The organism is Levilactobacillus parabrevis (genome assembly GCF_044051715.1).
Taxonomy (GTDB): Bacteria; Bacillota; Bacilli; order Lactobacillales; family Lactobacillaceae; genus Levilactobacillus; species Levilactobacillus parabrevis.
This window is the reverse complement of sequence record NZ_CP168688.1, coordinates 2,478,222-2,593,564: the sequence shown is the minus strand read 5'-3', so window position 1 is coordinate 2,593,564 and position 115,343 is coordinate 2,478,222. Positions and strand designations below refer to the sequence as shown.

The window sequence follows — 115,343 nt, the reverse complement described above, 5'->3', positions numbered from 1 at the left end:
TATCCACACCAGTAGCGCTATGGTTTACCTGGTCTTTCTATTCTTTGGAAGCTTAGGGGCAGCGATGTTTAACCTGATGGTCTGGGCCTTCATCACCGACGTTATCGATAACCAACAGGTAACGACCGGGATTCGTGAAGACGGGACGATCTATGGGGTGAATTCCTTCGCCCGGAAAGTCGCTCAAGCCTTAGGTGGCAGTTTTGGGGCCTTCATGTTGACCATGATCGGTTACGTTTCCTCCACTTCCGGTGGGGCCGAACAATCCCAACAAGTGATTGACCGAATCTACTACTTGGCTTCCGGTATTCCGGCTGTCTGCTGTGGATTGGCCGCTCTGGTGATGCTGTTCTTCTACCCGCTGAACAAGAAGCGGGTTGAAAGTAACGCGGCAATTTTACGGGAAAAGAATTCTAAGAACTAATGTTTCTCAATGACTACAAGAGAACAATTGTAATCAGAAGTAATGACCAATAATTTTTAAAAAATTAAAGGAGACTTTTGAAATGGCTTTATTGAACGAAGACTTTTTACTCACGAACGAACCAGCTAAGAAATTATTCCACGAACACGCAGAAAAGATGCCAATTATTGACTATCACTGTCATCTAGACCCAAAGGATATCTATGAAAACAAGAACTATCCTAACATCACTCGGATCTGGTTGAACGATGGCAACGCCGGTGACCACTACAAGTGGCGTCTGGAACGGGCTAACGGTGTTCCCGAAGAATTGATTACTGGTGACGGTGACGAATACCAGAAGTTCTTGGCTTGGGCTAAGACAATCGACCGGGCCATTGGGAACCCACTCTACGAATGGACCCACCTGGAACTGAAGCGCTTCTTCGGTATCGACGAAGTCTTCAATGAAAAGAGTGCGCCAGCCATCTGGAAGAAGGCCAACGCCTTACTGCAAACCGACGACTTCAAGCCACGGAGCTTGATCAGAAACGCCAACGTTAAGGTAGTTTGCACAACGGATGACCCCGCTTCTGACCTGCACTACCACAAGCTGTTAAAGGCCGAAGAAAAGGAAAATGGGTTCAAGGTCTTACCAGCGATGCGGCCAGATAACCTGGTACGGATCAACCAAGGTAATTACGGTGAATACATGGACAAGCTGAGCGATGTCTCTGGCGTTAAAATCAGTGACCTGGCTTCCTTGACCAAGGCCCTCGAACAACGCTTTACCTTCTTCGCCTCAATGGGTGGGAGTCTGTCTGACCATGGCCTGAACACGTATCACTATGCCGATGCGACCGATGACGAATTTAATGCCATCATGGCCAAGGCACGTCAGGATAACTCACAATTGACTGATGACGAAATTAACAAGTACCAAACGAAGTTGCTGAAGGTCTTAATGCGCTTGAACCAAAAGTTTGGCTGGACGATGCAGTACCACATGAACGTCCTGCGTAACGCTAACGGCCCAATGTTCCGTAAGTTAGGTGCCGACACTGGCTGGGACTCCATGGGTTCACAACCAGGTATTGCTGGTGAAATGATGAAGTTGATGAGTGCCATGTCTGAAGAAGACGGGATTCCTAAGACGATCTTCTACTCCACGAACCCTAACGACTGGATGGAATTGGCTACTGGGATGCAAAGCTTCCAAGGCGACGGCGTGCAAAAGCTGCAATTGGGCTGTGCATGGTGGTTCAACGACACCCGTGATGGGATGCATGATCAGCTGAACATTCTGGCCCAACAAAGCCTGTTACCAAACTTCGTGGGGATGCTGACTGATTCTCGGAGCTTCCTTTCCTACACGCGGCACGAGTACTTCCGGCGGGTTCTTTGCAACTTGATCGGTGAATGGGTCACGACTGGTCAAGTGCCAGAAGACTACGATTACCTGGGCAAGATTGTTGAAGATATTTCTTACAACAACGCTCACGATTACTTTGGTTTCTTCGACAAGAAGGACTAGGGTTAAAGTAAATAAACAAGATTGTTTGGACGTGGTGTCCTTTCCTTTGGGAAAGAGCACCACGTTTTTTGCTTTCAGAAAGTGTTGGCATGATGAAAGCAAATGCCGAACAATGAAAAAATAGTTCGGCATTTGCAGTCTTAAGGCGGGGTGGCAACTTAATTGAAGACTAATTTTAAGATAATTTTCAAATTATGGGCCTAAATCATGAAAATACTACTGAAAGCGGGCCGCAATAGGGGTATGATATTAATGCTGCTGTTTTCTGAGCGTTGATTGCATTGAGGATGAGCGCGAACATTTTCGGCAGGATAAAAAAGAAAATATTATTAGTGAGGTATGAATTCATGCATTATTCTTTATTCGTTCGGTGTATGGCCGAATTGATTGGGACAGCCGTCATGGTGGCCCTGGGTAACGGTTCGGTTGCCAACGTTGAATTGAAGGGCACCAAGGGGTATCACGGTGGCTGGATCCTAATTGGTTTTGGGTATGGTATTGGGGTGATGATCCCAGCACTGATGTTTGCTACCATTTCAGGGGCACAGATCAACCCTGCTATGACAGTCGCCATGGCGGTGACTGGGAGTTTTCCTTGGCAGGAGGTTGGGCCGTATCTTCTGGCTCAAACGGTGGGGGCTATCATTGGTCAGTTAGTCATCGTTCTGGCTTACAAGCCGTACTATGACCGGACAACGGACACGGAGGCCATCCTGGGGACGTTCTCCACCATTGATGCTGCGAATAGCCAATTGAACGGGTTTATTAACGAATTTGTAGGGACGTTCCTGTTGGTATTGGGAGCTGTTAGTATGACGGCGGATAAGATCGATCCCCGTGCTGACTTCATTGGGTTAGGATTCCTGGTCATGTGTTTGGTGATTTCTTTCGGGGGGCCAACGGGTCCGGCGCTGAATCCTGCCAGAGATATTGGGCCACGGTTGCTCCATGCTGTTTGGCCATTTCCACATAAGGGAAGTTCGCAATTTAATTACAGTTGGGTGCCAATCGTTGCCCCCACTGCCGGTGCGATTGCGGCTGCCGTATTGTATAAACAGGTCTTTTAATTGCATAAATACTTAAAAATGGGTGCCTTCATGCAGAATGTGAAGGCACCTTTTGCGTCGGATTTGGGAAGTATTGCGCAAAAACAGGCAAATTGTTTAGTAGGTCTTAACTAATTTAGAAAGGTGAACTGAAACATTAATATGTTAGTAAAATCACGCGAATTAAATATTTTTTACTAAATGAATAGCAAAATGAAAGCGCATTATCTAGACGAGTTAATCGTTTTACCTAACAATTTCGGCAAAATGGTCGCTTAAAAATCAAGAGAAATGCGGGTGAACCTGTGTTAAACTAATATACAAGTAAATGAGAGGCAAACAAGGAGGTGTAGTTGAGATGCAACAAATGACGAAGAATATGCGGAATGAGGCGTACTCTGAGCTTCGCTATCGGATTATGCATAATAAGTTTATTCCCGGTCAGAAAATTTCCGAGAAGACTATTTCTGAAGAGTTGGGGATTGGTCGGACACCGGTTCGGGAAGCTATTATTCGAATCGAGCGGGATGGCCTGATTGACGTGATTCCGCAAAGCGGGACGTATATTTCCCAAATTGACATGGAAAAGGCCAAGGATGCGCGGTTTGTACGACAGAATGTCGAAGTTGAAATCATGCTGGAAGCTACAGCAAAGATGACGGAAGCGGCGTATCGGGAGCAGAAGGTAAACTTGCGTGAACAGGCGGTTGCGATTCAAAAGGAGGATCCAGATACCTTCTTTGATCTCGATGAGGCCTTCCATCATCGCTTTTATACGATTGCCGATCGCGATAATATTTGGGATTGGTTACAGACGGTCAACATGCAACTGAACCGGTTCCGGTGGATTCGTCTGAAGGTCAATGGGTTGAATTGGCAAACGATTTTGCAGCAACACGAAAGCTTGCTGGACGTCGTGTATCGGCGTGATCTGGAAGATGTACGCTTCCAAACGACAGCCCATTTAAGGTTGATGCTACAGGAGCGCAAGTACTTGTTGGATAAGTTCCCAGGCTACTTCATGAACGTTAGCCCAAGTGATAAAACAGATCTGGATATTTAACAGGATAGAATCGTCGGTGTTGGTGAGAGACTCATCAGTGGTGCCGGCGTTTTTTAGTGCAGGGGGATAAGGCGTGACTGGCAAAAGGAGCCGAAATTCATTATAATGAACACGTTAACATTTATTAATGAATGCGGTTCCAACCCAGTAGGCACACGTATCCCGTAAACGTGATAGGTAAAGGGTTTGTTGGACTTTCAATGACCTTCATTTTTTACTTTGAACGTGAAAGTTATTACAAGCCAGTTAGAATTAGGCTTGGCGGCTGCCTAAACCAGTGATATATGAAGGGGAATTTCCCTCAGCATGTGCTAAACTGGTAGCTGGGAACGCAAGACATACAGATTGAGAGAAACGGATTCATTAGTAGGTTAATAAATTACATATGGAGGTAATATCATGGCATTCAATATGACTACGCAGTACGCACACAGTCCTGAGGATATTGACCATTACAATACGGATCAGATGCGCGAACAGTTCTTAATGGAAAAGATTTTCAGTCCGGATGATATTTTATTGACTTACACCTACAATGACCGGATGATCTTTGGTGGGGTCACGCCCGTGCACGCACCGTTGGAAATTAAGCTTGATAAGGAACTTGGCGTGAATTTCTTCCTGGAACGCCGCGAATTAGGCTTCATCAATATTGGTGGTGCTGGGACAGTCACGATTGATGGTGAAGAGAGTGCGATTGCACCTCACGATGGGTTCTACATCGGCATGGGGACGCAGCATGTGGTCTTCAACTCCATCGACCCAGACAATCCGGCTAAGTTCTACGTCGTTTCAACGCCAGCACATAAGACCTATCCGAATAAGAAGCTGGTCTACAAGGACGCCATTGCCATGCCTAAGGGCGATCAAGAACACATGAACAAGCGCGTCATTCACAAGTATATTGATGCTTCGACCATGCAGACGTGTCAGTTACAGATGGGCTACACGGTTTTGGAACCAGGCAACTCCTGGAACACCATGCCAGCACATACCCATGCACGGCGGATGGAAACGTACCTGTACTGTGAATTTGGCGCTGCTGATACGCGGGTTTCGCACTTTATGGGGACCCCAGAAAATACGAAGCATATCTGGATGAAGCAGGATCAAGCCGTTGTAAACCCAAGTTACTCCATTCACTGTGGGGTAGGGACAACGAACTACGCTTTCATCTGGGCAATGTGTGGTGAAAACCAGACTTACGATGACATGGATCAAGTTGCCATGGGTGATCTGCGTTAATTACCGCAATTAAAGGAGAGACTAAGAGATGGAAATGGGATTTCGCTGGTACGGGCCTGATGAGGACGCCGTTAAGCTCCAAGATATTCGGCAGATTCCGGGCGCTAAGCAGGTCGTCGGGGCGCTCTTTGATGTGCCGGTCGGTGAAGTATGGCCACTGGCTAAGATCAAGGCACTGAAGGCCCAGATAGAAGCTGCTGGGTTGAAATTTACGATTGTCGAATCCGTCAACATTCACGATGACATTAAAATTGGATTGCCGACGCGTGATCGATACATTGAAAATTACCAACAGACCATTCGGAACCTCGCACAAGTTGGGGTCAAAACGATTTGCTACAATTTCATGCCGATCTTTGATTGGATTCGGACCGACCTGCATTTCAAGCTGGATGATGGTTCTAAGGCGTTGGCGTTCCAAGAACGTTACACGGCGGAAGATCCACAAGTTTTGATTCAGCAGATTCAGCAGGGGGACAATGGCTTTAGCTTGCCAGGGTGGGAACCCGAACGGTTGGCTAAGGTTCAACAGCTCTTCAAGGCTTACGCCGATGTTGATGCGACCCGGCTGGCGGCTAATCTCAAATACTTTTTGGATGCGATTCTTCCGGTTTGCGAGGAATGCCACATTCAGATGGCCATCCATCCCGATGATCCGCCAATGCCATTATTTGGCCTGCCACGGATCTTCAAGAATGCGGCCGATATGCGGGCGATTGTCGCAATGAATCCATCGCTGGCTAATGGGTTTACGATCTGTACGGGTAGTCTGGGTGAAAATCCGGATAACGATATTCCCGCGATTATTCGTGAATTCGTAGCGCAGGGACGTGTGCCGTTTGTCCACGCTCGAAACATCAAGTATGCTGGGCATGGTCACGACTTCCGTGAGGCGGCTCATCTCTCTAGCGAGGGATCACTAGATATGTATGAAATCATGAAAGCTCTTCATGATACCGGTTTTGATGGCGTCATCCGTCCCGACCATGGTCGAGATATCTGGGGTGAGGCTGGTCGTCCGGGGTACGGACTATACGACCGCGCACTGGGACTGACGTATCTGAATGGGCTATGGGAAGCAATCAGCAAGTCCTAGAGGGAAGGTGACGAGATGGGAGAGGTCCTAACGATTGGAGAACCAATGGTGGTTTTCGAAGCGCAAGAGAGCGATGTTGATCTGGCTAAGGCACAGAAGTTTCAAAAGTTTTCTGCCGGTGCTGAACTTAACGTTGCCATTGGCATGGCCCGTCTCGGGCACCCAGTTGACTATGTTTCAGCGGTCGGCGATGACCCGTTTGGCGTGTATTTACGGCACGTTTTGCGAACGGATGGCGTAGCGGATGCGGCGCTGCTAACGAAGCCAGGACTACCCACGGGCTTTTACTTGAAGCAACGGGTCAGTCATGGCGATCCAGCGGTGGCGTACTTCCGCCAGGGGTCGGCAGCGGCTAATTACCAGCCAGAAGACCTCCAGACGGTGAGCCTGACGGGGGTTCGTTTTGCCCATCTCTCGGGGATCTTTGCGGCGCTTTCACCAAACTGTTTGGCGGCCTACCGCCAGTTGAACGCTGATTTGGTGTATAACCGGATTCCGGTGACGTTTGATCCTAATCTACGGCCAACGCTATGGGATTCCCAAGCTGAGATGGTGCGGGTGACCAATGACTTGGCGCGCTACGGGACGATTGTCATGCCTGGGCTTAGTGAAGGTCGAACGCTGACCGGTAAGCAGTCTCCCGAGGAGATCGCAGACTTTTACTTGCAACGCGGTGTCACGACGAAGGCGGTGGTCATCAAGCTGGGAGCGGCGGGCGCATTTGCCAAACTGGCGGATGGCCGAAAATTTTCGGTTCCTGGATTCACCGTACCACGGGTGATCGATACTGTGGGAGCGGGGGATGGATTTGCGGTTGGCTTGATCTCTAGCTTGCTGGAAGGACAACCGCTTCCAGGCGCGTTGCAACGCGCTAACGTGATCGGCGCCTTGGCGGTTCAGAGTCCAGGTGATAACGATGGTTACCCAACCAGACCACAACTAGACCAATTTTATAAGGATCATGCTCTTGCATAAATTAAACAAAATCGTCGGCCAAAACACTGTATTTGGTTGGCGATTTTGTTATAGTAGGTTTAGCGAGCAGTCTAGATAGATAACGTTAACACCTTAGAAAGTCGCAAGGCGTACTTAAGTTAGCCCGTTTAACTGCAAAAATAGAGAGTCGAGCAATTGATGATCGTAACAGGAGGCAACTACATTGGAAGAAGTAACGATTTTGACGATTGCTAAGCGTGCTAACGTCTCACACACCACGGTTTCTCGTGCGTTGAACGATAGTCCCTTAGTCAAAGAGGAAACGAAACGGAAGATTCGCAAGATTGCGGACGACTTGGGCTACGTGCCAAATATTAATGCCAAGGGGCTGGTGGAGAAGCGCTCCTTCATTATCGGCATCTTCTTTTCTGAGCTAGATACTGGGACTTCACCTAGTTTCTTGGTAGATGTTATCAATCGGTCAAAGGAAGCCTTGCCAGAGGGGTATTCGATTTCTATTGACAGTATCGAAGCTCTCGATGGAACTACCGCAGTGAGCCGCCACCAATACGATGGGGCTATTGTGGTCAGTCAAAGTGTTAACGATGATGCGTTTATCAATATGATGATTGAACGGGGTCTACCCGTGGTTGTTCTGAACCGAAAGATTGCCCGGGAAGATGTGTCGAACTTTACGACGGATGATTACTTGGGTGCCCGGAAGTTAATGGAATATGCCGTCCGAATGGGCCACAAGAAGTTTGGCCTGATTAAAGGGGCCACTGACTTTGTATCGACGCAGGACCGGCAACAAGCCTTTGTGGACGTCACAACAGCTAGTGACGCCACTGTTAAGCCGGAGTGGGTTCAGCAAGGGACCTACTTGCCAGACAGCGGCTACGAGGGTATGCGAAACATTCTTGGGGCAATTGAGACACCAACCTGCGTCTTTGCCTCGAATGACGATATGGCAGCGGGCGCTGTCCGGGCCTGCCAAGATCTCGGATATTCTGTGCCCGATGATGTCTCGATTATTGGCTACGATGACATGAGTTACGCGAAATATTTGGTGCCGCGGTTGACGACGGTACGTAAACCAACTGATGATATTGTCCAAGAAGGTATCGATGCTTTGACGAAATTATTGGATGGATCGATGACAGATCCAATAAAAAAAGTGATTGTCCCAACGTTGATAGTACGGGATTCCGTGAAGGATTTGAGAAAATAATCCTTTTTTTATTAAAAAATTGTTAACGTGTGCATGAGTTTGTGATAGTATAGACATTGTTAAAGGAAAGCGCTTACTAGTGCATAGCTTAGGCCCTGACGTTTAACAAATAATTCAGAAGTCAGCGAGCAGTAGCGAAGACACACTGATAATTGTGTTAACGTGTGTATCAAAATTGTAAGCGATTTCTCTTAATGGTTCGTAGCAGATTCAAGGAGGTGCTCGAATGAGTGAAGAGGCAGCAACAAGTCCAAAACCCGCTGTAAAAGATGGGGAAATGATGAATGACTCATCTAAGCGGATTCCTACCCATGAAAAAATTGCTTATGGGTTTGGGGACTTTGGTAACGGCTTCATGTTTGACCTTGGGCAGGCGTACCTGACTAAGTTCTGGATCGATGCTTGTGGTATCGGTGCCGGAGCTGTCGCTGGTATTTTCGCCTTCACCAAGATTTTCGATGCGTTTATGGATCCTATCGCCGGTTCAGTAATTGATAACCGGAAGAATATCGGTAAACGTGGTAAGTTCCGTCCGGTCATGATGATTTCAGCCATCATTTTAGGGATTATGACCGTCGTAACGTTTACGATGCCATCTGGTCTTACTGGGGTTCAAAAGATTATCTACGCATATGCTGCATACATGATCTGGGGCCTGGTTTATTCATTTACCAATGACCCGTACGGTTCTTTAGCTTCCGTTATGTCCCGGAATTCGCAAGACCGGAGCTTCATGGCAACTTCTCGTCAAGTTGGTTCTGTCGGTGCACAATTCATCGCCGGGGTTGCATTTATTCCTTTGATGGGTTTGATTGCTAACGGGAACACTGGTGTCAAAGAAGAACACGGTTACTTCTGGGCAGCCGCAGTCTTCGCTGTCATTGGGATCGCAATGTTTGCCGTATGTTACTTAGGTACTAAGGAAAACGTTAAGGTCCACCGTGCTACTGGTGAAGCAGCCAAAAAGGAAGGTTTCAAAGATTACATCAAAGTTATCTTCAAGAACGGTCCTTTGGGTGCCTTGATTCTGATGACCTTGTTTACCATTTCTGCCATGAACACGAACAACCAAATGATGGTGTTCTACGCACAATACAACTTAGGTAACATTGGTCTTCAGCCAATCATCAACGCCGTTATGATGGGTTGCTCAATCGTCGGGGTCTTCATGATTCCTACGTTAACTAAGCACTTTGGTCAAAAGCGTACCGCAATGTGGAGTTTCGTTGTTGGTGCCGTGGCTAACCTGTTGAACTACTTCTTGCCTTCAAACGTGATTACATTCGTTGTCTTAGTTACCATTGGTTACACGGCTTTAGCTATTCCCAACGGGATTACTTGGGCCATGGTTTCCAACGCTATCGACTTCGGTGAATGGCGTTCAGGTGTCCGTAAGGAAGCTATTACATACGCTGCATTTAACTTCTCACGGAAGATCGCACAATCACTGGCTGCTTTAGTTAGTGCCGGTGTCTTGGCCTTAACGGGTTACGTTGCCAACGCAACGCAAACTCCTCGTGCCTTAAATGGTATCAAGGCCGCTATGACGTTGTATCCTGGCCTTTGCTTAATCATTGCTGCAGTTGTAATCGGTTTCTTATACAAACTGGATGACAAGCGCTTTGGTGAAATTGCCAATGACCTTGACCATGGTCGTTGGGAAGGCGGCAAGATTGGTGAAAGCAAAGCTACCGACAAGGATAAGAACTAATCGTCATACTAAATAATTTGGGATCACGGTTTTTAAAAACTTTATCAAACTTACATTATGGAGGGTTATATCAATGGACTTACAAAAGTTAGTTTCAGATGTCTATGAGATTATTGCTGCCCAAGGCAACTACGACAGCTTATCAGATAAAGAAGTTTATGCACCTTCAATTCAAGTGGATCGCCGCAACGTCTACTTCATCTTGCATGAAACCGTTAACAAGCAAACTGCCAAGACTTTGGTTGTTTACGAAGATCGCGATGACGTCAAAGACTTTGACGCCAAGGAAAGCATTGTTGACCACAACAAGACTTTAATTACTGGTGATTTAAACGAAACCAACTGGCGTGCACTTGCTAAGAGCTTTGCTTGGATCAAGCCTACTTCACGTCATGGTTACAAGTACACCTTTGGTTTAGGTGACCGTTTAGGGAACGCTTCTAACGCTCACTTACGTTTGTTCAAAGGCCGTGGCATTGTCCCAGTCTTAGCACAACAATCAATTCGTGAATTACTATTGATGAACCGTACCGAAACCGATGTCTTATTGGATGCCGGCTGGGCTGTCTTTGAAGAAGGTTACACTGATGGCTGGGTTGACGATGGTGACCACGTTAAGAATCCTCATGAAGTTGACTACGCCGTTAAGGCCGGTTGCACCATGATTACTTTGGATGCTACTGAAAAGATTCATAACGAAGTTGCTAAGTTCTCTGACGAAGAATTGGACACTAAGTTCAACGCTTTGGATGACGATTTAGTAGAACGCTTCAACAAGACTTACTTGGACAAGACGTTCCAAATCAGCGACGATGCTTCCGTTCACTTCTCCAAGCGTGACGTTGAAGAATCAGTTCTGATCTTCTATGGAGCTGTTAAGTACGCTATCTTCATCTACCACAAGTTCATCGTACCTTACAACTTGGACTTCGAAATTTCTATGGATGAAACGATTGTTCCTACGACGCCTGCAAACCACTACTTCTTTGCTAACGAATTACATCGCGAAGGTATCACTCCTGAAACCATTGCACCTAAGTTCTATGGTGAATTCCAGAAGGCTATTGACTACATCGGTGATGTAAAGCGCTTCGAACGTGAATACGTTGTACATGAAGCTATTGCTGAAAAGTTCGGTTACAAGTTGAGTATTCACTCTGGTTCCGATAAGCTTTCTGTATACGAAATCATTGGCCGGATCTCCAAGCAACATGGCTGGCACGTTAAGACCGCTGGGACTAACTGGTTGGAAGCTCTCCGTGTTATTGCCCATGTCGATCCTAAGTTTATGGTTCAACTTTACAAGTTTGCTTACGAAAACTTGGATGATGTTGCATCATTCTACGTATTCAACGCTCAAACCGATGGGACTGCTCCAAAGCCAGAAACGATCAACGAATCCAACGTTATGAGTTTGCTTGATGGTGATGACTCACGGCAAGTTCTTCACACGATGTATGGTTCACTCTTGAACGCTCAAAAGAGCTACAAGTACGTATACCGTGACAAGTTCTTCAAGATCTTGAAGGAAAACCAAGACCTTTATGACAAGTACTTGAACATTCACATTGCAGAACATCTCGACTTACTTCAAGGTTTGGCTAAGTCCAAGGCTGAAGTTCAAGCTAAGTACGAACCAAAGATCAACGAAGACTAATCTAAGCGAAACTGCTTAATTAGCACTAACTCTCATAAGGAGGAATATCCTGATGGCTTTATTGGACGACAATTTCTTACTCGGCAACGACATGGCCAAGAAGCTTTTCAATGACTATGCCAAGGGTATGCCAATCATCGACTTCCATTGTCACTTGAACCCAAAGGAAATCTATGAAAACAAGAACTACCCTAACATTACGCGAATTTGGTTAAACGAAGGCGTTTACGGCGACCACTACAAGTGGCGTCAAGAACGGACCAACGGGGTTCCTGAAGAATTGATCACTGGTGACGGCGATGAATATCAGAAATTCTTGGCCTGGGCTGAAACAATTGAAAGTGCTTTGGGGAACCCACTCTACGAATGGACTCACCTGGAACTCAAGCGTTTCTTCCACATCGATGAAGTATTGAGCCGGAAGACCGCACCAGACATTTGGAAGAAAGCTAATGCTGAACTCCAAACTGATGCCTTCAAGCCACGGAATTTAATCAAGAACTCCAACGTTAAGGCTGTCTGCACTACCGATGACCCTGCCTCTGACTTGCACTACCACAAACTGTTGAAGGAAACAGAAGCTGAAAACGGCTTCCGGACCTTACCAGCTATGCGGCCTGACAAGTTGATCCAAGTCGATCGTGATGGTTTCGCCGACTACCTGAAGGAATTGGGTGACATCTCTGGTGTTAAGATCACTTCATTTAAGACGATGATCGATGCTGTTAAGCAACGGTTTGAATTCTTTAATGAAATGGGTGGCCGTTTATCTGACCATTCTCTGTTGACGTACCACTTCATCGAAGCTTCAGACAGCGAGCTGAATGCTATCTTTGATAAAGGTGTTAACAACGAAGAATTATCACCTAAGGAAGTCGACCAATACTTGACCGCCTTATTGGAAAACTTAATGAAGTTGAACAAGGAATTTGATTGGACGATGCAGTTCCATATCAACTCAATCCGTGACCTTAACCGGCCAATGTTCGACAAATTAGGTCCTGATACCGGTTATGATGCCGTTGGGACACAACCTGATATCGCTGATCAAATTGCTAAACTCTACACTAAGATGCAGATTACTCATGACATTCCAAAGACAATCTTCTACTCCTTGAATGACAATGACTGGATGCAATTGGCTACGATGATGGGTGCCTTCCAAGAGGGTGGCAAACAACGCTTACAACTTGGTGCCGGCTGGTGGTTCAACGATACTGCCGAAGGTATGAACGAACAATTGCGGGTCTTCGCCGAAGAAAGTCTGTTGCCTAACTTTGTTGGGATGTTGACTGACTCACGGAGCTTCCTGTCATACCCACGTCACGAATACTTCCGTCGGGTTCTCTGCAACTTCTACGGGAACTTGGTAGAACAAGGTCGGGTACCGGATGACGAAGAAATGTTGGGTAAGGTTGTACAAAACATTTGCTACAACAATGCTTACAACTTCTTCAAATTCTTCCCAGACAAGACACCAGATGAGATTTTCGGTAAGTTAACCGTTAATAACTAGGTGAATGAAAGAGTCTCGCATGAACTTCCGTATGGGAGTCCTGCGGGGCTTTTTGTTTCTAAAATTCCTTGTTTAAGTCATGATGACCATCTATGATAAAAATAAGTGTTTGATTTTACGAGAGGATCCTGAGAGTATGAATGAAAATCCGTTAAATATTCTACACACGATTGGCTTTGATCAACTCTATCCGATGATTCGTTGCCAGTTAAAGTTTGCAACGCCGATCGATAGTGACCGGCTCATCAAGGCCGTAAACTTGACCGCGCAGGTTGTACCAGAACTATTCTGTCGCTATGAAATGCGTGACAATAGCTGGCAACCAGCAGTTAAGGACGCCAGCGAGGTGATTGAAACAGTTGATGCTGATGCGGATGTTGATACCACGCCGGATTGGGAGAAAAATGCACAGATCCGGTTTGATATTCAGGCCGATGGTCGTGGAAACAAGATGACCATCACCATGAGCCATATTTTAACTGATGGCAGCGGGTTTAAGCAGTACCTCTACTTACTCAGTGACTGCTATAACCGTGGCGCAGCGGCCATTGCAGGCGTTGAAAATGTGGTTAATCTGGACTGGTTGGAGGACCTGTTAAAGTCCCATCCAGCCGCAGTCAAACATGGCGACGTGGATCATCCGGCTAAACCATTAGCTTTACCACAATTAACGAATGAGACTGATGAACAACCGCGGCATAATGTTAGCGGGTGGCGCTTGACGCCGGAGCTGACAGCAGCGTTGATTCAGGCAACGCATAGCCAGGGCGTTACGGTCAACGATGTTTGCCTGACGACCTTTGGGAAAGCCGTCCAGGCCTATGATCGCGGTGGGGATGAACTGGCTATTCCGTGTCCGACTGACATGCGGCAGAAGATTAGCAAGGCACATGCAGCATTACGAATCGCTAATCACACGGCACGATTTAATCCGGCCATTCACTCCCCACAGGACGAGCCAATTGCCACGGCCGTGGCCAAGATGCATGTTGAGATGCAGCGACTGAAGGATCAAGACCAATTCCTAGACTCAGTACGGTCACTGATGGCACAGTACAAGTCAGAGCCGATTGAGAAATTGCAACAGATTGTGGAGGACAATTACCACGTCCGGGCCATTGCCTTCACGAACTTTGGCATCATTGATGACTCACGGTTGGTCTTTGAAGGGACACCGTTAACGGACTGCTTACTGACGGGGTCTTTCCGTTATGCACCAATGTTCCAGGTGGCTTGCAGCACGTTCAAAGGACAACTGAACCTTGGGTTTAACATGATTGGGACAACTGATGAGGTTCAGGTTGGTCGTGTCGTCATTCATGACATGATTTCACGCATCAAGGACTTCATTGCTGAAGCGGTGATTGGGGCCACGGTTATTAGCTAATTTATAAAGTGGATTGTAAAAGAAAAGCTCTCCCGAAAACTTCGGGGGAGCTTTTTCATAAAACCGAACTACTTAAGGGGTTCAGTTTGCTTTTGGATTAATTGTTGGTAAGCACTCGTTAGGGTTTGGTGCGTTGCAACACCGTCAGGGTTTGACGTGGTAGAAGCAATGGCTTGGGTAGCGAAGACGCCTGAACCGAATACGGCAACAGCAGCGACAACAGCTAAAACTCGATTGAATACATGCATTATATAAGTACCTCTTTCTTTTTCTCTTCTCTTTTGTTCACGTGAACATAGTATAATTTTCTGAAAGCTGAGTCAAGGGCTGAAACTCAATGTAATGGTTTTCATTGAAAACTTTTTTATTTTTTTGTCAAAGAGCGAGAATTAAAGGGTTCTGTAACCGATTTAATGGCATTTTCCCCATGAAAATACTTTTGAAAGTGAGTATGATAGAACATAGAAGTTCAATGAAAGTGGGATGTTCAAATGACGCAGGTACAAAATGACCCGGATAAAATTTCACGGCAGAACTTAATTGCCATTTTCGCGGTCGCCTTGATGGCCTTCCTAGGAATCCTAGTGGAGACTTCTATGAATGTTACTTTTCCGACACTGATGGCAACGATGCATGTTTCGTTGAGTACGGTTCAGTGGATTACGACGGGATACTTACTGACGGTGGCATTACTGATGATTACATCGGCTTTCCTGAAGCAGCGATTTACGAATCGGCAACTCTTTGTAGCCGGAGCGTCACTATTTATTCTCGGAGACCTGATCTGTGCGCTAGCACCAGTTTTTCCCGTGTTACTGTTTGGGCGGCTGGTTCAGGCCGGTTGTGCTGGTATTGCTATTCCATTGATGTTTAACGTTGTCTTGGAAAGCGTGCCACGTTCTCGCCTTGGTTTTTACATGGGGATGGCTGGTCTGATTCTGATGATTGCCCCAGCTAGTGGGCCAACCTTTGGGGGAATCATGGCATCGCTAGGTAATTGGCGGTTGATTTTCTGGTCCACCTTACCAGTAGAAGCGATTATTTTACTTTTGGGCTTTGGTGTGATGAAGCAGTTTTCACCAGTCAGAAAAGTTTCGTTTGTCTGGGGGCAATTTGCCCTTCTGGCGGTATCCTTTGTGAGCTTCACGATGGGGCTAAACAGTTTGACGACAGCGGGGTGGCTGAGCTGGCAATTCTTGGGTGGCCTGATTCTGGCGGCACTCACGTTGACCGGCTATATTCTAGTGTCAAAGCGTAGTAAAAATCAGTTATTAAAACTCGAGATTTTTCGGAATCCAGTCTTTACGTTTAGTTTTATGGCGTACGTGATTTTGCAGTTTTGTAATATTGGGATCAACTTTGCTTTACCAAATTATGCGCAAATCGTTGTCGGTGCGAGTTCCTTGTTCGGTGGGTTGATGTTGTTCCCGGGGAGCTTGGTCACGGCGCTCTTACAGCCTTGGTTCGGCCATCTACTGGACGAACATGGTGCGCGTTTGCCAATCCTGTTAGGGAGTAGTTTGTTCTTTATTGCGGCGCTGTGCTTTACCGTGATTGGACAACGACTAACGGTCATTATTATTGCTGCACTGTACGTGGTCTTCAGTATCGGTCGTTCGATGGCGTTTGGAAATACCATGACTAATGGGCTGAAGGAAGTTGATTTCAGTCAACGGGCTGATGCCAATGCCATCTATAATACGGGTCAGCAGTTTGCGGGGTCAGTTGGGACGACGATTTTGGCGGCATTGATGTCTTCAGTCAAAGTTCACGGCATGTCCTATGCTCAGGAGACTGCGATTGGGAGTCGGTTAGCGTTTGGGCTGATTCTAGCATTAAGTGTCATCAATTTCGGCCTTTACTTTATTGTGTTCCATTACCAAAAGACTGATAAGTAGCGGGTTTCGTCGATATCGACGGACCCTTTTTATTTAGAGTGATTTAGCTGCGATAGAATTGGGGCAAGTGTTCCAGCGGACCAAAGATAGTTAAGTTCTAGCAATTGCTCGTAACGTTGTTTGCTGAGGATGATGACGCTTTGATGGGGGCGGATGGTAACTTCCAAGGTGTGATTGGTTTGAATGACCTGAGTGAAAAGGCGTTTAGGGTCGGTGTGGAGTTGCGTAAAGGGGTAAGTTTTCATTGAGTTCCTCCAGGCTGAAAGTGGCATGACTTAGGCAGTAATCGTAGTATAGCAGGTCTGCTGGAAAATAAAAAGAACAAATGTTCGTATTGAAATTTTGATGGTGTCCCATCCCGGATGTTCACTAGCGGAAGCACAATTTAAATAAATCTTTCAATAAAAAAGCCAGCACCCAACGGAAAGTTAGGTGCTGACAAGCGTAATCGGCTAGTGTTCCTTGATTTGGAAGGCTAGTCGGACGACTAGGTTGGTTAATAGAGAAATCAAGAGTGCGTATCCTAAAATCAGGGCCAATAGAATCACGGCCGCGGTAATTACGCGCAAGTAGCCAGCGGCGATGTCACCCATGGTTAGGAGTACGGTTAGGGCAACGACGACGATAACAAAGCCAATCAGGCCAATTCGTGAATTGGCAAAGTCGGCTGAACTGAGATCAAAGCCACCAATACTGATATTGAGGGATAGTAAAATCATAATGCCCCAACGAATCCACGGATAGTTGTCACCACCCAAGGCTGCAACGAAGCCATTCCAGTCGAGATTGAACGGGTCTGCAACCAAGGCTAACATGCCGTCGAAAAGACTGGGTACCAAGAGGGCAGTCAGCGCCAGCAAAACCAAGGCACAGCCAAAGATCGGGGCAACACCAATAAATAAGTTTCCAGTCGTCTGGTACCAATTACGTTGATTCCAAGTGTGATTGACGTAACCTAAAGTCAAATCTGGCTTCCCATCTGCACCTAGCCGATCGGGATGGGGCCGTTTAAGTAAACGAACCTGCGAGATGCGGTGGCCAAAGAGAATCGCCGTCAGTAAGTGACTGAGCTCGTGGAGAAAAATACCGATAAAACCTAAATAGAGCTCACTGTTTAGGCCAAGGCCATTCGCCAAATACTTTTTAGTGTCGCGATTCAGGTAAGTCAGCAGGGTCACAAAGATAAAGGGAATCACCAAGAGATCCAAACCCACGATCCCGAGATTCTTAAAAATCAGGGTGAGGTTAGTATTCATCACCTACTCCAGTAGGTCGGTAAAGGTACCGTGGACCAAATTAGCCAGGTCCGTAGCATCTAATTCAACTGAACGGCCGATTTGCCCGGATGAAACGAGAATTGTCCCTTGTTCTTTGGCGGTATTGTCAAAATAAATTGGAAAATGATTCTTTTCCCAAATACCGACTGGGGTGTTGGCCCCATGCTCGTAACCCGTGGTCTTTACCAAGTCTTTGAGGGGAACCATATCCACTTTCTTATTGCCGGAAGCTTTCGCCAATTTTTTCTCGTTCAGGTGTTCATCGATGGGCAGAACCCCAACAACGGGACCAGTCGTCGGACCGCTCAACACCAACGTTTTGTAGATATGATGTTCATCAACATCCGCATGGTCAACGTCCATTTGGGCAACATCACCTTTAACGTGAGTTGCAAATTCAAACTGTTTATAAGCAACCTTGTTCTTATCTAAAATTTGTTCGACCAGGGTTTTGTGAAGCCGTTTGCCTTTCTTTTTCTTAGCCATTTAACTCACCTTTCAACATCAAAATTAATAATTGGACCGCACTTTAAAAATAAATGGAACGGTTGTTTCCTGATAAAAAGCAGACACCGCCGCCAAAACCTGTTATACTCTATCACAGTAGAAGTCAAGTTGAAGAGTTATGAGGAGATATCATGGCAGATTTAGTTTATCGACAGGTAATGCGGGATCTAAAACAACGCATCCATCAAAATGAATTTCCCAATAAGCGGCTGCCAGATGAACGGAGCTTGAGCGAAGCGTATGGGGTTAGTCGCAGCTCAGTTAAGCGGGCCCTCAGTGTGCTCGCCAACCAGGGGATTATTTTTAAAAAGCGTGGTTCAGGAACCTTTATTAACCCATTATATATGAAAAACCAATCAATTTTTCAATATGAGGGCTCAAATTTAGGAATTACTGACAGTATGAAGTCAGCCGGGACGACGCCGGGCATTCGTTTGCTCAAATTCGATGTTATTCCAGCCAGTAAGGAAATCCAGCAGGATCTTTTCTTAGCTGAAGGCGACTTCGTTTATGAGATTAAGCGGCTAAGATTGTTTGAGGATAAACCCTTTATGATCGAAACGGGTTATATCCCCATCAAAATCGCGCCAAACTTATCACAGAAGACCGTTGCTGACTCCATCTTTAATTATTTGGAATCGCAGGGTAAGGTTGTCACCAAATCCTTCATGTCCATTCGGACCCAGCCCTCAACGGCGGATGATCAGAAGCTTTTGCATCTGAAACCCGTAGAGCCGGTTGGTATCATGGAAGGAGTCTTCTTCCTAGATGATGGGACGCCATTTGAAGTCTCTAACATGCGCTTACACTATCAGTATTTGAACTATAACACCTTTGTTTCCCTAGATGAAGAATAAAGAACTTTAGATGACGCCTGTTGTAAGGGGGGTCACCTTTTTTTATGCAGAAATCTGAAAACACGAACAATGCCATTACGTTTGCTTATGTTGCTATAATTTATACCACTAAAAACCGCAAAAATTGAGATGACTTTCGGGGTTTAGAAACGATAGAATTCGCTTGATAGCAAGGATTGTTGATGAGGTCCTGCTTTTAAAATAATTGATACGGTCCAATTTATAAAAAGGTTGACTTTTTTATAAAAAACGTTATGATAGAACTGTAAAAATCATCCCGGTATTCATTACGAGGTAAATTTTACAACATTTTCTATCAACTAGATTGTGCAGTTACGAATTCAAAGAAGGAGTGTTAATTACATGGCAAATGCAGACTTCGACTCCAAGGCATACTTGGAAGGCGTTGACAAGTACTGGCGTGCAGCAAATTACCTGTCAGTTGGTCAGTTATTCTTGCGTGACAACCCATTATTGAAGCGTGACTTAACCTCTGACGATGTTAAGATTAAGCCTATTGGTCACTGGGGAACTATTGTTTCTCAAAACTTCATTTATGCCCACTTAAACCGGGCTATCTTGAAGTATGACTTGAACATGTTCTATATTGAAGGTTCAGGTCACGGTGGCCAAGTTATGGTTTCTAACTCATATCTTGATGGTAGCTATAGTGAAATTTATCCTAACATCTCCCAAGACGAAGAAGGCTTGAAGCGTTTATTCAAGCAGTTCTCCTTCCCAGGTGGTGTTGCATCCCATGCCGCACCTGAAACGCCAGGTTCCATCCACGAAGGTGGGGAACTTGGTTACAGCCTTTCACACGGTACTGGTGCGATCTTAGATAACCCAGATGTTATTGCCGCTGTTGAAATTGGTGATGGGGAATCTGAAACTGGCCCACTGGCTGCTTCATGGTTCTCTGACAAGTTTATTAACCCAATCAAAGATGGTGCTGTTTTACCAATCATCAACATGAACGGGTTCAAGATTTCTAACCCAACTATCCTGTCACGGATGTCCGACGAAGACTTAACGAAGTACTTCGAAGGTATGGGCTGGGATCCTCACTTCGTTGAAATTGAAGCCGGTGACACTGACTTCATGCGTGTTCACGAAGACATGGCTAAGACGATGGACGAAGTCATTGGTAAGATCAAGGCTATTCAAAAGAATGCCCGCGAAAACAATGACGAAACGTTGCCTAAGTGGCCAATGATCATCTTCCGTTCACCTAAGGGCTGGACTGGTCCAAAGGCTGACTTAGATGGTAACCCTATTGAAGGCTCATTCCGTGCTCACCAAGTGCCAATTCCTGTTGCTGCTGGCGACATGGAACACGCTGACATGTTGGTCAACTGGTTGAAGTCTTACAAGCCAGAAGAATTATTTAACGAAGATGGCTCTGTTAAGCAAGAAGTCCGTAACATGGCACCTAAGGGTGAACAACGGATGGCGATGAACCCTATCACTAATGGTGGAATCAAGCCACAACCATTGAAGTTGCCTGACTACAAGAAGTACGCCGTTGACACGACTGAACACGGCAAGACGATTGCTCAAGATATGTTGGTATGGTCCGACTACCTGGCTGATGTCATGAAGTTGAACCCAGAAACATTCCGTGGCTTTGGTCCTGACGAAACGAAGTCTAACCGTCTGTACGCTGCCTTGGATTATGGTAAGCGTCAATGGATGGAAGGTATCAAGGAACCTAACGATGAAAACATGGCTCACGAAGGCCGGATCATCGATTCTCAACTTTCAGAACACCAAGCTGAAGGTTGGTTGGAAGGTTACGTTCTGACTGGTCGTCATGGTTACTTCGCAACTTACGAATCATTTGGTCGGGTCGTGGATTCCATGTTGACGCAACACTTCAAGTGGTTACGTAAGGCTGCTGAACAAGAATGGCGTCATGACTACCCATCCTTGAACTTCGTTGACACGTCAACTGTCTTCCAGCAAGACCATAACGGTTACACCCACCAAGATCCTGGGATGTTGACCCACTTGGCTGAAAAGAAGCCAGCATTCATCCGTGAATACTTACCAGCCGATGCTAACACCTTGTTAGCCGTTGGTGACGTTGCATTCCGGAGTCGCGAAAAGATCAACTTGATTGTTACGTCTAAGCACCCACGTCCACAATGGTTCTCCATTGATGAAGCCACTAACCTGGTTCACAATGGTTTGGGCTACATCGACTGGGCATCTACTGACCAAGGTCAAGAACCTGACGTTGTCTTCGCTGCCGCTGGTACTGAACCAACTTGGGAATCATTAGCCGCAATTTCATTATTGCACGACGAATTCCCAGAAATGAAGATTCGCTTCATCAACGTGGTTGACCTGTTGAAGTTGCGTTCTCCTAAGTTGGACCCTCGTGGTATCTCCGATGACGAGTTTGACCGTCTCTTTACGACGGACAAGCCAGTTATCTTTGCCTTCCATGGTTTTGAAGGCTTAGTTAAGGACTTATTCTTCGACCGTCACAACCACAACTTACACGTTCATGGTTACCGTGAAAACGGTGATATCACCACGCCATTTGACATGCGTGTCCTGAACCACTTGGACCGTTACCACTTGGCTAAGGAAGCCGTTGATGATATCGATGCATACGCTGTTAAGGGCGCATACTTCGCACAACGGATGGACGACATGGTTGCTAAGCACAATGCTTACATCCGTGAAGTTGGGACTGACTTGCCAGAAGTTAACGCTTGGCAATGGAAGCCATTGAAGTAATCCTAGATTACTTTAATCGGTGATTAATCCGAATTAAACTGGAGCGCCAATCTGACTCATTAGAGTTGGATTGGCGCTCTTTTTGTGATGCAAAAAGGGGCCTTCTCCCATCAGAGACGACCCCTTTTATGAGTGGTGCGTGGTTATTAAAATACTTGTTGCGGCCAGTGACTACTTACCGGGTAGATACGATACTTCTGCCGATTTTTCGAAAACTAAGGTAATCGGTAGTCGTTTCCTGTAGTATGGGTCAAAAGAAAGCGAAGCGTGGAGTTGCTAAATAACATCGAAGCCGGCAGCTGCTAATACCTGATTCACAGTCGTTGCCTGGTCACTATCAATGTGGAGCTCAATGACCCGCTCCTGCTGTTCGCGAACAACCATTAACGTTTGAATACTGAGGTCGTGTTCGGCTAAGACTTGGCCGATACGGAAGATGACACCCGTGTGGTCGTGGTCGACCTTAATGCGACTGACGATGCCGGGTTCCCCGTAACCCGAAATATTGAGAAAGGCATCGAGAATGTCGTTGTTGGTGATGATGCCTACCACCTGTTCGGCTTGGATTACGGGGAGTACACCAATTTTGTGTTGGCGCATTTGATAAATGGCATCCTCTAACTGGGCGGAAGCGGGGATGGTCTGAACGTGGCGTTCCATGATGTCGGCAACGGTCGTCTTAGTCAGTAAGTAGTTGGTCTCATACACGGATAGGCTGGTGGCTTGTGAAGGTAAGGCTCGGGCGATAATGCCTTGAGTTACGATACCGACTAAGGCGTTGCCATCGAGAACGGGGAGTCGGTGAATTTCGTTAGTTTTCATCAGTTCAACCGCAACACTAACCGTGGTTTGCGGGGTGATGACGACTAATTTGGTACTCATGTAATCTGCTACACTCATAGTTAACCTCCTAAGTAGGCCTGTTGTACGGCCGTATTGGCCAACAATTCCTGACCAGTACCACTAAGTTTAATTTCACCGGACGCGAGGACGTAACCACGGTCGGCGATGGAAAGGGCTTTGTTGGCATTTTGTTCGATCAATAGAACTGTGGTGCCAGCGGCGTTGATGGCCCGGATGATGTCGAAGATTTCGTTGATGAAGATGGGAGCTAGTCCCATTGAGGGTTCATCGAGTAACATCAGTTTCGGTGCGGCCATTAGGGCACGACCCATGGCTAACATCTGTTGTTCCCCACCGGAGAGCGTGGCGGCATCCTGATGGCGCCGTTGTTTGAGAACCGGGAAGTAGTTGTAGACGTCTTCGTAGGCCTGCGCGATGCTGCGCCGATCTTTACGGAGAAAAGCCCCCATCTGTAGATTTTCCTGTACGGAAAGTCCAGGGAAGATGTGGCGGCCCTCGGGAACCTGGGAGATACCAGCTTGAACGATCTTGGGTGCTGTAACCTTTTGAATCTGACGATCTAAGTAGGTGACCTGACCACTGACGGGGCGCATGATACCGGAAATTGTGTGAAGAATCGTGGATTTGCCGGCACCGTTCGCTCCGATCAGGGTTACGATTTCACCGGTGTGAATCTCAAAGCTCACCTTCTTGATGGCTTGAATGGCACCGTAGTTAACGACGAGGTTTTTGACTGACAGCATTAAGCTTCATCTCCTAAGTAGGCCTTAATAACGGCGGGATTGTGTTGGATTTCGTTGGGGGTCCCCTCGGCCAACAGTGCGCCGTGTTCTAAGACGTAGAGGCGTTCGACGACGTTCATGACCAGGGACATGTCGTGCTCGATCAGGACAATCGTGATGTGAAAGTCACGCTGAACCTGGCGAATCAAGCGGGTTAAGTCGGCGGTTTCTTCCGGATTCATGCCGGCGGCCGGTTCATCCAGGAAAAGTAGTTTGGGCTTGGTTGCCAGGGCACGGACGATTTCTAGCCGCCGTTGAATGCCATAAGGTAGGTTTTTGGCCGGTTGGTCAGCAACGCTGGTTAGGTCAAAAATAGCGAGTAGCTTCTGAGCAGCCAGCGTCATGTCGGCTTCAGTGCGATAGAACTTGGGGATGCGAAAGATACTGGCGAGAAATCCTTCGTGGTAATGGTTGGTCATGGCAATGCGTACGTTGTCGAGGACACTGAGTTCTTTGAATAAACGAATGTTTTGAAATGTTCGTGAGAGACCGGCTTGAGCAATTTCGGCGGGGCGCTTGCCGTTTAAGGATTGAACGCCCTGATCGGTGTAGAGGCTGATGGCGCCGGAGGTCACAGGGGTGACGCCGGTGAGTAAATTGAACAGGGTCGTTTTACCCGCGCCATTGGGTCCAATCAGACCGATAAGCTCGTTCTGGTCGAAGTGGACTGAGACATTGGCAACGGCGGTCAGACCGCCGAAGTTCTTCACGATTTGTTGTGCGGTTAGTAAGGGACTACTCATGAATGGATTGCTCCTTTCGCTGATGCGTGCCGAGACGCTTGAAGGACAGCTCCCAGTTGCCTAAGAGGCCAGAAGGTTTGAAGATCATAATTAGAATGAGGGTTAGCGAATAGATGATCATTCGCAAGGTACCGAAGTTCTGCAGAATGGTATCGAGGGCACCCAAAACGATGGCGGCAACGAAGGTCCCCGTGATACTACCCACACCACCGAGGACGACGATGATCAGGATGGCGATGGAGGCCATGATATTGAAATCACCGGGCGCAATCGTTTGGATGTAGGCGGCGTGGAGTGAACCACCGATCGCGGCGGTGCCGGCGCCAAAGACGAAGGCGGCTAACTTCCAGCGCGTAGGATTAATTCCCATGGCCTCGGCGGCAATCTCGTCTTCACGGACTGACATGATGGCGCGACCGTTGCGACTGTGAATGAAGTTGACCGTTACAATGGTAGTGAGGCACATCAGAACGTAGACGGTTGCCCAAGTGACTAATGGGGGGATGTTGAAGAGTCCTGCCGCACCGTTCGTGATCTTTAAGTTATTGATCAGGATGCGAATGATTTCGGCAGCGCCCATGGTGGCAATTGCTAGGTAGTCACCACGAAGGCGTAACGTGGGAATCCCCACGATTAGGGCGGCAATCATAGCGATGACGATACCGACGATCATAGAAAGATAGAAGCCCAACGGTGTGGCGATAGTTTGGGTTATGATTCCGGTCGCATATGCCCCAATCGCCATAAATCCGGCGTGGCCGAGTGAGAATTGTCCAGAGAAACCAATAATTAAGTTCAATCCGGTTGCTAGAATAATGTTGATGCCAATGGTGACCAGCATGTTTTCGATGAAAGCGTTGATGATGCCGAGAAATTCGCAGGCGTCAATTGCCACAAAGCCGATAACCATGACTGCCAGCCAGGAAACGTTGTATTTAAGATTTGCTCTCATGAGGAATCACCTACACTTTCTCTTTCGTCTTTTTCCCGAATATCCCAGCTGGAAGTACCAATAAGATAACAATCAGGACGAAGTAGACCACAGCATCCTTGTAGGCGGATAAGCCAATAGCTTGAACGCCGGTCTCCAGCAGACCAATTAAGAAACCACCAACAGACGCCCCTGGGACCGAACCGATACCACCAATAACGGCGGCGACGAAGGCTTTGATGCCGGGAGTCATCCCCATTAATGGATCAATGGAATTGTAGTACAGTCCGATCAGAACGCCGGCGGCACCCGCCATTGCGGACCCTAAGGCAAACGTGAAGGAAATCGTGTGGTTGATATTAATCCCGACTAATTGGGCGGCTTCGGGGTCGACGGAGACTGCCCGCATGGCCCGGCCCATCTTGGTACGTTTGATAATTAATTCGAGGAGTAACATTAACAGGCAAGCGGTCCCGAGAATCAGAAGTTGAATATTGGAGATGCGAAGGCCGCCGAGGTGATAGGTCACGGTCTTGATGACCTGCGGAAAACTCCGGGTATTGGCCGTGAATAGGTAAGTCATGCCATTTTCCAATAGGAAGGAAACGCCGATTGCCGTAATGAGCGCGGTGATTCGAGGGGAGTGGCGGAGTGGCCGGTAGGCGAAGTACTCAATAACGACGCCGAGTAAGGCACAGAAAACCATGGCGGAAAGCATAGCCCAAATAAAATTAAAGTGTAGTTGGTTGATCACGAAGTAGCCCCAGAAGGCGCCCAGCATGTAGATGTCACCATGAGCGAAATTAATCAGCTTAATGATGCCATAGACCATGGTGTAACCCAGTGCCAGCAATGCGTAAATGCTACCGAGCGAGAGACCGTTGATCAGTTGTTGTCCTAATGTCTGCATGAAATCCCTCCGTATCTGCTTGGTTTATTTGACGGTATATGCTTGTGAGACCGCCCCGTCAGTCAGTTTTTCGATAGTCATTGATTTTTCAGGATTGTGGTTCTTATTCATGGTGATGGTTCCCGTAACGCCCTTGAAGTCGGTGATCTTAGCCAAGCCAGCGGTAATCTTCACGGAGTTAGCGGACTTTTCACTTTCAATCGCTGACTTGATCATGTAGACGGAGTCGTAAGCGAGTGCCGAGAAGGTTGGGGCAGTGGTGTGGTACTTAGCTTGATACGTCTTCAGAAAGGCGGCTGCAAGGGTGTTGGTCTCACCCGACTTCGTTGAGAATGGGGTGGTGTAGTAAACGTTGTTGGTATTTGAATTTCCAGCGATCTTGGCCAGCTTGGCATCGGCCATGCCGTCACTGCCGACGATTGGAACGTTGATTCCGGCTTGGCGTGCTTGTTTGATGATCAACCCCAATTCTGAGTAGTAACCGGGAGCATAAATGGCGTCGATTTTCTTATGCTTCAGTGATGTCAGGATAGCGTTGAAGTCCTTATCGCCCTCTTGGAAGGTCTGGCTGCTAGCCACTTTGCCGGTGTAGGTCTGCTTGAATGCCTTGGTCAGCCCGGTACCATAGTCACTAGAATTGTCTGTCAGAATGGCGACGTTCTTAGCCTTCAAATTGCTGGTCATGAACTTCGCTGCGGATGAACCCTGAAAGTTATTCTGGAAGCAAGCGCGGAAAATGTATTTCTGGACAGCGCCGTTCTTCTGCAGCGTATAGCCAGGATCGGTTGCGGAGGGACTGACGGATGGCACTTGTGCCTTGGTCATGTTGGGAATCGATGCGGTGCCGGCGTTGGTCGCTGCCGGGCCAACCACGGCGACGACCTTGTCGTTGTTAACCAATTGGGCGGCAACTGATGCGGCAGTGGTGTTGGATGTCTTGTTGTCACGGACCACCAATTGAATCTTCTTTTTGGTGTTACCGACCTTGATACCACCGGCCTTGTTAATCTTATTAACGGCTAATTGAATCCCTTGTTTCTGCTGTTGACCATAGCCAGCAGCTGAGCCGGAGAGCTCCATGTTGACTCCAATCTTGATGGTCTTGCCGGGATTGTTGCCTTGACCACTACCGTTAGACTTTGCTGTGCTACAACCTGCGAGGGCCAGAACGATTGTTGCGAGGGCCCCGATTTTTACCATGTTTTTCTGCCATTTGATCATATGTCATTCCCACTTTCTAAATTGTGTTTTGATGGTGCGCACTTGCTAACGATCCTCCTTCGAACTAACAAAAAGACCTCATCCACTGGGTGAATGAGGTCTTACACGTGTACCGAGCCCTCATTACCACACGGGAAAGAAGGGCTCAGAACTTGAATTTTGAGTGTTAGCTCAAGGTCAAGTAACCGGGTCCTTCTTCGTTAATAATAAGGCTGCGTTTTGAATAGCGAGGGTCGTCATCATTTTGGTTGGTTGTTCTGTTTGCATTGTCATCATGAAGATCCCTCGCTTTCAAAAGTTTTGTTTTGATTTAGTTGATGTGTCCTACAATAATTAAAATCAGATGAGATGTCAAGTCTAATTTTAATTTAGCAGTTGGCTGTTATCTGTAAATACCAGTGCGACAGGCATTAGCACGACATTAAATTTTGAGATTAGTGACGATCCTTGCCGTGACTTAGGAACCAAGCCGGAATGGCAGTAGCAACGATGAATCCGACCGACCACATAAAGGCGGTTTGGTAAGCGGCGTTCATCCCGACGTGCGGTGCCTCGTGTTGAATAATCGTGGCGAGCACGGCGGTTCCCATGGCCCCGCCAATATTTTGAAGCATTCGGGTGGCCGTTGTGGCTTCGGCAATCAAAGACTTCGGGACGCCCGTATAGCTGTCAGCCATAACCGGAATGGTCAGTCCCCCTTGACCAATTCCGCGTACAAAGAGGGCAATCAAAATCCACCATACGTTGGTCGTGGCTGTGAAGTAGACGAATGGCACCGTTCCGATCACGGCAATCGCAATGGAACCGAGGACCACCCACCGGGCGCCGATGCTATCGGTCAGCTTGCCAATTTGACTTCGAGAAACCAACAAGCCAACACCTTGGGCAATGAGATAGGTCCCGGACCAAACAACGCTCAGCCCACGACTATTTTGCAAGTAGAGGGGCAGCAGGAACATGGCACCGTTAACCGCAATTCCGGAAAGCATCAGGATAATGACCGAGGCGTCGAACGTTGGCGATTTGAATAGTTGGAGGCTAACCAGGGCCTTGGTTGGTCGATAGTAGGCGTAGAGAACGTAGACTACAAGGCAAGTGAGCGCCACAATCACTGGTGTCAGCACCTTGGTTGAGGTCAGACCATCACCGGTACTGAAACGCGTGATGCCGATGATGGCGAAAGTGAAGAGTCCGGCGAGTAGTGCCAGACTGGGAAAATCGAGTCGCTTTCCTCGCTTTGATGCAGGAAAGGCGGGCATTTTCCAGGTCAATAAGACTAAGGCAATCAGGACTAGAGGAATATTGATGAAGAAAATCCAGTGCCAGTCGAGTACTTGAATCAAGTAGCCGCCAATGGTTGGGCCTAGGACGGGGATGAGGACGGCCGGCATGCCAACCACGGCCATTAACTTTCCCAGACCACCGCTACCGGCGACTTGGACGATTAGGGTTGTGATCAAGGGGACAATCACACCAGCGGCGGCCCCTTGGACGATCCGACCGATGACTAGTAAGGGCAACGTTGATGCCCAGCCAGACAGCACTGAACCGATAAGAAAGACGACCAGTGCCCCCAGATAGAGGTGTTTGCCATCGAACCAGTTGCTGGCCCAACCGGCAACCGGTACGGCGATTCCTAAGGCTAAGACATAACTTGTTGTGACCCACTGAACGGCGTTGACGGAAACTCCCAGGGACTTCATAATAGTATCTAAGGCAACGTTGGTCATGGTGGTATCTAGGAGGGGCGCAATGGCTCCGACGACCAGGAACAGCGCGATTTGAATAATGTTTTGCGTTGATTTTTGAGTGGACATAAAATCACCTGAGTTCTTTAATTAGATACGGCCGTATCTTATATTCGAAAATACTACACCCACTCACAGCGAAAAACAAGGAGATTGACAATAATGGCAGAAAAAAAGATCCGGCGGCGGGGACAGGCTTTGGTGGATGCAATTCTTGCGGCGACGTGGGAACAGCTACAGGTTAAGGGCTATCAGGCGCTAACCATTGAGGGCGTAGCGCGGGCGGCCGCGACGACTAAGACCGTTCTGTACCGCCGTTGGCCGGACAAGGCGCACTTAGTGTTGGCCGCTTTGAGTAAGTACGATAACTTTACCGGTTACGTGGTGCCGGATACCGGCGCCCTACGAACCGATCTCTTGGATCTTATGGGACAGATTGCGGCCTTTCTTGAGAAACTAAAGGGGGAGACCTTCCGCGGACTACTAGCGGAACGCCTGCAGCATTTGGAGTTGGATAAGCTGATGTCCCGAGCCAATGGTAACGCGGCTATCCGTGGGATCATGCAGCCGATGCTCGATCGCGCGGCTAAACGGGGTGAGATTACCCGGACGGATTGGCCAGATCGGGTCATTAATTTAGTTGGGATTCTCCTCATCAATGAAGTTGTGAGCCGCCAAGAGTTGAGTCAGACGGCACGTAATGAGATGGTGGATGATATTTTGCTCCCCGTCTTCCGGTCAACGGGGGAGTAACCGTGAATGTTTTTGACCACACCAAAAGACTGCTGAGAATCGTTTTGGGCGATTCCAAGCAGTCATTTTTTAAATGGTATAATGTGATTAATATTATTCAGGCTGGTGGCGGGCAACGGCGATGAGCTGCACCTGATAGCTGGCATTGGGGGCCTGAATGGTGACCGTTTCGCCGGGGCGATGGCCCAATAAGGCCTTACCCAATGGCGAGACTCGCGTGATCTTGCCGGCATCCAAGTCGGCCTCTTGGGTCCCCACCAGCTGGTAGCTCACCTGATCGTCATCGTCCATGAACTTGACGGTGACCCATTTTCCCAATTCAACTTTGTCGTCCTTGCTGGGTTCCACGACCTTGGCGTACTGCAACTGTTTATTGAAGAAACGCAGTTGGCTCTCCAAGTGACGCAGATCCCGTTTGGCCGCCGAGTATTCGGCGTTTTCCGAAAGGTCGCCGTGGGCTCGGGCCTCCGCAAGAATTGCGATTTTCTCCGGTCGGTCGGCTTCTAATGCCGCAATCTTTGCTTGTAAGTCGTGATAGCCCGCTGCCGTGATGGGATTAAAATCTCCTGCCATGGTTTAACACCTCGTTCTCTTAGAATTTACCCCCAATTTTACCAATTTTTGCGAAAAAGAAAAGGAGTTCTCCCCATGAAATTATCCGTACGGTACTGGTTACGGCAGGCGGGCATTGGCTTAGTCTTTGCCCTAGTCATCGCCACGTTCGGTCACTTAAATTACACACAATGGCGCCTGCTACCCGGGATGACCGGAGCCGACTGGTACTTCCTGTTCAGTTGGCTGTGTTTCCCGTTCGCCAAATGGGTGACCTTGGAGGACAAACGTGACGTCAAGGCACCCACGATTCGGCGGAAACGGAAGTGCCGGGCGGCTGATCAGACGGCCTCCGTGTATGAGCAGATGCAGCAACCGAAGCGCGAGCCGCGGCTCGAGGCCGCGCCCAAGGCGCCACTAAAGTGGTACTGGCGCGGTTTGGTTGACGTTGTGCTGGTCTTCGTGGGCCCCCTGATTTTAGGTGGGTTCGTCACTTATTCGCTACGACACAATTAAATTGTGCTGATTTTTACTGCTTTAACGTGCAAATATTGACGTTTTTGCGACTTAACGCCTGATAAACCGAAATCATGTTAAAGTTATGACAGTTGGAAGGGGTCAGTTTTCACAGGACTGATGTTGCGAATCAACTAATTAAAGTATGCGTGGTTAAGGTCACACTTTGGGGGAGGCCTTAACCGGATTCGTACCCCGAGATTATCTAATCAAGAGGTCAGCTTGGCAGAATAGAATTGGTCGGAAACTTTAGGACGACTAGTAGCAAGAATTTCAGCGATCGGCTGAAGAGTAAGTGCACGAAACGGGTTATTTCGAAATACCTAAGGCTTTCACGACTTAATTAGAACTTGGGGGAGTGCTAATTTAGCCAGCACCGGTAATTAAATAATCCAATTAAAGGAGAATCATCTGAGGGGATGGTTCTTTTTTTATGGACAAAAACGATTGCAACCGTCCGGAAATCAAGGTACATTAATGAGTGATAGGGTTACGGTATAATTGAGTTGAGATAGTAACAATTTCTCAGATGCGGGAAATTAATGAGAGGACGTGATTCGGTGTTAGCCGTGTATCTTTGTGAAGATAATCAAGAACAATTGGCGCACTATACGGACGTGGTGAAGCGTTACATCATGATCAATGATTATGATATGGAAATTCGATTGGCTACGCCCAGTCCACAGGCGTTATTAAAAGATTTGACGGATAATCCACCGGAGTATGCTTTGTTCTTCCTCGACATTGAATTTCCGGCTGAAGATACGACGGGGCTGGAAACCGCCATTGCCATTCGGCGACAACTGGGATTTGCGGAGATCGTCTTCGTGACAACCCATTCCGAAATGGCGCTGCTAACTTTCGAGCGGAAGGTGGAACCCATGGACTTCGTGGTCAAGGACTTGGGACGCGCACAGATTGATCAGAAATTACGAGAAAACGTCGATTATGGGTATCAACGCTATACCGATTACTTAGGCAATACTGAAAATCTATTTAGTTATAATATTGGCGGACGCACCTTCAGCCTGCCCATGGGTGACGTTTACTTTGTGGCGACCGCGGAAACGCCCCACAAGGTCACGGTGCACGCGGCCAGCCAGCTCGTTGAGTTTCCGGGATTTTTGAAGGATATCGCCGATCAATACCCGGAACTGTATCGAACGGACAAGAGCTTTCTTGTCAATCTCGACAATGTCAGCGGTATTGATGAGACGACGCGGCGGTTGGTTTTTCCCAATGGGGACACTACCGACGTGGCCACTCGCCGGTTTCATGAGGTCAAAACCTTAGTCCAAAAACATTTAAAGTCGTAAGAGGGTGCAAACGAAATGACGATGGACTTACTTCAAATATTTGGTCGGCATTTCTGGGTAAACTTAGCCTTAGCCGTGACCATGCAGTGGTTTATCACGCTGTGGGTCGGGGTCATTCGGCCGCAGAACTGGAAATTACCACTCAAGTGGATCGGTTGGGGTCTGATTCCAGCCTTTATCGGGGAATCGTGGGCCCTCCTGATTCCACCGATCAGTGCGTTAACGTATCTGATTCGTCACCGACGGAAGTCAACGTTGATCTTCGTCAATGCGACCATCGTAATCTTCCTCGTGGTGGTGCTGATCAGCGATGTCTGTCGTCAGGTTTTTATTGAGCTGTGGGGTCTGACCTTTACCAATAGCGTTTCTGGTGTAGCAGCTCGACTGATTTTTCAATTTTTTATTTACATGCTAATTTCGGTCGGGGTCTCGGGAATGCGGATTCAGCCCGGAAACTTGGACGCGCTGGAATTTAGCCGTAAGGAGCAGTGGACCGTCATGGCACTGTTGGGAAGCCTTGCCGTCTTGGCAGAAATGTCCTCACTGATTATTCACCACCTGGAGATCACACATGCCATGTTGACCTTTTCCCTGAGTATTGAATTGGTGATGATCTTGTTGATTACGGTCAGCTTATTTGCTTTTTTCCAAAGTTTCTTTCACCGTCAGCGGGTCCGGGCTAATTACCAGGAAAGTCTGCTCAGGACGCGCTACGATCGGCGCATGTCCGATCAGGTACGCGCCATTCGGCAATTTAAGCAAAACTATCAAAAACAGATGCTGCGACTCGGCGATTATCTAGATGCCGAAGACTATGATGGCTTGGCCGCTTACTACGAAACGCTGAGTTCCCGCTGGTCAGCGACGCATCACTTGGTCGGTATCGAAGCCGATGGCTTGCAACAGTTAAACGACCCGCCGTTAAAGAGTCTTTTATTTCAAAAATTATTGGCGGCGCAAAATAAAGATCGTGATATTCGACTGGAGATTCCAACACCGATCAAGACATTGCCTATGAATAGCATGGAACTCTTGCGAATCATGGGAATTCTACTGGATAACGCGATCGAAGCACCAGCCGTTGGCGACAACCCCACGATTTACTGTGCCATTTTAGACTATCCTGATGCCGTCGAATTGGCCGTTGCCAATCCGGTTTCACAAGAGAACCCGCCTCAGATCAACGAATTCATGCGGGCGGGTTACACCACTAAGGGCGGGAGTCACGGTCTAGGATTGAGTACGGTCCACGAGATTGTCGACCATACAGAGAACGCCGCACTACAGATTGCGATTAAGCGCGGTCGCTTGTATTTCACAGTGATTTTGACGAAGCCGGGGAGGTGAGCATGTGATTACGGTAAATGCGGTTAGTTTTGGTTTGGCAGATTTTTCGTTGGTCTTTTGGTTTGTCTACTTTCAATATTACTGGTTTCCAGGTTTGCACGTTAAGAACAAGTTTTTGCTTTACTGTGCGTTGGCTGGGCTGGGATTCATGGCGCTGGATCTGTTGAATCCCTTCACGGCGACCAGTAAGCTCCTCGGGATGATGCCGATTATCGTGCTCCTGGGCCTAGAGATTGGACTGCTGGCATTTCAAAATAACTGGCAGTTCTTACCGGACTTCATAGACGTGTCGATTCTCGCCTATCTGCTGACGGAATTCGTGGATATGCTGGTTATTGCTGGGACGATTCGGTTGACCAGTGTCCGGTTTGCGGCTAGCGTCTGGGGAACCCTTACAGAGTTGACGATCGACAGTGTGATTTTTGCGATGGTTGCGATGGGCATCTGGTTCACGCGGGCACCGATGGAAAATTTGATTCAGTCCATGCTGGGGCGGACTACGGAGTACCTTTTCCTTATTTTCATGGCAGTCTTAGGACTAATATACATTCTCTTCGAATATTCACTACAGAGTCTAGCGGATTCCGACCAGTACCTGATTTTTTTGGCAGGAATCTCTGGAACGTTGCTCATTGGGTTAACACTGAGTACATACATGCTGATGCAGACCCACTTGCAAGAGGAACATACGCAACTTCAGACGCAGCAACAGGCTTTTCGGGAGCAGTATACGACTGAACTCAATCGGCAGTTGGCTACCGTGCGTAAATTCAGTCACGACTACCAAAACATGTTGTTGGGACTGGGCGGCTACCTGGAGGATAAGGATTACGACGGGTTTCGACAGCTCTACATCGACATTCGTTCCGGCTGGGAAACCAGTAATGCCGCTGAATTAACGATCGATGATTTAACTAATATTCCCAGCCCCGGTCTGCGTTACGGGTTGTATCACAATTATCTGATGGCGCGTGACCAGGGTGTCCAGCTTTTCGTGAAGGTTCCGGAGCCACTGACAGCCACTGTGGCAACACTCAAGGAAATGACTGCGGCAATCGACAAGACGTTGCCGCCGATTATGCCGTCGATTAGCCACATTACCCCGTCAATGATCACATTAGAGCTGGCGGAGACTACCCAGGCCTTGCGCCTATCACTGACATTCCCAGTCCCATTGGATGCCAAGGTCGATGGCAAGAACCGGGTCGTCGCTGAACGGGGGATGCTAGATTTCTCCAAACTCCAACGTTCGTTACCCCAGGCAGCAACGAGTACACTCAAAACCAAGTTGCATTGGGGTCAGCTCATTATTGCGTTACCAAAGGGGTAGTTCAACCATTGGAAGTTTCACAAAGTTTGTTTGATGAAGCAATTAACTAAAAAGTAATGTTAGCAATAAGGCCCTCGCTGAAAACGCTTGCAATTCTACTGCCATCTGATATACTGAGACATGTAATACCAATCAATCTTTCAGAGAATCCCGAATAATTCGGCAGTTTGACGGGTTCTCGACTTTGTGAAAGCGGCTCTTATCGTAAGGATTAGAGTTACCTTTACAGACTGAGCTGGTGCCCAAAACTGGCCCAATCGGGTTGCTCAATAACTACATATTGAGATTATGGCTAAGCTGAGTGAACAGCGTTTTCCTGACTACACCTCGAGGATGTTGCAAAACTCAATGATGCTAGTGGGAACCGGAGTTGGTTACTCCGGTTTTTTTGTATAGAGAGTGGAGCAAGGCGCCTAGGTTCTGAGCATTAGGGAGCTAAGGTCTTCTGTTCGGCTTCGCCGGACAGAAGACCTTAGGTTTCTAAGCGGAAGAACCTGCCTTGCGGAACTCGTTTCCAAGGCCGCATATTTCCGGATGTTAGGGCGAGAGAAAGTCTGATGACTTAAACCAGAGTAATCATCAACGCTAGTACCGAGCAGGAGTTCCTTATTTTGCTAAGCGGAAGAATCTGGCTTGCGGAACTCGTTTTCAATCAGAGTGTGAAAGAGGGCGGTAGGTTCTGAGCATTAACGTAGATAAGTTCCCGCTTGGCGGAGCCGAGCCGGTGCTTATCTGGGTTAAGCGCAGGGACCTGCCCGACTGAACACGTTTCGGAGGCCACAAGTTTTCGAACATTTTGGCGAGAGCAAATCCCACGACCCAAACCAGAGTGATCACTAGTAGTTACACCAAAATAGGCAGTAATCTCAGTCGTACCAGTCAATGGATTTTCAATCCGCAAAGTCAAATCCATGCTGTACGTGTCAACTCCCGCTAACGGAGAACATCCCTACACTTACTACTAATGTAAAAATCCCCAAATGAGTCGCACAAATCCGCCAAATCCAATAAAATCTTAAACATTCCCAATAGTCTCAACCAGCTTACACATCTCTAGACAAAAAACATCGCGTAACCCCGGCCGCATCCGGAGTTACGCGATGTTTAACTTTATCAAACAATACTAACTTAAGTTGACTACTCCCCAAATCAATAAGATGGCCAACATCCCCGCAAGAATGATTAGGGCTAGTTTTTGTTGCCAGCGCATCAAATCCCCCCTAGCCATATCAACTGACTACAGTATAGCTGGATTCAATGATTAACAACCACAATCGTCCTTATCGTGGAAAAATTGACGTTTACGATTTTGACGATTTAAGGAAGGGTTACTTCTCTGAGAACACGCCGAAATCAGCCGGTATAGGGGCCGTCACGGTCGTTAAAGGGCCATCCACGGTAAATGGTTGTGGGAAGGTCAAACGCCAACAGTGAAGCCGTAAGCGGTCCTGACTGATGGAAGCGTATAGCGGGTCGCCAATCAAGGGATGTCCCGCGGCCGCCAGGTGGACGCGCAGCTGGTGCGTGCGGCCGGTCTCCAGCCAGAGTTTGACCAGTGTTGCGTTGGCTTGGTGATCGACGGCTTCGTAGTGGGTTACGGCGGATTGGGCGTTCAGTCCGTTCACTTGGCGCTTGCGTTTATCCTGAGGATCACGGCCGATGGGGTCGGTAAAGGTGCCACTCCCAGTGAGCTGACCGTGAACCCAGGCCAGATAGGTCCGTTGCACGCGCTTCTCAGCAATGTTACGGACCATGATGGGAACCACGGCAGGCGTCTTGGTCATCATCAGCGCGCCAGTGGTCTCCTGGTCCAATCGACTCAGAATGTAAGGCCCCGGCTGATCATCGCCCAGGTAAGCGGCCACGTGATTCAGGGTGGTTCCGCGCTCGCCGGGCTGGTTGGGGTGGGTTTTACTGCCGCGAGTCTTATTAATAATGAGCAGGTCGGCCGTCTCATAGAGCACTGCGACCGTCGCCGCGCTGTCCGGGTCTACATTGGGAAAGGGTTCAGCGAAGTCGGCCGGGAGAAAGGTCAAGTGAACGGTGTTGCCAGCCATGACGAGTTGATTCATCGAGCGGTAGGCACCGTTCACCAGCACGCGCTGACTGATACGCAAGTCGTGAATCAAGTGTTTGGGAATCAGCCAGGCGCTCAGAAGTTGCCGCAGGGGTAGCGGTGCCTGAGTGCTGGGAATAGTGATGGTGTAAGTCCAGTCCATGGGAAGCTCCTTTCTAAAAAGTAGGGGTCGATTTGAAAATACAATCTGACCAGACAAAATGACCCACCGCAAAAGCGGCGGGTCATTTTAAATTAGCTGTTATTTCGTAAGTTCTGGTTTGACAATCAGCACGTCGCAGATAGCGGAACGGCTGACGTAGTTGGTAACTGAGCCGACCATTAACCGTTCAACGGCGGTCAGACCAGTTGAGCCGATCACGATTAATTCTGAACCGTGGTCCGCAGGAAATTCCCGCGCAATAACTGGCTTAGGATTTCCGAAACGCACGTGAATGCTGACATCGGGAACACCGGCGTTGATGGCTTGTTGCTTCAAGCTTTCCAGCCGGTCTTGAACGTCTTGTGAGAGCTTGTAAATGACATCGCCGCTCACAGCGCCACCATAAGTATCGCTGAATTGGTTAACTTCGAGGACGTTTAAGATATCAAGATGTGTTTGGTTACGTTTAGCGACTTCGATTGCTTTTTCTAAAACTGGTTGGGTTGCCTTAGAACCGTCAACGGGAACCAGAATGTTCTTGTATTGTTGTAACATAAAGAATGCCACCCCTTCACGAGACATGTTGATACTTTACCTATACTATATCATTTATTGGCGAATGTGTAAGCACTTAATTGCACGCCCCGCAGTGAAAGGACGTGAAAAAGCCGCAATTAAGGGGGTTGACGGATTGTAAAAAAATCTGCCGCTCACAATTGAAAATGCGTGGCGATACTTTTTCGCTGATTTGGCCGTAATAGCCAGAAGACGGTAGCCAGTTCAGTGAGGAATTCGATGGTACTAAAACTGATGGTAAATAGGTTGGGTGCGGCCTGAACAACAGAGCCCGTTCCAGCTATGACGATGAAATCATTAGCAAAATGAAGGACAATCGGCCACCATAAGCTACCCGTCCGTAAGTAGATGGCTGCGTACAGGGCACCGAGGGCAAAAGTAAAGCCAACTTGATACAGCGTGGTGGGGAGATCTTGCCGGGCAAGATTCATCAGGTGAGAGAGCCCAAAAAGTAGGCTACTCCAGAAGACAGCGGGCAGGACGTTACCGGATTTGCTCAGACGAAGGAAACTTTCCAGAACGTAACCACGAATGAGCGTTTCCTCGAAAAGAGCCACGACTGGGGCAACGGCGAGGCCCGTCAGCGTGTGTTGTAGAGATAAGGGTCCCCTGAGCGAGACGGCAAGGGCTAAAAAAGCGAGGTAGAACAACGGCAGGAGGCTGACGCGTAACTGACGGGGAAAGGATATCCGTGGTCGCCAGAAGAGAGGAGTGTCCAGCCAGAATTGAAGGAGGCCTGCCAATACGAGTAGTGAGAGGCCATCCTCCAGAACATTCTGGAGGTTCGTGTTGAGGTGGTAGGATACCAGGATTCGACGCATAAGCAACATGAAGCCTAGCATACCGATCCATACAAGGAGCGTGGTGAAAATTGACGCACGTTTTATCTTCATCGGGACAGCTTCTTTCATAACAGAGTTAGACGCGGTCGCGTGGCACGACCATTAGGGCCGTTGCGGCTACGTTGAAGCGGTGTTGCATGACACTGTCGATCTGGCGGGTCAGGTCGTAAATCGTAGCGGCCGTCATCTGCGGATCAACGGCGACAGTGACACTGACCATGATGAGGTTACCGTCGTAGTAGGCTTTGAGGAAGACTACCGAGCGGACTCCTGGGAAGGCGGCGATCTGTTGGCGGTAGCGGTGTTCCAGCTGGGGATCAAAGTAATCGACGAGGTTTAGGCTGCTAGTCCGAAAGATTTTGATCCCGGTATAGAGAATGTAGCAACCTAGAATCAGACTGGCCAGGCCATCGAGCCAAGTTGCCCGCAACCACGCTACACTAATGATGGTCAGGATGGTAACGGCACTGGTCAGCGCATCCGTCAGGGAGTCCCGCGCCGCCGCAGTTAACGCGGTATTGGCGAGCACCTTAGCCCAGTGGCGGTTGGAGAGCCACAACCCGGTCAACAGAATCCCGGAAATCAGGGCGCCAACGACGGCAACGCCTTGTTCCAGGTGGTAAGTCGGCCGTTGAATCAGGACGAGCAGGGCCTTGTAGATGATATCGGCGGCGATGATCACCATAACCAGGCCGGCAATCAGCGTGTAGATCGTTTCAAAGCGAAAGCGGGATTGCTGGATGCGGGGCCCCAGGGTGGCCTGTTCCTCTTTGGAAATAGGCGCGCCCCAGAGGTCATCGTCCTTGGTTTTGGCGGCAATGTACAGCCCAGTCATGAGGAGACCCGTGGAAAAGATGCCGGAGAGGTTATTGAAGGCGTCGGCCTGGAGTACCTGTGAGTGGCCAACTTGTGCGCAGAAAAACTCCACGGTGAAGAGGCCGAGGTAAATGCTGACGTTTTCCCAGAGGTGATGATGGGCGCGGCGTAAACGGTCAACGGCGGCGTGTTGAATTTGGTCCCAATGGGGATTGGCAGTGGTCATGGTAACATCTCCTGTCTATTTAAAAGTAGCCCTAGTATTGAGCCTAACGGGGGTTAGTGCCATTCTAACGACTAGGTTGGGGAGGTGGGCTAACCGATGGCAAGTGCTATAACAGAATAAATATCGGGGTGGTATTTCAGCGAGATAATTTTGGGCCTGCTGGTTAGTGTCCCATGACCTCCAGCGTTATTAAAATGCTTATAAAGGCTGATGTGGCGGGGATTCAATGCTTGGTGTTTGTCAGGCATTCGCGTATAGTGGCGAATACAGAAACTGAGATAGGAGGAGAGTGTAGTTGTGACGACAGGTATGGCGATTGTGATGGTTGAGAGGGAGTGTATCGGCATAGAGATAGAGGTGGCCTGTGTGGTGCTGTTGTCTTACTTAGGTTTAAAGCTAGCGTAGCCGGAGGAGGCCGGGGATGCAGTCAGCTGTGGCGATGTTGTTAGGCCGGGCGATTGGTTCTCCCCGGTCTTACAACATGGGATGACCTTGAAGACACGTGGGTTTTGCGTGGCTTCAAGGCAAGCCGGAAGCCCGTACTTTGGCTGAAGGCGGCCCCCACAGCAGACGGAATCCTTGGCAGCCGCAGGCGAAAGGCTTTTAACCGTAAGGACAACAAAACCGCCGCCTCCCGAAGGAAGCGACGGTTCCAGTGAACCTAACGCTACATCAGCTTACTTCATGCTTGAAGAAGTTAATGACAGGTTAGTCCAGAAGTTGTTGTTAGCAGCGCCCATGTCAAAGCCCTTAACCCGCTTGTTGACAGGACCCCAGTTGTAACTGAAGGAACCTGGGGCAACGGCAGCTTGTTCGTTCATGTACTTCTGCCATTGCTTGAAGGCCTTAGCACGGTAAGCATCGTTCCAAGCCTTGCTGTTGTTCATGTTAGCCATCAATTGCGTATTCTTCTTGGATACGAAGTGACCCATATTGTAAACAGCGTTTTCACCGTAGATTTGCGTAGGGGTAGGTTCGGATGATAAGCCCCAGGCAGCGGCGTAGACATCAACCTTGCTTTGCTTTGGTGCTTGCAGAGTGGAGTAGAAACTGTTCATTTCCATCGTCTTACCACCAGTAAACTTAACGTTCAAGCCAACCTTGTGCCATTGTTGCAGGTAGTCTTGGTATTCAGCGGCTTGGGCGGAAGTTCCAGTCATGGCACCGAAGTAGATGGTTAACTTCTTACCATTAGGATCAGTACGCCACTTGCTACCGTCGCGCTTCTTGTAGCCGGCGTCAGTCAGTAACTTGTTAGCCTTCTTGATGTTCAGAGGGTAACCCTTGGCTGAAGAATCCCAGTACTTGCCGAAGATTGGTGGAATCAAGGTGTTGGCACGCCAAGTAACCCCGTTCCCGAACTTCTTGCTGATAGCATCGAGGTTCAAAGCGTACATCATAGCTTGACGCAAGCTCTTGTTGGCCATCTTGCTGTTCTTGTCCATGACGTTCTTTTGCGTCTTGGTGTCGTAGTGACCGACGTTAAAGCCAAAGTAGTCGTATGCCAAGGCTGGTTGACCGACAATCTTGTAGTTCTTGACGTTCTTCAATTGCTTGTAGTCGGTTCCGTGCATGACACTGTTAGGCACCGTGAAGTCGTACTTGTTGGATTGGATAGCCTTGTCGATGTTGTTGGAAGAAACCACGTTGATCGAGATGTGCTTGATTTGTGGTGTCTTGCCATAGTAGTACTTGTTAGGTGACCAAGTCGTGGATTCACCTTCGACCACCTTATCCAGCTTGTAAGGACCCGTGAAGAGGGGGTTCTTCCGAATTTGCTTGGATGAAGCTAACTTAGCAATTGGCACGTTCTTGATGTATTCATAAGGTTCAACAGAACTCCAGATAAATGAGTTACCAACGTACTTCATGGCAGGGGTAACCTTGGTTAAGTGAATAACGGCAGTCCGGCCCTTTTGACCGTCGGGGAAGGTGATCCCAGAGATGGTCTTGGCGTTACCAGTATGGTAAGCAGCCATCCCCTTGATGGCGTTGTAGTCAGCAGAATATTGTTGAGAAGTCGTGTTCTTGTTGGCAATAACTTCGTATGGATATTCAATATCCTTTGCGGTTACAGCGGAACCGTTTGACCACTTGGCATCTTTACGCAAAGTAATCGTAACGGTCTTAGCCTTCCGGTTGATGGTTTCGTTAGCTAACCCACCCTTGATAATCTTGAAGTTCTTGTCGGTATGGAACAGGCTGTTGGTGTTGCCGGGTTGGTCACCACCAGGTGAGAAGACGTCGGCATCTTCAGCGTTGGTCGACAGAACGGGATCAGCAATCCCTTGGAATGGCGCGTCGTTTGGTTCGGCAAGCTTTAATGTACTGTTCTTTGTCGCAGTCTTGTCGGTTGCCTTGGTGTTCTTGTAGGCAGCCTTTAATTGAACGGAAGCACCACTGGTTCCGCTCTTAGAACTGGATGAACTTTTGCTGGAACATGCTGCGAGACTGACGGTTGCGAGGACCGCCATCGCAGACAATGCGAGCTTTTTCTTATCCATACTATGTTTCCCCCTTGATTTTAAAAATCCTCTTATGAGACGGGCGGGTAATTCTCCTCAGGATCACTCGTCATTACTACGCTAGGCTGAAAAGCTACTGTTTGAGTGGCCACCATCTCCTCAAATGGGCTATGATTTTTAAGACTAGTTGACGGAACCTTGCCGTTGTGAGGAATCCGCAGCACGACGCAGAACTTGGCCAACGTAACTAATTGATAAACAAAGAATAATGATTTCGAGTGCGGCCGGTAACCACGTCCACCAGTACTGCGTGATGTTGTTCGGGTCGTTGGCGTTGGCAATCATGGTCCCTAGGGAAGGCGTCTGGCTTGGTAGCCCGAAGCCCAGGTAGGAAAGCCCAGTTTCAACCCCGATGTTCTCGGCGAAGGACAGGGTACAATCCACGATGATCAACGACGAAATGTTCGGCATGATTTCTCTAAAGATGATCTTCCAATGACTGGTCCCGGAAGCTTTAGAGGCGGCCACGTAATCCTTTTCCGACTCGGCTAAGGTCCGTGATCGAATCAGCCGTGATGTTCCTTCCCAGTAGAAGATGGAGAAGATGAACGTTAAGGTGACGGAGTTGTAGTGTGGGATGATGGTAACCAGAACAATGATCATCATGGTCATTGGTAACATCATCATGAAGTCGTAGATCCGTTGCATCCCCCAGTCGATGTAACCGTTGAAGTACCCGGAAATCAGGCCCCAACAGATCCCGAAGGTGGATGAAATGACCGTCAAGCCAATGGCGATCCCAATTGAGTTCCGTGAGCCGACGATCAATTGCTTAGCGACCGAACGACCGGCGGAATCGGCCCCGAGCCAGAAGTCCGCGGTAAAGGGTTGGTTGAAATAACCCATGATGTTGGTCTCCATCATTTTCGGGGTGTTGATGAACAAGGCCCCAATCATCACGAAGAGGATGAAACCGACGATAATAATGAGTGCTGCCATGGCGGGTTTGTCCGCCTTGAATTCACTCCAGATGATTTTAGCCGTCGAAGGGGTGGCTTCTGCCTGAGCCTCTTGCGTCAGCCGGGCTAAATCAGCTGCGGAAATGTCTGAGTGTTGTTCGAAATTTTCTGCCATTCTGTTTTAGCCTCCTTTACTGGATTCGAATTCGTGGATCGACAATGCTGAGAATAATATCTGAAAGTAACGTCCCAATCAGGTTCAAAATCCCGTAAATCAGGACCAGTGCGGTAATAACCGTGTAGTCCCGGAAGCTGATGGAATTCACAAAGAGTAAACCCATCCCGGGGTAAGAGAAGACCGTTTCGGTAAAGATCGATCCGTTTAACAAACCGGTGATCGAGTAACCAGCGAAAGCGGCAATTGGAAGCAAGGAGTTCCGGAAGATATGGTGACGGTAGATGTCCTTGCTTGGGACCCCCTTGGAACGCGCCGTCCGCACATAGTCGGAATGCTTGGAATCAATCACTTCGGAACGTAAGTACTGGACGATGTTGACGGTCCCGAACAAGGCTCCGAGAAGACCAGGTAATAGAATATGGTAGAAACGCGACCCGAAGGTATGTAGCCAACCAGTTGCGTCTGACGATATTGATCCGGTCGTAGGGAACCAACCCAGAACGTAACCAAAGATCCAGATTCCGATAACTAAGATAACGAAGAAGGGAATACAGTAAGTGACGTAGGTGTAGACTCGGATGATAGTATCGGGTAATTTACCTTCATGCCGACCGGCGTAGACACCCATTGGTAAGGCGAAAGCGTAGGTCAGGATCATGGTGAAGAGGGCCAACCATAAGGTGTTGCCGGCCCGGCCACCGATCAGACGAGTAACGGGTTCCTGGTATTGGTAACTGTTCCCTAAGTCTCCGTGGAACAAGTGAACGACCCAATTCCAATACTGTTGGTACCAAGGGTCGTACAACCCATTGATTTTCATTAAATGATGAATCTGTGCGGGGTCCGCCTTTGGGTTAATGGAGCCGGTAAACGGGTCACCGGGCATCGCCTTGGCCAAGAGGAAGACCAGAATACTTAGGATAATGACTTCCGGAATCATGATTAAGAAACGCCGTAGAATCGTTTTCCACATTAGGCCTGCACCTCCCCTTCCTGGCTAGCGAGTTGTTGCGCGATAGTTTGTGGTAAGGCCACGGCGTGCGTTGGGGTGACCTGCACCAGAGGGTAGGCCGCACCGTTCTCGTCGTAGTACTTACTCTGTTGGTCTTGGTAGACCTGTTCAACGGCTAACCGAGAAGCCCGGTGGGCCTCACGAGAGTTGACGTCGGTTTCAGGAATGGCAGCCAAGAGACGCTTGGTGTAGATGTGGAGGGGATGGTTGTAAATATCATCCCGGGTGCCAATCTCGACCAGCCGACCGCGGTTCATGATGGCAATGTTGTTACACATGTGCCGCACGACCCCTAAATCGTGGGAAATGAATAAATAGGAGATACCGAATTCCCGTTGAATCTTCTTCATGAAGTTCAACACCTGTGCTTGAACGGAAAGGTCCAGCGCAGAGACGGGTTCATCGGCGATAATTAGCTTAGGATTGGTAGCCACCGCGCGGGCGACCCCGATCCGTTGCCGCTGTCCACCGGAAAATTGGTGAGGATACTTATAGAGCGCATCGGCATCCAGCCCGACAATGTTTAATAATTGCAAAACCCGTAATTTTTCGTCGTCCTTGCTGAGATGCTCGAAGTTGCGGAGTGGTTCGGCGATGATGTCTTCGATTCGTTTCCGTGGATTCAAACTGGATAGGGAATCTTGGAAAATCATTTGAACATCGTGGTTGTAATCCAACTTACGCCGGTTCTCGGCTTGGGTGATGTCGAGGCCCTTGTACATAATGGAACCGCTCGTTACCTTTTCCAGCCCGACTACGGATTTCCCCGTAGTGGACTTGCCGGAACCAGATTCGCCAACCAGTCCGTAGGTTTCGCCGGCTTCAATGTTGAAGCTGACACCATCCACAGCCCGGACGGAATCGGTGATCCGATTCCAGAACCCGGAGCGAATGGGGTAGTGGACTTTTAAATCTTTGATTTCGATTAAGCTCATACCGTCACGCTCCCTTGCTCATCTGGAAATTGAAAATGTTTGTAGCAGGTGCAGCGGACTTCGTGGCCCGGTGCGACCTCGTGCATCGTTGGATTTTCTTCGTGAGCCTCGGCAGGGACCCAGGGAATTCGGGGAGCGAACCGGTCACCCTTGGCTGGCATCTTCTGTAAGGAAGGGACGTTACCCTTAATGACGTAGAGGTCATCGTTTTCGTTGTCCCGTTGTGGCATTGACCGCAGTAGGGACCGCGTGTAGGGATGTTCAGGCGTGTTGAAGACCTGTTCGGCTGTCCCCTGTTCGACGATTTGGCCAGCGTACATGACGGCAACTCGGTCGGCCGTTTCAGCAACGACGCCCAAATCATGCGTGATAAGAATGATACCAGCGTGGTTTTCCTTTTGAATGTCGCGTAGTACATCCAGAATCTGTGCTTGGATGGTAACATCCAGTGCCGTGGTGGGTTCATCGGCGATGATTAAGTCTGGCTTGCAGGCAATCGCGATGGCGATGATGACCCGTTGGCGCATCCCACCGGAAAGTTCATGGGGGAATTGACGCGCCGTTCGTTGAGGATTAACGATCCCAACCTGGTTTAACAGTTCAATGACGCGGTTGTGCTTGTCTTCAGCGGATAAGTCGGTGTGATAGTCCATGACTTCGCTGATTTGTTCTTCAATTCGCTTCAATGGATTCAAGGCTGACAGAGGATCTTGGAAGATCATTCCAATCTTAGCGCCTCGGAATTGGTTATAACCTTTTTCATCTAACTTGAGGAGGTCGGTGCCTTCGAAGTCTACTTCGCCGGAAATTTTAGTCTCTGCCGGATCATGGAGACCCATGATGGTAGTGGCCAGGGTACTTTTACCACAACCTGATTCACCAACGATGGCGAGAATTTCGTCGTGTTGGACCTGGAGGTTAATGTGGGAGATGGCGTCGTAGTACTGGCCATTAATTTTGAAAGCCGTGCTGACGTCCTTAATGTTTAGAAAGTTTGATGCGGTTTCCACGGAAATCCCTCCCAATGTTCTAATCTACCTCTCATTTGTAGATGAAGCCTGATGAATAAACGCATTTGCGTATTCAATTCGCTCCTGAACAATAATTGTTTTTGATTATAGTTAATCAAATTCTCATTTACAACCCCTTAATTCTTAAAAGTAGTCATAATTTATTCATAAAATCCTCATAAACTTTGTTATATCAATCTTCTCAGATAACTTATAAAATGATAAAAAATTTAACTTAAATGGTGTAAGTTGGGTAATTTGCTTGCTGAACCAATGATTAACAGGGCTAATGTATACAAACTTTTGAAAAGTTATGCATGTATATTCGAGATGAGAATTTGCTCATTGATTGTCAGAGAACGAGATGTTACGTCACGGAATGTGGTATGATACCAGTATTGATTACAGACTTTTTGAAAGCGATGGCTAGACGATGAGATTAGACTTTTCCGTTGCCGTGCACAGCCTGCTCTACCTGGACGAAAATCGTCCCCGGAAGATTGCGAGCCGCGAACTAGCAACGTCACTACAATTAAATGCGGTGATGATCCGCAATATTCTCTCCGTGTTGCACAAGCAAGGCTACATTGAGGGTTCCGTTGGGAAAAATGGCGGGTACCAATTAATTCGGAGCCTTGATGAAATCAACGTGGGGGAACTTTACGACCTGACGATTCCACCGACAATTAGCTACGCACGGTTCATTACAGGCGATTCTAAGGGTACGAAGGCCACGGACACGACCGATATTTCTGCCAATATTTCGCAAACACTGACGGATCTGTTCACGTTAGCCGATGAGGATTACCGGAAGTTCTATCATCAATTCACGATGACTGACCTCAAACAAGACCTCCACGCTCACGGTTATTTCCGGCGTCTAATTAACGACTAGTTTGTGAGCTAAATGCTACTAAACTTTAGTTAGCGGCGTTATAATAAGGGTACAAACTCGAATGGTGACTAAGGCCACCATTAATAACAGTCATAACCGCCAGGGGTGAACTCTGACGGGGGCTGGATCCACACTCTGTTGGGTGTGGATCTTTTTGTGTAAAAGAGTGCGGAACAAAGCGATTAGCTGGCGAGCATTAACGTCACTAAGCTGAAAATCCCGGGCCTGGATTTTTGGCTTAGTGGGGTTAAGCGCAACCAGCTGCTTTGTGGAGCACGTTTCAGCAATGTGAGATTAGAGGGAAAAGCGCCGAACTAGTGAAAAGTAGTAATCTGGCTTTTTCCTTATTGGGGTTAAGCGCAGGAGTCTGCCTTGTGGAGCACGTTTCAGCAGTGTGAGGTTGGAGAGAAAGGTTCTGAACCAGTAAAAAATAGCAGCCTGGCTTCTCGACTCAAATAAAGCACCCCCGAACCAGCAAAAGTTTCCACAGAGATAAGTTAACCTACCATCCAAATTCCGATGAAAGTAAAATCAGCAGTTTTACATAATATAAGTAACTTCATAAATCCCTGTATTACCCAGTCCTTAAGCCGTTTTCGCGGCATCAAAGTGAGGCGGTTTGCACACTCTTTTCCATTATATTGGCGCTAAATTGTAATCGGTTCCAATGCGTGCTATCATTTATCGTAGCCGGGGTCGTTACCCGGCGGTTGGTTAATTCGAAAGGGGTTTTTGAGTTATGTATTGGTATGCCATGAAGTCACATGATATTCGTCACAACTTAGCAACCGAGCAGTACTTAATGAACAATAAGAAGTTCGATGAGCCACTGGTTTTGTTCTACTACGAAGGACCTTGCATCATCGTTGGGCGGAATCAAAACACGTTGGAAGAAATCAATCAAAAATACGTGGAGGAAAATGACATCACGGTCACCCGTCGGTTATCGGGTGGTGGTGCGGTCTATCAAGATCTCGGCAATCTTTGCTTTAGCTTCGTGGTTGATAGCGACAGTGAAGAATTTGGCGATTTCAAATCCTTTGTTCAACCCATCGTGGACGCCTTGCACGCCATGGGGGCCAAAACGGCGGAAGTTTCCGGCCGGAATGACATCTTAGTTGATGGCAAGAAGTTCTCGGGGAACGCGATGTACTCACACAGCGGTAAGACCTTCTCTCATGGGACGTTGATGCTCGACGTGGACCAAAATGTGATTGCCCACACGCTGAATGTGCCAGAAGACAAGATGAAGTCGAAGGGCATCAAGTCCGTTCGTTCACGGGTCACGAACCTAAAGCCTTACTTAGCACCAGAATATCAAAATCTGACGGTACCCGAATTCCGAGATACCTTACTGAAGGAATTGTTCCACGTGGACAGTCTCGATGCGATTGCTGACAAGGAAGTTCAGATTGCCGACAGCGAAAAGGCAGCTATCGATAAAATCTTTAACGAGTACTACGCTAACTGGGATTGGGTCTACGGCAATTCTCCTGAATTTACGGTCAAGAAGCGGCAACACTTCACGGCTGGGACCATCGATGCACGGTTGTTGGTCGACAATGGGAAGATTGAAAATATCAAATTCTACGGTGACTTCTTTGGGCCAAGTGATGCCACGGAATTGGCAGATCAACTCAAGGGTGTGCGCTACGACCGCGAACATGTGGGGGCTGTCTTGAACAGCGTCAACACGCAGTTGTACTTCAACGGGATTGATACCAAGGACGTGCTGGACCTGTTAGTCGATTAATTATCGTCTAAGATTAGTGGATTTGCTGATTTTATAGGCTAGATACGTTAGAATAGAAAATGAAATTGACGAAAGCGTGGTCGATTGGGGCCACGCTTTTAATTACTTAGCACTTATTGAGGAGTTTAATTCTAAATGAAAGATCGTAACGTGATTTCCTGGGCCATCATCTCGATGTTTGGTTTCCTAGTGATTAATTTTCTGATGTCCCGGACGTTTGTCGGTTTGGCCACGTCCATGAGTGAGTTTTGGCGGTCCACCTTCTTGGCAATCGCCCTGTATGCGGTGACCATTGTGTTGGCAGCATTGGACTGGAAGCCTTCGTTTTACCTGATGGGGCTGGTCATTGCGCTCTACACGCTGTCTCTGATTAGCGTGCTGATCACGATGTGGAGCTACGACAAGGCAACCTTCATGATTCGGGTGCTGATGTCGGCGGGGAGTATCGCCGTGATGGTGATCAACGCCTACTGGTTAGTTCTTGCGCTACGGTTACGGAAGCGCGAGCGAGATAAACACGACCGGGAAAGATTTCGGCATCAAAACGAGGTGGGTAAATGAAGCGAGAAGTACAGACGTTTATTGACGCGGTAGCGGATGATAAACTGGAACATTTCACAGCGGAGACCACGCAAGCGAAGTTCTTTGCGGATCCAGATGGCGTGATGGCTCCGTTGGCGGATTTCATCCGGCAACAGATCAGTGCGGACAAGTTGGCGCAAGCTGAGTTAAACGTGACCGATACGGAGGTTTCCGTGCGGTTGGAACTGAGCGTGATTAACTTGCCATTGCAGGATACCAAGACCATCGGTAAGATCATGGAAACGGACGAAGAACGTGAGCTCAACGTCTATGCTGTGATTGAAACGCCAGACATCAACGTTTCTGGTCTGCGAATTGATGCATTGGCACCGGCCGCGACCTATGTGGATCAGGCTGCTACGGCTGATCAAAGTCTGCATGACTGGTTAGGTCTGCAGATTGAAAAGCTTCAAGCCGCTGCGACCAATAAAGAAGAGACTGATGTAAAGAAGAAATAACCTTGCGTTGGGACAATGGCTGTGGTAGTATTGTCTCTATGCGATGAGTCGAGAAATCACGCGTTCCTTGCTTGCAAGGGGCGTCCGCGCAAGCGGCTAGGTGAATTTGTCAGCAGGGCACATATGTCACCGTATTGTGACGTGTCTGATTTTGAGGGAATGTGGATTCCGAGATAAATCCATTCGTTTCGACGAATGCTGTGTGAAAAACGTCTGATTGGCCTTTGGCCGATTGGGCGTTTTTTTTTGCGCTCATGGCAGTAGTTATTTTGTAAGAAATAAGTTTATGGGTGCGGACCTAATCGCTTTGATTTTAGTTTTTCCAAATTGTAAGCGGTTAATTTTATAGTGTTAACGAAATACTTCGAAATTATATAATCTCTTTGATAGAGTTCCCCTTCTATGTTATCGGCTAATTTAATAGCCATATAAATTAAGGCTATTGACCATATTGACAAATATGTGGTATCTTTTATCATTAAATTAATGTTATAGTTTTTACATAGAAAAAACTAATAAATGAAGGCGATAAATAAAGGGGAAAATAATTTATGAAGAAGTGGTATAAAGGACTCTTGGCTTTAGCGGTTGTATTGAGCGTTGGCGTGGGTTGGAACCTCATTTGGTCGATGAGTAGCCACCAAAAGAACACGTTGTCACCGAGTACATCAGTTAGGGCGGCTGTGGTGAAACGCGTCAAGACCAGTGAGATGACCCATGTTAGGACAACGTCTCAGGCCAATCCTGCCGATAATCAGCTTGATTATCAGGTACAGTCTAAGCCGATTAAATACGTTCGGGCGAAGACCATGATTCGCCGCTACGAAGACGTTAACCTGACGAAGGTTGTGCAGGCTTACCAGCAGGGGACGGTCTTCACGGTTAAGGGCTGGGACTATGCCCACACGGCTTCTGGTACCAAGCGCTACAAGGTGGTTGGTGGCTACATTACTGCCAACAGTAAATATGTCACGGCGATTCAATAGATTTCCCCGGAGGCTGCCAGCAATGGTGGCTTTTGATTTCCCACAATTGCCCACGAAAACCCGTCGGTAACACCGTTCAGCCATTGTTCCCACTGGCTAATCATTATATACTAGCCTTGTGAGGGGCGATGACCTATGGGAAAGAATACCAAGCAACGGCTTTCGGCGGCGCTCGTGACCCAGTTACAGCGGACGCCGGTCGACAAGATTACGATCAAATCGATCGTTGATGCCTGTGACCTGACACGGCAGACCTTTTATAATCATTTCAGTGACATCTACGAGCTAGTTGAGTGGACGGCTAAGGAGGCCACGGCGGAATCACTCAAGAACGTCGCGGATTATGACAATTGGCAACACGGCTTCTACAATGTGATGGTAACCATCAAGGCCAATCGTTATCTGGTGGAGAATACCTACCAGTCGGCGTACCGTGACCTGCTGGAGAAGTACATCTACGCCGTGCTTTACCGGTACATCATAGCCGTTGTTGAGCGCCAAGCAGTGGGCATGCAAGTGGCGCAGAAGCACAAGGACTTTATTGCACATTTCTATAGTCTGGCCTTCATTGCGTTGATCTTCGAGTGGGTCAAGGACGGACTCAAAGAGGATCCCAGTGACATCGTTGAACAGACCGGCGTGCTGATTCAGGGAGACTTTAAAAAGGCATTACATAAATACGCGGAGTAGGCGTCGGACTCAATCTTTAAAATCACGTTGCCGCCAACTTATCTGGTGAAGAACAAACTAAACTGAATTTTTACATTCCCAGCGAGCTGTCAAAATCTTGACAACCCGCTTTTTCTGTCAATTGTTTCCGCTTTCTTCTGGCCTTATCGTTGAGACAAGCAAGAAATCCAAAACGAAGAAGGTCATCTCCATGAATATCTATCAAACGATGTATCGGCCGCTAAAACCGGCTGGAATTGACGATCGACGTGCCAATATTGTTGGTGGTGGGATTGCTGGACTGGCAACTGCGGTATTTCTGATTGACGACGCACAGATGCCAGCGCGTAACATTACGATTTTCGAGAAGAAGCCCGTTATGGGGGGCTCGATGGACGGAACCAAGGATAGCCAAGGTTACCTGTGTCGGGCCGAACGTGAGCTGGAACCCTACATGGAATGTCTGTGGTACCTCTGCAGTAAGATTCCATCACTGGAGAATCTCGGGCGGACAGTGTTGGATGACGTGGTCGACTTTAACCGTGATGAACCCATTCACAGTGAAGCGCGGGTCATCATCAACCAAGGTGAAATCGACAGTCACTACCACGATTACAAATTAAAGCCAGAATATGCGGCAACCATGCAACTGATCGTGAACTCGACGGAAGAGGAGTTGGCCGACAAACGGTTGGACGAATTCTTCGACCCCGGCTTCTTCCGCACCAACTTCTGGACTTGCTTCCACAGTCAATTGGCTTTCAAACACTACCACAGTGCGATCGAATGTCGGCGTTACTGGCAACGGTTCACCTTCATTTCTCGGCACGAATACTTGGAAGGCTTCGTGCACACGAAGTACAACGAATACGATGCCATCATCTTACCGATCGAACGTTGGTTGATCGACCAGGGTGTCCACTTTGAAAATAACTTTAACGTGACCGACTTGGGCTTCTCCGATGCCAACAACACGGTCAATGAAATTATCGCAACCCGTGACGGCAACGCTGCCAATGTTCATGTGAACCGGCAGGACTTGGTCTTCGTCACGACCGGTTCCATCAGTGAAAACAGTACTTTTGGTGACAACCACACCGTGGCACCGACGAACCGCGATACTGAGGACATGGGAACTTTCACGATTTGGCAGAATTTAGCGAAGAAGGATGCGAAGTTTGGCCATCCTGAAAAGTTCTTAGGTCAGATCGACAAGACCAAGTGGATCTCATTCTTCCCAACGGTTAAGGATTACCCCGAATTCTTCAAACGGATCGAAGAGATGTCTGGCAGTCCGGCTGGTACGGGTGGTCTGATGACGTTCAAGGATTCCAACTGGGACATGTCGTTTGAAATCCATCATAAGCCATTCTTCCCATATCAAGCTGACGATGAAGAAGTTGGCTGGGGATACGGCTTGTATGGTGAGAACGAAGGAAACTACATCAAGAAACGGATGTGGGACTGTACCGGGGATGAAATCCTGACGGAACTGCTCTACCATCTGGGAATGCTCGACATCAAGGATGAAGTTCTCGCCCACACCTACATGTCGACGGCGATGATGCCATACTGTACCAGCCAGTTCATGCCGCGTAAGGCGGACGATCGTCCGCTGGGCGTGCCAGCTGGATGCACCAACTTGGGCCTGTTAGGGCAGTTTGTGGAAATTGACGATGACGTGGTCTTCACGGTAGAAACTTCCGTCCGGACCGGGTTAGAAGCCGTTTACCAACTGCTGAACTTCGACAAGAAGCCACTGGAAGTCAACCCCTCGCGTTACGACATCCGGTACCTCTTGGAACGGCTCAAGCGATTCCAAGGTATCCATGGCGATGTGACGGTGGCGGACTTGCCACAGGTTGACCCCGCAGAGTTGCCCGCTCTGACGGAGAAACTCCTGAAGGTCGTCAACGCCGTACCACCGTACTACCAGATGTATCTTGGCCGTGACCAAACAATCCCCCAAAAGGCCGCGGTGCTCCACCCTAAGGCACCACACAGCAAATAATCGACCCTTTACCCCCGTAGATCCTGTGTGATGTTTGTGAAAAGGCTGCCGTCATGGTGGCCTTTTTTGCGTGGTTAAATTGAAGACTAGCATGGTTGGGAGTAGCGACCAGAGTAAGTAAATTTAAGCCACAAGTCTTAGCGCCAAATTCAGATGGTTTGCGTAGTATACGGGACTGCCGGAGGTTTGGCTAGCCCCCTAAAATAAGGGGATTTATAAAAGGACGGTGCACGACCGGGGCTACCGGCTTTCAAATTCTCAAAAGAATTTCTTCAAGCTAGAAGTTCCGCTAGTAGCTATCCAACACCATGTGAGACCTTATCTACCCCGCCTATAAACAGTTATGCTATTCTAAAACTATCATAATGTTTTGAGGGGGATTTTGGATGAACAAAGGACGCGTGGAGGCTTTCACGGATGCGGTGATCGCGATTGCACTAACCATCATGGTGCTGGAGTTTAAGACACCGGAGGAACCAACGTTTACGGCGCTAATGGCGAACTGGAGCTATCTCGTGGCGTATTTGATTAGTTTTCTATTTATCGGTGTGGCTTGGTACAACCATCACTACATGTTCAGTCTGACCAAACGGGTGACGAAGAAAATCTATTGGGTCAATAATCTCTGGATTCTGACCATGAGTATGTTGCCGGTCTCGACGGCTTGGGCTGGACGGTTTATTAACGATGTCCAACCGGAGTTGTTCTATTTCTTTATCTTCACGCTGTGGGCCTTGGCTTACGCGGCATTGTCCTATACCGTTATGCGAACCAACCGGAAGGACCATCCAGAAATCGCCGAGAAAATTCGGAAAATGCCGGCTTACCGACTACACGCGAATGTTTGGTTCTGGCTGATCTGGGCGGGTGTGATTGCTCTCATCTTTTACTGGCCACCAATATCGTTGGTTTTCACCTTGGCGGAGTTGGTGCTGATGGCCGTTTTGACACCGGCAGATAGTGATAAATTGTTTTAGGTATTTGAATACTGTATTTTTGGAAAGGTGACTTATTATTTCGTGTTGTTGTACACCTTGTCGATAATATTAGGCCGCTGGGAGGAAGAAATTCATGGGCACAAAAAAGTCTGTCACCAAGAAAGTTCAAATTAGTATTGATAAAAAATTAGCCAATGATGCTGAAGCCATCTTTGAAGATATTGGGCTAAATCAAGCGACTGCACTGACAGTATTTTATAAAAAAGTGGTGGCGGAGGGTGGACTACCCTTTGATTTAAAGCAAACACCAGAGCAACGGAGAAATTGTCGACTGCATGAAGCTTTGACAGGTATTCCGGTCCAGAAGTTAGAGAGTCGTGGACAAATTGAAACGTGGTTTAAAGATGAGACTCAAGATTATTAGGCACGAGGCTAGGCTTCCAAATTGAATTGAGTTAGACTGAAATGCATTATTTGAAATTCGCAGACGTTAAAGAGACCCATCAAAACATGCAGATGGGCCTTTTTGGCGCAACCGGCCGGACGTGGTATCCTAAACCTATCAATTGTTTTGGAGGAGTCTCATGCAAGATGAATTATTTAGTATCCCGCCAGTCGTTTATTGGGGCTGGTTGGTGCCGCTCTTATTCGGCGCCATCTTCTTTACCCGTTATGCCATCGAGAAACGGCGACTGAGCAATGGCATCTGGTTTTCACTATTTTTCTACAGCACCATGGTCATGCTGGCCATCTCGATTATGGGATACGGCAACAAGCTCCTGTTTGGCTTTAGTCTGATTGCCTTCATCGGGGTGATCCTGCTGATTGGGATGGCGTTCGCACTCCAGGCCTTCCTCTTGCTGTGGAATGCGTGGATTGTCTGGCGCCGCGAGAGTCATACACTGGCCAACATGCTGACGTTATTTCTAGGTATTGCAATTCTACTGGCACCGTTTATCATGCGGCTGACCTCGCTTTACCTGCCATTACCGCTGGCCACGTTCATTAATCTATTTCCTGGCATGGTTATTTTTTATGTGCTCTTTTGGTTCTACAACTACTTAACGATGCTGGTGATTTATCAGTTCAATCATCCCCGTTACCGGCAGGATTACCTGATTGTCTTGGGGGCTGGACTGTTAAATGGGGATGAGGTTTCCCCATTACTGGGCCAACGGATCGATCGCGCCTTGAAATTTTACCGTAAGCAGCTGCGTAAGATTGGCCAAGGCCCCGTGATCATTTTCTCCGGAGGCCAGGGTGCCGACGAAACGGTGTCGGAAGGGGTGGCTATGCGTCAGTATGCTATTGACCATGGCTTGCCGCCTGAACAGGCGATTGCTGAAGATCAATCGAAGACTACCTATGAGAACATGGTCTTTTCCAAGAAGATCATCGCGGCCCGGGGCACCGTTCAACCGCGGATAACCTTTGTGACCAACGGCTACCACACCTTTCGTGCGGGGATGATTGCCCGCAAGGCCGGTCTGAAAGCCAACGGTATCGGCGCCCATACGGCGAAGTTCTTTCTACCCAACGCCATCATTCGCGAATACATCGCCATTTTCGTTGGCAATAAGCGCTGGCACGCCATCGCCATTGGGCTGATGTTCGTGCTGAGTCTGGTTCTGGTTTGGGCGGAATATCAGTAAGATTGTATTGTAAGCAACCGTGAATCATCAATAAAACAGGAATTTCAGGTTTCTCCACAATAGAGAAAGTCTGAAATTCCTGCTTTTAGTTACTCATCACGATGGGCCTGATAGCTTGCGAACACCGCGTAACCTAGTGCGATGGCCAGCAAAGTTCCCAGACCGTAAAATAAGATATTCCCCAGTGCTACCATAAATGGAGCCCTCCCTATGTCGATTAACCTCTAATATAATATCAAAAGGTTAATATTGGGTAAACCGGTAGCGGCTAGTTTGTTAATTTGTAATATTTGACGGGCTACTTCACGAGGTAAACGTGGTCCTTGACCAAGTCAATCGGCGTGAAGTGGTGGTTCAGCGCGCGGGTATCTTTGTTTTCCAAGAGCTCGGCGTGATTCCAGAAGTCCTCGGAGCCGGTTGCACCGTGGGGTTCGCCAATGACGACGAAGTCCACGTCCTTGTTAGCGGTCCGGATAGCCTGTAGCAATTCCCAATCCAGCGGTAAGCCATCGGGAGACCAGGACATGACGACCACGCCGACCTCATCCTGATACTTTTCCCAGGCGTTGACGGCGGCCAGTGGTTCGATGGCTGTCAGCGGGTGCCGACCCGTTTCGTTTTCACTGGTCCACGCCTGACTATCCGTGGCGTAGACCGTCTTGTGGGCGTCACGAAGGCCTTTAGAAATGTAGCCGTTACCAGCCATTACTTCCAGCACGGCCCGGTTACCCACGAATTTCGCGAGGTCGGTCACAAATGGGGCGGACGTATAGGCCCACATCCCATAGTGTGTTTCCAAATAATCGCGGAAGGACCGCAAGTCGTGGTCTAAATCGGGCAGAGCGGCAGTCAACTCATTCCAGAGCTTATCTCCAACGGCGTCACCGGCAGGGTACTTTTCGCCCAACTTCTTAAAGATCTGATCCTGCACGTCATCAGGTAGCTGTAGTAGCGGGACTTGTTGTGGCAAGTCGCCAGCAGCCAGCATCCGGTCGGCCAGCAGGATATTACTGATTAGAATCTTAACGGCAGGAAAATCATTGAACTGATGATAATAGTCCGTCATCCGCGCGATGTAGGCGGTTTTTCGCTGATTTAAGGGTTGATGGCGAATCTTTTTCTTGAGCTTTTTGAGTTTTTTAGGATTCAAGGGAGAGGGTCCTTTCGAAAGTGAATTTGAGTTTTTATAATGTTAATTCAAGGTTTTAATAACTATAAGAAAAGATTGTAATTGGGTCTATGGGGCTAAATCTGTGTTAGCCGTGAGAATTATCTTAGTGGCTGGACATCAACTTTAAGATGAAGTTAGTGGCGACCTGTTTTTTGATTCTGGGGGTGGCCACTGGAGTTGACTGACGGTAGACCATAGCCGGAGGAGGCCAGGATGGAGCCAGCTGTGTCGGTGGCGTTAGAGCGGGTGTTAGGTTTTCCCCGGTCTTACGGCACGGGACGAGCTTGGAGATGCGCGACTTGGGCGCAGCTTCAAGTCGAGCTGGAAGCCCGGACTTTGGCTGGAAGCGACCCCACAGCAGGTGGAATTCTGGCAGCCGCAGGCGGGGTAAGGCGGACTATAAACACAATTTTAACCCCAGAACCAATAAAAAGTCGACCGGCGAGAACCGGCCGACTCATCGTATTAATGGTCGTCTAAATGCAGATCCAATTCTTCCTGCTGGTTGGTATCTTGCGGCGTAGCCCGGTTTTCCCGGCCGTGCAGGTAGCCATCGATCAGTTGGTAGATTTCGTAACGATCGCGACCGCTCAACAGTTCCCGGTTGAAGCTAAGCTGCTTACCAGAGAGGAACAACCGTCCGAGGTCGTACTCATCGCGTTCGGCCTTCCCAGTGAGGTAGTCCATGGTGACGTCGAAGTATTCCGCGAGCTTACGAACTTCAACGAATGAAGGCGTCCGGATACCCCGTTCCCAGTTTCCAATCTGTGAAGCCGTATTTTTGGAATGATCGTCCGGCCCCACGGACTGTTGTTCGTTTAAGGCCGTTGCCAGTTGTTCCAATGTAATGTGTTGACCGCGCCGTAAAGCCCGAAGTCGTTCAGAAAACATTCAACTCACCCGTTTCTTTCGATAGTCTTTACGCTTATTATACCACTTAGCGTTGTTTTTAACCGAAAGTTGACTATTTCACCAGTGAATCGGTTAGTCGCATAAATTCTGCGACGTCCTGCTTGATCAGTTTGACACCAGCCAACCAGAAGTCCGGCTTGGTCAGGTTGACCCCGAGGTGCTTCTGCGCCAGTTCCTCGGTGGACATGTTTGCCGTGTCTCGAAGTAAGGCGATGTAGCTATCCTCAAAGTCACCCTCCTGCTGGGCCTTGGCGTAGATCCCCAGACTGAACAGGTAACCGAAGACGTAAGGGAAGTTGTAGAAAGCGGGTTCGTCGATGTAGAAATGCAGCTTGCTAGCCCACAGATGAGGCGAGTAGGTCGACAGGTCGTGACCGAAGGCTTCCTTCTGGGCGTTTAACATCAGCTCGTTCAGTTCAGCTGGGGTGACCAGCTTCTTCTGCCGGAGTTGGTAGAAATGCGTTTCAAAGAGGAACCGCGCGCGGATGTTCAGGAACATTGCCAGTGGATTATCCATCTTGGCGTTGATCAGCGTGATCTTCTCCGCATCGGTCTTAGCGGCTTTCACGTTGGCATCCGCCACGATCAATTCGCCAAAGGTTGAGGCCGTTTCCGCTACGTTCATGGCGTAATCTTGCCGCAACTGAGGTAAGTCCTCCATGACACTGGAGTGAAAGGCGTGGCCCAACTCATGTGCCAGCGTGGAGACATCGTTTGGCGAGCCGGTAAAGGTCATGAAGATCCGAGATTCATTGGTCTCCGGAGCACTTTCCATCCAGCCACCCGGTGCTTTGCCCGCCCGATCTTCGGCTTCGATCCAGCGATTTTCAAAGGCCCGTTGTGCGAGGGCGGCCATCTTCGGAGAGAATTCACCGTAGTGCTTGATAATGAAGGCTGCGGCCTCGTCGTAAGTGAAGTGGTGGAGCTGGCTACCTGGCAAATTCAGGGGCGCTTCCACGTCCTGCCAGCCGGCGTGTTTCTTACCTAAAAGTGCCGCCTTACGGTCGAGGTAGTCGAGCAGAAATTGCTTGTTATTGTCGACCACTTGCCAAATGGTGTTCAGGGTTTCGGCGCTTAACCGGTTGTCCTTTAAAGGTTCACGCAGAAAATCAGTCGTTCCATGAGCAGCGTACTCGGTCAATCGGAAGCCGGCCAAATGGTTCAACGTGTCGGCAAAGAGTTGTTCCTTGTCCGTCCAAGCCTGTTCCCACGCGGGTAAGAGGTCGGCCCGGTACTGCGGATCGGCGTTTCCCAGCAGATTGTTGTCGGCTTGTCCGGCAGATAGCGTGGCGGGGTTACCGTCCGCATCGTGGAAGGGCACGGTGACCGTGGCAACTAGGGAGTCGTAGTGAGAACTCCAAGCGGCCTTGCCATCGAGGTTGAGCCGGCTGATGAGGGCTTCGGTCTTGTCGTCCAGTAATTCCTTGCCATCCTCGCGCATTTCCTTCAAATTGAAGGCGATGGGTTTGAGGTCGGGTTGGGCCAACATCTCGGCAAAGTTAACGTCGGGAACCTGAACTAGAACTTTCTTGAGCTTACCACTCACGTTGTCGGCCTGGGTGCCAAGGTCCCGTAGTTGGGCTTCCATCGGGGCCACGTCGGGATTATTAACATCCGCGGAACCCACGGCAGTGATGAAGATACCCGCCTGGCCGATGGCGTTGTTGATGGCCTGAAGTTGGGTGATCAGTTTTAAAAATTGCTGATACTGTGGGGCGTCACTGGCCGCATCCCAGCGGTCCAGGAGATCGCCGAGGGCCGCAATGGCAGTCTTGGTCTGTGCCAATTTCGTTTTCAATTGGGCGGAGTTGATGCCGCCACTAAAGAGTGAATCGAGATCCCAATTCAAAGAATATTTCATAAGCAGGCCCTCCTAGGCAGTGTTTTAACTTGAATGAAGCGGGTGTAACCCGGTGAAATCGCATGTTGACGGCGCATGTTGTGCCTATTATAGCAAATTTCGTATCGATTGCGCTGGAAGAAAGAACTCCGTATACTAACGGAAGAGAGAAATTGTGCGCAGGCCCATCGCGGCGGGCGCGGAGAATTGGGAGGCAACAATCGTGAGTAAACGAAAGAAATGGGGACTGATCAGTCTCGGCGTGATCGTCGTGCTGATTGCAGGGGGCTTGCTGGGTGCGAGCCTGTACTTCTACAACATGACGGTGGCTAGCGGTAAGAAAGACTTTGTCGCGAGTGGGACAACCCTGAAGAAGAGTGACCCGATGTATAGCCAGAAGAAGTGGTATCAGAATGTGAAGAAGCAACGGTGGACGGAAAAGGCTGCCGGGGCCAATTTGAAATTAGTCGCGGACTACATTCCAGCGGCAAAATCTACCAAGAAGACGGTGGTACTGGTCCACGGCTTCGGCTCCAATAAGGAAGCTATGGGCGGCTATGTCGCCATGTTCCATCAACAGGGCTACAACACGCTGATTCCGGATACCCGTGGTCAGGGGCAGAGTCAGGGGAAAGTCATCAGTTATGGTTACTATGAGAGCAAGGATTATTTGAAATGGGTCAATCAGGTCATCGCCAAGCAAGGGAAACAGTCGCAGGTCGTCTTATTTGGGGTCTCCATGGGGGGCGCCACGACGATGATGACCAGCGGCTTGAAGACGCCGAGTCAGCTGAAAGCCTATATTGAAGACTGTGGATACACCGATGCCCAGGCGGAAATCACCTACCAGGCCAAGCAGATGTACAACATTCCTTATTGGCCGTTGGTGCCGTTAACCAGCACGGTAGCACGGGTCAAAGCCGGCTTCCATTTCAAGGATGCCAACGCCGTAGCCGCAGTCAAGAAGAATCATAAGCCGATGCTGTTCATTCACGGTGGGGCAGATACCTTCGTGCCAACGCGGATGGTCTACCAAGTTTACCGCGCCGACAACGGCCCTAAGCAACTGTTGATCGTGCCGGGCGCTAAGCATGCTGCGGCGCTATCTCATAGCCCAGCTTTGTACGAACGTAAGGTTAAGGCCTTTTTAGCGGAATATGTGAAGTAATTAAAGTTGGTTGGGAGGTAGGTGATTTACATGGAAACGGAGACGACGCGGCAATTTCGGCCGGTGACCGATACGGTGCTGGGCCTGGGTGCGACCCTTTTGATGGGGGCCATCGATGCCGACACCTTTCTCAAACACGGCGAAGTTCTGGTCAGCGCGCAGACGGGAAACTTGATCGTGGGCGTGGTCAAACTGGTCACGAGTGGCTGGCAGGCTGCGTGGGTCAACGGATTCGTGTGGGTCGGCTACTTTCTGGGTTGCTTTGTGGCACAGGGGCTGAGCGAACACGTGGGTGAGCATAATCATCGCCGGCAAATGCGGTGGCTAATGCTGATTGATGTGGTGGCTTACGCCGCGCTGGCGGGGCTACAGCGTAGTCTGCCGGAGCAGTGGCTGTTGTTTTTCCTTGGGATCATGGCCGGCTTTGAGCTGACGATCTTTCGGCAAGTTGGCGGGATTGCCATCAACAATGGCATCATGACCGGGAATACGAAAAATATGGCAACGAGTGCCTACCAGGCATTGATCGATGGTAATCGGGTCGCTCGCAACCGCTTCTTCCGCTTCATCCTAGTCCTGGTCACCTTCCTATTAGGGTGTGCTGTGGGCGTTGGACTCGCCAATTTAGCGGCGCTCGATGTTTTATGGGTAGCGAGTGGTTTCAAGCTGGCGCTACTGTGCTGGCTGTTTGTGCCGATGGCTATGGAAAAACCGCGCACGTGAACGGTTGGGTTGTGGCCGTAAATAGCGTATAATTAACGAGATAAGTGACCAACCCACCCGAGAGCCTTTCGGGACTGAAAACTAAGGAGCACAGCATATTGTTAATAACAGGACTAATTATCGGTCTGTTGTTGATCGGGCTGGTGCTCGGCTACCTCATCAGACGGCGACAACACCGCGCAGAATTAATGGCGGTGCAAGCAGAAGCCCGCGAGATTATTGCCCAGGCGACCGAGCAGACCAAAGCAAAGGTGGACCAGCTTAACCAAAAGAGCCGGCGCGATACCTTGGCCTATCAACAATCCGTAAAAGATGAACTGACCGAACAGCAGAGTGACATTCAGGTAAGAGAACAACGGCGTCAACAACGTGAACAGCTTATGGGGCAGATGGCCGTCCGCTTAGACGACCAGACGGCCATGCTGGATGAGCGTAGCCAGGCTAACCGGGATCAACGGCAAGCGATTCATTTGCGCCGCGACCAGGCAGGAGAATTGCGTGAGAAGCGTGAGGAAACGCTGGCCGAACAGGCGGGGATGGACGTAAAGGCCGCGCAAGACACGGTGGTCCAAAACACCGAGTTGGAATTAAAGCGTGATCGTGACGTTGAAGTCAAGGCGCTGAACGACAACGCCGTGGCGAGTGCCGAACGCTGGGCCAAGGACGTGGTGCTTTCCGCCACCGAGAGTGGTCCGCAGGATTTGCCGAAAGAACATTTGGAACACACCGTCACCGTCCCTAATGGTGAGATTCGTAGTAAGATCATCGGTCGCGAGGGCCAGCACATTCGCCTTCTCGAGACGTTGACCGGGACTGATTTGATTTTCGTGCCGGACGATAACACCACGTTATTCATCAGCACGCACGATCCGATTCGCCGTGAAGTGGCCCGGGTGGCTCTGACCAATCTGGTCGCTAGTCGGCGGATCTCCGCAACGCAGATTGAAACACAGGTCGAAAATGCCCAGCGTGACGTCAACCACAGCCTGTGGGAGACCGGGGAACAGACCGTTAGCCTGCTCCACGTGGGCTGGATGCATCCCGATCTGATGAAGCTGATTGGGCGTCTCAAGTACCGGACCAGTTATGGTCAAAACGTGTTGCTTCACTCGATTGAAGTGGCGCAGTTGACCGGTGCCATGGCCGCACGCTTGGGATACAACACGCGATTGGCTCGCCGTGCCGGCTTACTCCATGACTTGGGGAAGGCCATCGACCACGAAGTCGAGGGGACCCACGTGGAAATCGGAACGGAATTTGCCCAGAAGTATGGCGAAGAGGACGTCGTGATCAATGCGATTGCGGCCCACCATGGCGACGTTGAGAAGACGTCACCACTATCCGACCTAGTTGCCGCAGCCGATGCCATTTCTGGTGCCCGGCCTGGTGCCCGGAGCGAATCGGTTGAAGATTACATCAACCGGCTACGCGCGCTGGAACAGATTGCCAACGAGCAGTCTGGGGTCTCGGAAAGTTACGCCATCCAAGCTGGTCGGGAATTACGGATCATCGTCAAGCCACAGGAACTGGATGACAGCGCTTCGGCTAAGCTGACTCAAGAAGTGGCCAAGCAGGTTGAAGCCAAGCTGACGTATCCCGGTAAGATCAAGGTCACCACGATTCGGACGTCCACGGCGGTCGAATACGTTGGCGATGAAAAGAAAAAGAAGAAGCACAAAAAGAAAAAAGCCGCTAACGCTTAGAGTGTTACGGGTGAATTGAAGGTAGCCAACCGGTAGTGATCCGGAGTGGCTACCTTTTTTGATGGATGTTTATTATTTGTGTTGGACAATTTGAGAATGAAATTGCTGGTTGCGGAGAAAGAGGCATGCAGATTAAATGTGAGGTGTGATAATGCTGGTGGGCTAGATTAATGTAAAGCCGTAGGGATGGTGAAAATGGGCCCAGCTGTGGGAATTATCTTAGCGGTGGGTTACGCCGCTTAGATAATTGGTGCGGGTGAAACTCGGTCCTCAGAGGTTCACCCGCAAGCCTAAAGACCGTCCTATGGCTTTAAGCGTCCGCCCTCAGTGTCCCGGCCCATTTTCACCATCCCGAAGGCAATGGAATAAATTCAAAAAAAGCAGTTATCACTAGTATCTCGGGAAAGGAGATAACAGTGATAACTGCTCTTTACGCAACGCAAAAATTATCCAGGATCGTAAACCACGGTAAAGTTCTTATTCGCAGTGGCATCGATAGTCGGGTGTTCTTGCAGGTAATCCGCAATGATTTCACTCATGGCACCCTGACTTTCAGCGCGAATCTTGTCGGCGCTGTACATCGGGTAGTGGCCACCACCGACCGCACGATACTGGTTCAGTGCAATGCGGAGCCGTTGATCGTCTTCGATTGGCTGACCGTGATAGGTAAGGTTCTCGATGCGTTGGCCCATCGGCTTGGCCACGTTGATTCGGTAGTCAACACCCTCATACATGTCGTAATTGTATTGACGACGCTTGGGGTGAATAAATGCCGGATTGACAATGATTTCGCCGTCTTGGGAGCTGAAGTAGCGGGCGGTTACTTCCAGCGCGCCCTTCAGATCTGCCCCGGTAATGTTTAAGAGGGATAAGCCGTTTGGGTAGACGTAGTTGGTCATAATATTTCGCATGGTGATGGGGTTTTCAAATCCACGGGCTTCATCGTTAAATAACGCCGTTGCGGAGATGTCCGCGCCCATCGTGGCCATTTGAACTTTTTGAATAAATTCGATGTAAGGTGTCTCGTCGATGCGAGCTGCGAAGGGATCGGTGAAGGTCATGTCACCCTTGATGTGGCCTAACGGTTGATCTAGCCAGTGGCCGACCTCATCGTTTAAACCATTTGCGGCTTTCAAAACTTTTTCGTCCAGTGGGGCTTCGGCTGCGGAGACCAATTCAGAGCCGTGGTTGACGACGATGACCTTGCCGTTGGCGTCCCGGTCGAGGTCCAACGTAATCTTCCCGATGGCTTGGCCTCGGAAACCGGGTTGCGTGGTCGGAATGTCAAAGACGTCTGTCGCCAGTTGCCGGTGTTGGTGGCCGGTGACCAGAGCGTCGATGCCGGGAATGGCCTCTAAGATGTGGTAGGCTTCGTTTTCGCCGACGTGAATGTCGTTAGGCTTACCCGTGGTTAAATCGCGCTCAAAGCCACCGTGATAGCACACAACGACGATGTCGGCTTGTTCACGAATGATGGGCACATATTTTTTAGCAGCAATGTAGGCCGATTCGAATTGTAAGCCACTGATGTTGGTGGCCTTTTCCCACTTGTAGACGGCTTGGGTGGTGAGCCCCAGCACGCCGATCTTGATGCCTGCCTTTTCGATAATCCGGTAAGGTTGGCCGTATTCGGGGTCCCCATTACTATCTAAAATGTTGGCACACAAAATGGTTCGCTTGGCGTCGCGAATCGCAGCTTGTAAGTACTTTTGACCGTAGTTAAATTCGTGGTTACCGAGAATCCCACAGTCGTAATCGATTTGGTTATAAATGTTCATCAAGGGTTGAGGATCGCGGTCGGGATTCACCCGAGCTACGTAATAGGCGAGGGGTGATCCCTCGAGAAAATCCCCATTCTCAATGGTGACGACCGGACCTTGTTCCTTGGCGGCGGCTTGCTCTTGGGCAATGACCGTGGCCGCGCGGGCCAGTCCGAAGCCCAGCTGGGTCCCCTTCTTCACGTAGTTCGTGGGGAAGACGTACCCGTGGGTATCGCTTGTCGATAAAATTGTCAGCTTCATTAGATCTCACCCTCCAATAACGTCTAACAGATCACTAGCGAACAGCCGCCGAATCTATAACGTGTTAAAGAAATTATAAGCTAGTTTGTACCGAGTGTAAATTTACGATGGCAAATTCTCTTAAATTATGAGGAGTTTTCTCACAATTAGGTGGGGAAAGGGAGTGGGAAGCGGTTTCATTTGGCTGTGAGTATTTGTTTGGGGGTGCTTTTTGTTGGAAAGTTTGGAGATAAGGTAGTTTTTGGTGGGGTGCGGGGGATTCTGTTGTTAGGGTAATTTTGGAAATATATGATTTTTAGGAGATGTGGGTTGGGGCGGGTTTTGGCTGGTTACTTTGGATTAGAATTTTAAATTTTCTCTCGCCCGGAAACTAGGGAAATGTGTGTCCGCAGAATCGGGTTGTGCGAGGCAGACTCTTCTACTTAGAAAGCTAAGTGATTTCTGATCGGCGAAGATTGTTAGTGGCTACTTTAGTTTGGTTCGTTAGATTTTCTCTCGCCAGAACACTGGGAAAATATGCGGCCTTTGAAACGAGTTCAGTCGGGCAGGTCCCTGCGCTTAACCCAGATAAGCACCGGCTCGGCTCCGCCAAGCTGGCACTTATCTACGTTAATGCTCAGGACCTACCGCCCTCCTTCACTCTCTTTAACAAAAAAACAGCGACCGGACCAAATTGTCCGCATCGCTGCTTGAAGAAAAAACGTTTATTACGTTTGGAGTTGGTCGATACCATAGCGGGTCGACCGTAATTTTTACTTTGGAGGAGTAAAATTATTAACTTATTCGTTCGTAAATTCGTAAGTTATGAGGACAACTATAACAGGTAATTGTGAAGAAAATATGACGGTGGGAAAATAATCTAGTCAGCACCCGCGATTTCTTGGGTGTAGAGCATCTGATCAGTCGAGACTTGTTGATACAGTTCGTCCGCCAGTTCCGTGGAGATGATGCCGGCCGTTCTTTGCTGTTGAATATAGGTGTATTCGTACTGAAAGGCTTGAATAAATAATTCATTTTGTTGGTCCGTGGACTTGTTGGTCACAAAGCGTCGGTGCCGTGCGTTGTAGTAATTTCGAACCGTGTTGACTTCCGCTTGGTTATCTACTGTGGAAATATCCGTGAGAAATTTGATGATATTCGTATAGATTTCTTCTTCAATCCGTAAGAAGTTTTCACGTTGACGTTTCTCGGCTCTGGGATCGCGGCGAGGACGACGCTTCAGTTTCTTACTTTCTTGCTGAATACGTTGCTCCTGCAGTTGTTCTTGTTCTGGGGTGTGCGGCATTTCTTGTAAAAGTTGGCGCTGTTTGGCAATGCGTTTACCACGTCGCCATTTACGGCTGAACATGAAGGTGATTCGGTGACTAACGAAGCGGAACCATAAAGAAATATTCTGGAAGGGGTTCTGATGACTCATCTGAGATTTAATCACCAACATCCGAACGTAACGGTTCGCGAAGTTGTTGGGGATGACACCATCATCGGCTAGTTTCTGGACGCTCTTAACTTCAATTTCGGTGGCCTGATTGAGTAAGACGCGAATCTTCTTTCGGTCGGGTCGTGCGCCAGTTGCTTGGCTATTTAGTGTTTCGATCACAGATTGTGCAGCAGCGGGATCATCTGGATTTTCCTGGACGAGGCGTTCAGTCGCGTAGGCCACCAACGCTTTACGTTCTTGAGCAACGGTTGCGGGATCCACGGCAACGGTCTTCTTGGGTAAAATGAAAGGTAAGACGATAGTGGGAACGAGGAGACTGAGAATGATGACAACGGCTGCCACAAAGATCATGGTGTTTCGGAAAGGGAAGGCTGAACCGTTTAGCGTCAAAGGCAGTGAGAAGGCCATGGCTAAGGTAATCGTTCCGTGGACACCGGAGAGGGCGCCAATCAGAGCGTTCAAAGGTCGTTCCTTTTTCTCAGAGTGAATCAAGGCCCAGTCGAGGCGAATCCATAAGTAACGGAGGGCCAGCATGACCAGGTAAAGGATCACAGCCAGCGTAAAGAAGCTCGGTAGTGATTTCGTACCATCTCGTTGAATATTTACCCACACGGTTGGGAGCGAGACCCCCAGAAGGACAAAGACAAATCCATTTAAAATATTGGTGAAAATGCCCCACGTAGAGCGGGAGACCAATTGTAATTGCGTACTGGATAGGCGCAGTTGATTGCTGGAGGCACTGTAAATCAGGCCAGCGGCCACGACCGCTAGGATACCAGATAATTCGAGGTGTTCAGCGGCTAAATAGATGAGAAAGGGCATGATTAGGTCGTAAGGGACAATCACGCTGGAGGAGTCTTTACCACTCTGAACCAGGTAGACGCGGACCATGACGGCCGCAATCCCTAGAATCACACCAATTAAGAGGCCACCTAGGAAAACGACGAAGAAATGTTTAACCCCATCGCCTACGGAGAATTGACCGGTAGTAAAGGCGGCGAGGGCAAGGTTAAAGGCAACTAGCCCCGAAGCATCGTTGAAAAGAGATTCTCGCTCCAGCATACCCATGACGCGTTCTGGTACCGCCATGTTACTTGTGATTGAGGAGACTGCCACGGCGTCGGTCGGCGTGACAATGGCAGCTAATGCAAACGCTAAGGCCAGTGGAATGCCAGCGAGAACAGCGTGGCTCAGGTAGCCCATGCCAATGACGGTCAGCACCGCTAAGATAATGGCCATCGAGATGATTGAGCCAACGTTTTGACGGAGCTCGTGACCGTTCGCGTTTTGTCCGTCATAGAACATGAGGGGCGCAATGATGATGAGCATAAACATCTCGGGTTCAAGGACGAAGTGGTGGTACATCGGCACCAGAGAAAGAATGGCACCAGCAAAGATTTGATAGAAGGCTTTCGGAATTAACGGAAAATAGGGATAGATTGTATTGGCAACGATGGTCGCAACAATTAGTAAGACAACAGCGTAAAAGGCTAACAAAACGGGTTCCTCCCGACAAAAACGTAATTTATGATGTCCCTATTTTACGCTTCTAGGAAATAAATGTGGGGAAAAATCGCTTGTCAAAGAAAAGGTTTAGCCATTTTGGTTAGTTTGAGTAAGCGCTTTTATGAACTAAAGGAAAATCTAAATGAATATTAAAACGTTTAATATGAATATTAATGCATTCTAGATAAAAAGAGACGCCGGGACCGTTTTTAGTTATAAATTTAGGTCATATCATGAGATAGTTGACTAACTGCCCTAACTTTGTGGAAGCTTGAGTGGCGATGCTTTCAAGGATTTTTGCGAGTTATCACAAGTGGATAAATGATTGCGAAAATAGTTGGGAAAGACAACCAACCCACCAAAAAATGTTGACCGTTATTTAGAAAGTTTCCAAAAAGGGTTGATTATTCATTCAATTGTGGTAATATATAAGTTGGTTCTACTAGATAGTTCAGTGAAATATTCGGGGGGAACCAGAACAAGTCAGTTGTTTTTTCTATCGTTACTCAATCCAACGATAAGGAAGTGCTTAGATATGATCAATTTGTATATTGCGCCAAGTAGCGCATCCAGTCGGAAGGCACGGGCATGGCTGAAGGATCACGACATTGCGTTTAACGAACGGAATATCAAGTCCAAGCCATTAAATGCCGCCGAAGTTAAGCAGATTCTACGCTTAACGGAGAATGGCAGTGAGGACATCATCTCAACGCGGTCCAATGTATTTAAGGAATTGCACGTTGATTTAGATAGTCTCTCAGTTAGCCAACTTGTTGACTTAGTTGTTAAGTACCCAGACTTAATTAAGCGGCCCATCATCTTTGATGACAAGCGACTTGAAGTGGGTTACAACGAAGAGGAAATTCGTCGGTTCTTACCACGTGAAGTGCGGACAGCCGAATTACACCACTTAGAATCACAATTAAGCTCATAGACCGGATCGATCAGTTCTCGGGGGAGTGCTGATCGGTTTTTTGTGGGGAACACTAAATATAAACGAATAAATAAAGCGATTGCCAGATCAACTTTTGAGTTGAAAGGGTGATCGCTTTTTTCGTGATTAACTGGATTGGTCAGAATTGTTCTGATCCAATAACTTTCGCAGTTTGGGGCTGATATCATTCGCGGCGTCCTTTTGATTCTGTTCATTAAGCGCCAACGTCTGAATGCGTCGTTTGAGTTCAGCAATGGTATAGTTCGTAATCAGTTTTTCAAAAACCAATCGGGTGCCCTGAGCCTCTTGAGAGGCCTCGAGAGCGGTCATATAGGCCTGGCGAGCTGCTTTGTCGGGTTGCACATTGATAACGGGATAGCTTGCTTGCGTTAAGGCCATATTCATGAGTAGTCGTGCGGTTCGGCCGTTGCCGTCTAGAAAAGGATGAATCGTGACAAATCTTTGGTGAAGATCGGCCGCATAGATAATGGGATGTTGCATCGCCTGGGCCTGGTTTGCCCAAGAAATCAGGGCGTCAACCGCTGGCTGGATATCTAAGGGACTGGTATAAGGACGATGTTCAGAGCCGTAGGGCCACACATCAATCGTCCGGTAAGTCCCGGCTTCGCTGACGTCATTTGCTGTTTTTAACGTGACGATCCGGTTGAGGTCTCGAATAATGGTGGTGCTTAGAGGAATGTGCTCCGTAGCTAGAGTGGTCATATGTTCATAAGCGGCGTTAAGATCCAACGTCTCCAGGACATCCTTGATGGGGACGTTGTGAATGGTCATTCCAGTATCTAGAATTGACGCAGTTTCATAGCGATTGAGTGTATTTCCCTCGATGGCATTGGATGACCAGACGTGTTCAATTCGGATACTTTTTTCGAGCTGAGCGACTGCAGCTTCGGATAGCGGTCGATAAGCAGCCATCTTAGTTTTTAACTGACTAGCTTGCTCTAAAAGTTGATTGAGTTCAGTATCCATGAGGAAAATCCCCCCTTTCTGTTGTTTTCAATTTTAGCATAGTCCTCTTGCCGAAGATAAAAAAAGTACTGGGCCATCTGCTCAGTACTTTTTCAAATACAGTAGATTTAAGAATTAGTGATACCAGTAACCAGGTTTCAGCTACCTAAGCGTGTTGCTGCTTCCGGTAGCTTTGCGCCATGTTGGCGTAACCGAGCTGTTCCAGGGTATCAACCACGGTGGCCTCAATCGTTCCAGTTGCAACGACGTCAAAGCCGGCTAATTGGGCCACAATGAGGCTTTCTACGCGGTGGACAACGGTGGGATCGTTGGTCAGTGCCGTTAGTGCTGCATGGATCTGACGGGAATTGAACGGAACGTGCTCCCCAGCCAAATTTTCCACGGTTAGGCCACCCGGATACATCGTAGTCTGTGATCTTCTTAAAACGTCCATCGTCTCTAGCCCTCCTAGGTTTGCCGAACCCGTTAAACGAAAATACTAACGACCGGTCAAAATGAGTATAGGTCTATGTTACGATGAATTTCAGAAAAATACAACTAGATATAGTACGAATATGTGAGACTTTTCTACATATGGTAGTAAAACCACAGAGTGTGGTGTATCAAATTTTCTGTTACTTGATTCCCTTTAGACTTTCTTGACTGTGAATCAATTGGGCGAGCAACGCATTGGTTGGGGCAGGAACGTTGAGCTTAGCGCCAAGTTTGGCAACGTAGCCGTTAAGAAAGTCAATTTCGGTTGGCCGCTTCTTAGCCATATCTTGGTGCATCGACGGGTAGTGTCCCCCATTTTTACTAGGGTCGAACTGTGCGGCAATCAGGGCCGTTACGTCGGCCGCACTGAATTGAATCTTAGCTGCGGTGGCGACGGCTTCGAACTCGTTGAGGACGGCATCGTTCAATGTTCGCCAGTTAGGGAGACTACCGAATTCGGCGATGTTGCAGTCGAACAGGGTGCAGTAGGTGTTGAGGACGCTATTCAGACCAGCCTTTTTCCAGATGGCGGCCAGGACATTTTCGGCCGGGCTAGCGTTGAGACCAGCTCCATTTAAGGTCGCAATTAGTCCGGGCAAGTCTGGGAACTTTTCGGGGACAATGGCCTGTAGGGAAATACTCCCGGTTCCCGTGACCGTGATGTGGCCGGGTCCCGTGAGGCTAGAAGACCAGACCGTGGTCCCAGCGACGACGTGATCCTTGGGCACGTGGCGTTCGATGGTCTCGACGTTACCGATGCCGTTGGCTAGCGTCAACACAGCTGGCTGATTGCCCAGCACACCGCTGAGTTGTTGGAGCATCTGATCCATCTGCATGGCTTTAGTAAAGAGGATGACGAGGTCAAACTGTTCAGTGACCTCTTCAGGCCGCTTAGCCGTCATGTGGTAGACGTGGTCAGTGCCATCATCGGTCGTGACAGTCAGGCCTTGCTGTTGAATGGTCGTGACATGCTCGTCCCAGTTATCGATCAAGGTGACCTGGTTACCAGCTGATTGAAGCTTTACGCCAAAGCGGCTACCCATGGCACCCGCACCGGCAATTGCAATTTTCATTTCAAGCTCACTCCTTCTGTCTGCGTTACTCCCAGTGTAGCAGGTTTCAGTGGAAGTGGCGTAATGTGGGGGTTGATAATTGACATCGCACCGGAGCTGGCTTAACATTAAAAATAATTATTTGATGAGAAAATAATGAGAAAATTTATAAATAGCTAGGAGCGATGCGGTATGTCCCAAGGGGTCAGTGCACAAGATCTTTATCGATTAAAATCTGTGTCCCAAGCGTCAGCGGCGAATCAGCAGGTTTTCTTCGTCGAAAATAGTATTGATGAGGCTAACAATCAGTATTTGGCCCGCATTAAGCGCGTCGACCAAGCTGGTCACACACAAGATGTGGCGGTCAATGGCCAGCTGAACTTACAACCCGCCGTTGCCGGCGACCAATTATTTTATGCAGCTAAAGTTGGTACAGCAAAGCCACAACTATTTACGGTGGCCGTAAGTGGTGGTGAACCGACGCTGATAACCACGACGACACCGAATGAAGCTGTGAATACGGTGATGGCTGCAGCCGATGGTCAAAGCGTTTATTTCAAGACGACCGAGACTGCCGAGCTCCCCAAGTTACCTAACCAAGAAAAGTTTCCTAAGACCCGGCACGTCACTCGGTTAGTCAATAAGGCCGATGGCTACGGTTGGCTACCGCAGGACGTGACGTATCGGTTACGACGCTACTTACCGGCAAACGGAGTCGTAGAGGAAATCTGTCAACAGGGTGCCGACTTCAGTTTGACCTCGGTTAGCCAGGACGGGCGCTACGTCACCATTCTTCAGGATGATCATCCCGATGACGAACGTAATTTTGCTCACGGTGCGTATTGCCTGGACACCCAAACGGGACAGATGGTAGATTTGACGGCGAACCTGATCCACGGCCATTTTGCGGATGCCACGCTGTCACCCGATGGCCAACAGGTTGCGTTAGTTGGGGACAACGGCGCGGCTGGCCGCCACACTGTGGCCAACGTCTACCTCGTCGCTGCAACTGGTGGTGATCTGACCAGTCTGACTGATGACTTAGATGCCGACCCGAATCCCGAATTTGCTGGGGACTTTGTGCAGCAGGCTGGGAGTAAACTCGTGCGCTGGTTGGATGCCGACCGAGTCGTCTTTGTCACGGCCTTTCACGGGCACAGCCAACTCTACGTGGGCGATGCTCGAGGAATTACGTTAATCGACGATACGGCTCGTCAAATCGTGGACTTTGACGTGGTGGATGCCGAGACACTAGCGCTAAGTGTTTCCTATCAGGATCAGCCGAGTCAGTTGCGGGCATTCAAGGTGGCCAACGGCGCTGAAACCATCAGTTATGATCCTAACGCGGCCTACGAGAGTACCCACGAATTTGCCCATCCCCAACGTTTTGACTACACGTCAGCGGACGGTCAAGCGCTAGAGGGCTGGTACTTGCCAGCGCAAACCAACGCGCCGAAGCAGCCAGTCTTGCTCTACGTTCACGGGGGACCACACGCCAACTATGGCGAGGCCTTCTTCTATGAATTCCAGGTCCACGCGAGTCGTGGTTACGGGGTGGTCTTCTTCAATCCGCGAGGTTCAACCAGTTACGGTCAGGCCTTTGAAAGCAACGTGAACGGGCACTACGGTGAGGATGACTACGATGACGTCATGACGGGGTTGGACGTGGCGTTAGCCAAATTCCCTCAGCTTGATGCGGACCGTCAGTACATTGCCGGTGGCTCGTATGGTGGCTTCATGACTACGTGGGCGGTTGGCCACACGAAGCGGTTTGCGGCGGCTGTCTCACAGCGGTCGGTGACGAACTGGATCAGCCTCTTTGGTATCAGTGATATTGGTTTCTACTTCAATCCGGAAGAACTGGCCATCGACTTGTTTGCAGACGGTGGGGTCGAATCCTACTGGAAACAGTCGCCGTTGGCTTATGCCCAGAACGTGACGACACCGATTCGTCTGCTCCACGGGGAGTGGGATATGCGCTGTCCAATCAGTCAGTCGGAGGAATTCTTTACAGCTGTTAAACGTAACGGGGTCGACGCGGACTTTATTCGCTACCCACAGAGTTTCCACGGTGTTTCGCGGAACGGGTTACCTAGCTTACGTATTCAGCGGATCGATGACATGACGGAATGGTTCACGGCACATCCTTCAGTGAAACGGGATTAGTTCCGTTGAAAGTCTCAGATTAGACGATGTAAGAAAAATTTAACCTTAGTTGAGAGGGTCGGGGTCCGTAAGGGCGTCGACCTTTTTAGTGAGGGGGATGCGTACGCGATATGGCAGGGATCTGTCCTGTTTGTTGGGAGGCTAAATAATAGGTTGGAATCCCTCGGTGTTGCCGCATTGCCCATGTACAGCGGCCTAGCAGAGGAGTATCCTTGCGAGTGGTGCTTTGGCACTAGACTAAATTGGTGTGTGTAAATTTAATGGATAAAAAAATTATTTCAGGATCATTTTGGCTCTCGTTTGGGAGCATTTTTTCACGAATCTTAGGCGTCGTTTACCTGATTCCGTGGTTGGCGATGATTGGTTCGCCCCAGCATCAGACCGTGGCGCAGGCGCTGTTTAATACAGCCTACACGCCGTATGCGTTGTTCATTGCGCTCGGGACGGCAGGCTTTCCGTCCGCGATTGCTCGGCGGGTGGCGTTCTTTAACGGGGAAGATAGCTTCATTAACTCTAAACACATTGCGTATGCGGGTTTTGGTTTCATGCTGGTGTCCGGCGTGATCTGTGGGGCTTTACTCTATGGGCTTGCGCCAATCTTGGCCGCTAACAGTCCCGTTAGCTCGGTGGCCAACGCCACGTTTGCCATTCGTTGCCTGGTTCCGGCCATCGTAATCCTGCCATCGATGAGCATTCTGCGGGGCTGGTTTCAGGGAAATGGGGACCTCAAACCGTTTGGGATTTCCCAACTTTGGGAACAGTTTATCCGGATCATTGTGATTCTTGGTGGGACCTACTGGTTGATTGAAATTAGTCACCAAGGCTATGTACAGGCAGTCTTCGTAAGTGTCGCGGCGGCCTTTGTTGGTGCCGTGGCCAGTTACCTCTACTTATTGGGCCATTTATGGCGTCAGCGCGGCGTTTATCGTCAAATGACGGCCAAGAGCCAGACGGGTAAGCAACATGCCGCGGGTAAGCTCCTGCGGATGATCGGCTATGAGTCGATTCCGTTTGTCATTGTGGGCTCAGGAATTACCCTGAGTCAGCTGATTGACCAGCTCTTCTTCAAGCAGATCATGCAGGGCCTCTTGCATCAGTCGGCAGAGGCCACACAGTATGTCTTCACAATCTTCTCGGCCAATCCTAACAAGATTACCACGGTGATCGTGTCGTTAGCGATGGCGGTGGCAGAGACGTCGCTGCCATTGTTGGCGGGGAAGCTAGCCGACATCAAAAAGAATCGTCAAGAGATTGGCGCACTGTTGACCAACAACGTTCAGCTACTGACGTTTGTTCTCTTACCGCTGGTGGTGTTGGTGAGCACCTTTGCCTACCCCATCTACGGGATCTTCTTCAACTTTGACGGGGCTGGGGCAACCTATCTGGTGGCCAACGTCTGGCAAAGCTTGATTCTGGCACTGGCGCTGGACTTATTGACGGTGCTCCAGGCGTTACGGATGAGTAAGAAGGCCACGACGTACCTGTTGACTGGGTTAGGGATTAAACTAGTGCTGCAATTGCCGTTGGTCTACTTGTTCCAAGGTTATGGGGCGCTGTTGACCACGGGGATTGCCTTTGGCTGGATTACCATCGTTAGCTGGCGTCTGATCCGCCGGAGTTATGCGGTAGCTCTGGGTGGCATTCGGCCAATTATCCGGCTGAATCTGGTCTTTGCGGTACTAGCAACGGTTCTGGTAGATGGCTGTCAGTGGCTCTTCGGGAGTGCCTTTTTCACGGGGAAACTGCTTACGATGGGTTACGCAGCCGTTCTTGGGTTGATTGCAGTCGGCCTATACGTTTGGTTGGCTAATCGATTAGGCGTGGCCCAGTTGATCTTCAAACGACCACTTAAATTAGAAATTCGGCGTTAAGGTATTGAAGTCTAGGCAAATTGCCTGGGCTTTTTATTTTTGTTAGACTTGGTAGGTATTAGGGGATAACTAGCTATAGGAAGTCAATTGCCCCTGAATGAATTCAGAGGCTTGTCGCTCACGTGTCTTACGACACAGTAGTCCAACATCCCCGTTAAGGCACTCCTACTCGTAGTGGCAACATCATCGGGTAATTGACAGCTACCCGTTTAGCTGCCAGGTTTACCCAACAGTTATTAGCTTCTTAATCTTTGGTCGTTTAATACCACGCAACCAGTCTTGCCCCAACATTTTAATATTCATTGCTCCTAATCGGTCATCATTACAACGATACTGACACTTTTTACACCAATACTCGTGAGTATCATGATGGCGATTAGTCTTCTCAACCAGGCCACACCTCGGGCATCTCTGCGAGGTAAACGCTGGATTCACTTTCACAACAATGCTTTGAATAGCCTGTGCCTTATATGTTAGGAAAGATTCTAACTGGAAGAACGCCCAGGAGCGATGACTATTACGTAATGATTTGGGTAAGTCATCCGTGTTGAACGTCACATTAGTTAAATCTTCCAAAACGAAGAGCGTATGCGAGCCATACAGTGCAACGAGTGTCTTAGCTATCCGGTGATTCACATCGGACATCCAGCGGTTCTCTCGTTGAGCCAGTTGTTTCAGCCTTTTTTGGGCAGATCTGGTACCTTTGCTTTGTAATTGTTGACGAATATCTAAAAACTTTTCCCGCTTACGTAAAATCTTTTTGCCATCAAAAAATAATGTCTTTCCTTCATTATCAAAGGCGGTTGCTAGGAAGCGCAATCCACGGTCAATACCTACAATTTGAGGATTATCCTTAGTATCGAAATCACTAACTTCTTTCGTGATGCCAATATGCAGAAACCACTTGCCCCGATTGTGAACCAACTTAGCAGTACCGAGCTTCCAATCATCAATAAAATATTTCTCGAATCCTTTGTTGGTAAAACCCAACTTAATCCGCTTACCAAGGGTAGTCATCGAAACCTGTTGCATCTTGTCCACAAAAGAGTAATTACTCTGACGAACCAAATCTGCTTGTGGCCGACGAAATTGGATAGGTTTCACCAACCAGGTCAGGTCTCTAGGAACTCGAATCCATTTGTTTTCTTCGTTCTTATAGGCATAAGTATGTTGTTTCATTTGTTTTCGGACGGTCTTGTAGTGGGCTGAGACTGTTCGAAAGACAGACTGAATCATCTGGCTATTGAGTTCTGACTCTTGTCTAAATAATTTGTACAGACGGTGATTGATTTTTAACCAACTTAACTGAAACCCATGGTCAAAAATCCACTGACTAACAATATTAGCTAATCGTTGGTATTCCTGACTCATCGCTAGAAATTGGTCTGCTTGATCAGTGTTCGGATAGAGTCTCAGCTTGATTGTTCGTCCTGATTTAACCAATGGATACCTCCCCTGTAGATTGGGTTAAGTATACCATGTTTAAGGCTTAAGGGGAACGTATGTTTCAAAAAATGCTGAACTCTGGCATTCATCCCGCGATTAAAATCGCTGGTTTTCTGCTTAGTTTATGATAAAAGAAGTTAACCTAAGGAGTTATCAGAAGAGTTCTGGAGAGGAAAAATGGGGGATTGGATGCGATTTGAAAATCTGTTTTATCTTTGCTTTTTTGGCGGATTTGTTGTTTTCATGGCGTTTTCGGTACCTAAGTGGTTTGTCGTAATATACGCTATTTTAGGCGTTGTTGGAATTCTCTATTTTGATAGAAAACACAGGCAACATTAGAAAAATGGCGCTTATTTAGGTTGCGTTTTAAGAATAGGTCTAGGCAAATTGCCTGGGCTTTTTATTTTGAAAATAAATCTTCAGAATGATTAGCTATGTAGGACTAACGCTTGACGCCTGGGCGTTCGCAACCTATTGTGCAACCATGGCGGGCGCAACTAGCCCGGGCAAAGTGCGTGATGTTCGACTTTGTTCGCTAGGAAGCCCGGGACACATCGGGTATGATAAATTTAATCAAAGGGGATGAGAGCATGGAGAATGTGTTTAGTCAGCAGTTGGTAAAATTGCGGCGTCGGCAGAATTTGTCACAGGAACAACTCGCTCACGAGCTATTTGTGTCGCGGCAGTCGATTTCAAAGTGGGAGCAGGGTGAGACGTCACCGGATTTGGACACGGTTGTGAAGCTTGCCAATCTCTTACAGGTGGATCTGAATGAACTGGTCGGGGGCCAAGCAGCAGAGGCTAAAGAACAGTCTTACAAGGCAGTCAAGACTTTGCCAGAGGGACAACGACCGATGAATGGCTGGGAGTTCCTTTCGAAGAATTGGTGGATGATTTTTCCGCTACTGGTTGCGCTCAGCTGGGTTGTTGGGATGTTTCAACATTAATTTGATTGTCAGACTGATTAAGTTAAAATGTAAATAATTGTGAAGCGGTCGCCTCATCTTCGTCGTGAGGCGACCGCTTTATGTGACTACAAATTCTGATAGGCCGGTAACGAGGGCTTTGCAGGGCGCACTTAACTGAAAAGGTAGAAGTTTGTGGGATTCAATATTTGAAATGGGGGATAACAATTTTAGCCGGAGGAGGCCAGGGACGGAGCCGGCCGTGAAAGTGGTGTTAACTGGTGTTTTGGGCCAGTTTACAGCACGGGCAGTTTTTAAGACACGGTTTTTTCGTGGCTTCAAATTGAGTCGGAAGCCCGTTTCTCAGGCTGAAGCGTCCCCACAGCAGGTGGAATCCCTGGCAGCCGTAGTGCGAATATTAACTTAGTCTAGTGGCGATAGTGCATGCCAATTCGTCTACATCAAAGCCTTAGTGCAAAACAAAAACCCTCGCTGCGACGTAACAGCGGGGGTTAGAATTCATTTCATTTATGAAGGTTAGACGAGATGTTACTTAACGTTTGCGACCCGTGCGTAACCAACGGCGTGCCACCAAGGTGCGTGGACGGCTTCAGTAACGACCCCACGGTTCTGGGAATCGATCATCCGACCATGACCAACGTACATACCAACGTGGGAGATAGAACGCTTAGACCCACCGAAGAAGACCAAGTCACCCTTCTTGATGTGCTTGTAGCTAACGTGCTTGTACTTGTTGTATTGTGCTTGAGCGGTACGAGGGATCTTCTTAGAAGCACCCTTCTTGTAAACGTAACCGGTAAAGCCAGAGCAGTCAAAACGGGAAGGACCAGTAGAACCCCAACCGTAAGGCTTACCTAATTGGGCCTTTGCGACCTTATGTAACTTGCTGTAGGAAACCGTCTTAGCAGCGGATGCACTGACGGGTTGGTTAACGGCGATGCCGGCAACCGTGAAAGCCACCATAGCGATTAATGATAATACAATTTTAGTCAACGTCTTCTTCATAAATGTAAACAAACTCCTTTAATTTCAATTATTTTTTAGTATTAAATGTTCTTTCGTTCGATTCAACATGATTAATACTATCAGGGAGTTGTTACAGAAATGTCTCAAACGAATATCAATCGGATTAAAGGTGAGATTGTCGTTTGCAACATTCCGAATTATTCAGGGGCATATGCATGTGGATAATGCCGGTGGGCCGCCATTTCCGGCGTTAATGTCATTTGTTGCAAACGGCCAGATTTTCGTGAAATAAAATTGTAAGTTGCCGTGGAAATATCGATGATAGCCCGGTAATGGGTGTAATTATGGTTCAATTCGGCACGTTGACTAGGGTCGTAGGGGAGGCTAACTTCGGCTAACCAGTGGAAGATTTGATGCAAACTGGCAGCTGTCGTAGTCATCGGCCGAGTGCCCCAACGCCGCAATGCCATGTGAATGAAGCGGGTTGTAGGGATGGTTCCGGTGGGTAGCGGTGCGCCACTCTGAAGATAGTCGCGTGCGGCTGTGACTGTTCGGCCCGTGAACTCTGACCCGGGGATTTTCAGAAAATCATTCAAGTTCTGCAAATGCGTGGCTAGAATTGGAGTGTTCGTCAGGACGCCAACTGGATTTAACTGAGCTTTCAGCGGACCACCGGTAGGTTCAATTACCAAGGTCTGCCCGCTACGGTCACTGAGAATCCAGTGAAAGGGGTAGACGTAGGGGTCATTCCCCCAACGACGGGCCACCAGCGTGACTTGAGGAAGATCGGCCACAACCTCGGCCAACGTCGCGTGTTCGCCTAGAACCCAGTTGATAAAGTCCTGGGGTGTGAGGTTAATGCTGTCGGCAACGGGATCACTGGCATAGCTGACGACGCCGGGTAGGTAGAGTTCGGCGCAGGTGATGCCGCCCTCGTTGATGCCATCTGCCATGAGATAGGTTGAAAAGTCCGCGGCTGGCCGGCCCCCACCGAGAAAGGCATAGCGGGTCGTTCGTGGGGTGTGGAGCGCGGTTTGCCAGTGATAGTTGCGGGGTAAGAAGACGGGCCGCCAGGACGTGGTCGTAGGAAAGTCCATGGTGCGGGCGAAGAAGTGGTGTTCAGCGGCTGACGTATAGGTTAGACTAGTACACACGAGATAGTCCTCCTCATATAAAAGAATTAATTTTAGTATAGCTTAGGTCTGAGGAGAGTTAAACCCGCGCACGATGAAAATGGCGGCAACAATCCGTGAGTTGGTGGTGGTGTGCCGCAGCGTTAACGTCAGAATTTTCAGGAAGTAGCGCTTGTATTCCCGGCGTGAATCTCGTAAGCTAATAGAGAACAGAAATACCCGTAAGAGGTTTGTTTCTTGGAAGGGAATTGGGAACTATGAAATCAGCATGGAACTTAGTGGGGATGGGCCTATGGTTGGTCGTCCTCGTGACACTCGTGTGGATGGTCCACGACATGCGGGTCCGGCGCATTCGGTTGATCGTGAAGGAACACCGCAGCTTTTCGTGGCAGAACTTGACGCTCTCAACGATTGAGTTGGTGGTGTGGCTACTGTTCTTTGGTGGGATGAGTTACACGACCTTCTTCCAAAACGTGAATCAGTTAGGGAGCAATCGGATCAGTCAAACGACTCGCTATGAACCACTGGTCATCAATACGGGCGCGTCGTCCGGATCAGCTTACTATGTTGAAGTCGACAACAGTGATGGCAAGAAGCCTGTGCAACACTATACGTACTTGACTGAAGGCGAGAAGTACCAGGTCAGCAGCACGGACGCCACCGTTTCGGATGGCAAGAAACCCATCAACTTGCCGGCTTCGGCCTATAAGTGGGATGAAAAAAAGGTCGCCAAGTATGACCAGCGCCATCAAAAGGCGTGGGTCGGCGTCATCGAAACCACCTATAAGAAGTCATTCGTCAACGGTCTCGGGTTACACGCCGGTCGACTGGCGAACCGCTTCACGTTGATTCGGATTCCGGATCATTCCTTTATGTTGAAGGATTCGGGTTACACCAATTAATTGAGAAGTTTATAAGGGGTTCTGAGCGGATGCTGGGGGCCTCTTTTTTAGGTAAAATCTCGTAAATTAAAAAATGGAACCGACTCGCTCAGCAAGTCAGTTCCATTTTTAATTTATGCGTGTTCAGCAATTTGAAAATCGTTAGGGTCGGCCGTTGCTGGTGGATAATCATCCATTTGGGTGTCGCGGTAGTCCCACCACTCGTTCTCGTAGCCGAAGAATCCGGCTGACTGCATGGCTTCATCGAGAATTTGGTAATGTTTTTCCTGAAGCGGTGTCCGCGTAAAGTCCCGGTGAGCGGCCACTGAGAAGTCGTCGAATTCCGTCTGCATTTCTAATTCCCTGCCAGCGGCGTCACACAGCGTGACATCGAAGGTAACGCCCTTTTGGTGGGAGAAGTTCGGGTTGGGTTTGGCGACGAACGAGGGATCGGGGTAGACATCGTAGAGCCGTTCTTGTGCGGAGACGGGGCGGTAGGCATCCCAGACTTTCAGCCGATAGCCCTGTGACCGTAGTAGTTCGCTCGCTTTGGCTAACTTCTTCGCGGTTCCCGTTCGGGCGATGGCAGTGGCAAAATCGTAAATAACTTGATGCGTAAAATTATCCGTGGTGGCGTAGCGCAGGTCGACAATAATGCTGGGGTCCAGCGCTTGGACGTTGGTGAAGCCAGTTTCTAGTTGTGACATGTGGGGCACCTCCCAATTATAGTTAGTGCTAGTATACCGGGTTTGTGGGGAGAAAGCTTGTGAAGTGGCTTGAGGGGGTGGGGATGGTTTGGGCCTTTTTCTAATTATGTGGCGGAAACGTTGTCTATGGGGCAGCTGAGTGAGGTTAAGCATAAATTATGGATGGGGCTAAGCCTTGGATTCTTTTTTTGGTTTGGGGCGCTCTTTGACTTTTATATAGCCGAAACGTGCTCCACAAAGCAGGTCCCTGCGTTTAACTCCATTAAGCCCAAAAGCCAGGCCCGGGCTTTTGACTTAATGACGTTAATGCTCAGGACCTAATCGCTTTGTTCCGCACTCTTTTCTGAAATGTGCTCCACAAGGCAGACTCCTGCGCTTAACCCCAATAAGGAAAAAGCCAAGCCCGGGCTTTTATCCTTATTGACGTTAATGCTCAGAGTCTGACCGCCTTGTTCCGCACTCTTTTTACAAAAAACGACCAGAGCCTCAGGAGGGGTTCTGGTCGCAGTCAAGAAACACGAAAGTCACTCTAGCTTTCGCGCCTTTTAGTTTACGCTTTGATGGGGCGCGGGTTGTAGCGAGATGGTATGGTTGGTTCGGTCACCACGCTTAACGGGCGTGCTCGAGATGATCTTGCGCGTAGATACCGATGTCGGCTACGTGGACGGTCCCGCTGTGTTGCTTGCCAGTGATCGTCAGAAGACCAATCTTGTTGTAGGCCATGGTGGTCGTGCTGTCGGCAACGACCGCAACACCCATGACCTCACCGGTGTCGGCGTTGATGCCGGATGGGACGTCGATGGCAACTGTCTTCGCGTCGGCCGCGTTAATCGCGTTAATGGCATCGGCGAATTTACCGGTGATGTCCCGCGATAGACCCACACCGAAGATGGCATCGACAATCAGTGTGGCGTTGACCACGTGATTGAGGTCGGTCGTGAACGGAATGTGATAGTAGTTGGCAATCTTAAGTTGTTGCGTCGTCTGCGGGGTGGCCTTAGCTGGATCGCCCAACAGGTAGACTTCAACGTCGATGCCGCGAATGTGCAGCAACCGGGCGACGGCAATCCCATCGCCACCGTTGTTGCCGGTCGCAGCCACGACCACGACACGGCTCAAATCAAAATCATCATTTAACAGGTTATTAAACGTTGCCAAGGCGGCGCGCTCCATGAGAACTAATGCGGGAATACCGATCTCGTTGATGGTATGCGCGTCATAACGTTGGGCTTCGGCAATGGTAATGGCTTTACTCATCATGAATCCCTCCTTAGGTGGGGAAAAACAAGGTTAATTATGAATGTTCCGTTTGCTGATCCTGCAGGACGCTGCTAGAAAGTAATTGTAGTTGGGCGGTGATACTGGCGTAGTCGAAGTCGGCATCGGTCGGCGTGGCTTGTTGCCACCAATCGTGGAGGACCTCAATGGCTTGTTTTACCAAACGTTTACCGTCGGTGGTTAACTTCAAACGGCGGTTACGACGATCACGGGGATCCGTTTCCTTTTGCAATAGGGACAGCTTAACCAGGTGCTGTACCATCCGCGCCATGAGACCTTCATCTACGGCCATCGTCCAGGCAGCTTTCCGCTGGTTCAGGTGGCTGGTCTCAGAGACCAGCACTAACAAATAAAATTCAGTGATGTTTACCGGCATTTCATCGGCTTCAAGAATCTGATTCATTGCCCGCTGAAATTGCCGGTGGAGAATGGCCAGGTTCGTAGTAAAGTCTAGTATCGAGTCTTCCATGAGCCACCTCCTAGGTAGTCAGAATGTTTGCATACCCCTAGTTTACACCAGATTTGAATAGAGGATAACATTCGCACTCGTTTCTTTGTCAGGAAGTGCTAGAATAGCAGTAAAACTAATTATGGGAGGCATTCCAATGTTTATTCAGATACCAACCGATATGGACGAGGTGCAGTTGCGCCAGTTACAATTAAAACAGCACGGTGAAGACAAGACCGAGGATGAAATTATTAATCAAGCCGTCTTGGACATTTTTCAGGGATTCCTAGACCAAGTGGAGGACGGTCACTATGACACTGCCAGTTGGCAGGGTGAAACACTGATCGTGACGGATATCGATGGCGTACAAACGGCTACGGTAACCGCGCAAGGAGCCAGCTTCGGTGCTGACTTCCGGGAGAGTGCCGAAAAGCTCGAATTACATTTGGAACAAGAGGCGGTTCGAGCATCGGGGGCGCGCTAAATTATTTGGTGTTATAACTAGTTTTGGACTACACTAAGGATGTTAAGCGTCCTTAGTGTAATGGATAGCACGAGAGATTTCGGTCCTTTCGATCGGGGTTCGACTCCCCGGGGACGCATCGTATCAATCAGATTGTGTGAGACGCTATGATTACGTGGCGTCTTTTCTTTTTTCTAAAATACAGGTAGGTCCGTAAAATCGGGACCTACCTGTATTTAGCATAAAAAGTTATTTATTGAAATTCTTGGGTTTCACCCTCAACGGTAATTCGGTCACGACCAGCCTCCTTTGCGAGGTAGAGGTAGTGATCGACCCGTTTGAACCAGCTGTTGAAGTCGGCATCATCCGGTTGTAAGGCGGAGATACCAATGGAGACAGTCACGACGAGTTGTTGGCCGTTGATCTTTACCGGATGTTGTTGGAGCGTATCGCGAATCGATGTGACGATACGCTGGGCATCTGTGGGGGCGGTATCTTTAAAGATGATGACAAACTCCTCGCCACCGTAACGGAAGATTTCACCGTTATTCGTTTGCTGGGCCAATTCTTCGTTGAAGTGGTGGGCTACGTGCTTGAGTACGGCATCACCAGTCAAGTGGCCATATTTATCGTTGAATTGTTTGAAGTGGTCGATGTCGAACATCGCCATGGTAATCGGTGTCGTGGGGTGCTGCCGGTAAACGCCGAAGACCCCAACTGTGGTCGTATCAAAGTTGGCGCGGTTGCGCACACCCGTCAGTTCATCGTAGTTAGCTTCTTGATCTAACCGTGCAAAGTGACTGATGACGCGATTAACCCGCGTGACGAAGAACCGAATGATCCACATGTAAATGATAAAGACCACGAGGACGTTGACCGTGTAGATGAGATGAAATGGTCGTACGGACCAGATGACCATGCACCAGGCGAAGCCATATAGGAGTTGTAAGAGTAAGAAACGCCACTCAGAGTCCAACGCCAGTGCCTGATGATGGCTGATGTAAAGGATGACACTAATCAAAATGACTAATGCGATGGCGGAGACCCACCAGTATTGGAGGCTGGCGCCGATGTAGAGGGCCTGACCATAGAAGAATAGTGGCATGATCAGGTTGACCAGAGCTACCGCGAAGTTTTGCATTGAATAGAGACTGAATAACAGAATCATTAACTGCGCAATGGCGTAGCCCCAGCTTAAGACGTTGCCATTATTTAGGACCCAGAAGGTTTGTCGGAGAATGATGACGCTGGCAATGACGATGGCGGCCTCAATTAAATCTAGAATGATGGTAGCGGTCCGTGACAGCCGGGCTATCCGCTGTGCGAGAAAGTAAGTCATGACCATCATAATGGCGATAAGGCCAACGGTGATCAGGGCCATAATAATTGACTTTATATCAAAGATGTCGTGAAGAAAATTTTCAAAGAGGTACACTGTTTCACCCGCTTATATTACGATTCTAAAGTACACAGATAAGCATACCATAAATGGGGGTAACGGTTTCACTGATTAATAAATAAATTCATAAAATGGCGGGGACAATGTTGATGGGGTGTGGGGACAGTGAGTGGGGATGGGGCTGGAATTAGCGATTTGGAGAAGCCCGGCGATTATTGCGATTCAATGGTGGACCGTTTTATTCGCGAGCAATCTTTAGGTCAACTGTAAGGAGGATGACCAGTTGCTGTGGCGTATGGGCAATGCTACCCGGGTCTGAAGGTTGGGGCAATCTTTCACGGTTTTCCTCAGCTGTGAGCAAGTAACCTGTGAGTGCGTCGTTTGCCATGTGTAGGGCGTTGGGCATATCTTTGCCAAATGTGGCAGCGTGGGGTGCCAAGTCGGGAAAAGTAACTTCTACTTGCCCGTTTGAATTTTGTGAAAAGAGTGCAGCATATCGGTATTTCATGAGTGAGCCCTCCAATTATAGATACCTTATGTAACTGGACTGAGCTTACCACGTCTAAAGGCAATCCGTTAGGTTTAAGTTCTCTCATCTTTTTTTAATTTACCCATTGATTTCTAATGATTGGCAGTCTATAATACACAACAATACTTATAAAACGTTGAAGAAAGTAGTAACGAATCCGTTGGTGCCTAGGGAGTCACGTGAAGTGGAAAGTGACCGCCACGCGTTCGTGAAGGTTAATTCTGAGTTCGGCAGTTGCTAAGGCTGTCGTGGTCGCCACCATTACCTGGCTAGCGGATGTTTGTCCGCGATGAGTGTGGTGGGTGACTGCCGCAAAAAGGTGGTACCGTTCTACTTGTAGAGCCCTTTTCCCGTATGGGAGAGGGCTCTTTTTCGCGTTTACGGGTAAAAAATTAAGTTCAGGAGGAATTGAAGATGGAAGAAATTAACGCAACACCACGGAAAAATTTGGGGCAATTGTTAGTCGTCAGTTCGTTGATCTTTGGGATGTTCTTTGGTTCTGGGAACTTGATTTTTCCCGTTCACTTGGGTCAGATGGCTGGATCGAATTGGTTTTTAGCGGCGTTGGGCTTTGCGATTTCCGGGTCGCTGTTCCCGTTGCTGGCAATTCTCGCCGTTGTTGTGACCAAGAGCGACGGTCTACTCGACTTCGCGCGACCATTGGGACGGCACTTTGCGGCTATTTTCCTCGTACTGGTTCACTTGACGATTGGGCCGTTTTTCGCTACGCCGCGGACGGCCGCTACGGCGTATCAAATGGCGGTGGCACCCTTTATTCCCAAGCATTTTTCGACACTGGGCATGTTGCTCTTTACCGGTTTATTCTTTGCGGTGACCTACCTGGCTGCGACCCATCAGAACAGTTTATTGAAGATTGTGGGTAAGTACCTGAACGCCGGTTTTCTAACGTTATTGGCCATCGTCTTCCTAGTGGCTTTTATCAAACCAATGGGTAACCTCAGTCAGACGCCGACCGCTACCTACCAGGCAAATGCCACGATTGGTGGGTTGCTGGAAGGCTACAATACATTGGACGCCGTCGCTTTGTTGGCGCTGAGTGTCACGCTGATTCATGCCATTCGTGGCCTGGGTTACCGGGGCCGGGCGTTGACGAAACTGACGGCCAAGGCTGGACTAATCAGCATCTCGCTAGAAGTCTTGATTTACTTTGGATTGGTCATGTTGGGCGCATTGAGCATGAATCAGTTTAAACTTTCCGCAAATGGGGGGATCGCGCTTTCTCAAATCGTGGGGCATTACTTTAGCAGCGTGGGAACGCTGTTGCTGGGGGCTCTGGTCACGTTGGGCGTGTTGACGACTGCCATCGGTTTAGTTTGTTCGTTTGCCCAGGATTTCCACAAGTTATTCCCAAAGGTCAGCTACCGGGCCTGATTACGAACGACGACGATCCTGTCCTTCCTGGTGGCCAACGCGGGCCTCGACACCATCATTTCCTGGTCGTTACCCGTTCTGATGCTGATGTACCCGTTGGCCTTGGCGCTGATTCTGTTGTCACTGACTGTTTCGCAACGACCTTACGCTGGTACCGTCTACAAGGTCACGATTGCATTCACCATCTTACCGGCAATCTTGGATATGTTGGCCAATACACCGGCCACCATCTCTGGTTTGGCGCCCATCCAACGCCTGCTGACGCTGTATCACACGGCAGTTCCGTTTGCGAGTCTGGGCCTGGGGTGGTTGGCACCAACGCTGATTGGCTTCACCATCGGGATCATCTGGGGCCGTTTGCGCTGGGGCGGCCAACGCGGGACGCTGCCTGAGAGCAATCGTTAAAATGTGGGATAAGGGGCGGTTAGCCGGTGAGCGTTAAGGCTGATGACCGAATAGTCCTGGTTTTGGATGGTTTAGTTATCAGGTTTAAACGGAACTGACTGCCTTTTGGCACATGTCTCTACCATATAAGATTGGATAACAACAGAGCCTGGAATTTGCCGCCAGACTCTGTTTTAGTGACTAAATTTATTGGGCGATGGCTTTGAGAAAATCGGATTCGCCGATGATGGTGATGACCGGAAAGATGCGGTTAAGCTCCTCAGCCTTGCGAATCTTGGGTGATTTGCCGTCATTGCCAACAACCTGTGGATTGGTGTGGCCGACTACAAGAAAATTGGTCGTTGCCGTCAAGGTGTGTTGTGGGGTGCCGCCGACTGCGGTGATTTTTTGAAAGGCAGTAGCACGCGTCATGAGCTGCAAGTTACCAGTGAGTACCACGTTGCGTTGGTAGAAGAGTGCGGCGGGCGTGAATTTTTCAAAAGTTGCCGTTTTTACATCGTGCGAGATATCCATCAGGTCGAGTACGCTGGTCTTTTGAAATTTTTTCTGTTCTAGTTGTGAGGAGACTCCCAGCTGATGAAAGCCGGCCGCGTTGAGGAGACTGTTGAGCGTGGGGACTTCGAGTTGCGCAACCAGGGACGCGATAATGTGGCCGCAGGTTTGCGCGTCGCTGAGGGCGTGATGTTCGTGGGCGCTGTGGATGCCGAAGTAGGCGGCCATGTCGGCCAGACGGTGATGGGGATAGGCGATGAGTTGTTGGCAGACAATATAACTATCGAAGTATTTAAAAGGAAGCTGCGGCTGGCCGTGTTTCGCTAACGTTTGGCGTAACGCCGAGATGTCAAAATTAGTGTGGGAGACGATCAGTTGATGATCGAGCCAGCGGTGGAGGAGTGGCAACAGATCGCTAAAGGTCGGTGCGGTGGCGACTAGGTTGGCGTCGATTCCATGAATGGCGGTGTTACGGTCGGCAAACGGTTCGTGTGGGTTGATGAGGCTGTAGAAACTATTGGTCAGCTCACCGCGTTTGAATTGGGCGATCCCGATGGCACAGATTGAGGCGCGCGAGGCGTTCGCCGTTTCGACATCGATTGCAACGTAGTCTTCCATAGTTGTGAGGCTCCTTTGATTGGCCAGCAAATGTAACCCACAGTTAGCAGATTCGGACTGGACATTTTCTCCATCATACGGTATAAAGTTAAGAAATACTAGACAATTCACTATGGCCTTATTGGGTAATATGGTTGCCCGATTAGGAGGTGTGGGACGGTAGTGGATTTGGAAGTGCTGGTGGGGCGTGATGGACGACAGGGTGTGTTATTTTAAATCATTTTCCGAAGAAATTGTTTGCCTTTTTGACGTCTAATTAAAATTAATGCGACAAATTTCGTTATTTTTACATTAGTAGTAAGTGTAGGTCCTTTTTGAACTCACCGGCGATTGCTATACTTATCAATAAGTGAATTTATAATAGATTGGAGCAACGGTCGGCTAATTCTACTGAAAGTCTCGCGCTGACTGCGATTATCTTATATACTTAGAACGTGATAAGGACAAGCATTCCGATGATAGAAAGCTGGTATAAATAATGGCACAATACAGTGCTTCAATGATTACGCATTCGTTCTGGTTTAACGAATTTTCCCAGTACCTAGAACTTCGTGAGCAAGGCATCAGTGATGATGATATTCGCGAGATGAGCGTTGATGAGAACTACTTTCAACAACAATCTAAGGCACGGTCTTTGGACATGGTGCGGGTCGTTAAACAACGTGTGGATACATTGGATGATGATTATTTTGATCTTTTTCCATCATTGGATATGGCCAATCAGAAACTGGTTAATCTCGTCGCTAGTGTGAAGTGTAACCAGCTATTTGACGACTTCATGTATGAGGTCTACCGGAGTGAATTGCTCCTGGGGGATGCTAAGTTACATAGTTATGAAGTAGAAGCTTTTTTTAATCAGAAGCAAGTTGATAGTCTGCAAATTGCAGCTTGGACAGAGCAGACTGTTCGGCGCTTGTCTGGGACGTTTAAGACTTTTCTCCGTGAGGCTGATTTACTCGAGGACCAGGGGGACTATGACTTGGTAAAACGACCGTTGTTGGATACACGATTAGAATTTTTATTGCAAACAAAGGGAGCTACTCGGCAACTGGCAGCTCTTTTGGGGAGATAGTATGACAAATACGACAGAAAAATTGAAGCATTTACGTGAAAAGGTTGCGGATCCCGATTTTCAGCAAAGTCGGGGACTATCCAATGAAGTTTCCTACTATATTTTAGCTTTTGCACCACAGGATCAGCCATTGGTAACCGAAGAGATTCACAGCATGGAACAGCAATTGAATCGGGAAACGATTGGCATGGACATTGTTGAGTTTAATTTATACAACATCATGTGGGAATTGTTAGATGATATGGGCATTCGCGAAGATGTCATAGCGATGGAAGCGTCTGATGGGATTGATTATCTAACAGAGCAATTGAATAACGCGCTGGAAATGACAAGTTCTGATAATCTGTTCGTTCAATACATGCAGCGACACTTACCTAAGGATCCGGTGATTGTGTTTGTCACTGGAATTGGCGAAATCTTCCCATTAATCCGCGCACACAAGGTGCTTAACACCATGCATCAGATCGTAAATAGCGTCCCGGTAGTCTTCTTTTATCCCGGGACGTATGATAGTTTAAGTCTCAGTATGTTTGGTGAGTCCAAAGAGGATAACTACTACCGAGCATTCCAGATCAATTAGGGGAGAGCCGCAATGAAAATTAAAGATATTTTTGCCAAATCGATTGACCGAGATATTAAAGGGGTCATTACGATTGGCGATGAGCAAGATGCAAACGTTAAACAGGAATTAGAAGAATACGTGGTGACCAAGGAACTGGATAACCACTTCAAGGACTTCTTCGCGGCCTATGCGGAGGGCATTCACCACGATACGACTAATATGGGTGTCTGGATCTCCGGGTTCTTTGGATCTGGGAAATCTCATTTCTTAAAAATTCTAGCTTATTTATTGGAAAACCGAGAAGTTGCTGGGAAGAAGGCCCTCGATTACTTCGTTGATGATCAGAAGATTCACGATCAAGGAACCTTAGCTGACATGAAGTTGGCGACCACGGTGCCGAACGAGGTCATGCTGTTCAACATTGATTCCAAGGCCAAGAATGGTAATAAGTCGCAAAAGGATGCCATCCTTAATGTTTTCCTCCAGGTTTTTAACGAACAGTTGGGCTTGTTTGGCGCTGACTTTTGGATTGCTGATTTGGAACGTGATCTGATTGCACAAGGAAAATATGACGAATTTCAAGCGAAATTTCAGGAATTGGATCGGCAACATCGCGAGTGGAAGGACGCACGTAATGCCTATGCCTTCTTGAAGGGAACCATTCGTGATACGTTGGTTGGTATTGGCTTTATGTCGACGGATGATGCCAATGGTTTTATCGACCAACTGAAGAAGGAATATCCGGTTAGCGTGGAGAGCTTTGCCAAATTAGTCAATCAATACATTGAAAAGCAAGAGCCTAACTATCACATGGTTTTTCTAGTAGATGAAGTTGGACAATACATCGGATCTAGTCAACAGCGGATGCTTAATCTGCAGAGTATTGTTGAAGATCTAGGGACTTACACGCACGGTAAGGCGTGGGTCATTGTCACCAGTCAACAGGCGATTGATAAGGTGACCACCAACATTAATGGTCAAGATTTCTCCAAGATTCAGGGCCGGTTCAAGACGCGGATTGCTATGTCTTCGGCAAACGTTGATGAGGTGATTCAAAAGCGACTGCTTGCAAAGACGGACAGTAGCGAGCGGTTGTTGGAAGCCACCTTTGGAGACAATCAGCACGTCATTAATAACTTAATCAGCTTTGATGGCAAAGAAGAACGGAAGCGTTACGACAACGCGAAGATGTTTGCTGATCTTTATCCGTTTGTCCCTTACCAAATCTTCCTACTGCAAGATACATTGACGGCGATTCGGGAGAATGGGTCTGATGGAAAGCATTTGGCCAACGGTGAACGATCAATGCTGGCTGTGTTCCAGGAATCGGCACGACGTTTAGAGAATCGCGATACAAAAGCTTTAGTTCCATTTAGCATTTTCTTCCAGGGACTGAGTCACTTCTTGGATCATACCCATATGATTGTGATTCAGCGGGCACAGAACAATGAATTGATCAATCCAACGGGGGAAGATAATCCCTTCGCTGTTCAGGTTCTGGAAACTTTGTTCATGGTAAAGTACGTTCAAGACTTTGACGCCACTTTGAATAATTTGGTGACGCTGATGATTGATTCGATCGATACGGACCGGATTGAATTGGAAACCAAGGTTAAACAAGCCTTGCAGGTACTGCAAGAACAAAATATTGTTGAAAAGACCAGTAAGGGCTATGAGTTCTTAACCGATGCGGAACAGGACATCAGTAAGCAGATTCAACGGCAAAACGTGGATTCTGGAGATATCTCGCAGGCGATTGGGGAGTACCTCTTCAGCAGTGCTGCAATTTCAAAGCGCTACACCTATCCAAAGCTGAAGCAGCAGTATACCTTCGTCTTTAATCAGTGGGTGGATGATCGTCCAGTTGGTCAGACTAATCAAGATATTAACCTGAAGATTTCTACAGTTGAAAATGTAGATAATCATGAGGATATCGAATTACGACGGCAATCGAGTTCGCCAGAACAGCCGCAGATTATTATCGATCTGCCACAGGAACGACAATATGCCGATGACCAGCAGCAAGTATTGCGGATTCAGAAGTTCATTTTAAATCCCCAGGAGCAGTCGCAGGATGCCCGTTCACAACGAATCGTGGACTTAAAGAAGACAGAGTTATCTTCGTTGAAGGCTACTGTGGCTCAGGAACTCTTGGAGGTGCTCCAACGCGCGGACATTTACGTGCAAGGTGAGCGAATTGACGCTGGGACAAAGGATTTCTTTGCCCGGTTAGCACAGGCGCAGGAGCAGTTGATTAACGAAATCTATCGTAACTTAGACTACATTAGTGTGGTTAAGCAAGAAAGTGACGTTGTCGCGCTCTTCAAAGACACCAATGAATTAGTCAAGACCGATGAAAATGCGCGGGCCGTTCAAGCCGTCTTGGAACGGATTAACCGCGAGTATTCGGGCCATAATAAGATCTCCTACAAGTCCATTTTAGAACGATTCAGTAAAGTGCCTTATGGATATCGTGAGATTGATACCAAATGGTTAGTTGCAAGACTTTTCGCTGATGCTAAGCTAAAAGTTTATGTGAACGGTGAAGCACTCAGTCTACGTGCAGAATCGTCGGCCAACGAGTTGGCCAAATACTTCCTTAAGCGGCAGTATATTGATGCTGTTCAAGTGGAACCACGCCAAGCGATTAGCGAACAGAAGAAGAAAGATCTACGAAAGGTGGCAAAGGAGGTCTTTGGCAAGGAGTCGTTTAGCGATGCCGAGGATGACACTTTGATGCACGAGTTGCAGGATGCGGTGACTCATGAACGTGATGCTGTGGCAGTTTATGCCAATAAGGATGGATTCTATCCAGGTCACGATGTTTTGCAAGACGGAATTGATCTGATGAACAAATTGTTGGTACAGCATGATACCGATAAGTTCTATGATCTGATTAGCCAAAGACGAGAAGACCTGCTGTACTGGCATGACGAGATGGAAGACGATGGTATCAATGAATTCTATCACAGTGCAACGCAACAGAAAATTTGGCAGGATGCGCATTTCCAACAGAATGTTTTCGCGCATTCCAAAGAATTTGTCACTAGTCCACAGGTCAAAGACTTGATTGCGCAAATTGATAAGATTATGCGTCAACGGCCACAGGGTAAAACTAAAAAGCTTAACGACTTGGTAGAAGCCTTTCGGACAGCATTTAGTACCGAATTCGATGCAGGCTTGGGTGACACTCAGAGTAAAATTGAGGATGAACAGGCTGCCACGGAGAGTTATGCGGAGGAGCACCAGCTAACGCGTGAATTTGAAAGCAGGATTAAGCAAGACTTTATGCACCTGTTGGAAAACGCACGGGATGCGACCACTTTAAATGAACTCTTTGTCGTGCCACAACAAGCGCAGAAACGTCGGGAAGCGTTGACCAAGGAAATGGATCGGTTGTTGGCTAAGCGGGCAGAAGAAGAGGCCGAACGGTTACGTCGTGAAAGAGAAGACCGTGGCAAAGATTCGGATGATGGTGACGGAATAGTTGACCAACATTCGGATGCGGAAGTAAGTCCAGATCCAATTGTTCAGGTAGTGACACCGAAGACTGTCAGCGCCAAGACCTTGCCGATGGATCAGACCTGGCGCTTGAGTAACTCTCAGGACGTTGACGTCAAGGTTGAGCAACTGAGAACAATCCTCAAACAGCAGCTGAAGGATAATGACAAAATTGATTTTGAACTGTAGTCAAGATTTGAGATGGAGTGAAGGAAAAGTATATGGATAAAACAGCAATTAAAAAGTTTGCGGTTGCGGCACGTAATTCACTCATCGAAAGTATCCGATTGAAGGCGGCAACGCTAGGGATTACTGAAGAGGGTGCTAGTGACAAGCTTTCGGTCTCGACATCAGAAATTGAATATTACGTAGATGATCAACACGGAATCACAGGGCATGATATCGTGAAACGTCAAAAGCTTGTTGACGAGCTGAATCAACGTGCACGTAAGAATGACTTTGCCACAGCATTCAATGATTTGGTCGAAGAGGTCGCCTACACGTGGTTCAACCGAATCATTGCCATTCGCTTTATGGAAGTTAACGACTATTTGCCTAGTGGTATCCGGGTGTTATCAAGCACCGAGAACCGTAATGTTCCAGATATTATGGTAAATACAGGGGATGCCGAAGAGGATTTGGGTGGATTTACATCCAAAGAACATGCATTAATTGATCGGGCAATGGACACGGAAAAACCGAGCGACATGGACGCAGAGTACCAGATGTTATTCATCAAACAGGCGAACGCTTTACACAAGAATCTGCCTTATTTATTCGAAACAACGAATGATTATGCAGAATTATTGTTCACTCCAAGCTATCACGATGGGGTTATTCAGCATTTAATTACCGACGTCAGCGAGGATGATTTCAATGTGGCCGTGGGCGGTCAGGTCGAGATTATTGGGTGGCTGTATCAGTACTATAATACGGAACCGAAAGATCGGGCATTCAAGAAGAAGAAATATCTCGAATCTGATATTCCAGCTGTTACCCAATTATTTACGCCCGACTGGATTGTTAAATACATGGTTGAGAATTCCTTGGGACGTTATTGGATCGATGTGCTGCAAGCTAAAGAAGATCCACGTTCTAGCAGGGAAATTGCTGAAGATTTTGGCTGGCAATACTTTATGCCTGAAGCTGAACAGTCGGATCAAATTAGTGTACAGACTAATGCTGACAGTCTCTCACAGGCGGACATTGAAGATGTGACTTTGATTGATGCGGCTATGGGATCAGGACATATCTTAATTTATGCCTTCGAAGTCTTTATGCAGATTTACGAGCGAGAAGGCTATTCTCGCAGAGATGCAGCAAAGTTAATCGTTCAGAAGAACATCTATGGACTAGACATCGATACCCGTGCCTTCCAATTAGCTTACTTTTCGTTAATGATGAAGGCTCGTGGCGCTAATCGTCGTTTTCTAACTTTGGATATTCGACCAAATGTGTTTGATGTTCCTGAATCCGGCGAATTAACGAGTGCAGACTTCCAGGAATTACTCCAGTCTGAAGACGAGGCAAAACAGTTAGACTATTTGCTGGATCAATTTCGTTATGGAAACGAGTATGGATCTTTAATCCAGTTGGACAAGTCTGTAGATTGGTCAATGATAACGCGGATTAGCAACCAAGAACTAGATGAAGGCCAGCTATCGTTGAGTTCTATCGTACTGACAGAGAGCCAAGATAAATTGCGTGAAATCTGTGCTGTTGGGAAAATACTGTCACGACAGTTCACTATTGGCGCGATGAACCCGCCCTATATGGGTTCTGGTAAGATGGATTCGATCCTTGGAAAATACGTTAAAAAGCATTTTCCAAATAGTAAGTCGGATCTCTTCGCGGTATTCATGGAACGCCTACGAAGTTTAACTGATACGAATGGTTATTATGCTATGATTACGCAACACGCTTGGATGTTTCTGTCGAGTTTTGAAAAATTACGCTCAGTTCTGAAGGCAGATACATTGATTAATATGGCACATTTGGGAACACGCGCGTTTGAAGAAATTGGCGGGGAGGTCGTTCAATCCACAACATTCGTATTCAAACACCAGACCATTGCTAATTACATTGGGACTTACGAACGACTGGTCAACTTTGATTCGCAGCAGAAAAAGGAGCAGGCTTATTTAGCGGCAGTCAAAAATACCGATGTTGACTACCTTTATCGAACTAACCAAGCGAACTTCGCTAAGATTCCGGGGATGCCGATTGCTTATTGGGCTAGCGCTAACTTGATTCATGACTTTGAAGTTGGTACGCGGATGGATGAATTGGTGGATGCCAAAGTTGGTCTTCAGACGGGTGATAATAGTAAGTTTTTACGGATTTGGTATGAAGTAGATAATAAGAAAATAAGCTTCAGATCTGTTAATCTATCTGAATCAGTTAAATCTCAAAAAAAATGGTTTCCTTGTAATAAAGGTGGCGCTTACCGAAAGTGGTTTGGAAACTACGATTATGTAATTAATTGGAAGAATGATGGCCATGAGATTAAAAACTTCAATTGGCCCAATGGGAAACAACGATCCGTAGTTCGGAACCCAAGTTATTACTTTCGTGAAGCGATAACTTGGTCTGATATTACGAGCGGATCCTTTTCTCTGAGGTACAGAGAACCCGGAAGTATTCATGATCATAAAGGAATGTCTGCATTTTCTAAAGATCACGAGTTATTAATTATGATATTGGCAATTTTAAACACACCGGTTGGGGATCATATTTTTAAAATACTTAATCCAACCGTGTCATTAGAGGTTGGTAATTTCAAGTCGTTTCCTGTCATAAAAAACAAGACAATAGAAGATAAAAGTTTCAATATATCCCGAAAATTGGTTCAGTATTGCAAAGAAGATTGGAATACTTTCGAAACTTCCTGGGACTTCACCAGCCATCCGCTCCTAACCCACATCGCTGACGATAAGCGAAATGAAGTGAGCGGTAAGCTTAAAAATGCGTTTAGTTTATGGCAAAATGAAGCTCAAGATCGGTTTGATCAGCTCAAGTCCAACGAAGAAGAGTTAAACCGAATCTTTATTGATCTATATGGATTGAATGATGAGTTAACGCCGGAGGTAGCTGATAAGGACGTTTCTGTAAGGCTGGCTGATGAAGAACGCGATATTAAGTCTTTCCTGTCGTATTTCGTGGGTGTTGTGCTTGGTCGCTATTCATTAGATGTTGAAGGGGTGGCCTTTGCAGGTGGTGAATGGGATTCGAGCAAGTACCGGTCATTTGTGCCAAGCGAAGATAATCTATTGATGCTAAACGATGCCGACTACTTTGGCGATTCACGTGATATTATTTATCGTTTGAAGGAATTTTTAACGGCTACTTTTGGGTCAGAAACGGTTGATGAGAATATTACTTATATCGCCTCTGTAATTGGAAAAAAGGCTGATTCAGATGAAGCGGCCATTCGTCGTTACTTTGTGGAAGACTTCTTTAAGGATCACAAGAAGATCTATCAAAAGCGGCCAATATATTGGGAGTATAGCAGTGGCAAGAACAATGGGTTCAAGGCATTGATGTACCTCCATCGCTACGATTCTGATGAATTGGCCATGATTCGGACAAACTATCTGCATCCGTTGCAGGGGAAATACGAATTACGAATTGATCAACTGACTCAGCTAGCAAGTAATGAAACGGTGGCGAGTCAAAAGAAACGTGACGAGAAAGAACTCAAGCATTTAAATCAGCAATTAGCCGAAATTATTAAGTACGATCCACTGATTCAGCATATTGCTAACCAGAAAATTGAACTTGATTTAGATGATGGAGTTGTTGTGAATTACGACAAGCTCCAAGACGGTAGCACCATTTTGTCTAAGTTAAAATAAGCCAAAGGGGACTTCTCAAACCGATGAGAAGCCCCCTTTGTGCCAAGTTATGTGCCAACTATTTTGAGATATTATTCAGGATTGAAATGATCTTGTCTTGATCCTGAGATTCAAGTTCTTTGATGATGTGTAGGTATGTTGATTGTGTAGTTGTGATGTTGCTGTGTCCCAATCTACGAGAGACTGATAAGACGCTAACCCCTTTGTAGAGTAGGATTGAAGCGTGTGTATGTCGTAGACCGTGAAAAGTGATTCGGGGAATGTTGAGCTGCTCTAGCTTTTCTGTCAGGATCTTATTAATTTCGGCACTAACCAAGATATGACCGGTTGCGTTCATGAAAATGGGACGATTTGAACTCAGAAAGTGCAGATCAAGAAATTTTCGAAGCTTCTGACTAGTTTGTTGATCAATGGCAATATCTCGAACCGAGGACTGGGTCTTGGTCTTCATAAAACCGGTCTTATACTTGTAATCCCAAGCTTTGTTCACAGCAATTAGATTGTTTTTTTGATCGATATCGCTTGGCGTGAGCCCTACGATTTCACCATAACGCATGCCAGTGACAGCAGCTAAATACACAATCATTTCGCCGATTTGTGATGTATCGAGATTGAGTAGTAGTTTTTTCCAATCATCGTAATTCAGAGTCTTAGCGACTTTAGGTCGTTCGCAGCCTGTAATCACAGCCTTTCTGGTCGGGTCAGTGGTAATTATTTTTTCGTCTAAGGCTTCTAGAATGCAGGCACGAAGCTGTTTGTGGAAACACGAGACGGTTCTTTTGGCATGACTTTCGGCAAATTTATTTAGCTGTTCTTGGTAGATAAGTTTGGTTAAATCCTTCAATTTGAGGTCGCCAAAAAGCTCGTTGGCATGCTTGGCAGTATTTTGATATTTGTTATAGGTAATTGGTGTTACGGCGTTTTGTTTGTAAACTTGAATCCAGCGCCGATAGTAGGAAACTAAGGATTCACTGCCAGACTGAACCGTTGTGAGGTTGGGATGTTCTGTTTGAACTTTACTGGCAGCTAGAATAGCTTCAGATTTGAGCAGAAATCCTGATTTACGAAGCTTCTTGTACTTCCCATTTTGGTCCTTATAGGAGATTTCATACTGCCAAGCATTACCACGTTTACGATAACTTACCATGTTTTTCCCTCCATTACGTGTCTATTGGCACAATTTTGTCACAGATTGACTAATTAGCCAACGGGAGAACGACAGTGTGATAGGTTATCGTCAGCGATGTGGGTTAGGAGCGGATGGCTGGTGAAGTCCCAGGAGATTTCAAAGCAATCCCAATCATCTTTTGCAATGTTAATAAGTTCTTTTACTATGCGTATGGGCTTCAGACCATTACTTAAAAGAACAGGAACGTTATTGAAGTCACCGACTTGAGAGTTTATTGTTGGGTTTAACGTACGCATAATTTTATTCGTTACTTTCGTGCCTAAAAACGCGAGAATATACAGCAGCTGATTCTTATCTGTGGAGAAAGCCTCATTTCCAGCTGTTTCCGGTATAGAACCATTTTCCCTATACAGTACACTAAATTGACCTGAAGTTATTTTGGGCCAAGTTATCGCTTCACGAAAGTAATAATTAGTATTTTGCGGACGTGAACGAACTTTACCATTTGAATCGGTAAAGTTACGAATATCATGTCCATTATTCTTCCAGTTCACGACATAATCGTAGTTTCCAAACCACTTTCGGTAAGCACCACCTTTATTACAAGGAAACCACATCTTCTGTGATTCTATAGAATCTGGAATAGAAACTGAATGAAAACTGATATTAGTGTTGCCAACTTCATACCATAAACGTAAGAACCGATTATTATTCGCAGTTGCTAGCCCTTGTCGAGCATCAACCAATTCATCCATCCGTGTACCAACTTCAAAGTCATGAATCAAGTTAGCACTAGCCCAATAAGCAATCGGCATCCCCGGAATCTTAGCAAAGTTCGCTTGGTTAGTTCGATAAAGGTAGCTAGTATCAGAGTTCGCTATCGCCTCAAGAACCTTATCCTTCTGGACATCCATGCCACCCTTGAACGCTGAAAGCTTCACGTAAGTACCTACAGCCTCATTTGTCACATTCTTCATCACAAACGTATTGATCGGCACTGTTGCTTCTTCAAATGCAGAATATTCCATCTGAATGAGACTATCAATCTTCTTCGTTTCAATTAAGTACTTTCGCAGCTTTTCATAAGTCTTGATGAACATCCAAACGAATGGCGTCATGAAGGCGGAATAGCCACCCACTTTAGCTAAATTACTGTTATTGAAAATAAATACCGAAAATAGATCACCAGAATAATCTGCATAGTGCTTTTTGACGTACTTTTTCAGTGCTGCATCCATTTTGTTCATATAAGGTGGATTCGTTACGACCACTTCATAACGATTAGTCAAAATTTCAGCAATCGATAGAACTCGTAATAGCTTATCTTTCGTCTCTTGTAGACCAAAAACATCCAGTCCCTCGACCTCTACCGATTTGATAGTATCCCGCAAAGCTTCAAAATTATAGTCTTTATTATCAAAATCGATAATTGATCCTAGTTCACGTGCATTACTGAATCTGTCAATAATGTCCGCCAAATCAGCTTGAGACTCCTCAGGTATCCGCGTCATGAATTCTTCTGGAATATCGTCGGTATCTTCAAAAACAAAAACGTTCGGTTCAAAGCTGCCCTTACGCAGTGCGCGACGATTAAATTGACGAGCCTTCATCATCAACGCAAAATACGATAGTTGATACGCCCGCTGGTCAATTTCCAGTCCAAATAAATTATTCTTGATAATTAGAGTAGCGGCATCTCTGACAGAGTAACCTTGTTCTTGATAGATCTCCATCAAAACATCAAAGGCATATACTAGAATATGGCCTGATCCCATGGCATTATCAATGATTTTTAGATCTTCAACTGATTCGTCGTCACTAATCACTTCAATATCGCTGGGAAGTAGAAATTCCAGCTTATCTTTAAGATTGCTCTCGGAGTGTCGCTCTAGCCAATACTTTCCCAACGAATTATCTACCATGTATTTAACAACCCAATCCGTGGTGAACAATTGGGTAGCGGCTGGAATGTCATTCTTTTTGACAGGGCCACCAGTAATATTCACAACTTGATCATGTGGTTCCGTATTATAGTACTGATACAGCCACCCAATAATCTCGACCTGACCACCAACAGCAACATTGAAATCATCCTCGCTAACGTCGGTAATTAAATGCTGAATAACCCCATCGTGATAGCTTGGAGTGAACAATAAATTTCACAAATTATACTGCAGGTCGTAGCAGTTTACGTTATGATTAACCTAGACATTAAAACGGATTATAAAGGGAGCAGAAACCATGGCAGACGTGGATATCAATCAAATCATTACCACACTTAAAAAGCGGTTTACCGCACAGAATCAATTTGTCTTTTGGTATGACGACAATGGCGACTTTGCCGACAGCATTACGGAGATTCAGGCGGCATTGGCGGATATCGCCGAAGTTGTGGTGATGGAGCCCGGTCAACAGTTGGCAACGAAGCAACACTTACTGACGTTACCGCGCCATGAGAAAGCCTTGATCTATTCGCCAACTGCTGAACCTGCACTTGAAGAGGATCATCTTCGAAGTATCGTCTGGTACTCGGGGACGTTTAGTGCTGATTCTAAAGAAATTTTACGTAAAGAGCTTGGCTTGCCAGATGACTTGAAGCCATTTATCAAGCAATATACTAACTTCTTTGCCAACAGTCGCCGTCGAAAGAGCTTTAGCCGGTATGACGTTACAAGTTATCAAAAGAAACCAGAGCTAGCCATTATGGCCGTCCTAGTTCACCTAGATCAACCCATCGTTAACTTTTTTGACTTGCTACAGGAATTGTTAGCTAAAGGGGTTAAGGACAATTCGGTGCTGGCAGACTTTGAAAAATTCGGTGTTTTACAGGTATTCTGGTCAGAAATCGCTGAACGTTTTGGATACATTAGTCAGCAGCCACAGCTTGAAGAACTGATGACGAGCATGTATTTAACAGTAGTGTACCAACAGATGGACAAGCCACTGCCAAAGAGTCTCACGCAGTATGATTTGAGCGCGCATGGCGCGAACGTGCGGACCTTAGTGCAACAGTTTAGTAACCGGAGAGAGAGTACCACGGCTCAGGGCGAAGATAGCTTTGATAGTATCGCCGATGTAGTTTGGCGTGACGTCGATGGTGATCGGTTGTTCAGGAATACAAAAATTGATGATTTGGCGAAGTCTGATGTTTTCCCCCGGTTTGATCAGCGGATTCTACTGTGGATTCAAGAGAGATTGCAAATTGAGGACTTGGATAGTCGTCTAAATGGCAAGACAGTGGTCGAAACGACGCATCAGCGGCTAGAAACACACTACGGCAGTAAGCCACGTTTTGCGCGGCTCTACCGAATGATGCGCAAGGCCTGGTATATTGTCCGCAATGCCCATCAACAGCCCAAAGATAACCTCCAAGGCATGATTGATGACTATATCAAGTCGGGTTATAAGATGGATACGGACTATCGGAAGTTTACGTACTATTACCAACAGGCGGGGATGCCAGAGCAGTTTGCGCAAACCAAAAAGTTGATTGAGTCCATCTACGTTAACAATTATCTTGATAATTCCATCTATGCTTGGAATCAGGAACTAGATTATTCTGAAATTAAGCCTAAGCAGTTGCAACGGAACTTTTATCGATTCCATGTTTCGCCAGAAAAGAATCGGGTTGTCGTGATTATTTCCGATGCATTTCGGTTTGAGGCTGCTAAAGAACTCGAAAAGAGACTGAGCCATGAAGACCAGGTAACGGGGTTAGATATGGATTATATGATTACCGGATTACCATCGGTAACTTATCTTGGAATGCCATTGTTGCTACCAAATCGTAAATTGAGTTTGGATAGTAAGAATAAAAAAATGACAGTTGATGGGCAATTAGCCGACAGTTTGGAACATCGTCAAGAAATCCTGAAGCATCATAACCCAAAGAGTGCCGCATATGCTTTAGACGAGTTAAAGGGTGAAACTGCTAAAGGTATTCGTGCCAAGTTTACGGGACAGGAAGTCGTCTATATTTACCACAATCAGGTTGATGCAATTGGTGATAACAAAAAGACAGAAGATGACGTTTTTAAGGCAACAGAGGAAGCAATTGATGAGATTCAACAGTTGATTACACGTTTGCGGACACAAGGGATTGTTCAAATCTACGTTACGGCTGACCATGGTTATATTTATAGAAATGACCAGCTTAAAGAGACGGATAAAATTGAAATCTCCAAGGAAGATGGGGATGAGAAGTCGCAACGATATTTAATCTCATCTCGAAAATTTGAGACGCCAGGTATTGGCCATCAGAAGTTAAGTACAATTCTTGCCAATGATGATTCTAAAAATGTGTACTATCCGAAGACGGCTAATATTTTTAAGGCTGTCGGTTCATTTAACTACGTTCACGGTGGTGCCTCTTTGCAAGAAATGTTAGTGCCTTTGTTAGAAGTGAGAACGACATCTAGTCGCTCCGCTGCTCATGATGTTGAGTTGGAGTTATTCAGTATGAATCGCCAGATCACCTCGCTGACGGTCCCCCTGGTTGTTCGCCAATCCGCGGCCATCAGTTCAACGGTTATTCCAGCCGAATTCAAGCTGTACTTTATCAATGACCAAGATCAACAGATCTCTGGCCAGACGATGGTTAATGCCAATAGCCGATCAGTTTCTGTGAAGGATCGGATGCAAAATGTGCAGGTCGTTTTAGCAGATCACGATTATGATAAGCAGAAGAACTATTACTTGGTTATTGAAAATATGAATAATGGTGAGAAGACGGAAACGCCGTTTACAATGGATATTGCAGATTTGAATGATTTTGATTTCTAAATGATTTTGGCGGTATGATTGACTTAAAAGGGTGGTGATTCTCGTGGAGCAGGAGTCGTTATTTGCCAATCAACAGAATAGACCGTTGGCCAGTCGGGTGCGGCCACGGTCTCTTGCGGATTTCGTGGGTCAGGCACATTTACTGGGACCCGGCAAGATTCTTCGCGAGCTGATTGAAAATGATGAGGTTTCGTCGATGATTTTCTGGGGACCACCCGGTGTCGGGAAGACCACGCTGGCAGAGATTATTGCGCGGCAAACGCAGGCGAAGTTTCTGCGGTTCAGTGCCGTCGACAGTAGCATTAGTCAGATCAAGAAAATCATGAAGCAGGCGGCAAGTGACATGGCGATCGGCGAGAAGACCATCGTGTTTGTCGATGAAATCCACCGCTTCAACAAGGCTCAACAGGACGCCTTCCTCCCGTACGTGGAACGCGGCAGTATTGTATTGATCGGGGCGACAACTGAAAATCCTTCGTTTGAAATTAACTCGGCGCTTCTGTCTCGTTGCAAGGTTTTCGTGCTCAAGGCGTTGGAAACCAAGAATATCAAACAGCTTCTGACCAATGCGCTGGCAAGTCCGGATGGGTTCAAAGGTAACGTTAAAATTGGTGATGATGAGCTGCGAGCGATTGCCGAATTTGCTAACGGTGATGCGCGAAGTGCCCTGAATACGCTGGAAATGGCGGTGCTCAATGGCAATAAGCAGGGCGACCAGGTGACCGTCAACATGGCGGATCTGAAGCAGTTGATTTCACAGAAGTTCGTGCTTTACGACAAGACTGGCGAGGAGCACTACAATATTATTTCCGCGCTGCATAAATCCATGCGCAACAGTGATCCGGACGCCGCCATTTACTGGCTGTCGCGGATGCTAGAGGGTGGCGAGGACCCGTTGTACATTGCGCGCCGGTTGGTGCGGTTCGCTAGTGAAGACATTGGTCTGGCCGATACGAATGCCCTGAATGTGGCAGTCAACGTCTTTCAGGCGTGCCAGTTCTTAGGGATGCCGGAGTGTGACGTGCATCTGACGGAAGCCGTGACCTATCTCGCGCTGGCGCCGAAGTCTAACGCCATTTACAAGGCTCGGCAAGCGGCTAAGCGGGACGTCAAGGAGACGCGCGATGAACCGGTGCCGCTACAGATTCGCAATGCCCCGACCAAGCTGATGAAGGACCTGGACTATGGGAAGGATTACCAGTACGCCCACGATACCAAGGATAAGTTGACCACGATGCAGACGTTGCCGGACGCGCTGGTGGGGCACGAATACTACCAGCCCACGGATCAGGGCCGAGAAGACTTGTTCAAGAAGCGCTTAGACTACGTGAAGCAGTGGCGGCGTGAGCATGCGGATGATGGGGAAAAGTAAACTAGCTGGTAAATGCTGTTTATTGAAATCTAAGTGATATTTGAATAAACAGCGCCACTTTACGAGCTGTTTATTGAAAATTAAGCGATATTTGAATAAACAACGCTACTTTACGAGCTGTTTATTGAAAATTAGGCGATATTTGAATAAATAATGCCATTCTGTGTGCTATTTATTCAAATATCGCCATTTTTTTAAATTAGAATGGAACCTCGCTAGTAGTTTTCAAGTGCAAGTAAACGTTCTCAAAAATAAAATGAGAAAATAATTAAAATTACCATTGCATTTTCATTTCCACCCACCTATAATACAATCAATACTTAAAAAACGTTGAGGAAAAAAGTAGTTCTCGTAGCGATGCGCAGTGAGTCACGGCCAGTGGAAAGTGACCATCAAGCGGGGACGAAAATCATTTCCGAGTTCGATGCTGATATGTAGGTAATCGTGGTAGCCACCATTATTTGGCTAGCGGATGTTAGTCCGCGAGGAGTGTGGCGGGTAACCGTCACAAAAAGGTGGTACCGTTCTACTTGTAGAGCCCTTTTCCCGTAGTGGGAGAAGGGCTCTTTTGACGTTTAAAACTAAAATTAGGTTGTGGAGGAATCAATATGGATAAGACAGTAACTAGCAAACCGCGCAGAAATATTGGGCAACTATTAGTGGTGAGTTCCCTGATTTTTGGGATGTTCTTTGGTTCCGGCAACTTAATCTTCCCAGTGCACCTGGGGCAAATGGCAGGGGGCCATTGGTTCACCGCAGCCCTGGGGTTCGCCATCTCTGGGTCGTTATTCCCGTTGTTAGCAATTCTGGCAGTCGTGGTCACCAAGAGTGACGGGCTCTACGATTTGGCCAAGCCGGTGGGCCGGCACTACGCCGCGCTGTTCTTGATTTTGGTTCACCTGACCATCGGCCCCTTCTTCGGAACGCCCCGGACGGCCGCTACGGCGTATGAAATGGCATTACAACCATTCTTGCCTAAGCGGTTCGACACGGTGGGAATGTTAGTCTTTACCGGCTTGTTCTTCGGTGCGGCTTACTTACTAGCGACGCACCAAAATAATCTGGTCAAGGTTGTCGGCAAGTATCTGAATGCCGGCTTCCTAACAATGTTGGCGATCATTTTTGTGGTCGCGTTCATCGATCCGATGGGTGGTTTGGATCATGCGGCCACGACGGCTTACCAGAGTAATGCGACAATCAGTGGGTTCTTGGAAGGCTACAACACGGTGGATGCCGTGGCATTGTTGGCTTTGAGTGTTACGTTTGTCCATGCCGTCCGTGGCTTGGGGTATCACGATCGTGAGCTGACCAAGTTAACAGCGAAGGCTGGGACATTGAGTATCGTTTTGGAAATCTTAATCTACTTCGGTTTAGTTTTGCTAGGGGCGTTCAGTTTGAGCAAATTAACGCTATCCGCCAACGGTGCGGTGGCCCTCTCACAAATTGTCGGTCACTACTTCACGCGGTTCGGGACGGCCTTCCTAGGTGTCCTGGTCACGTTAGGGGTCTTCACCACGGCGTTAGGCTTGGTTACGTCCTTTGCCCAAGACTTCCACAAACTATTTCCGAAAGTCAGCTACCTCAATTGGTTGCGAGTAACCACGTTTGTTTCCTTCTTGGTTGCTAATGCGGGGTTGAATACCATCATTGCCTGGTCATTACCCGTATTGATGTTGTTATACCCGCTGTCTTTGGCATTGATCCTCGCGTCGTTGACCGTTGCTAAGCGGCCGTATGCCGGGATCGTTTACAAGCTGACGATTGCCTTTACGGTGGTACCGGCCGTGTTGGATATGTTGGCCAATTCACCACAGGTGGTGACCAGCTTCGGTCCAGTTACCAGTGTCTTGAACTTCTATCATCAGGTCGTGCCATTTGCTAGTCTAGGACTTGGCTGGTTGGTGCCAACGTTTGTCGGCTTCGTGCTGGGTATTGTCTGGGGCCATCTCCGCTGGGCGAACGAACAGTCTACGGTGGTTGAAAAGTAGTTAGTGTAAATGAAGATTTAGACATCGCACGGATTAATTTCCGGTGCGATGTTTTTAGTTTTCCTAAAGACTGCGAAAAAAGTGAGACAATTATGGGGGATTTTACATTAGTAGTAAGTGTAGGGGCATTTCGTGAAGACATTCGATATCTGTCCAGCGGCTGGCATGGTATACTTTTACCGATATTAATATCAGCATAAAGGGAGGTTTCACCCATGACTCAACTCTATTTTCTCTGTACCGGGAACTCGTGTCGTAGCCAAATGGCAGAAGGGTTTGCCCGCCAAATGGCCCCGCAAGATTGGCAAATCGCCAGTGCCGGCGTCGAACAGCACGGCCTAAATCCGCTAGCCGTTAAGGTCATGGCGGAACGGGGTGTCGACATCAGTCAGCATCTCTCCAAACTGATCGATAATGATTATTTACAGCACAGCGATATGGTCGTGACACTGTGTGGGGATGCCCGCGACAAATGTCCAATGACCCCGCCAACAGTTGCCAAGCGCCACTGGCCGTTACCGGACCCCGCTCAAGCGACCGGGACCGATGAAGAAGTTCTCGCTGTTTTCCGGCAGGTTCGAGATGACATTGAGGGTCGAGTTAAAGAATTGATTCAGACACTAAGCTAAGTCTATCGTTGTTGCTAAAATGGTGAAGTTAAGTGATTGCGTCGTGGTTAGGTGTGAGAGAAGACCTAACCATGATTTTTATTTTTAAGGCGGAGATACTTCCCCCAGTAACCTAATCACGCCACTAATCAGAAAAAATATGAACAAATTGACAACAAACAGTTGAAATTTCACAAGGGGTGGGCGATACTGGGGTTAGTTGGTTCACTGAACCATGATGTTAGTTTCTGTTATCGCTTCCAATCGAATTATCAATGAGTCAGCTCGATATCACAGTTAGTTGGTATTATTGCTGCACTAACAGTAACGACTTGAGAAGTGGTGCAAGAACGACCTAAGGAGGGATTGGATGGTTCGTCGTAGTATGAATCGTAATCAGTTGCATGATCAGAACTTGAAGTTCGTTCTGCAGCAGATTTTTAATAACCATCCCACCTCGCGGATCGAAATTTCTCACCAGCTTCACCTAAATAAGTCAACGGTCTCATCTCTGTATAACACCCTGATGGCCGAAGGTTACTTGACAGAATTAGGCCTGGGGGAGGCTTCCACTGCAGGTGGGCGTAAGCCAACGTTAGTTGAAATTAACCAGAATTATGGGTACACGTTGACGTTTGATTTGGGGTATCGGCACTTACATGCGCTGGCAACACGTTTAGACGGCCACGTTTGGCAGTATGACCGGATTGAAACCAAGGATCAATCGATCCATGAAATGGTCACGCGTATTCAGCAATATATTGCGGACACGCAGGCCGCGGATACCAGTAGTAACGGTTTGCTGGGTATCTGCTTCTCCATTCACGGGATCGTTATGAATAATAAAGTCGTCACGTCACCCTTCATTAAGATGGATGGCGTTGACCTGGAACAGGTCTTCACGGACGCATACCAGGTGCCCGTGGTTTTGGAAAACGAAGCCAACCTGTCTGCCGTCTATGAACGTGACTTTAACGGCGCCCGGAATCTGAACAGTGCCGTTACCATCAGTATTCACCGTGGGATTGGGGCCGGGGTCATCTTGCACCGGGACCTCTTCCGTGGTGAACACGGGGATGCCGGTGAAATTGGGCGCACGGTTGCCAGTTTGCAATTTGACGATGCGGGTAACGCCCGGCCAATTCACGCCGAAGATATCTGCTCGGAAGATGCCATCATTCAACAGGTCGAGGAGCACAAGCAATTGCGTGATCTTGACCGAGATGACATCGTTCGCCTGTACAAAGACGGTGATTCGGAAACGACTCGAATTCTGAAGACTTTCGTGACCGGAATTGCCGGTCTGATCTACAACACGATGCGGACGCTGGATCCCGATGCCTTCTTTATCAACTCGCCGCTAATTGAAGAGTTGCCTGGAATCTTAGATGATATTCGGATCGCTTACCGGAAATTGTCCGAAAACGATGACCGGGGTATCGAGCTGACCAACAATGCGCGACTGGCTACGGTTTTGGGCGGGTGTTCCCTGATTACCCACCGTGTGTTGAACCTGAACGGTTACGAGTTGAATTTTGACCGGCCGAAGGCAAAAGATACTGAAATTTAAATTGTAAATAACGTACAAGAAAAACAATGGCCGACACGATGAATTTCGCGTTGACCATTGTTTTTTGCGTTGTTATGAAATTAGTTCCGTTTGCGGAAACGGGGAGTAATCCCGATGAGACTAGCCAGCAGGAGTCCCAGACCAATCAGCGGTGATGTGCGGTGCTCATTGGTTTGGGGAAGAACAGTCTTGGCTTGCTTGTCTAACGTTGTTGCTTGATTAGTAGCGACACGGTTTGAGGTTCTTACTGGTGTAGTCAGGCGTTGGGGATGGCTCGCCACTGTTGCAACTTTTGCGGCGTTACCACTGTGTGTCGTTAAGTCTTGTTGTGTTGGCTTAGCTGGTGTGACCATGTCGGGTTGTTGCTTAACTTTGTTGATGCCTGGCGTAATCGTTGCGCCATCACCACCTGAAGTGACTTTGTGGTAGGTTACGGTGACGGTTTGGTCGGCCGGACCAAATGTACCAGACGGGTTGCTGGCTGAGTCCAATTGATAACCCTTGATGACCGGCGTCTTTACCTGATAAGTGGTTCCCGACTGACCAGTTAATTGTGCGTCTGGCAATAAGGAATTACCTTGGTTGTCTTGGTAGTGGACGGTGACGGTTACCGTACTGGTTGGGGTCACGGGTGGTGTTACAACCGGTGGCGTCACCGGTTTGGTGGCATTCTTCGTGTAATACAAGGTGATGGTCTGAGCCTGATTGGAGAGGGTTCCCGTGATGGCGGCGCTTTGATTGCGGACGTCATCGTAGGTGTAACCGTCAACGGCCAATTGGTCCGGTGTCAGCGTGTAGGGGTCACCGGTCATTTTGTCAGCGCCGAAAGTTAGGTCAGGTTTGATCGTGGCGGTGTCGTCGGCTTCATCCCGGTATTGAACGGTAATGGCCGCCGCTTTTTCTGCGTTAGCGTAGGGGATGAGAATGGTGAAATTGTCCATCTTACTACTCCACAGGTCGGCACGCAGGTAATACTTGTGATTGCCCGGCGTGGCGACCCCCACTGAATCGGCGTATTTTCCATAAGTGCCGCCGTAGTAATAGGGTCTTTGTAGCTTAATGTTGGTGAATTGAATACTACCATCAGTGTTGACGGTGTAATCATCTTCTCCCATTCCAGAATAATAGAGTGAGAAGATTTGATGACCTTGAAATGGGTTACCGTTTACGTGGATTTGCTGGAGCTGCGTTTCAACAAGTTTAAAATTTTCGGAGTTAATTAAAAATGGTTTGTCCAAAGTGGCATTGTAATTTTGCGGTAACTGAATCAATGGGGCGACCGTTAGGGTATGTGTCGTTGGGTCAACAAATTTCTGTTGAGCGTAGTCGACGATGAAGTTTTGGTGACTGATTTTAAGCGATGTGATCTGCTTAGCGTCAAGCATTGAGAAATCGCCGATCCAGTTATACATGACGTTCAAGGTCGTCAGCTTTTTAAGGCCTTCAAGTGGTTTGAGGTTGACAATTTTGTTGCGGGAAACGTTTAAGGTCGTTAAGTTTGTGAGACTGGCCAGGGGCGTCAAATCAACGATGTCTCCGTAGGCCCCAGATCCAGTCGGCAAAGTTTGCAAGTTCATATAATCTAGGCTGTTGTCATAGGAAAGATCGAGCGAGGTCAGGCCAGTCGCGTACTGCAAGCCTTCGAGAGAAAATGGCGATTGTCCATCGATATAAACGGTGCTACCAATGGTATGGGCAGTGGCGAGACTTGTCAGACCCGTTGCGATATTGTCCTTGGTAATTTGGGAAACGTCGATACCCATCGCCTTGGCAACCATCTTTTGAAGAGTCTTGTTAGGCATCCAAACGTCAATTGACTCATTTGCCGGAGCCGAGAGCCGTGCTGCGGCGGCAACCGGAGCTACTGGTGCAGTAGGTGCAGGAGCAGCAGGTGTGGTTGGTGCTGGATTGGTAGGTGGTGTTGGCTGTGGCGCTGGTGCCTGGAGACGTTTGGTATGTACAATGGGTTTTTCCGTTTCCGAAGGGACACCAGTTGACTTGATAGGCGCTTCTGGTGACTTGGGATCTGTCGGTTGATTAGTTGGTGCAGGGGGAGTCGTTGGTTCTGTCGGCCCGTCCGCGGGTACTGGTTTAGGTGCAGTTGGTGTATTTGGAGCAACTGGTGCAGCTGGTGTGGGTACAGTCGGCGCTACTGGGGTTGGCGCTTTTTCTTCAGTAGTCGTGGTGGGATCAGTGGCCGTGTTTGTCGTGTCCGCTTGGGCAACGGTTCCACCGAAGGCGAAGACTAAACCAGCCGAAACGATACCGGCGAAAACCCAGGATTTCCCACTCTTATACATTTTGTAGCGTAATGTGACGTTAGTTGACTTTGACATGAGGCTCCTCCTTTGGCGCGGTTCCTTACTAGCATTATGAGTACTTAATTATTAACCTCAGTATAGGAGGTTTAGCTAGAATAGTCTATAAGATACCTCATAATATTTAGGGTCCTAACTACAGGGGAATGTCAGCTGAAATTCGACTGAAATGCTTATATGTCAAGGAATCTGAGAAGGATAATTGAGCTGAAATGAAGCAAATAAAGACTAAAAAATATTTTCTCATAAATAAAATTGTGGATAATTTGACTATTACTTAAATATTACGGCAAATTTTCAGTCACATGCGGATGGCTTCTTTCTGAAGCTGGGACGGGTGGTTTCATTGAAGACGGACCAACAGTAAGTGTGTGTGACCTAACTGTATTGTTGAAGAATTACTGACTTATGTTAAAAGACCACGGTATTAAAAAGTTAGTAATTTCGGTCCTTATATAAAGGAAAAGAAACAGATCCGTCCAAATCGTTACGCCCCGTAAGCATTTCCCGAAAGCCCCGATTACCGCCTTTAGAAATCGCTAACAATTTTTTAAATCTTTTTCTCGAAAACGCTTGCATTAACACAGAAACCTTGTATAATTGAATTTGTAAGTTGGTTGTCGCAACGAACTAACTAGGAGGGTTTTTATAAATTATGGCAGAAGAATATTGGAAAGGTATCGACAAGATTCAATACGTCGGTCATTCAGATAAAAAATCAGGTTTAGGCTTCCAGTACTACAATCCAGATGAAGTTATTGGTGGCAAGAAGATGCGCGATTGGTTACGGTTTGCCGTAGCTTACTGGCACACTTTCGATCAACGCTTAGTTGACCCATTTGGTGATGGTACTGCTCAACGTCCTTACGACAAGTACACTGATCCTATGGACTTGGCTTTAGCCAAGGTTGATGCTGCATTCGAATTTTACGACAAATTAGGTGTAGATTACCTTTGCTTCCACGATCGTGACTTAGCTCCAGAAGGCGACACTTTACGTGAAACCAACGCTAACCTGGACAAAGTTGTTGACAAGATCGTTGAATACCAAAAGACGAGCGGCATGAAGGTTCTGTGGAACACGTCAAACATGTTCACCAACCCTCGGTTTGTTGAAGGTGCTGCAACCTCACCATACGCTGACGTCTTTGCATACTGTGCCGCTCAATTGAAGCACAGCTTGGAAATTGGTAAGCGTGTCGGTTCTGAAAACTATGTCTTCTGGGGTGGCCGTGAAGGTTACGAATCACTCTGGAACACTAACATGAAGGAAGAACAAGAACATGCTGCTAAGTTCTTCCACATGGCTAAAGACTACGCTAACGAAATTGGTTTCGATGCACAAATGTTGCTCGAACCAAAGCCAAAGGAACCAACGACTCACCAATACGACTTCGATGCCGCAACCACTATCGCATTCATGAAGGAATACGGTTTGGACAAAGACTTCAAGTTGAACTTGGAAGGTAACCATGCTAACTTGGCTGGCCACACTTACCAACACGAAATCCGTGTTGCTCGTGAAGCAGGCTTGTTAGGTTCATTGGATGCTAACCAAGGTGACAAGTTGATCGGCTGGGATATTGATGAATACCCATCTAACTTGTACGAAACGACTGCTGCTATGTCAGAAGTTGTTGATAACGGGAGTATCGGCCCTCGCGGTGGTTTGAACTTCGATGCTAAGCCTCGTCGTTCATCATTCGCCCCAGAAGACCTCTTCTACGGTCACATTGTAGGTATGGATAGCTTTGCTGCCGGCTTACGTGTTGCCGTTGCTATGAAGGAAGACGGCTTCTTGGACAACTTACGTAAGAACCGTTACAGCTCATACGAATCAGGTATCGGTGCTGATATCGAAAGCGGCAAGGCTGACTTCAAGTCCCTTGAAAAGTACGCTATCGACATGCCACAATCTAAGTTGATTGCTGCTACGCACTCAGATCACTTGGAAGAAGTCAAGGATACGATCAACCATTACATCATTGACACTTTGAGCAAGTAATCTCGCGTTCTGCGAAATAAAATATCAATAGAATGGCGGACGGACGGTGTGTTCGTCCGCCATTTTTATAACCAACGGGTTTGATAGGGCTTGAATCTAGCCGCCTTACCGGGTGGCGAAAATAAGCCGGAATGCTGGGGCGGACGCCTGGAGCCAAAGAGCGGTCTCCAGGCTTGCTTTGAACCTCTGAGAACCGAGTTTCAAAGACACCAATTCTCTAAGCAGCAAAATAACGCTACTAAGAGAATTCTCACGGCTGAGCTTATTTTCACCACCCTCACGGCTAACACAGGTCGCCCATGCGAAATCCGTTGGTTAGTCAAGTCTGATTGGTATGGCTTAATCAACAGTCACTTGATCAATTGGCTTGCTGATAGTATGACATTAATAAAATAGACGAAACGACAATTAGGAGGAATGACCGATGGGGAAGTACGTTCTCGGTGTTGACCTAGGAACGAGTGCCGTTAAGGTTTCCGCACTAGATCACAGTGGGCAGATTGTCGCCCAAGAGAGTTTTGATTATGATTTGATTCAGAAGAAGCCCGGCTATAACGAACAGAATCCAGAGGACTGGGTTTCTGGCACGACCGTTGCGATTGTTCGGTTGATTTTAAACGACCATCTGAGCGCCAGCGACATTGAAGGTCTGAGCTTCTCTGGGCAAATGCACGGGTTGGTTCTGCTGGACAAGGACAAGAAGGTTCTACGGCCATCAATTCTGTGGAACGATACGCGGAGCACGCCACAACGTGAAGAAATCGAAGCCAAAATGGGCGACGAATTCGTTGATATTACGCGGAATCAACCACTGGAAGGTTTCACGTTAACTAAACTGCTGTGGGTTAAGGAAAACGAACCAGATATCTGGGCTCAGGCCAAATACTTTGTCCTGCCTAAGGATTACGTGCGTTACCGCATGACTGGCAACCTGGCGATGGATTATTCCGATGCCACTGGGACCGTTCTGCTCGACGTTGCTAAGGGCGAATGGAGCAAGAAGATCTGCGAGACCTTCGATATTCCTTTGAGCATGTGCCCACCGTTGATCAAGTCCGTTGATTTTGCTGGGACGGTTACGCCGGCCTATGCTGAATTCTCCGGTTTAACCACGGATACCAAGGTCTTTGGTGGGGCTGCCGACAACGCTGCTGGGGCCGTTGGTGCCGGGATTTTACACCCGAACATGGTCTTATCCAGTATCGGGACGTCTGGTGTTGTCCTGA

Annotated in this window: 91 protein-coding genes, 1 tRNA gene and 1 pseudogene (2 of these 93 cut by a window edge); 52 read left to right on the top strand and 41 right to left on the bottom strand. The window is 48.0% G+C overall.

Annotation, left to right across the window (positions count from 1 at the left end; translation table 11 throughout):
• From ACEPSU_RS12005 to ACEPSU_RS11950, 12 genes are all read left to right on the top strand, one after another.
• Window positions 1-424, top strand: the 3' portion of a protein-coding gene (locus ACEPSU_RS12005) for an MFS transporter (RefSeq protein WP_020089513.1). The gene continues 974 nt to the left of window position 1, outside the view; 424 of the gene's 1,398 nt are visible here — the last part of the coding sequence; its start codon lies off the left edge, out of view; it ends in the stop codon at window positions 422-424.
• An 82-nt stretch (window positions 425-506) separates the two neighbouring features.
• A complete protein-coding gene (gene uxaC / locus ACEPSU_RS12000) occupies window positions 507-1,937 on the top strand; it encodes a glucuronate isomerase (RefSeq protein WP_260338709.1) in 1,431 nt (476 codons plus the stop codon).
• Between the two features lie 347 nt (window positions 1,938-2,284).
• Window positions 2,285-3,004 (top strand): MIP/aquaporin family protein, encoded by a 720-nt coding sequence (locus ACEPSU_RS11995; RefSeq protein ID WP_020089511.1) that lies wholly within the window; start codon window positions 2,285-2,287, stop codon window positions 3,002-3,004.
• A gap of 337 nt (window positions 3,005-3,341) precedes the next feature.
• Window positions 3,342-4,046, top strand: a complete 705-nt coding sequence (locus ACEPSU_RS11990; protein ID WP_020089510.1) for a GntR family transcriptional regulator — start codon at window positions 3,342-3,344, stop codon at window positions 4,044-4,046.
• 399 nt (window positions 4,047-4,445) lie between these two features.
• Complete coding sequence (gene kduI / locus ACEPSU_RS11985; RefSeq protein ID WP_395321906.1) at window positions 4,446-5,291, top strand: 5-dehydro-4-deoxy-D-glucuronate isomerase; 846 nt, start codon at window positions 4,446-4,448, stop codon at window positions 5,289-5,291.
• Between the two features lie 28 nt (window positions 5,292-5,319).
• A complete protein-coding gene (gene uxuA, locus ACEPSU_RS11980) occupies window positions 5,320-6,387 on the top strand; it encodes a mannonate dehydratase (protein ID WP_395323437.1) in 1,068 nt (355 codons plus the stop codon).
• Window positions 6,388-6,402: 15 nt separating this feature from the next.
• A complete protein-coding gene (locus tag ACEPSU_RS11975; RefSeq protein WP_395321902.1) occupies window positions 6,403-7,362 on the top strand; it encodes a sugar kinase in 960 nt (319 codons plus the stop codon).
• A 184-nt stretch (window positions 7,363-7,546) separates the two neighbouring features.
• On the top strand, window positions 7,547-8,554 hold the full coding sequence (locus tag ACEPSU_RS11970; RefSeq protein ID WP_395321900.1) for a LacI family DNA-binding transcriptional regulator: 1,008 nt from the start codon (window positions 7,547-7,549) through the stop codon (window positions 8,552-8,554).
• 226 nt (window positions 8,555-8,780) lie between these two features.
• Window positions 8,781-10,265, top strand: a complete 1,485-nt coding sequence (locus tag ACEPSU_RS11965) for a glycoside-pentoside-hexuronide (GPH):cation symporter (RefSeq protein ID WP_395321898.1) — start codon at window positions 8,781-8,783, stop codon at window positions 10,263-10,265.
• 73 nt (window positions 10,266-10,338) lie between these two features.
• Entirely contained in the window at window positions 10,339-11,922 is a 1,584-nt protein-coding gene (locus ACEPSU_RS11960) for a tagaturonate epimerase family protein (protein ID WP_395321896.1), read from the top strand.
• Window positions 11,923-11,974: 52 nt separating this feature from the next.
• On the top strand, window positions 11,975-13,438 hold the full coding sequence (uxaC, locus tag ACEPSU_RS11955; protein WP_020089503.1) for a glucuronate isomerase: 1,464 nt from the start codon (window positions 11,975-11,977) through the stop codon (window positions 13,436-13,438).
• 109 nt (window positions 13,439-13,547) lie between these two features.
• On the top strand, window positions 13,548-14,825 hold the full coding sequence (locus ACEPSU_RS11950) for a hypothetical protein (RefSeq protein WP_395361565.1): 1,278 nt from the start codon (window positions 13,548-13,550) through the stop codon (window positions 14,823-14,825).
• Between the two features lie 68 nt (window positions 14,826-14,893).
• On the opposite strand, the gene ACEPSU_RS11945 is transcribed toward ACEPSU_RS11950, so the two are convergent.
• Window positions 14,894-15,073 carry a hypothetical protein gene (locus ACEPSU_RS11945; RefSeq protein WP_020089501.1) on the bottom strand — a complete coding sequence of 60 codons (180 nt, stop codon included), beginning with the start codon at window positions 15,071-15,073 and terminating at the stop codon, window positions 14,894-14,896.
• Between the two features lie 243 nt (window positions 15,074-15,316).
• Between ACEPSU_RS11945 and ACEPSU_RS11940 the strand changes: the two genes are divergently transcribed.
• Window positions 15,317-16,723, top strand: coding sequence for an MFS transporter (locus tag ACEPSU_RS11940; RefSeq protein WP_020089500.1), 1,407 nt, complete (start codon window positions 15,317-15,319; stop codon window positions 16,721-16,723).
• 29 nt (window positions 16,724-16,752) lie between these two features.
• Here ACEPSU_RS11940 and ACEPSU_RS11935 read toward each other — a convergent pair whose 3' ends face one another.
• From ACEPSU_RS11935 to ybaK, 3 genes are all read right to left on the bottom strand, one after another.
• Complete coding sequence (locus ACEPSU_RS11935; protein WP_395321891.1) at window positions 16,753-16,968, bottom strand: hypothetical protein; 216 nt, start codon at window positions 16,966-16,968, stop codon at window positions 16,753-16,755.
• A 207-nt stretch (window positions 16,969-17,175) separates the two neighbouring features.
• Window positions 17,176-17,979 carry a hypothetical protein gene (locus ACEPSU_RS11930; protein ID WP_395321889.1) on the bottom strand — a complete coding sequence of 268 codons (804 nt, stop codon included), beginning with the start codon at window positions 17,977-17,979 and terminating at the stop codon, window positions 17,176-17,178.
• Between the two features lie 3 nt (window positions 17,980-17,982).
• Window positions 17,983-18,486: a Cys-tRNA(Pro) deacylase gene (ybaK, locus tag ACEPSU_RS11925; protein WP_260338715.1), complete on the bottom strand. Its 504-nt coding sequence runs from the start codon at window positions 18,484-18,486 to the stop codon at window positions 17,983-17,985.
• 152 nt (window positions 18,487-18,638) lie between these two features.
• Between ybaK and ACEPSU_RS11920 the strand changes: the two genes are divergently transcribed.
• Window positions 18,639-19,364, top strand: a complete 726-nt coding sequence (locus tag ACEPSU_RS11920; protein ID WP_020089496.1) for a GntR family transcriptional regulator — start codon at window positions 18,639-18,641, stop codon at window positions 19,362-19,364.
• Window positions 19,365-19,727: 363 nt separating this feature from the next.
• Window positions 19,728-22,112 carry a phosphoketolase gene (locus tag ACEPSU_RS11915; protein WP_395321886.1) on the top strand — a complete coding sequence of 795 codons (2,385 nt, stop codon included), beginning with the start codon at window positions 19,728-19,730 and terminating at the stop codon, window positions 22,110-22,112.
• Between the two features lie 276 nt (window positions 22,113-22,388).
• Here ACEPSU_RS11915 and ACEPSU_RS11910 read toward each other — a convergent pair whose 3' ends face one another.
• The 7 genes from ACEPSU_RS11910 to ACEPSU_RS11880 form a co-directional block, all read right to left on the bottom strand.
• Window positions 22,389-23,012, bottom strand: a complete 624-nt coding sequence (locus ACEPSU_RS11910) for a CBS domain-containing protein (RefSeq protein WP_395321884.1) — start codon at window positions 23,010-23,012, stop codon at window positions 22,389-22,391.
• Window positions 23,013-23,014: 2 nt separating this feature from the next.
• Complete coding sequence (locus tag ACEPSU_RS11905; RefSeq protein WP_395321881.1) at window positions 23,015-23,719, bottom strand: ABC transporter ATP-binding protein; 705 nt, start codon at window positions 23,717-23,719, stop codon at window positions 23,015-23,017.
• On the bottom strand, window positions 23,719-24,501 hold the full coding sequence (locus ACEPSU_RS11900) for an ABC transporter ATP-binding protein (protein WP_395323434.1): 783 nt from the start codon (window positions 24,499-24,501) through the stop codon (window positions 23,719-23,721). The genes ACEPSU_RS11905 and ACEPSU_RS11900 overlap by 1 nt, the downstream gene beginning before the upstream one ends.
• Window positions 24,494-25,453: a branched-chain amino acid ABC transporter permease gene (locus tag ACEPSU_RS11895; protein ID WP_395321877.1), complete on the bottom strand. Its 960-nt coding sequence runs from the start codon at window positions 25,451-25,453 to the stop codon at window positions 24,494-24,496. The genes ACEPSU_RS11900 and ACEPSU_RS11895 overlap by 8 nt, the downstream gene beginning before the upstream one ends.
• A 10-nt stretch (window positions 25,454-25,463) precedes the next feature.
• Window positions 25,464-26,342 carry a branched-chain amino acid ABC transporter permease gene (locus tag ACEPSU_RS11890; RefSeq protein ID WP_395321875.1) on the bottom strand — a complete coding sequence of 293 codons (879 nt, stop codon included), beginning with the start codon at window positions 26,340-26,342 and terminating at the stop codon, window positions 25,464-25,466.
• Between the two features lie 24 nt (window positions 26,343-26,366).
• Entirely contained in the window at window positions 26,367-27,563 is a 1,197-nt protein-coding gene (locus tag ACEPSU_RS11885; protein WP_395321873.1) for an ABC transporter substrate-binding protein, read from the bottom strand.
• A gap of 434 nt (window positions 27,564-27,997) precedes the next feature.
• Entirely contained in the window at window positions 27,998-29,380 is a 1,383-nt protein-coding gene (locus ACEPSU_RS11880; protein ID WP_395321871.1) for an MDR family MFS transporter, read from the bottom strand.
• Between the two features lie 93 nt (window positions 29,381-29,473).
• Between ACEPSU_RS11880 and ACEPSU_RS11875 the strand changes: the two genes are divergently transcribed.
• Window positions 29,474-30,064, top strand: a complete 591-nt coding sequence (locus ACEPSU_RS11875; protein WP_395321869.1) for a TetR/AcrR family transcriptional regulator — start codon at window positions 29,474-29,476, stop codon at window positions 30,062-30,064.
• A gap of 93 nt (window positions 30,065-30,157) precedes the next feature.
• Here ACEPSU_RS11875 and greA read toward each other — a convergent pair whose 3' ends face one another.
• Window positions 30,158-30,637, bottom strand: a complete 480-nt coding sequence (gene greA / locus ACEPSU_RS11870; protein WP_395321867.1) for a transcription elongation factor GreA — start codon at window positions 30,635-30,637, stop codon at window positions 30,158-30,160.
• A gap of 75 nt (window positions 30,638-30,712) precedes the next feature.
• Here greA and ACEPSU_RS11865 point away from each other — a divergent pair, with 75 nt between their 5' ends.
• From ACEPSU_RS11865 to ACEPSU_RS11850, 4 genes are all read left to right on the top strand, one after another.
• Window positions 30,713-31,132, top strand: a complete 420-nt coding sequence (locus ACEPSU_RS11865; protein WP_395321866.1) for a hypothetical protein — start codon at window positions 30,713-30,715, stop codon at window positions 31,130-31,132.
• Between the two features lie 542 nt (window positions 31,133-31,674).
• The gene (locus ACEPSU_RS11860; protein ID WP_395321864.1) at window positions 31,675-32,448 is read left to right on the top strand and encodes a response regulator transcription factor; all 774 of its coding nucleotides are present in this window, start codon (window positions 31,675-31,677) and stop codon (window positions 32,446-32,448) included.
• A gap of 15 nt (window positions 32,449-32,463) precedes the next feature.
• Window positions 32,464-33,795, top strand: a complete 1,332-nt coding sequence (locus ACEPSU_RS11855; protein WP_395321862.1) for a sensor histidine kinase — start codon at window positions 32,464-32,466, stop codon at window positions 33,793-33,795.
• A gap of 4 nt (window positions 33,796-33,799) precedes the next feature.
• On the top strand, window positions 33,800-35,125 hold the full coding sequence (locus ACEPSU_RS11850; protein ID WP_395321860.1) for a signal transduction protein: 1,326 nt from the start codon (window positions 33,800-33,802) through the stop codon (window positions 35,123-35,125).
• Window positions 35,126-36,453: 1,328 nt separating this feature from the next.
• On the opposite strand, the gene ACEPSU_RS11845 is transcribed toward ACEPSU_RS11850, so the two are convergent.
• The 9 genes from ACEPSU_RS11845 to ACEPSU_RS11805 all read right to left on the bottom strand — a co-directional run bounded on the left by ACEPSU_RS11845 (window position 36,454) and on the right by ACEPSU_RS11805 (window position 46,363).
• The gene (locus ACEPSU_RS11845) at window positions 36,454-37,344 is read right to left on the bottom strand and encodes an RluA family pseudouridine synthase (protein WP_395321858.1); all 891 of its coding nucleotides are present in this window, start codon (window positions 37,342-37,344) and stop codon (window positions 36,454-36,456) included.
• A gap of 99 nt (window positions 37,345-37,443) precedes the next feature.
• Window positions 37,444-37,899 carry a universal stress protein gene (locus tag ACEPSU_RS11840; RefSeq protein ID WP_020089089.1) on the bottom strand — a complete coding sequence of 152 codons (456 nt, stop codon included), beginning with the start codon at window positions 37,897-37,899 and terminating at the stop codon, window positions 37,444-37,446.
• 155 nt (window positions 37,900-38,054) lie between these two features.
• Window positions 38,055-38,813 (bottom strand): CPBP family intramembrane glutamic endopeptidase, encoded by a 759-nt coding sequence (locus ACEPSU_RS11835; RefSeq protein ID WP_395321855.1) that lies wholly within the window; start codon window positions 38,811-38,813, stop codon window positions 38,055-38,057.
• A gap of 25 nt (window positions 38,814-38,838) precedes the next feature.
• Complete coding sequence (locus tag ACEPSU_RS11830) at window positions 38,839-39,804, bottom strand: cation diffusion facilitator family transporter (RefSeq protein ID WP_395321853.1); 966 nt, start codon at window positions 39,802-39,804, stop codon at window positions 38,839-38,841.
• Window positions 39,805-40,481: 677 nt separating this feature from the next.
• Window positions 40,482-42,308, bottom strand: a complete 1,827-nt coding sequence (locus ACEPSU_RS11825) for an oligopeptide ABC transporter substrate-binding protein (RefSeq protein WP_395321851.1) — start codon at window positions 42,306-42,308, stop codon at window positions 40,482-40,484.
• Between the two features lie 144 nt (window positions 42,309-42,452).
• Window positions 42,453-43,403 (bottom strand): ABC transporter permease, encoded by a 951-nt coding sequence (locus ACEPSU_RS11820; RefSeq protein ID WP_020089093.1) that lies wholly within the window; start codon window positions 43,401-43,403, stop codon window positions 42,453-42,455.
• Window positions 43,404-43,419: 16 nt separating this feature from the next.
• Entirely contained in the window at window positions 43,420-44,379 is a 960-nt protein-coding gene (locus ACEPSU_RS11815; protein ID WP_260338450.1) for an ABC transporter permease, read from the bottom strand.
• Window positions 44,379-45,353: an ATP-binding cassette domain-containing protein gene (locus ACEPSU_RS11810; protein WP_260338449.1), complete on the bottom strand. Its 975-nt coding sequence runs from the start codon at window positions 45,351-45,353 to the stop codon at window positions 44,379-44,381. Before ACEPSU_RS11810 ends, ACEPSU_RS11815 begins: the two co-directional genes overlap by 1 nt.
• A complete protein-coding gene (locus tag ACEPSU_RS11805) occupies window positions 45,350-46,363 on the bottom strand; it encodes an ABC transporter ATP-binding protein (protein WP_020089096.1) in 1,014 nt (337 codons plus the stop codon). The genes ACEPSU_RS11810 and ACEPSU_RS11805 overlap by 4 nt, the downstream gene beginning before the upstream one ends.
• A 433-nt stretch (window positions 46,364-46,796) precedes the next feature.
• Between ACEPSU_RS11805 and ACEPSU_RS11800 the strand changes: the two genes are divergently transcribed.
• The 10 genes from ACEPSU_RS11800 (at window position 46,797) to ACEPSU_RS11755 (ending at window position 56,307) form a co-directional block, all read left to right on the top strand.
• Window positions 46,797-47,258 (top strand): Rrf2 family transcriptional regulator, encoded by a 462-nt coding sequence (locus tag ACEPSU_RS11800; RefSeq protein ID WP_020089097.1) that lies wholly within the window; start codon window positions 46,797-46,799, stop codon window positions 47,256-47,258.
• 739 nt (window positions 47,259-47,997) lie between these two features.
• Window positions 47,998-49,011, top strand: a complete 1,014-nt coding sequence (locus ACEPSU_RS11795; RefSeq protein WP_020089098.1) for a lipoate--protein ligase — start codon at window positions 47,998-48,000, stop codon at window positions 49,009-49,011.
• Between the two features lie 135 nt (window positions 49,012-49,146).
• On the top strand, window positions 49,147-49,572 hold the full coding sequence (locus tag ACEPSU_RS11790) for a hypothetical protein (protein WP_395321847.1): 426 nt from the start codon (window positions 49,147-49,149) through the stop codon (window positions 49,570-49,572).
• The gene (locus tag ACEPSU_RS11785; protein ID WP_395321845.1) at window positions 49,569-50,051 is read left to right on the top strand and encodes a hypothetical protein; all 483 of its coding nucleotides are present in this window, start codon (window positions 49,569-49,571) and stop codon (window positions 50,049-50,051) included. Before ACEPSU_RS11790 ends, ACEPSU_RS11785 begins: the two co-directional genes overlap by 4 nt.
• 551 nt (window positions 50,052-50,602) lie before the next feature.
• Window positions 50,603-51,037 (top strand): DUF5776 domain-containing protein, encoded by a 435-nt coding sequence (locus tag ACEPSU_RS11780; protein ID WP_020089101.1) that lies wholly within the window; start codon window positions 50,603-50,605, stop codon window positions 51,035-51,037.
• Window positions 51,038-51,172: 135 nt separating this feature from the next.
• Window positions 51,173-51,727, top strand: a complete 555-nt coding sequence (locus tag ACEPSU_RS11775; protein ID WP_395321843.1) for a TetR-like C-terminal domain-containing protein — start codon at window positions 51,173-51,175, stop codon at window positions 51,725-51,727.
• A gap of 190 nt (window positions 51,728-51,917) precedes the next feature.
• The gene (locus ACEPSU_RS11770) at window positions 51,918-53,717 is read left to right on the top strand and encodes an oleate hydratase (protein WP_395321841.1); all 1,800 of its coding nucleotides are present in this window, start codon (window positions 51,918-51,920) and stop codon (window positions 53,715-53,717) included.
• Between the two features lie 386 nt (window positions 53,718-54,103).
• The gene (locus tag ACEPSU_RS11765; RefSeq protein WP_395321839.1) at window positions 54,104-54,694 is read left to right on the top strand and encodes a TMEM175 family protein; all 591 of its coding nucleotides are present in this window, start codon (window positions 54,104-54,106) and stop codon (window positions 54,692-54,694) included.
• A gap of 94 nt (window positions 54,695-54,788) precedes the next feature.
• A complete protein-coding gene (locus ACEPSU_RS11760) occupies window positions 54,789-55,079 on the top strand; it encodes a type II toxin-antitoxin system RelB/DinJ family antitoxin (RefSeq protein ID WP_020089106.1) in 291 nt (96 codons plus the stop codon).
• A 160-nt stretch (window positions 55,080-55,239) separates the two neighbouring features.
• On the top strand, window positions 55,240-56,307 hold the full coding sequence (locus ACEPSU_RS11755) for a YdcF family protein (protein WP_260338439.1): 1,068 nt from the start codon (window positions 55,240-55,242) through the stop codon (window positions 56,305-56,307).
• Between the two features lie 298 nt (window positions 56,308-56,605).
• Here ACEPSU_RS11755 and ACEPSU_RS11750 read toward each other — a convergent pair whose 3' ends face one another.
• From ACEPSU_RS11750 to ACEPSU_RS11740, 3 genes are all read right to left on the bottom strand, one after another.
• Window positions 56,606-57,457 carry an SAM-dependent methyltransferase gene (locus ACEPSU_RS11750; RefSeq protein ID WP_395321836.1) on the bottom strand — a complete coding sequence of 284 codons (852 nt, stop codon included), beginning with the start codon at window positions 57,455-57,457 and terminating at the stop codon, window positions 56,606-56,608.
• A 486-nt stretch (window positions 57,458-57,943) separates the two neighbouring features.
• Window positions 57,944-58,369 (bottom strand): helix-turn-helix domain-containing protein, encoded by a 426-nt coding sequence (locus ACEPSU_RS11745; protein WP_020089112.1) that lies wholly within the window; start codon window positions 58,367-58,369, stop codon window positions 57,944-57,946.
• 73 nt (window positions 58,370-58,442) lie between these two features.
• Window positions 58,443-60,251 (bottom strand): M3 family oligoendopeptidase, encoded by a 1,809-nt coding sequence (locus ACEPSU_RS11740; protein ID WP_395321834.1) that lies wholly within the window; start codon window positions 60,249-60,251, stop codon window positions 58,443-58,445.
• 202 nt (window positions 60,252-60,453) lie between these two features.
• Here ACEPSU_RS11740 and ACEPSU_RS11735 point away from each other — a divergent pair, with 202 nt between their 5' ends.
• From ACEPSU_RS11735 to rny, 3 genes are all read left to right on the top strand, one after another.
• On the top strand, window positions 60,454-61,398 hold the full coding sequence (locus ACEPSU_RS11735) for an alpha/beta hydrolase (RefSeq protein ID WP_395321832.1): 945 nt from the start codon (window positions 60,454-60,456) through the stop codon (window positions 61,396-61,398).
• A gap of 30 nt (window positions 61,399-61,428) precedes the next feature.
• The gene (locus tag ACEPSU_RS11730) at window positions 61,429-62,121 is read left to right on the top strand and encodes a YoaK family protein (protein ID WP_395321830.1); all 693 of its coding nucleotides are present in this window, start codon (window positions 61,429-61,431) and stop codon (window positions 62,119-62,121) included.
• 98 nt (window positions 62,122-62,219) lie between these two features.
• A complete protein-coding gene (gene rny / locus ACEPSU_RS11725; RefSeq protein WP_260338433.1) occupies window positions 62,220-63,824 on the top strand; it encodes a ribonuclease Y in 1,605 nt (534 codons plus the stop codon).
• Between the two features lie 446 nt (window positions 63,825-64,270).
• On the opposite strand, the gene ACEPSU_RS11720 is transcribed toward rny, so the two are convergent.
• Both ACEPSU_RS11720 and ACEPSU_RS11715 read right to left on the bottom strand, forming a co-directional pair.
• Complete coding sequence (locus ACEPSU_RS11720; protein ID WP_395321827.1) at window positions 64,271-65,845, bottom strand: bifunctional metallophosphatase/5'-nucleotidase; 1,575 nt, start codon at window positions 65,843-65,845, stop codon at window positions 64,271-64,273.
• Window positions 65,846-66,704: 859 nt separating this feature from the next.
• Window positions 66,705-68,780 carry a cation:proton antiporter gene (locus tag ACEPSU_RS11715; RefSeq protein ID WP_395321825.1) on the bottom strand — a complete coding sequence of 692 codons (2,076 nt, stop codon included), beginning with the start codon at window positions 68,778-68,780 and terminating at the stop codon, window positions 66,705-66,707.
• 544 nt (window positions 68,781-69,324) lie between these two features.
• Between ACEPSU_RS11715 and spx the strand changes: the two genes are divergently transcribed.
• Entirely contained in the window at window positions 69,325-69,723 is a 399-nt protein-coding gene (gene spx / locus ACEPSU_RS11710; RefSeq protein ID WP_020089121.1) for a transcriptional regulator Spx, read from the top strand.
• Between the two features lie 126 nt (window positions 69,724-69,849).
• On the opposite strand, the gene ACEPSU_RS11705 is transcribed toward spx, so the two are convergent.
• The 3 genes from ACEPSU_RS11705 to ACEPSU_RS11695 all read right to left on the bottom strand — a co-directional run bounded on the left by ACEPSU_RS11705 (window position 69,850) and on the right by ACEPSU_RS11695 (window position 72,257).
• Window positions 69,850-70,710: a Fic family protein gene (locus ACEPSU_RS11705; protein WP_395321823.1), complete on the bottom strand. Its 861-nt coding sequence runs from the start codon at window positions 70,708-70,710 to the stop codon at window positions 69,850-69,852.
• 145 nt (window positions 70,711-70,855) lie between these two features.
• The gene (locus ACEPSU_RS11700; RefSeq protein ID WP_020089123.1) at window positions 70,856-71,143 is read right to left on the bottom strand and encodes a hypothetical protein; all 288 of its coding nucleotides are present in this window, start codon (window positions 71,141-71,143) and stop codon (window positions 70,856-70,858) included.
• A 181-nt stretch (window positions 71,144-71,324) separates the two neighbouring features.
• Window positions 71,325-72,257 carry a ketopantoate reductase family protein gene (locus ACEPSU_RS11695; RefSeq protein WP_395321820.1) on the bottom strand — a complete coding sequence of 311 codons (933 nt, stop codon included), beginning with the start codon at window positions 72,255-72,257 and terminating at the stop codon, window positions 71,325-71,327.
• A 171-nt stretch (window positions 72,258-72,428) separates the two neighbouring features.
• Here ACEPSU_RS11695 and ACEPSU_RS11690 point away from each other — a divergent pair, with 171 nt between their 5' ends.
• Together ACEPSU_RS11690 and ACEPSU_RS11685 are read left to right on the top strand one after the other, a co-directional pair.
• Window positions 72,429-74,402 (top strand): S9 family peptidase, encoded by a 1,974-nt coding sequence (locus ACEPSU_RS11690; protein ID WP_395321818.1) that lies wholly within the window; start codon window positions 72,429-72,431, stop codon window positions 74,400-74,402.
• A gap of 260 nt (window positions 74,403-74,662) precedes the next feature.
• Window positions 74,663-76,273 carry a polysaccharide biosynthesis C-terminal domain-containing protein gene (locus ACEPSU_RS11685; RefSeq protein ID WP_395321816.1) on the top strand — a complete coding sequence of 537 codons (1,611 nt, stop codon included), beginning with the start codon at window positions 74,663-74,665 and terminating at the stop codon, window positions 76,271-76,273.
• A gap of 222 nt (window positions 76,274-76,495) precedes the next feature.
• On the opposite strand, the gene ACEPSU_RS11680 is transcribed toward ACEPSU_RS11685, so the two are convergent.
• Window positions 76,496-77,716, bottom strand: a complete 1,221-nt coding sequence (locus ACEPSU_RS11680; RefSeq protein WP_395361563.1) for an RNA-guided endonuclease InsQ/TnpB family protein — start codon at window positions 77,714-77,716, stop codon at window positions 76,496-76,498.
• A gap of 563 nt (window positions 77,717-78,279) precedes the next feature.
• Here ACEPSU_RS11680 and ACEPSU_RS11675 point away from each other — a divergent pair.
• Window positions 78,280-78,666, top strand: a complete 387-nt coding sequence (locus ACEPSU_RS11675; protein ID WP_395361561.1) for a helix-turn-helix domain-containing protein — start codon at window positions 78,280-78,282, stop codon at window positions 78,664-78,666.
• A gap of 507 nt (window positions 78,667-79,173) precedes the next feature.
• Here ACEPSU_RS11675 and ACEPSU_RS11670 read toward each other — a convergent pair.
• Together ACEPSU_RS11670 and ACEPSU_RS11665 are read right to left on the bottom strand one after the other, a co-directional pair.
• Window positions 79,174-79,650, bottom strand: a complete 477-nt coding sequence (locus tag ACEPSU_RS11670) for a C40 family peptidase (protein ID WP_020089129.1) — start codon at window positions 79,648-79,650, stop codon at window positions 79,174-79,176.
• A gap of 158 nt (window positions 79,651-79,808) precedes the next feature.
• The gene (locus ACEPSU_RS11665; protein ID WP_395321810.1) at window positions 79,809-80,765 is read right to left on the bottom strand and encodes a linear amide C-N hydrolase; all 957 of its coding nucleotides are present in this window, start codon (window positions 80,763-80,765) and stop codon (window positions 79,809-79,811) included.
• Window positions 80,766-81,001: 236 nt separating this feature from the next.
• Between ACEPSU_RS11665 and ACEPSU_RS11660 the strand changes: the two genes are divergently transcribed.
• Window positions 81,002-81,646 carry an LVIS_2131 family protein gene (locus tag ACEPSU_RS11660; RefSeq protein WP_260340041.1) on the top strand — a complete coding sequence of 215 codons (645 nt, stop codon included), beginning with the start codon at window positions 81,002-81,004 and terminating at the stop codon, window positions 81,644-81,646.
• A gap of 113 nt (window positions 81,647-81,759) precedes the next feature.
• Here the strand turns inward: ACEPSU_RS11660 and ACEPSU_RS11655 are convergent, their stop codons facing one another.
• From ACEPSU_RS11655 to ACEPSU_RS11645, 3 genes are all read right to left on the bottom strand, one after another.
• The gene (locus ACEPSU_RS11655; protein ID WP_395321808.1) at window positions 81,760-82,332 is read right to left on the bottom strand and encodes a M15 family metallopeptidase; all 573 of its coding nucleotides are present in this window, start codon (window positions 82,330-82,332) and stop codon (window positions 81,760-81,762) included.
• 609 nt (window positions 82,333-82,941) lie between these two features.
• On the bottom strand, window positions 82,942-83,592 hold the full coding sequence (locus ACEPSU_RS11650; RefSeq protein WP_191988611.1) for an NAD(P)H-hydrate epimerase: 651 nt from the start codon (window positions 83,590-83,592) through the stop codon (window positions 82,942-82,944).
• 34 nt (window positions 83,593-83,626) lie between these two features.
• Window positions 83,627-84,079, bottom strand: a complete 453-nt coding sequence (locus tag ACEPSU_RS11645) for a MarR family winged helix-turn-helix transcriptional regulator (protein WP_020089135.1) — start codon at window positions 84,077-84,079, stop codon at window positions 83,627-83,629.
• A gap of 136 nt (window positions 84,080-84,215) precedes the next feature.
• Between ACEPSU_RS11645 and ACEPSU_RS11640 the strand changes: the two genes are divergently transcribed.
• Both ACEPSU_RS11640 and ACEPSU_RS11635 read left to right on the top strand, forming a co-directional pair.
• Window positions 84,216-84,542 carry a hypothetical protein gene (locus ACEPSU_RS11640; protein WP_020089136.1) on the top strand — a complete coding sequence of 109 codons (327 nt, stop codon included), beginning with the start codon at window positions 84,216-84,218 and terminating at the stop codon, window positions 84,540-84,542.
• A gap of 46 nt (window positions 84,543-84,588) precedes the next feature.
• A tRNA-Arg gene (locus ACEPSU_RS11635) sits at window positions 84,589-84,660 on the top strand.
• A 114-nt stretch (window positions 84,661-84,774) separates the two neighbouring features.
• Here ACEPSU_RS11635 and ACEPSU_RS11630 read toward each other — a convergent pair.
• Together ACEPSU_RS11630 and ACEPSU_RS11625 are read right to left on the bottom strand one after the other, a co-directional pair.
• Complete coding sequence (locus tag ACEPSU_RS11630; RefSeq protein ID WP_395361559.1) at window positions 84,775-85,902, bottom strand: GGDEF domain-containing protein; 1,128 nt, start codon at window positions 85,900-85,902, stop codon at window positions 84,775-84,777.
• 256 nt (window positions 85,903-86,158) lie between these two features.
• A complete protein-coding gene (locus ACEPSU_RS11625) occupies window positions 86,159-86,428 on the bottom strand; it encodes a type II toxin-antitoxin system HicB family antitoxin (RefSeq protein WP_395321804.1) in 270 nt (89 codons plus the stop codon).
• Between the two features lie 444 nt (window positions 86,429-86,872).
• On the opposite strand from ACEPSU_RS11625, the pseudogene brnQ (ACEPSU_RS11620) reads away from it, so the two are divergent.
• Window positions 86,873-88,246, top strand: a pseudogene (gene brnQ, locus ACEPSU_RS11620) (branched-chain amino acid transport system II carrier protein).
• Between the two features lie 186 nt (window positions 88,247-88,432).
• On the opposite strand, the gene ACEPSU_RS11615 reads toward brnQ (ACEPSU_RS11620), so the two are convergent.
• On the bottom strand, window positions 88,433-89,356 hold the full coding sequence (locus ACEPSU_RS11615; protein WP_395321802.1) for an exonuclease domain-containing protein: 924 nt from the start codon (window positions 89,354-89,356) through the stop codon (window positions 88,433-88,435).
• 478 nt (window positions 89,357-89,834) lie between these two features.
• On the opposite strand from ACEPSU_RS11615, the gene ACEPSU_RS11610 reads away from it, so the two are divergent.
• From ACEPSU_RS11610 to pglX (ACEPSU_RS11595), 4 genes are read left to right on the top strand one after another with little or no spacing between them, the layout of a single operon-like run.
• Complete coding sequence (locus ACEPSU_RS11610) at window positions 89,835-90,428, top strand: DUF1819 family protein (protein ID WP_020089141.1); 594 nt, start codon at window positions 89,835-89,837, stop codon at window positions 90,426-90,428.
• A 1-nt stretch (window position 90,429) separates the two neighbouring features.
• Window positions 90,430-91,008: a DUF1788 domain-containing protein gene (locus tag ACEPSU_RS11605; RefSeq protein ID WP_395321800.1), complete on the top strand. Its 579-nt coding sequence runs from the start codon at window positions 90,430-90,432 to the stop codon at window positions 91,006-91,008.
• Between the two features lie 12 nt (window positions 91,009-91,020).
• Entirely contained in the window at window positions 91,021-94,680 is a 3,660-nt protein-coding gene (gene brxC / locus ACEPSU_RS11600) for a BREX system P-loop protein BrxC (protein ID WP_395321798.1), read from the top strand.
• 32 nt (window positions 94,681-94,712) lie between these two features.
• The gene (gene pglX / locus ACEPSU_RS11595; protein ID WP_395361557.1) at window positions 94,713-98,345 is read left to right on the top strand and encodes a BREX-1 system adenine-specific DNA-methyltransferase PglX; all 3,633 of its coding nucleotides are present in this window, start codon (window positions 94,713-94,715) and stop codon (window positions 98,343-98,345) included.
• Between the two features lie 58 nt (window positions 98,346-98,403).
• Here pglX (ACEPSU_RS11595) and ACEPSU_RS11590 read toward each other — a convergent pair whose 3' ends face one another.
• Window positions 98,404-99,492: a tyrosine-type recombinase/integrase gene (locus ACEPSU_RS11590; RefSeq protein ID WP_395321794.1), complete on the bottom strand. Its 1,089-nt coding sequence runs from the start codon at window positions 99,490-99,492 to the stop codon at window positions 98,404-98,406.
• Between the two features lie 53 nt (window positions 99,493-99,545).
• Window positions 99,546-101,627, bottom strand: a complete 2,082-nt coding sequence (pglX, locus tag ACEPSU_RS11585; protein ID WP_395361555.1) for a BREX-1 system adenine-specific DNA-methyltransferase PglX — start codon at window positions 101,625-101,627, stop codon at window positions 99,546-99,548.
• A gap of 88 nt (window positions 101,628-101,715) precedes the next feature.
• On the opposite strand from pglX (ACEPSU_RS11585), the gene pglZ reads away from it, so the two are divergent.
• The 5 genes from pglZ to ACEPSU_RS11560 all read left to right on the top strand — a co-directional run bounded on the left by pglZ (window position 101,716) and on the right by ACEPSU_RS11560 (window position 109,794).
• On the top strand, window positions 101,716-104,256 hold the full coding sequence (pglZ, locus tag ACEPSU_RS11580) for a BREX-1 system phosphatase PglZ type A (RefSeq protein WP_395321790.1): 2,541 nt from the start codon (window positions 101,716-101,718) through the stop codon (window positions 104,254-104,256).
• Window positions 104,257-104,299: 43 nt separating this feature from the next.
• A complete protein-coding gene (locus ACEPSU_RS11575; protein WP_395323416.1) occupies window positions 104,300-105,628 on the top strand; it encodes a replication-associated recombination protein A in 1,329 nt (442 codons plus the stop codon).
• A gap of 608 nt (window positions 105,629-106,236) precedes the next feature.
• Window positions 106,237-107,616: a branched-chain amino acid transport system II carrier protein gene (gene brnQ, locus ACEPSU_RS11570; protein WP_395321786.1), complete on the top strand. Its 1,380-nt coding sequence runs from the start codon at window positions 106,237-106,239 to the stop codon at window positions 107,614-107,616.
• Window positions 107,617-107,831: 215 nt separating this feature from the next.
• Window positions 107,832-108,245 carry an arsenate reductase (thioredoxin) gene (gene arsC, locus ACEPSU_RS11565; RefSeq protein ID WP_395321784.1) on the top strand — a complete coding sequence of 138 codons (414 nt, stop codon included), beginning with the start codon at window positions 107,832-107,834 and terminating at the stop codon, window positions 108,243-108,245.
• A gap of 349 nt (window positions 108,246-108,594) precedes the next feature.
• Window positions 108,595-109,794 (top strand): ROK family protein, encoded by a 1,200-nt coding sequence (locus ACEPSU_RS11560; protein WP_395323414.1) that lies wholly within the window; start codon window positions 108,595-108,597, stop codon window positions 109,792-109,794.
• 80 nt (window positions 109,795-109,874) lie between these two features.
• Here the strand turns inward: ACEPSU_RS11560 and ACEPSU_RS11555 are convergent, their stop codons facing one another.
• The gene (locus tag ACEPSU_RS11555) at window positions 109,875-112,130 is read right to left on the bottom strand and encodes a MucBP domain-containing protein (RefSeq protein WP_395321780.1); all 2,256 of its coding nucleotides are present in this window, start codon (window positions 112,128-112,130) and stop codon (window positions 109,875-109,877) included.
• Window positions 112,131-112,767: 637 nt separating this feature from the next.
• On the opposite strand from ACEPSU_RS11555, the gene xylA reads away from it, so the two are divergent.
• Together xylA and xylB are read left to right on the top strand one after the other, a co-directional pair.
• Window positions 112,768-114,117 carry a xylose isomerase gene (gene xylA / locus ACEPSU_RS11550; RefSeq protein ID WP_020089472.1) on the top strand — a complete coding sequence of 450 codons (1,350 nt, stop codon included), beginning with the start codon at window positions 112,768-112,770 and terminating at the stop codon, window positions 114,115-114,117.
• 424 nt (window positions 114,118-114,541) lie between these two features.
• Window positions 114,542-115,343: the 5' portion of a xylulokinase gene (gene xylB, locus ACEPSU_RS11545; protein WP_395321778.1), read on the top strand. It continues 707 nt past the right edge of the window; 802 of the gene's 1,509 nt are visible here — the first part of the coding sequence; it begins with the start codon at window positions 114,542-114,544; its stop codon lies beyond the right edge, outside the window.

Coding starts and splice junctions, on each gene's coding strand:
- ACEPSU_RS11895 (WP_395321877.1), bottom strand. CDS start 25,453: ATGAGAGCAAATCTTAAATACAACGTTTCCTGGCTGGCAGTCATGGTT.
- uxaC (WP_020089503.1), top strand. CDS start 11,975: ATGGCTTTATTGGACGACAATTTCTTACTCGGCAACGACATGGCCAAG.
- ACEPSU_RS11790 (WP_395321847.1), top strand. CDS start 49,147: ATGAAAGATCGTAACGTGATTTCCTGGGCCATCATCTCGATGTTTGGT.
- ACEPSU_RS11900 (WP_395323434.1), bottom strand. CDS start 24,501: ATGAGTAGTCCCTTACTAACCGCACAACAAATCGTGAAGAACTTCGGC.
- uxuA (WP_395323437.1), top strand. CDS start 5,320: ATGGAAATGGGATTTCGCTGGTACGGGCCTGATGAGGACGCCGTTAAG.
- ACEPSU_RS11875 (WP_395321869.1), top strand. CDS start 29,474: ATGGCAGAAAAAAAGATCCGGCGGCGGGGACAGGCTTTGGTGGATGCA.
- ACEPSU_RS11995 (WP_020089511.1), top strand. CDS start 2,285: ATGCATTATTCTTTATTCGTTCGGTGTATGGCCGAATTGATTGGGACA.
- ACEPSU_RS11940 (WP_020089500.1), top strand. CDS start 15,317: ATGACGCAGGTACAAAATGACCCGGATAAAATTTCACGGCAGAACTTA.
- ACEPSU_RS11700 (WP_020089123.1), bottom strand. CDS start 71,143: ATGGACGTTTTAAGAAGATCACAGACTACGATGTATCCGGGTGGCCTA.
- ACEPSU_RS11845 (WP_395321858.1), bottom strand. CDS start 37,344: ATGGACTGGACTTACACCATCACTATTCCCAGCACTCAGGCACCGCTA.
- ACEPSU_RS11775 (WP_395321843.1), top strand. CDS start 51,173: ATGGGAAAGAATACCAAGCAACGGCTTTCGGCGGCGCTCGTGACCCAG.
- ACEPSU_RS11765 (WP_395321839.1), top strand. CDS start 54,104: ATGAACAAAGGACGCGTGGAGGCTTTCACGGATGCGGTGATCGCGATT.
- ACEPSU_RS11670 (WP_020089129.1), bottom strand. CDS start 79,650: ATGAAGAAGACGTTGACTAAAATTGTATTATCATTAATCGCTATGGTG.
- pglZ (WP_395321790.1), top strand. CDS start 101,716: ATGGCAGACGTGGATATCAATCAAATCATTACCACACTTAAAAAGCGG.
- ACEPSU_RS11960 (WP_395321896.1), top strand. CDS start 10,339: ATGGACTTACAAAAGTTAGTTTCAGATGTCTATGAGATTATTGCTGCC.
- ACEPSU_RS11795 (WP_020089098.1), top strand. CDS start 47,998: ATGTATTGGTATGCCATGAAGTCACATGATATTCGTCACAACTTAGCA.
- uxaC (WP_260338709.1), top strand. CDS start 507: ATGGCTTTATTGAACGAAGACTTTTTACTCACGAACGAACCAGCTAAG.
- ACEPSU_RS11645 (WP_020089135.1), bottom strand. CDS start 84,079: ATGGAAGACTCGATACTAGACTTTACTACGAACCTGGCCATTCTCCAC.
- ACEPSU_RS11785 (WP_395321845.1), top strand. CDS start 49,569: ATGAAGCGAGAAGTACAGACGTTTATTGACGCGGTAGCGGATGATAAA.
- greA (WP_395321867.1), bottom strand. CDS start 30,637: ATGGCAGGAGATTTTAATCCCATCACGGCAGCGGGCTATCACGACTTA.
- ACEPSU_RS11555 (WP_395321780.1), bottom strand. CDS start 112,130: ATGTCAAAGTCAACTAACGTCACATTACGCTACAAAATGTATAAGAGT.
- ACEPSU_RS11660 (WP_260340041.1), top strand. CDS start 81,002: ATGAAATCAGCATGGAACTTAGTGGGGATGGGCCTATGGTTGGTCGTC.
- ACEPSU_RS11890 (WP_395321875.1), bottom strand. CDS start 26,342: ATGCAGACATTAGGACAACAACTGATCAACGGTCTCTCGCTCGGTAGC.
- ACEPSU_RS11780 (WP_020089101.1), top strand. CDS start 50,603: ATGAAGAAGTGGTATAAAGGACTCTTGGCTTTAGCGGTTGTATTGAGC.
- ACEPSU_RS11640 (WP_020089136.1), top strand. CDS start 84,216: ATGTTTATTCAGATACCAACCGATATGGACGAGGTGCAGTTGCGCCAG.
- ACEPSU_RS11910 (WP_395321884.1), bottom strand. CDS start 23,012: ATGAGTGTAGCAGATTACATGAGTACCAAATTAGTCGTCATCACCCCG.
- ACEPSU_RS11685 (WP_395321816.1), top strand. CDS start 74,663: ATGGATAAAAAAATTATTTCAGGATCATTTTGGCTCTCGTTTGGGAGC.
- ACEPSU_RS11835 (WP_395321855.1), bottom strand. CDS start 38,813: ATGAAGATAAAACGTGCGTCAATTTTCACCACGCTCCTTGTATGGATC.
- ACEPSU_RS11820 (WP_020089093.1), bottom strand. CDS start 43,403: ATGGCAGAAAATTTCGAACAACACTCAGACATTTCCGCAGCTGATTTA.
- ACEPSU_RS11615 (WP_395321802.1), bottom strand. CDS start 89,356: ATGGAAGACTACGTTGCAATCGATGTCGAAACGGCGAACGCCTCGCGC.
- pglX (WP_395361557.1), top strand. CDS start 94,713: ATGGATAAAACAGCAATTAAAAAGTTTGCGGTTGCGGCACGTAATTCA.
- ACEPSU_RS11625 (WP_395321804.1), bottom strand. CDS start 86,428: ATGAAATACCGATATGCTGCACTCTTTTCACAAAATTCAAACGGGCAA.
- ACEPSU_RS11800 (WP_020089097.1), top strand. CDS start 46,797: ATGAGATTAGACTTTTCCGTTGCCGTGCACAGCCTGCTCTACCTGGAC.
- ybaK (WP_260338715.1), bottom strand. CDS start 18,486: ATGGCTAAGAAAAAGAAAGGCAAACGGCTTCACAAAACCCTGGTCGAA.
- ACEPSU_RS11825 (WP_395321851.1), bottom strand. CDS start 42,308: ATGGATAAGAAAAAGCTCGCATTGTCTGCGATGGCGGTCCTCGCAACC.
- ACEPSU_RS11650 (WP_191988611.1), bottom strand. CDS start 83,592: ATGATGAGTAAAGCCATTACCATTGCCGAAGCCCAACGTTATGACGCG.
- xylA (WP_020089472.1), top strand. CDS start 112,768: ATGGCAGAAGAATATTGGAAAGGTATCGACAAGATTCAATACGTCGGT.
- ACEPSU_RS11610 (WP_020089141.1), top strand. CDS start 89,835: ATGGCACAATACAGTGCTTCAATGATTACGCATTCGTTCTGGTTTAAC.
- ACEPSU_RS11885 (WP_395321873.1), bottom strand. CDS start 27,563: ATGATCAAATGGCAGAAAAACATGGTAAAAATCGGGGCCCTCGCAACA.
- ACEPSU_RS11920 (WP_020089496.1), top strand. CDS start 18,639: ATGGCAGATTTAGTTTATCGACAGGTAATGCGGGATCTAAAACAACGC.
- ACEPSU_RS11760 (WP_020089106.1), top strand. CDS start 54,789: ATGGGCACAAAAAAGTCTGTCACCAAGAAAGTTCAAATTAGTATTGAT.
- ACEPSU_RS11830 (WP_395321853.1), bottom strand. CDS start 39,804: ATGACCACTGCCAATCCCCATTGGGACCAAATTCAACACGCCGCCGTT.
- ACEPSU_RS11695 (WP_395321820.1), bottom strand. CDS start 72,257: ATGAAAATTGCAATTGCCGGTGCGGGTGCCATGGGTAGCCGCTTTGGC.
- kduI (WP_395321906.1), top strand. CDS start 4,446: ATGGCATTCAATATGACTACGCAGTACGCACACAGTCCTGAGGATATT.
- ACEPSU_RS11965 (WP_395321898.1), top strand. CDS start 8,781: ATGAGTGAAGAGGCAGCAACAAGTCCAAAACCCGCTGTAAAAGATGGG.
- ACEPSU_RS11935 (WP_395321891.1), bottom strand. CDS start 16,968: ATGAAAACTTACCCCTTTACGCAACTCCACACCGACCCTAAACGCCTT.
- ACEPSU_RS11630 (WP_395361559.1), bottom strand. CDS start 85,902: ATGGCCCTGATCACCGTTGGCCTTATCGCCATTATGATGGTCATGACT.
- ACEPSU_RS11690 (WP_395321818.1), top strand. CDS start 72,429: ATGTCCCAAGGGGTCAGTGCACAAGATCTTTATCGATTAAAATCTGTG.
- ACEPSU_RS11975 (WP_395321902.1), top strand. CDS start 6,403: ATGGGAGAGGTCCTAACGATTGGAGAACCAATGGTGGTTTTCGAAGCG.
- brxC (WP_395321798.1), top strand. CDS start 91,021: ATGAAAATTAAAGATATTTTTGCCAAATCGATTGACCGAGATATTAAA.
- ACEPSU_RS11605 (WP_395321800.1), top strand. CDS start 90,430: ATGACAAATACGACAGAAAAATTGAAGCATTTACGTGAAAAGGTTGCG.
- ACEPSU_RS11720 (WP_395321827.1), bottom strand. CDS start 65,845: ATGAAGCTGACAATTTTATCGACAAGCGATACCCACGGGTACGTCTTC.
- ACEPSU_RS11730 (WP_395321830.1), top strand. CDS start 61,429: ATGGAAACGGAGACGACGCGGCAATTTCGGCCGGTGACCGATACGGTG.
- ACEPSU_RS11840 (WP_020089089.1), bottom strand. CDS start 37,899: ATGTTACAACAATACAAGAACATTCTGGTTCCCGTTGACGGTTCTAAG.
- spx (WP_020089121.1), top strand. CDS start 69,325: ATGATCAATTTGTATATTGCGCCAAGTAGCGCATCCAGTCGGAAGGCA.
- ACEPSU_RS11755 (WP_260338439.1), top strand. CDS start 55,240: ATGCAAGATGAATTATTTAGTATCCCGCCAGTCGTTTATTGGGGCTGG.
- ACEPSU_RS11855 (WP_395321862.1), top strand. CDS start 32,464: ATGACGATGGACTTACTTCAAATATTTGGTCGGCATTTCTGGGTAAAC.
- ACEPSU_RS11560 (WP_395323414.1), top strand. CDS start 108,595: ATGGTTCGTCGTAGTATGAATCGTAATCAGTTGCATGATCAGAACTTG.
- brnQ (WP_395321786.1), top strand. CDS start 106,237: ATGGATAAGACAGTAACTAGCAAACCGCGCAGAAATATTGGGCAACTA.
- ACEPSU_RS11705 (WP_395321823.1), bottom strand. CDS start 70,710: ATGGATACTGAACTCAATCAACTTTTAGAGCAAGCTAGTCAGTTAAAA.
- ACEPSU_RS11770 (WP_395321841.1), top strand. CDS start 51,918: ATGAATATCTATCAAACGATGTATCGGCCGCTAAAACCGGCTGGAATT.
- ACEPSU_RS11865 (WP_395321866.1), top strand. CDS start 30,713: ATGAAATTATCCGTACGGTACTGGTTACGGCAGGCGGGCATTGGCTTA.
- ACEPSU_RS11745 (WP_020089112.1), bottom strand. CDS start 58,369: ATGTTTTCTGAACGACTTCGGGCTTTACGGCGCGGTCAACACATTACA.
- ACEPSU_RS11915 (WP_395321886.1), top strand. CDS start 19,728: ATGGCAAATGCAGACTTCGACTCCAAGGCATACTTGGAAGGCGTTGAC.
- ACEPSU_RS11990 (WP_020089510.1), top strand. CDS start 3,342: ATGCAACAAATGACGAAGAATATGCGGAATGAGGCGTACTCTGAGCTT.
- ACEPSU_RS11930 (WP_395321889.1), bottom strand. CDS start 17,979: ATGAATACTAACCTCACCCTGATTTTTAAGAATCTCGGGATCGTGGGT.
- ACEPSU_RS11590 (WP_395321794.1), bottom strand. CDS start 99,492: ATGGTAAGTTATCGTAAACGTGGTAATGCTTGGCAGTATGAAATCTCC.
- ACEPSU_RS11810 (WP_260338449.1), bottom strand. CDS start 45,353: ATGAGCTTAATCGAAATCAAAGATTTAAAAGTCCACTACCCCATTCGC.
- ACEPSU_RS11905 (WP_395321881.1), bottom strand. CDS start 23,719: ATGCTGTCAGTCAAAAACCTCGTCGTTAACTACGGTGCCATTCAAGCC.
- arsC (WP_395321784.1), top strand. CDS start 107,832: ATGACTCAACTCTATTTTCTCTGTACCGGGAACTCGTGTCGTAGCCAA.
- ACEPSU_RS11945 (WP_020089501.1), bottom strand. CDS start 15,073: ATGCATGTATTCAATCGAGTTTTAGCTGTTGTCGCTGCTGTTGCCGTA.
- ACEPSU_RS11880 (WP_395321871.1), bottom strand. CDS start 29,380: ATGTCCACTCAAAAATCAACGCAAAACATTATTCAAATCGCGCTGTTC.
- ACEPSU_RS11815 (WP_260338450.1), bottom strand. CDS start 44,379: ATGTGGAAAACGATTCTACGGCGTTTCTTAATCATGATTCCGGAAGTC.
- ACEPSU_RS11740 (WP_395321834.1), bottom strand. CDS start 60,251: ATGAAATATTCTTTGAATTGGGATCTCGATTCACTCTTTAGTGGCGGC.
- ACEPSU_RS11655 (WP_395321808.1), bottom strand. CDS start 82,332: ATGTCACAACTAGAAACTGGCTTCACCAACGTCCAAGCGCTGGACCCC.
- ACEPSU_RS11675 (WP_395361561.1), top strand. CDS start 78,280: ATGATAAATTTAATCAAAGGGGATGAGAGCATGGAGAATGTGTTTAGT.
- ACEPSU_RS11860 (WP_395321864.1), top strand. CDS start 31,675: ATGAGAGGACGTGATTCGGTGTTAGCCGTGTATCTTTGTGAAGATAAT.